General features: G+C 66.0%; 93 protein-coding genes (2 of these 93 running past the window's edge). 58 read left to right on the forward strand and 35 right to left on the reverse strand.

Annotated features, from left to right (window positions below; all coding sequences use genetic code 11):
• The 5 genes from phhA to FHT19_RS08250 all read left to right on the forward strand — a co-directional run.
• Nucleotides 1-755, forward strand: partial view of a phenylalanine 4-monooxygenase gene (phhA, locus tag FHT19_RS08230; RefSeq protein ID WP_169474549.1) — the 3' portion only. Its footprint begins 133 nt before the window's first position; only the last 755 of its 888 coding nucleotides appear in the window; its start codon lies off the left edge, out of view; it ends in the stop codon at nt 753-755.
• 9 nt (nt 756-764) lie between these two features.
• Nucleotides 765-1,067, forward strand: coding sequence for a 4a-hydroxytetrahydrobiopterin dehydratase (locus tag FHT19_RS08235; protein WP_169474550.1), 303 nt, complete (start codon nt 765-767; stop codon nt 1,065-1,067).
• Nucleotides 1,068-1,344: 277 nt separating this feature from the next.
• Nucleotides 1,345-4,365, forward strand: a complete 3,021-nt coding sequence (locus FHT19_RS08240) for a TonB-dependent receptor (protein WP_169474551.1) — start codon at nt 1,345-1,347, stop codon at nt 4,363-4,365.
• A 105-nt stretch (nt 4,366-4,470) separates the two neighbouring features.
• Entirely contained in the window at nt 4,471-6,021 is a 1,551-nt protein-coding gene (locus tag FHT19_RS08245; RefSeq protein ID WP_248290318.1) for a tryptophan halogenase family protein, read from the forward strand.
• A gap of 46 nt (nt 6,022-6,067) precedes the next feature.
• Nucleotides 6,068-6,988 carry an ROK family protein gene (locus FHT19_RS08250; RefSeq protein WP_169474552.1) on the forward strand — a complete coding sequence of 307 codons (921 nt, stop codon included), beginning with the start codon at nt 6,068-6,070 and terminating at the stop codon, nt 6,986-6,988.
• Between the two features lie 32 nt (nt 6,989-7,020).
• On the opposite strand, the gene FHT19_RS08255 is transcribed toward FHT19_RS08250, so the two are convergent.
• Nucleotides 7,021-8,211: an ROK family transcriptional regulator gene (locus FHT19_RS08255; RefSeq protein ID WP_211184749.1), complete on the reverse strand. Its 1,191-nt coding sequence runs from the start codon at nt 8,209-8,211 to the stop codon at nt 7,021-7,023.
• A 226-nt stretch (nt 8,212-8,437) separates the two neighbouring features.
• Between FHT19_RS08255 and FHT19_RS08260 the strand changes: the two genes are divergently transcribed.
• Nucleotides 8,438-11,041: a glycoside hydrolase family 3 protein gene (locus FHT19_RS08260; RefSeq protein WP_248290319.1), complete on the forward strand. Its 2,604-nt coding sequence runs from the start codon at nt 8,438-8,440 to the stop codon at nt 11,039-11,041.
• A gap of 46 nt (nt 11,042-11,087) precedes the next feature.
• Here FHT19_RS08260 and FHT19_RS08265 read toward each other — a convergent pair whose 3' ends face one another.
• The gene (locus tag FHT19_RS08265) at nt 11,088-12,431 is read right to left on the reverse strand and encodes a sugar porter family MFS transporter (protein WP_348981749.1); all 1,344 of its coding nucleotides are present in this window, start codon (nt 12,429-12,431) and stop codon (nt 11,088-11,090) included.
• Between the two features lie 161 nt (nt 12,432-12,592).
• Here FHT19_RS08265 and FHT19_RS08270 point away from each other — a divergent pair, with 161 nt between their 5' ends.
• The 3 genes from FHT19_RS08270 to FHT19_RS08280 are packed head-to-tail and all read left to right on the forward strand — an operon-like array spanning nt 12,593 to nt 18,242.
• Entirely contained in the window at nt 12,593-16,024 is a 3,432-nt protein-coding gene (locus FHT19_RS08270; protein ID WP_169474554.1) for a LamG-like jellyroll fold domain-containing protein, read from the forward strand.
• On the forward strand, nt 16,021-17,484 hold the full coding sequence (locus FHT19_RS08275; protein WP_169474555.1) for a carboxylesterase family protein: 1,464 nt from the start codon (nt 16,021-16,023) through the stop codon (nt 17,482-17,484). Before FHT19_RS08270 ends, FHT19_RS08275 begins: the two co-directional genes overlap by 4 nt.
• Complete coding sequence (locus FHT19_RS08280; protein WP_248290320.1) at nt 17,481-18,242, forward strand: GDSL-type esterase/lipase family protein; 762 nt, start codon at nt 17,481-17,483, stop codon at nt 18,240-18,242. Before FHT19_RS08275 ends, FHT19_RS08280 begins: the two co-directional genes overlap by 4 nt.
• Here FHT19_RS08280 and FHT19_RS08285 read toward each other — a convergent pair.
• On the reverse strand, nt 18,235-19,326 hold the full coding sequence (locus FHT19_RS08285; RefSeq protein WP_168555072.1) for a putative zinc-binding metallopeptidase: 1,092 nt from the start codon (nt 19,324-19,326) through the stop codon (nt 18,235-18,237). The genes FHT19_RS08280 and FHT19_RS08285 overlap by 8 nt on opposite strands.
• Nucleotides 19,327-19,487: 161 nt before the next feature.
• Here FHT19_RS08285 and FHT19_RS08290 point away from each other — a divergent pair, with 161 nt between their 5' ends.
• The gene (locus FHT19_RS08290; protein WP_169474556.1) at nt 19,488-19,748 is read left to right on the forward strand and encodes a hypothetical protein; all 261 of its coding nucleotides are present in this window, start codon (nt 19,488-19,490) and stop codon (nt 19,746-19,748) included.
• A gap of 44 nt (nt 19,749-19,792) precedes the next feature.
• Here FHT19_RS08290 and FHT19_RS08295 read toward each other — a convergent pair whose 3' ends face one another.
• Nucleotides 19,793-20,236, reverse strand: a complete 444-nt coding sequence (locus FHT19_RS08295; RefSeq protein ID WP_169474557.1) for a hypothetical protein — start codon at nt 20,234-20,236, stop codon at nt 19,793-19,795.
• A 283-nt stretch (nt 20,237-20,519) separates the two neighbouring features.
• Between FHT19_RS08295 and FHT19_RS08300 the strand changes: the two genes are divergently transcribed.
• The gene (locus FHT19_RS08300; RefSeq protein ID WP_169474558.1) at nt 20,520-21,392 is read left to right on the forward strand and encodes a hypothetical protein; all 873 of its coding nucleotides are present in this window, start codon (nt 20,520-20,522) and stop codon (nt 21,390-21,392) included.
• 685 nt (nt 21,393-22,077) lie between these two features.
• Here FHT19_RS08300 and FHT19_RS08305 read toward each other — a convergent pair.
• From FHT19_RS08305 to FHT19_RS08315, 3 genes are read right to left on the reverse strand one after another with little or no spacing between them, the layout of a single operon-like run.
• Nucleotides 22,078-24,336: a CHASE2 domain-containing protein gene (locus FHT19_RS08305; RefSeq protein WP_248290321.1), complete on the reverse strand. Its 2,259-nt coding sequence runs from the start codon at nt 24,334-24,336 to the stop codon at nt 22,078-22,080.
• A complete protein-coding gene (locus FHT19_RS08310) occupies nt 24,333-25,682 on the reverse strand; it encodes a FecR domain-containing protein (RefSeq protein WP_248290322.1) in 1,350 nt (449 codons plus the stop codon). Before FHT19_RS08310 ends, FHT19_RS08305 begins: the two co-directional genes overlap by 4 nt.
• Nucleotides 25,663-26,349: a response regulator transcription factor gene (locus FHT19_RS08315; RefSeq protein ID WP_168555076.1), complete on the reverse strand. Its 687-nt coding sequence runs from the start codon at nt 26,347-26,349 to the stop codon at nt 25,663-25,665. The genes FHT19_RS08310 and FHT19_RS08315 overlap by 20 nt, the downstream gene beginning before the upstream one ends.
• A 239-nt stretch (nt 26,350-26,588) precedes the next feature.
• On the opposite strand from FHT19_RS08315, the gene FHT19_RS08320 reads away from it, so the two are divergent.
• On the forward strand, nt 26,589-28,085 hold the full coding sequence (locus FHT19_RS08320) for a PAS domain-containing protein (RefSeq protein ID WP_169474559.1): 1,497 nt from the start codon (nt 26,589-26,591) through the stop codon (nt 28,083-28,085).
• A gap of 47 nt (nt 28,086-28,132) precedes the next feature.
• Here the strand turns inward: FHT19_RS08320 and FHT19_RS08325 are convergent, their stop codons facing one another.
• A complete protein-coding gene (locus FHT19_RS08325) occupies nt 28,133-28,822 on the reverse strand; it encodes a TetR/AcrR family transcriptional regulator (RefSeq protein WP_248291630.1) in 690 nt (229 codons plus the stop codon).
• Nucleotides 28,823-28,929: 107 nt separating this feature from the next.
• On the opposite strand from FHT19_RS08325, the gene FHT19_RS08330 reads away from it, so the two are divergent.
• The 6 genes from FHT19_RS08330 (at nt 28,930) to FHT19_RS08355 (ending at nt 36,982) form a co-directional block, all read left to right on the forward strand.
• Nucleotides 28,930-30,108 (forward strand): efflux RND transporter periplasmic adaptor subunit, encoded by a 1,179-nt coding sequence (locus FHT19_RS08330; RefSeq protein WP_168555078.1) that lies wholly within the window; start codon nt 28,930-28,932, stop codon nt 30,106-30,108.
• 7 nt (nt 30,109-30,115) lie between these two features.
• Nucleotides 30,116-33,286, forward strand: coding sequence for an efflux RND transporter permease subunit (locus tag FHT19_RS08335; protein ID WP_169474560.1), 3,171 nt, complete (start codon nt 30,116-30,118; stop codon nt 33,284-33,286).
• A 5-nt stretch (nt 33,287-33,291) separates the two neighbouring features.
• Entirely contained in the window at nt 33,292-34,725 is a 1,434-nt protein-coding gene (locus FHT19_RS08340; RefSeq protein ID WP_169474561.1) for an efflux transporter outer membrane subunit, read from the forward strand.
• Between the two features lie 68 nt (nt 34,726-34,793).
• On the forward strand, nt 34,794-35,072 hold the full coding sequence (locus FHT19_RS08345) for a hypothetical protein (RefSeq protein ID WP_168555081.1): 279 nt from the start codon (nt 34,794-34,796) through the stop codon (nt 35,070-35,072).
• Nucleotides 35,073-35,685: 613 nt separating this feature from the next.
• Nucleotides 35,686-36,237, forward strand: coding sequence for a DUF2141 domain-containing protein (locus FHT19_RS08350; RefSeq protein ID WP_169474562.1), 552 nt, complete (start codon nt 35,686-35,688; stop codon nt 36,235-36,237).
• A 28-nt stretch (nt 36,238-36,265) separates the two neighbouring features.
• Nucleotides 36,266-36,982: a DUF3313 domain-containing protein gene (locus FHT19_RS08355; RefSeq protein ID WP_211184747.1), complete on the forward strand. Its 717-nt coding sequence runs from the start codon at nt 36,266-36,268 to the stop codon at nt 36,980-36,982.
• A 10-nt stretch (nt 36,983-36,992) separates the two neighbouring features.
• Here the strand turns inward: FHT19_RS08355 and FHT19_RS08360 are convergent, their stop codons facing one another.
• Nucleotides 36,993-38,081: a Gfo/Idh/MocA family oxidoreductase gene (locus FHT19_RS08360; protein ID WP_211184746.1), complete on the reverse strand. Its 1,089-nt coding sequence runs from the start codon at nt 38,079-38,081 to the stop codon at nt 36,993-36,995.
• A gap of 30 nt (nt 38,082-38,111) precedes the next feature.
• On the opposite strand from FHT19_RS08360, the gene FHT19_RS08365 reads away from it, so the two are divergent.
• From FHT19_RS08365 to FHT19_RS08380, 4 genes are all read left to right on the forward strand, one after another.
• Nucleotides 38,112-39,020, forward strand: coding sequence for an aldo/keto reductase (locus tag FHT19_RS08365; protein WP_169474563.1), 909 nt, complete (start codon nt 38,112-38,114; stop codon nt 39,018-39,020).
• Entirely contained in the window at nt 39,017-40,078 is a 1,062-nt protein-coding gene (locus FHT19_RS08370; RefSeq protein WP_248290324.1) for an LLM class flavin-dependent oxidoreductase, read from the forward strand. Before FHT19_RS08365 ends, FHT19_RS08370 begins: the two co-directional genes overlap by 4 nt.
• Nucleotides 40,079-40,158: 80 nt before the next feature.
• Nucleotides 40,159-41,403: an MFS transporter gene (locus tag FHT19_RS08375; protein WP_169474565.1), complete on the forward strand. Its 1,245-nt coding sequence runs from the start codon at nt 40,159-40,161 to the stop codon at nt 41,401-41,403.
• A gap of 64 nt (nt 41,404-41,467) precedes the next feature.
• Nucleotides 41,468-43,753: a TonB-dependent receptor gene (locus FHT19_RS08380; RefSeq protein WP_169474566.1), complete on the forward strand. Its 2,286-nt coding sequence runs from the start codon at nt 41,468-41,470 to the stop codon at nt 43,751-43,753.
• A gap of 78 nt (nt 43,754-43,831) precedes the next feature.
• Here FHT19_RS08380 and FHT19_RS08385 read toward each other — a convergent pair whose 3' ends face one another.
• The 3 genes from FHT19_RS08385 to FHT19_RS08395 form a co-directional block, all read right to left on the reverse strand.
• The gene (locus FHT19_RS08385; RefSeq protein WP_169474567.1) at nt 43,832-44,173 is read right to left on the reverse strand and encodes a DUF2322 family protein; all 342 of its coding nucleotides are present in this window, start codon (nt 44,171-44,173) and stop codon (nt 43,832-43,834) included.
• 71 nt (nt 44,174-44,244) lie between these two features.
• Nucleotides 44,245-44,949: an anti-sigma factor gene (locus tag FHT19_RS08390; protein ID WP_169474568.1), complete on the reverse strand. Its 705-nt coding sequence runs from the start codon at nt 44,947-44,949 to the stop codon at nt 44,245-44,247.
• Nucleotides 44,946-45,410, reverse strand: coding sequence for an RNA polymerase sigma factor (locus tag FHT19_RS08395; RefSeq protein WP_168555090.1), 465 nt, complete (start codon nt 45,408-45,410; stop codon nt 44,946-44,948). Before FHT19_RS08395 ends, FHT19_RS08390 begins: the two co-directional genes overlap by 4 nt.
• A 106-nt stretch (nt 45,411-45,516) precedes the next feature.
• Between FHT19_RS08395 and FHT19_RS08400 the strand changes: the two genes are divergently transcribed.
• Together FHT19_RS08400 and FHT19_RS08405 are read left to right on the forward strand one after the other, a co-directional pair.
• Nucleotides 45,517-46,767, forward strand: coding sequence for a S8 family serine peptidase (locus FHT19_RS08400; protein ID WP_248290325.1), 1,251 nt, complete (start codon nt 45,517-45,519; stop codon nt 46,765-46,767).
• Between the two features lie 108 nt (nt 46,768-46,875).
• The gene (locus FHT19_RS08405; protein ID WP_169474569.1) at nt 46,876-47,604 is read left to right on the forward strand and encodes a hypothetical protein; all 729 of its coding nucleotides are present in this window, start codon (nt 46,876-46,878) and stop codon (nt 47,602-47,604) included.
• Between the two features lie 72 nt (nt 47,605-47,676).
• On the opposite strand, the gene FHT19_RS08410 is transcribed toward FHT19_RS08405, so the two are convergent.
• Nucleotides 47,677-48,582: a LysR family transcriptional regulator gene (locus tag FHT19_RS08410; protein ID WP_168555558.1), complete on the reverse strand. Its 906-nt coding sequence runs from the start codon at nt 48,580-48,582 to the stop codon at nt 47,677-47,679.
• 140 nt (nt 48,583-48,722) lie between these two features.
• On the opposite strand from FHT19_RS08410, the gene FHT19_RS08415 reads away from it, so the two are divergent.
• On the forward strand, nt 48,723-49,865 hold the full coding sequence (locus FHT19_RS08415) for an MFS transporter (protein WP_169474570.1): 1,143 nt from the start codon (nt 48,723-48,725) through the stop codon (nt 49,863-49,865).
• A 7-nt stretch (nt 49,866-49,872) separates the two neighbouring features.
• Here the strand turns inward: FHT19_RS08415 and chrA are convergent, their stop codons facing one another.
• Nucleotides 49,873-51,222, reverse strand: a complete 1,350-nt coding sequence (gene chrA, locus FHT19_RS08420; protein ID WP_169474571.1) for a chromate efflux transporter — start codon at nt 51,220-51,222, stop codon at nt 49,873-49,875.
• 457 nt (nt 51,223-51,679) lie between these two features.
• On the opposite strand from chrA, the gene FHT19_RS08425 reads away from it, so the two are divergent.
• Entirely contained in the window at nt 51,680-53,155 is a 1,476-nt protein-coding gene (locus tag FHT19_RS08425; protein WP_169474572.1) for an ATP-binding protein, read from the forward strand.
• On the forward strand, nt 53,155-54,072 hold the full coding sequence (locus FHT19_RS08430) for a response regulator (protein WP_168555094.1): 918 nt from the start codon (nt 53,155-53,157) through the stop codon (nt 54,070-54,072). Before FHT19_RS08425 ends, FHT19_RS08430 begins: the two co-directional genes overlap by 1 nt.
• Nucleotides 54,073-54,109: 37 nt before the next feature.
• Here FHT19_RS08430 and FHT19_RS08435 read toward each other — a convergent pair whose 3' ends face one another.
• Entirely contained in the window at nt 54,110-54,634 is a 525-nt protein-coding gene (locus tag FHT19_RS08435; protein WP_168555095.1) for a Rid family hydrolase, read from the reverse strand.
• A 337-nt stretch (nt 54,635-54,971) separates the two neighbouring features.
• Between FHT19_RS08435 and FHT19_RS08440 the strand changes: the two genes are divergently transcribed.
• From FHT19_RS08440 to FHT19_RS08455, 4 genes are all read left to right on the forward strand, one after another.
• Nucleotides 54,972-57,437: a TonB-dependent receptor gene (locus FHT19_RS08440; RefSeq protein ID WP_248290326.1), complete on the forward strand. Its 2,466-nt coding sequence runs from the start codon at nt 54,972-54,974 to the stop codon at nt 57,435-57,437.
• A 138-nt stretch (nt 57,438-57,575) separates the two neighbouring features.
• A complete protein-coding gene (locus FHT19_RS08445) occupies nt 57,576-59,540 on the forward strand; it encodes a tetratricopeptide repeat-containing sulfotransferase family protein (RefSeq protein ID WP_169474573.1) in 1,965 nt (654 codons plus the stop codon).
• 47 nt (nt 59,541-59,587) lie between these two features.
• Nucleotides 59,588-60,043 (forward strand): cytochrome c, encoded by a 456-nt coding sequence (locus tag FHT19_RS08450; protein WP_168555098.1) that lies wholly within the window; start codon nt 59,588-59,590, stop codon nt 60,041-60,043.
• Between the two features lie 52 nt (nt 60,044-60,095).
• On the forward strand, nt 60,096-61,685 hold the full coding sequence (locus FHT19_RS08455; protein WP_169474574.1) for a flavin monoamine oxidase family protein: 1,590 nt from the start codon (nt 60,096-60,098) through the stop codon (nt 61,683-61,685).
• A gap of 56 nt (nt 61,686-61,741) precedes the next feature.
• Here the strand turns inward: FHT19_RS08455 and FHT19_RS08460 are convergent, their stop codons facing one another.
• The 3 genes from FHT19_RS08460 to FHT19_RS08470 all read right to left on the reverse strand — a co-directional run bounded on the left by FHT19_RS08460 (nt 61,742) and on the right by FHT19_RS08470 (nt 65,812).
• A complete protein-coding gene (locus tag FHT19_RS08460; protein WP_248290327.1) occupies nt 61,742-62,320 on the reverse strand; it encodes a GNAT family N-acetyltransferase in 579 nt (192 codons plus the stop codon).
• A gap of 72 nt (nt 62,321-62,392) precedes the next feature.
• Nucleotides 62,393-64,924, reverse strand: coding sequence for a DNA ligase D (gene ligD / locus FHT19_RS08465; protein ID WP_169474575.1), 2,532 nt, complete (start codon nt 64,922-64,924; stop codon nt 62,393-62,395).
• A 3-nt stretch (nt 64,925-64,927) separates the two neighbouring features.
• Nucleotides 64,928-65,812 (reverse strand): Ku protein, encoded by an 885-nt coding sequence (locus FHT19_RS08470; protein ID WP_169474576.1) that lies wholly within the window; start codon nt 65,810-65,812, stop codon nt 64,928-64,930.
• Nucleotides 65,813-66,010: 198 nt separating this feature from the next.
• Here FHT19_RS08470 and FHT19_RS08475 point away from each other — a divergent pair, with 198 nt between their 5' ends.
• On the forward strand, nt 66,011-66,487 hold the full coding sequence (locus tag FHT19_RS08475) for a TlpA disulfide reductase family protein (RefSeq protein WP_169474996.1): 477 nt from the start codon (nt 66,011-66,013) through the stop codon (nt 66,485-66,487).
• Nucleotides 66,488-66,517: 30 nt separating this feature from the next.
• On the opposite strand, the gene FHT19_RS08480 is transcribed toward FHT19_RS08475, so the two are convergent.
• Nucleotides 66,518-67,849 carry a dicarboxylate/amino acid:cation symporter gene (locus FHT19_RS08480; RefSeq protein WP_168555103.1) on the reverse strand — a complete coding sequence of 444 codons (1,332 nt, stop codon included), beginning with the start codon at nt 67,847-67,849 and terminating at the stop codon, nt 66,518-66,520.
• A gap of 394 nt (nt 67,850-68,243) precedes the next feature.
• Between FHT19_RS08480 and FHT19_RS08485 the strand changes: the two genes are divergently transcribed.
• From FHT19_RS08485 to FHT19_RS08525, 9 genes are all read left to right on the forward strand, one after another.
• Nucleotides 68,244-69,479 carry an MFS transporter gene (locus FHT19_RS08485; protein ID WP_169474577.1) on the forward strand — a complete coding sequence of 412 codons (1,236 nt, stop codon included), beginning with the start codon at nt 68,244-68,246 and terminating at the stop codon, nt 69,477-69,479.
• Nucleotides 69,472-70,185 carry an SDR family oxidoreductase gene (locus FHT19_RS08490; protein ID WP_169474578.1) on the forward strand — a complete coding sequence of 238 codons (714 nt, stop codon included), beginning with the start codon at nt 69,472-69,474 and terminating at the stop codon, nt 70,183-70,185. The genes FHT19_RS08485 and FHT19_RS08490 overlap by 8 nt, the downstream gene beginning before the upstream one ends.
• 70 nt (nt 70,186-70,255) lie before the next feature.
• Complete coding sequence (locus FHT19_RS08495; RefSeq protein ID WP_169474579.1) at nt 70,256-70,681, forward strand: EF-hand domain-containing protein; 426 nt, start codon at nt 70,256-70,258, stop codon at nt 70,679-70,681.
• Between the two features lie 36 nt (nt 70,682-70,717).
• Nucleotides 70,718-71,281 (forward strand): RNA polymerase sigma factor, encoded by a 564-nt coding sequence (locus FHT19_RS08500; protein WP_168555107.1) that lies wholly within the window; start codon nt 70,718-70,720, stop codon nt 71,279-71,281.
• Nucleotides 71,274-71,675, forward strand: a complete 402-nt coding sequence (locus FHT19_RS08505) for a hypothetical protein (protein WP_169474580.1) — start codon at nt 71,274-71,276, stop codon at nt 71,673-71,675. Before FHT19_RS08500 ends, FHT19_RS08505 begins: the two co-directional genes overlap by 8 nt.
• Complete coding sequence (locus FHT19_RS08510; RefSeq protein ID WP_169474581.1) at nt 71,672-72,115, forward strand: periplasmic heavy metal sensor; 444 nt, start codon at nt 71,672-71,674, stop codon at nt 72,113-72,115. Before FHT19_RS08505 ends, FHT19_RS08510 begins: the two co-directional genes overlap by 4 nt.
• A 74-nt stretch (nt 72,116-72,189) precedes the next feature.
• On the forward strand, nt 72,190-73,608 hold the full coding sequence (locus tag FHT19_RS08515; RefSeq protein ID WP_169474582.1) for a DUF1800 domain-containing protein: 1,419 nt from the start codon (nt 72,190-72,192) through the stop codon (nt 73,606-73,608).
• Between the two features lie 2 nt (nt 73,609-73,610).
• Entirely contained in the window at nt 73,611-74,774 is a 1,164-nt protein-coding gene (locus FHT19_RS08520; protein WP_169474583.1) for a DUF1501 domain-containing protein, read from the forward strand.
• Nucleotides 74,775-75,079: 305 nt separating this feature from the next.
• A complete protein-coding gene (locus tag FHT19_RS08525) occupies nt 75,080-75,346 on the forward strand; it encodes a hypothetical protein (protein WP_168555112.1) in 267 nt (88 codons plus the stop codon).
• A 46-nt stretch (nt 75,347-75,392) separates the two neighbouring features.
• Here the strand turns inward: FHT19_RS08525 and FHT19_RS08530 are convergent, their stop codons facing one another.
• Nucleotides 75,393-75,770, reverse strand: coding sequence for a response regulator (locus FHT19_RS08530; protein WP_169474584.1), 378 nt, complete (start codon nt 75,768-75,770; stop codon nt 75,393-75,395).
• 381 nt (nt 75,771-76,151) lie between these two features.
• Between FHT19_RS08530 and FHT19_RS08535 the strand changes: the two genes are divergently transcribed.
• The 4 genes from FHT19_RS08535 (at nt 76,152) to FHT19_RS08550 (ending at nt 83,450) form a co-directional block, all read left to right on the forward strand.
• Entirely contained in the window at nt 76,152-80,516 is a 4,365-nt protein-coding gene (locus FHT19_RS08535; RefSeq protein ID WP_169474585.1) for a chemotaxis protein CheB, read from the forward strand.
• Between the two features lie 316 nt (nt 80,517-80,832).
• Nucleotides 80,833-81,357 carry a lipid-binding SYLF domain-containing protein gene (locus tag FHT19_RS08540; protein ID WP_169474586.1) on the forward strand — a complete coding sequence of 175 codons (525 nt, stop codon included), beginning with the start codon at nt 80,833-80,835 and terminating at the stop codon, nt 81,355-81,357.
• Nucleotides 81,358-81,433: 76 nt separating this feature from the next.
• The gene (locus FHT19_RS08545; RefSeq protein WP_169474587.1) at nt 81,434-82,546 is read left to right on the forward strand and encodes an OmpA family protein; all 1,113 of its coding nucleotides are present in this window, start codon (nt 81,434-81,436) and stop codon (nt 82,544-82,546) included.
• A 91-nt stretch (nt 82,547-82,637) separates the two neighbouring features.
• Nucleotides 82,638-83,450, forward strand: a complete 813-nt coding sequence (locus FHT19_RS08550; RefSeq protein ID WP_169474588.1) for a transglutaminase family protein — start codon at nt 82,638-82,640, stop codon at nt 83,448-83,450.
• Nucleotides 83,451-83,478: 28 nt separating this feature from the next.
• Here the strand turns inward: FHT19_RS08550 and FHT19_RS08555 are convergent, their stop codons facing one another.
• Entirely contained in the window at nt 83,479-84,567 is a 1,089-nt protein-coding gene (locus FHT19_RS08555) for a PHB depolymerase family esterase (protein WP_248290328.1), read from the reverse strand.
• A 70-nt stretch (nt 84,568-84,637) separates the two neighbouring features.
• The gene (locus tag FHT19_RS08560; RefSeq protein ID WP_169474589.1) at nt 84,638-84,871 is read right to left on the reverse strand and encodes a hypothetical protein; all 234 of its coding nucleotides are present in this window, start codon (nt 84,869-84,871) and stop codon (nt 84,638-84,640) included.
• 154 nt (nt 84,872-85,025) lie between these two features.
• On the opposite strand from FHT19_RS08560, the gene FHT19_RS08565 reads away from it, so the two are divergent.
• The 5 genes from FHT19_RS08565 to FHT19_RS08585 all read left to right on the forward strand — a co-directional run bounded on the left by FHT19_RS08565 (nt 85,026) and on the right by FHT19_RS08585 (nt 89,044).
• A complete protein-coding gene (locus FHT19_RS08565; protein ID WP_169474590.1) occupies nt 85,026-85,724 on the forward strand; it encodes a VIT family protein in 699 nt (232 codons plus the stop codon).
• Between the two features lie 99 nt (nt 85,725-85,823).
• The gene (locus FHT19_RS08570; RefSeq protein WP_169474591.1) at nt 85,824-86,492 is read left to right on the forward strand and encodes a TetR/AcrR family transcriptional regulator C-terminal domain-containing protein; all 669 of its coding nucleotides are present in this window, start codon (nt 85,824-85,826) and stop codon (nt 86,490-86,492) included.
• Between the two features lie 57 nt (nt 86,493-86,549).
• Complete coding sequence (locus tag FHT19_RS08575) at nt 86,550-87,575, forward strand: aromatic ring-hydroxylating dioxygenase subunit alpha (protein ID WP_169474592.1); 1,026 nt, start codon at nt 86,550-86,552, stop codon at nt 87,573-87,575.
• A gap of 66 nt (nt 87,576-87,641) precedes the next feature.
• Nucleotides 87,642-88,589 (forward strand): bifunctional helix-turn-helix transcriptional regulator/GNAT family N-acetyltransferase, encoded by a 948-nt coding sequence (locus tag FHT19_RS08580; protein ID WP_169474593.1) that lies wholly within the window; start codon nt 87,642-87,644, stop codon nt 88,587-88,589.
• Between the two features lie 47 nt (nt 88,590-88,636).
• On the forward strand, nt 88,637-89,044 hold the full coding sequence (locus tag FHT19_RS08585; protein WP_211184745.1) for a GFA family protein: 408 nt from the start codon (nt 88,637-88,639) through the stop codon (nt 89,042-89,044).
• Nucleotides 89,045-89,117: 73 nt separating this feature from the next.
• Here the strand turns inward: FHT19_RS08585 and FHT19_RS08590 are convergent, their stop codons facing one another.
• The 3 genes from FHT19_RS08590 to FHT19_RS24385 all read right to left on the reverse strand — a co-directional run bounded on the left by FHT19_RS08590 (nt 89,118) and on the right by FHT19_RS24385 (nt 95,709).
• Nucleotides 89,118-91,520: an arylsulfatase gene (locus FHT19_RS08590; RefSeq protein ID WP_169474594.1), complete on the reverse strand. Its 2,403-nt coding sequence runs from the start codon at nt 91,518-91,520 to the stop codon at nt 89,118-89,120.
• 107 nt (nt 91,521-91,627) lie between these two features.
• On the reverse strand, nt 91,628-92,875 hold the full coding sequence (locus FHT19_RS08595) for an anaerobic sulfatase maturase (protein ID WP_211184744.1): 1,248 nt from the start codon (nt 92,873-92,875) through the stop codon (nt 91,628-91,630).
• A 53-nt stretch (nt 92,876-92,928) separates the two neighbouring features.
• Nucleotides 92,929-95,709, reverse strand: coding sequence for an outer membrane protein transport protein (locus FHT19_RS24385; RefSeq protein WP_248290329.1), 2,781 nt, complete (start codon nt 95,707-95,709; stop codon nt 92,929-92,931).
• A gap of 246 nt (nt 95,710-95,955) precedes the next feature.
• Here FHT19_RS24385 and FHT19_RS08610 point away from each other — a divergent pair, with 246 nt between their 5' ends.
• From FHT19_RS08610 to FHT19_RS08620, 3 genes are read left to right on the forward strand one after another with little or no spacing between them, the layout of a single operon-like run.
• Nucleotides 95,956-97,281: an LLM class flavin-dependent oxidoreductase gene (locus FHT19_RS08610; protein WP_169474596.1), complete on the forward strand. Its 1,326-nt coding sequence runs from the start codon at nt 95,956-95,958 to the stop codon at nt 97,279-97,281.
• A gap of 17 nt (nt 97,282-97,298) precedes the next feature.
• Nucleotides 97,299-97,721, forward strand: coding sequence for a YeeE/YedE thiosulfate transporter family protein (locus FHT19_RS08615; protein WP_211184743.1), 423 nt, complete (start codon nt 97,299-97,301; stop codon nt 97,719-97,721).
• Entirely contained in the window at nt 97,718-98,149 is a 432-nt protein-coding gene (locus FHT19_RS08620; protein WP_168555127.1) for a DUF6691 family protein, read from the forward strand. Before FHT19_RS08615 ends, FHT19_RS08620 begins: the two co-directional genes overlap by 4 nt.
• A gap of 297 nt (nt 98,150-98,446) precedes the next feature.
• Here FHT19_RS08620 and FHT19_RS08625 read toward each other — a convergent pair whose 3' ends face one another.
• The 4 genes from FHT19_RS08625 to FHT19_RS08640 all read right to left on the reverse strand — a co-directional run bounded on the left by FHT19_RS08625 (nt 98,447) and on the right by FHT19_RS08640 (nt 101,387).
• Complete coding sequence (locus FHT19_RS08625) at nt 98,447-99,661, reverse strand: membrane dipeptidase (protein WP_169474597.1); 1,215 nt, start codon at nt 99,659-99,661, stop codon at nt 98,447-98,449.
• A 132-nt stretch (nt 99,662-99,793) separates the two neighbouring features.
• The gene (locus FHT19_RS08630; protein WP_169474598.1) at nt 99,794-100,186 is read right to left on the reverse strand and encodes a PRC-barrel domain-containing protein; all 393 of its coding nucleotides are present in this window, start codon (nt 100,184-100,186) and stop codon (nt 99,794-99,796) included.
• Nucleotides 100,187-100,255: 69 nt separating this feature from the next.
• A complete protein-coding gene (locus FHT19_RS08635; protein WP_169474599.1) occupies nt 100,256-100,702 on the reverse strand; it encodes a PA2169 family four-helix-bundle protein in 447 nt (148 codons plus the stop codon).
• Between the two features lie 76 nt (nt 100,703-100,778).
• Entirely contained in the window at nt 100,779-101,387 is a 609-nt protein-coding gene (locus tag FHT19_RS08640; RefSeq protein WP_169474600.1) for a DUF4142 domain-containing protein, read from the reverse strand.
• A 312-nt stretch (nt 101,388-101,699) separates the two neighbouring features.
• On the opposite strand from FHT19_RS08640, the gene FHT19_RS08645 reads away from it, so the two are divergent.
• Nucleotides 101,700-101,957: a GlsB/YeaQ/YmgE family stress response membrane protein gene (locus FHT19_RS08645; protein ID WP_168555563.1), complete on the forward strand. Its 258-nt coding sequence runs from the start codon at nt 101,700-101,702 to the stop codon at nt 101,955-101,957.
• An 80-nt stretch (nt 101,958-102,037) separates the two neighbouring features.
• On the opposite strand, the gene FHT19_RS08650 is transcribed toward FHT19_RS08645, so the two are convergent.
• The gene (locus FHT19_RS08650; RefSeq protein ID WP_169474601.1) at nt 102,038-104,143 is read right to left on the reverse strand and encodes a TonB-dependent siderophore receptor; all 2,106 of its coding nucleotides are present in this window, start codon (nt 104,141-104,143) and stop codon (nt 102,038-102,040) included.
• 132 nt (nt 104,144-104,275) lie between these two features.
• Here FHT19_RS08650 and FHT19_RS08655 point away from each other — a divergent pair, with 132 nt between their 5' ends.
• Nucleotides 104,276-106,651, forward strand: a complete 2,376-nt coding sequence (locus FHT19_RS08655) for a sulfite reductase flavoprotein subunit alpha (RefSeq protein WP_169474602.1) — start codon at nt 104,276-104,278, stop codon at nt 106,649-106,651.
• Between the two features lie 55 nt (nt 106,652-106,706).
• Here the strand turns inward: FHT19_RS08655 and FHT19_RS08660 are convergent, their stop codons facing one another.
• The gene (locus tag FHT19_RS08660) at nt 106,707-107,474 is read right to left on the reverse strand and encodes a DeoR/GlpR family DNA-binding transcription regulator (RefSeq protein ID WP_211184742.1); all 768 of its coding nucleotides are present in this window, start codon (nt 107,472-107,474) and stop codon (nt 106,707-106,709) included.
• 51 nt (nt 107,475-107,525) lie between these two features.
• Nucleotides 107,526-109,058 carry a glycerol-3-phosphate dehydrogenase gene (gene glpD, locus FHT19_RS08665; protein WP_169474604.1) on the reverse strand — a complete coding sequence of 511 codons (1,533 nt, stop codon included), beginning with the start codon at nt 109,056-109,058 and terminating at the stop codon, nt 107,526-107,528.
• Between the two features lie 368 nt (nt 109,059-109,426).
• On the opposite strand from glpD, the gene FHT19_RS08670 reads away from it, so the two are divergent.
• The 3 genes from FHT19_RS08670 to FHT19_RS08680 all read left to right on the forward strand — a co-directional run bounded on the left by FHT19_RS08670 (nt 109,427) and on the right by FHT19_RS08680 (nt 113,169).
• Nucleotides 109,427-110,215: an MIP/aquaporin family protein gene (locus FHT19_RS08670; RefSeq protein WP_168555136.1), complete on the forward strand. Its 789-nt coding sequence runs from the start codon at nt 109,427-109,429 to the stop codon at nt 110,213-110,215.
• Between the two features lie 50 nt (nt 110,216-110,265).
• The gene (glpK, locus tag FHT19_RS08675; RefSeq protein ID WP_169474605.1) at nt 110,266-111,774 is read left to right on the forward strand and encodes a glycerol kinase GlpK; all 1,509 of its coding nucleotides are present in this window, start codon (nt 110,266-110,268) and stop codon (nt 111,772-111,774) included.
• Between the two features lie 198 nt (nt 111,775-111,972).
• Nucleotides 111,973-113,169 (forward strand): MFS transporter, encoded by a 1,197-nt coding sequence (locus tag FHT19_RS08680; protein WP_169474606.1) that lies wholly within the window; start codon nt 111,973-111,975, stop codon nt 113,167-113,169.
• 48 nt (nt 113,170-113,217) lie between these two features.
• Here the strand turns inward: FHT19_RS08680 and FHT19_RS08685 are convergent, their stop codons facing one another.
• The 3 genes in view from FHT19_RS08685 to FHT19_RS08695 are tightly spaced (at most 55 nt apart) and all read right to left on the reverse strand, a layout consistent with a single transcriptional unit that may run on beyond the window.
• Entirely contained in the window at nt 113,218-113,751 is a 534-nt protein-coding gene (locus tag FHT19_RS08685; protein ID WP_169474607.1) for a nuclear transport factor 2 family protein, read from the reverse strand.
• 10 nt (nt 113,752-113,761) lie between these two features.
• On the reverse strand, nt 113,762-114,586 hold the full coding sequence (locus FHT19_RS08690) for an SDR family oxidoreductase (protein WP_168555140.1): 825 nt from the start codon (nt 114,584-114,586) through the stop codon (nt 113,762-113,764).
• 55 nt (nt 114,587-114,641) lie between these two features.
• A protein-coding gene (locus tag FHT19_RS08695; RefSeq protein ID WP_169474608.1) for a VOC family protein crosses the window boundary here: on the reverse strand, nt 114,642-115,343 show its 3' portion. The gene runs 249 nt beyond the window's last position; only the last 702 of its 951 coding nucleotides appear in the window; its start codon lies off the right edge, out of view; its stop codon occupies nt 114,642-114,644.

Below are 115,343 nucleotides of genomic sequence, written 5' to 3' on the forward strand. Positions count from 1 at the left end.
TGCACGATCGTGCCGCACCCGAGTTCCTTGCCGGCGTGGACATGCTGCGGTTGTCGCGGCCCGGCATTCCCGATTTTGCCGAACTTTCCGACAGGCTCCATCGCGCCACCGGCTGGCAAGTGGTGGCCGTGCCCGGCCTGGTGCCCGATGCGGTGTTCTTCGATCACCTGGCCAACCGGCGGTTCGTGGCGGGGCGATTCATCCGGCGCCCCGACCAGTTGGACTATCTTTCCGAACCCGACGTGTTTCACGACGTGTTCGGCCATGTCCCGCTGCTCGCCGATCCGGTTTTTGCAGACTACATGCAGGCTTACGGCGAAGGCGGCCTGCGCGCGCAGGGGATGGACGCGCTCACCAACCTCGCGCGGCTGTACTGGTATACCGTGGAATTCGGCCTGGTGCACACGCCCCAAGGCTTGCGCATCTATGGCGCGGGCATCGTATCGTCCCATGGCGAAAGCCTGTTCGCGCTGGACGATCCCTCGCCCAATCGCCTCGGCTTCGACCTGGCGCGCCTGCTGCGCACCGACTATCGCATCGATGCCTATCAGCAGAGCTATTTCGTGATCGACAGCTTTGCCCAATTGCTCGACCAGACGCGCAACACCGACTTCGCCCCGCTCTATGCCGCTGCGGCCGGTGCGCCGGTGCTTGCCCCCGAGGCAGTGATCCCGCAGGATCGCGTGTGGCACCGTGGCACCCAAGCCTACGCCCGGCAAAACCGCACGACGGCCCAGCCGCAACCTGCCGTTTGAGGAATCTGCATGCCCCTCGCCCGAACCATCGCCCCGCTGACCGAGCCCGAACTGGCGCAGGCCCTGGCGCTCCTGCCGCAATGGCGGCATGACCCTGCGCGCGCCGCGCTGCATCGGCAGATCGTCCTTGCCGATTTTCCAGCCGCCATGGCGTTCATGGTGCAAGCGGGCTTTGCCGCAGAGCGGATGGACCATCACCCTGAGTGGGCCAATGTGTACAACCGTATCGACATCTGGCTGACCACGCACGACGCTGGCGGCATCAGTTCGCGCGATGTGGCGCTGGCGCAGGTGATCGACAGCCTGGCCTGACAATCTGCCCCAGGACCAAAGACCGCGCCCTCCGGAGTGATCCGGAGGGCTTTTTTGTGCCTGTGCACGCATGCCTGCAACGAATCGAGATTTCGTTGATCGGCGTCGAACGCACCGCGTTATCGCGTCCTATACCTTTGATTAACAATGCGAAATTTCGCTTCATTTCAGAAATGTTCAGAAAGCGTTTGACGCAAACCGCATGAGCGGGCAAATAGATAAAACAAAATTGTTTAATCGTAAGCAAAGCCTACGATCTTCAGGAGAGGAAACTTCGATGCGATCCTTTGCGTCTCGTTCCCGCGTGCTGTGTCACGCGGCATCGGTTATCGCGCTCGCCGCGCCAGCGCTGGCATCGGCACAGTCGACCGATACCGCTGCCGCTGCTGACAGCGCTGCCGCCACGCCCGAGGAAGCGATCATCGTCACCGGCATTCGCGCCTCGATCGCCCGCGCGATCGACGTGAAGCGCAACAGCGCCAGCGTGGTGGACGCGATTTCCGCGCAGGACATCGGCAAGCTTCCCGACGTGACGATCTCGGACTCGCTGCAGCGCATTCCGGGCGTGCAGATCCGCCGCGACGCGGGCGAAGGTGCCGGCGTCAACGTGCGCGGCCTGCCCCAGGTCCAGACCCTGCTCAACGGCGAAGCCTATCTGGGCGCCAACTCGATCACCACCACCCAGCCCAATTTCACCGACATCCCCTCGCAGCTGTTTTCAGGCGCGAACGTGATCAAGTCGCCCACCGGCTCGCTGATCGCGTCGGGCATCAGCGGCACGATCGATCTGCTCACGCGCCGCCCGTTCGATTTCAAGCAGGGTCTTTCGGGCGCCGCCGCCGTCGAAGGTTCCTATGGCGACAAGGCCAAGAAGTGGAACCCTTCGGTCAACGGCCTGCTCGCCTGGCGCGGCGATGACGTCGGCTTCCTGGTTTCGGCATCGTACTCCAAGGTTGACCTCTCGAACTCCTATTCGGGCATCCAGCGCGACTACGGCGGCCGCCTCGCCAATGAATCGATCGGCGACGCCACGAGCTATGGCGGCTTCCGCTTCGACGATCCCACGCGCGGTACGTCGATCCTGTCGGGCGGCAACGTCACCGGCGTGGACGTGAACGGCGATGGCGACGCCAACGACACCTATTTCTCGCCCCAGGCGCACACGGGCTGGAACCGCATCACCTCGCGCGAACGCTTTGGCCTCAACGGTTCGTTCCAGGCCCACCTGAACGACAAGCTCGACCTGGTCGCCGACGGGTTCTACACCAAGCAGACGCAGTACGATCGCACCGCCGGCTTCCAATTCCAGGCGGTGAACTGGCAGGCGGCCGATTTCGTGCCGGGCCATTCGCGCGATACTGGCGTGAAGATCAATGGCTACAACTTCAACGTTGTAGACCAGTACAACTACACCCTGCAGAATTTCGACAGCTATTCCGAAACTGGCCGCACCAAGTCGGACTCGATCAACCTCAACCTGGAACTGCGCTATAACAGCGGGCCGTTCAAGGCGACGTTGCGCGGCCTTTACGGCAAGGCGCACAAGAACTTTGACGACAGCTATTTCCAGCTGAGCCTGTCGAACGGCAAGCAGTGGTTCAACGGCGTGGGCCACTATCCGGCGGCGCTGGGCGGTGATCGCACGTTCAACCCGCTGGGCTATACCTATAACACCCTGCCGGCCACGATCGACTATCGCGGCGACATGCCCAACTTCAACCTGCCCAGCGCGCTGGCGAGCAACCTGTCCAACCAGGCGGCCTATGGCTTCAAGACCACGTCTTCGGAAAACAACTACCGCTCCAATTCCGACCTCAAGGTCGCGCGCTTCGACGCCAGCTATGAGTTCTCGCCCGATATCTCGTTCGATTTCGGCGCGCGCTATGGCGAACGCGGGGCGGAAGCCTATTACTTCGATCGTGCGGCCCCGCTTTACGGCGGCCAGGGTGCGTCCGACGCGAATGGCTGCTATGTGAAGTGGAAGGCCTTCGACGTCCAGATGAACAACAGTGGCTGTTCGGCGGGCGATGCCAACGGGTTCTACACCGCTGGTCTGACGCGCCTGGGCAATGACGCGACGATTTCCAAGTACCTCAAGAAGTACAACGTGCCCGTGGGCGGCGTCGGCTCGTTCTACGCGCTCGATCCGCACGCGATGGACGATGCCCTGTCGTTCCAGAACAGCTTCTATCCCGGCAACAAGGAATTCGTCATTCCGGGCCGGTCGTACTCGATCAACCTGCACCAGAAGTCTGCCTATGGGCAGCTCAACTGGAACACCGAGATCGGTGGCATGGCGCTGCGCGGCAACGCCGGCCTGCGCGTGATCAACACCACGTTCAACGTGCGCCAGAACATCTCGGGCCCGGGCCAGCCCTATGGCCTCCCGGCCAGCGACGTGGGTGACATCTATACCCACCGCTCGTTCACCGACTGGCTGCCGGCGCTCAACGCCTCGCTCGACGTGACCGAAAAGTTCCGCGTGCGCGCCGCGTTCTCTAAGAACATGACCCTGCTCGATCTGGCGCAGTGGGGCGGTGGTCTTGACCTGAACTATGCGATCGACACCACGTTCAACCCGCCGATCTTCCGCGTTTCGGGTGGCAATTCCAACGGCAACCCCGCACTCGATCCGTGGCGGTCGACCAACTACGAACTCTCGTTCGAATATTACCTGAACCGCACCAGCCTGGTGAGTTTCGGGCTCTATCGCATGGACATCAAGAGCTTCGTCAAGACCGACACCGTGAAGCGGACGGACCTGCCCGATCTCGATGGCGTGGTGCGCAGCACCGTGTTCATCAACTCGCAGGTCCAGGGCACCGGCGGCTATCTCCAGGGCCTGGAAGCGGGCGCCAAGATCGGCTTCGACTTCCTGCCCGGCGCGCTGAGCGGCTTTGGCGTGGACCTGAACTATACGCTGTCGGACTCCAACGCCGGTGGCACCGACCTGACCGGCAAGAAGCTGCCGTTCCAGGACAATTCCAAGCACCAGGTCAACGCCGCACTGTGGTTCGAAAAGTATGGTCTCCAGGCCCGCGTCGCCTGGAACTATCGCTCGGCCCGCGTCGAACAGACCAACTTTGCCGGCGTCACCGGGCTTACGCTGATGCAGGCGCCGACCAACTATGTCGACGCATCGGTCTCGTATGACTTCAGCAAGCGCCTGACGATCTATGCGCAAGGGTCGAACCTGACCGGCGAACACGAGCGGTACTACCTCTCGTTCCCCGACCAAAAGGCCTTCAACAACATCTATGAACGCCGCTTCCTGATCGGGGCGCGGACCAAGTTCTAATCTGCTTGTCACACGAGGCTTCATAACCGAACCTCCCGACTGACCCGCCGTCCACTTCCTCCCCGGACGGCGGGTCTTTTCGCTTCAAGCCCACAAGGTGTTGCCATGATCGACATGCCAGCCGCACAACAAGCCCAGCCAATTCGCCAGATCGTGATCGCGGGCGGCGGCACGGCCGGGTGGATGGCGGCGTGCTATTTCGCCGGGCGTCTGGCGCGCCAGGGCGTGGGCATCACCGTGGTGGAATCGAGCGCGATCGGCACGGTGGGCGTGGGTGAAGCCACGGTGCCGGGCATCCGCGACTATTTCCGCGCGATCGGCGTTTCGGAAATCGACGTGCTGCGCGCCACCGGTGGCACGGTCAAACTAGGCATCGAATTCCAGGATTGGGCCCACCCCGGCCACCGCTTCTTCCATCCGTTCGGCTTGTACGGCATGCCTTCGCGCGGTGTTCCGTTCCATCAATACTGGCTCAAGCTGCACCATGCCGGCCAGGGCCATGACCTTGGCGAATACAGCCTGTGCACCCAGATGGCGGCGCGCGGCGCGTTCATGCTGCCGCCCGAAAAGCCGGTCAACGATCTGGCGGTGTTCGACTGGGCGGTGCATTTCGATGCCAGCCGTTTTGCCGCGATGCTGCGCGGCCGCGCCGTGGCCCAAGGCGTTCGGCATATCGACGACGTGATCGTTGACGTGGCGCTCGACGGCGAGAGCGGCCATATCGCCCACTTGGTCACTCAGGATCATGGCACCATCGACGGCGACCTGTTCATCGATTGCACCGGCTTTCGCTCTTTGCTGCTGGGCAAGGCGCTGGGCGTCGAATGGAATGACTGGACGCACTTGCTGCCGTGCGACCGCGCCGTGGCCATTCCCTGTGCGGCCGATACATCGCGCGATTGGCCCTATACCGTCAGCACCGCGCGCGAGGCCGGCTGGCAATGGCGCATTCCGCTGCAGCACCGCGTGGGCAACGGCTATGTCTATTCCAGCGCCATGCTTTCCGACGACGAGGCGACCGCCAAGCTGCTGTCCCGCCTGGAGGGCGAGACGCTGGCCGAGCCCAACCTGATCCGCTTTGGCGCCGGGCACCGCGCGCGTTTCTGGGCGGGCAATTGCGTGGCGATGGGGCTGGCGGCGGGCTTTCTCGAGCCGCTGGAATCGACCAGCATCACCCTGATCCAGACCGCGATCGAGCGGCTGGCCGATTTCTTTCCCGATGCCCATTTCGATCCGGCGCTGGCCGACGAATTCAACCGTGCGACGCGGCTGGAATATGCCCGCATCCGCGATTTCCTGATCCTGCATTACCTGGGCAACCGGCGCCTGGGCGAACCGTTCTGGGACCGCCTGCGCGATGCCGAGGTGCCCGAGATGCTTGCCCACAAGCTGCGCCTGTTCCGCGCGCGCGGCCGGCTGGTGCGCTATGAATGGGAAAGCTTTCTCGATCCCAGTTGGCTGTCGATGTACGCCGGCTTCGATTGGCTGCCCGCCGCGCACGATCCGATGGCCGATCACTTTACCGACGATGAAATTGCGCAAGCGCTGCGCCGCATGCGCGAAACCGTGGCTTCGGCTGCGGCCAGCGCACGGCCCCATCGCGATTTCATCGCGCATATTGCCGCAGGAGCGCCTGTCAGCCCGATTGCGGCCTGACATGGCCCACCGGCGCCCTCCATCTTGTAAAAAGGACGTTTGAGACATGGTTGAAGTGCGCCTTGCCGGAATCGAATTGGGCGGCACCAAGTGCATCGCCAGCCTGGCCAGCGCCGATGGTACTATTCTCGAGCAAGAGACCCTGCCCACCCTGGCACCGGAACAGACCCTGCCACCGCTCGCCGCCCTGCTGGCCAAGTGGCGCAGCGCCGGGCCGCTGGCGGCAATCGGCGTTGCTTCGTTCGGGCCGGTCGAACTTGATCCCGCAGCGCCCAACCACGGGCATATCACCAGCACGTCAAAACCCGGTTGGCGCGACACCGACGTGCTGGGCGCACTGCGCGCCGGGCACGATGGCCCCTGGGGTTTCGATACCGATGTAAACGCGGCCGCCGTGGCCGAAGGCCGCTGGGGCGCCGCGCAAGGGCTGGCCGACTATGCCTATGTCACCGTGGGCACCGGGGTGGGCGTGGGGCTGATCGTCAACGGCCTGCCCACGCGCGGCCTGGCGCATTGCGAACTGGGCCACATTCGCGTGGCACGGCGCAGCGGCGATGCCTGGCCGGGCGCATGCCCCTATCACGGCGATTGCGTGGAAGGGCTGGCATCGGGCCCGGCGATCAAGGCCCGGCTGGGCGAGCGCGCGATCCACGCCATCGCATCCGATGATCCGGTGTGGGACGAAGTGGCCCACCCCCTGGCGCAAATGTGCCACACGATGCTGTTGACCACGGCGCCGCGTCGCATCCTGTTCGGTGGTGGCGTGATCCAGGGACAGCCGCAATTGATCGGCATGATCCATGCGGCCCTGCGCGAAAGCGTGGCGGGATACATGACGGTGCCGGAAGCTGCGGATTTCTGCTGCGCACCGGGCCTGGGCGACAAGGCCGGGCCACTTGGCCCCGTGGCACTCGCGCTGGCAGCGCTCGACCATCATGCCCAGGCAGGAGCGCGGGTGGCAGCGTGACTCTGCCGGCAGGTATCGCCCGGGTCGGCGCGTCAATCCGCCGCGTCGGCCGTCCACAGCACCCGCGCGGCGGGCAGCAGGAAATGGCTGAACGGCAGGATCGCCGCGCCCACCGCCGGGGCATCTTCGGCCAGAAGCGCGCGTTGCACCGGAGACAGCACGGGAACATGCCGTCCGCGCTGTTGCAGCAAATGGTTGAGCCGATCGGCCAAGGCATCGACCCATCGCGCCGGCAGGCGGCCACCCACGAAAACCGCGGCCGGATTGATCAGGCAATTCACCGCAATCAGCGGATCGCACAGTTCTTCGGCGGCGCTTTCCACCCAGGCGGTCATCGGCGCATCGAGCCGCGGATCGTCAGGATTGCCGCGCAGGTCGCTTACCGCAAGGCCGGCGGCATCAAGCGCCCGGCGGACGCCGGAAAGCGAGACGGTATCCTGCACCTGGTGCGGGGCCTGGCCTTCTGCCCGCGCCAGCAGGAAACCGATTTCACCGCTACGCCCATTGGCACCGCGGAAATAGGCCCCATCCACGACCAGGCCGCCGCCCAGGCCCGACGACACCAGGATGTAGAAGAAGCTGGAACAGGTTTGCCCATGGCCGAGTTGCTGTTCGCCCATGGCAGCGGCTGCCGCATCGTTTTCGACGAAGATCGGCAGATCGAACGGCCCCTGGAAAACCGCAGCGAGGTCAGTCGTTTCCCAGCAGGCGAAATCGGCGGGGCGGCCGGGCAGATCGACCAGGCCGAAATCGTCGGGCTTGGCCACGCCGACGCCCACCAGACGCTTTGGATCGACGCCAGCCTCGTCCAGCAAGCGGTGGATCGACCCACAATAGAGCGCGCGCACATCGGCGGGCATGGGAAAGGCGATATCCTGCGTCACGCCGGCAACCACGGCACCGGTGAAATCCACCAGAACGAGCGTGATATGATCACGATCGATATTGACGCCGATGGCATAGCAAGCGGTGCGGTTGATAACCAGGCGCGTGGCCGGCTGTCCGCGACCGCCGCGCCGCTGGCCAGCGTCTTCGATCAGGCCGTCTGTCATCAGGCGCTTGGTGATGTTGGCGATGGCCGGTGGCGTCAGCCCCGTGATCCGCGCCAGATCGATGCGCGTGAGCGGGCCGTTGACGCGGATGGCGTGCAGCGTGACGCGCTGGTTGTGATCGGCCGCCCGTTCGAGATTGGTGCCGGACAGGCGGATTTGATCGCCCGCCATTACGCCCGGCCCTGCCGCAAGGCTGCCATCCGGGGCGGTTTCAACCTGATCATCGTGCCTCGATCCCATTTCCGTCTAATGCCACGCGCCGCCCGCGACACAACGTAGAAACGTACGCCCACGTGCCAAAATCGCGCCAGCTGGTCTTATTCTGGTCATTACTGGCATAGCCCGGCGCAGAAAACCAAAAAATTATTTCAACTTTCTTTAATTAAGGATGCCTAGAATGGTCCGTTCCCTGCTCCAACCCGGCCGGCACCTGCCCAACCGCCAGCGGCCGCTTCGCGCGAACCGCATCGGCACGCACACCGCCATGGCCGCCCTCGCCCTGGCTCTGGTGGCCGGCACCGGCACACCTGCCGCCGCGCAGGCGGCGCCTGCTGCCCCAACGGACGCGGCGGCCAAGGCGCATCCCGATCTCTGGCCGCGCGCGCAATGGCCCTGGCGCGCCGACCCAGCCATGGAACGCCGCATCGCTGCCCTGGTCAAGCGGATGACCTTGGAAGAAAAAGTCGGGCAGATCCTCCAGGCCGACCTTTCGACCGTCACGCCCGAAGACGTGCACCGTTATCATCTGGGCTCGGTGCTAAACGGCGGAAATGCCGGGCCGGGCGGCAACGATTATGCCCCGGCGCCGGAATGGCTCAAGCTGGCCGACGCATTCTACGATGCCTCGGTCGACAAGCGTGACGGCGGCGTGGCCATCCCCGTGATGTGGGGCACCGATGCCGTGCACGGGCACAGCAACATCGTGGGCGCCACGCTGTTTCCGCACAATTCCGCACTGGGTGCCACGCATGACCCGGCGCTGTTGCAGAAGATCGCCGCCGTGACTGCCGCCGAAGTGCGCGTGACGGGCATCGACTGGACCTTTGCCCCCACGATCACTGTGCCGCAGGATACCCGCTGGGGCCGCGCCTATGAAGGCTATTCCGAAGATCCGGCACTGGTGGCTAGCTATGCCCGGCCCTTCATCGAAGGGCTTCAGGGCAAGCCCAATTCCGGGCCAGTGCTGGCCGGGCCGCACGTGATTGCCACCGCCAAGCACTTCCTGGCCGATGGCGGCACGTTCGAGGGGCGCGACCAGGGCGATGCGGTGATCGACGAAACCACGCTGATCAAGGTGCACGCTAAGCCCTATGTCAGCGCGATCGATGCCGGTGTCCTGTCGGTCATGGCCAGCTTTTCAAGCTGGCACGGCGTGAAGATGACCGGCAACAAGAGCCTGCTGACCGATGTGCTGAAAAAGCGGATGGGCTTTGCCGGGCTGGTGGTGAGCGACTGGAACGCGCACGGCCAGGTGGCTGGTTGCAGCAACGCCTCTTGCCCGCAGGCGGTGAACGCCGGGATCGACCTGTTGATGGCGCCAGACAGTTGGAAAGCGCTGTATCACAGCCTGATTGCCCAGGTGCGGGACGGCACCGTGCCGATGGCCAGGCTGGACGAAGCGGTGGGTGCGGTGCTGCGCGTAAAAATGCGCGCCGGCCTGTTCGAGGCGGGGCGCCCCTCTTCCCGTCCGCTGGCCGGGCAGTTCGATCTACTGGGCAGCGCCGCCCACCGCGCGGTGGCGCGCCAGGCCGTGCAGGAATCGCTGGTCCTGCTCAAGAACCAGGGCGGCCTGCTGCCGCTTTCGCCCAAGTCCCGCATCCTGGTGGCGGGAGACGGCGCCGACGACATCGCCCGTCAATCGGGCGGATGGACGCTGTCCTGGCAAGGCACCGGGCTTGATCCCAAGCTGTTCCCCGGCGCCACCACGCTTTGGCAGGGAATCGATGCAGCTGTGCGCGGGGCCGGTGGCACGGCCACGCTTTCGCCCGATGGCAGCTTTGCCGGGCCAAAGCCGGATGCGGCGATCGTGATCTTTGGCGAAACGCCCTATGCCGAATTCCAGGGCGACGTGCGCAGCCTGCAACTGAAGCCCGACCAGCGTGCCCCGTTGGAAACCATGCGCAAGTTGAAGGCGGCCGGCGTGCCGGTGGTGGCCGTGATGCTGACCGGGCGGCCGCTCTATACCAATCCGTTCCTCAACACCGCCGATGCCTTTGTGGTGGCGTGGTTGCCCGGCTCGGAAGGCGCGGGCCTCGCCGATGGACTGCTGCGCAAGGCCGATGGCAGCGTGGCCCACGATTTCACCGGTCGCCTGCCGTTCCGCTGGCCGATGACGGGGGTGCCCGGCGGCCCCACGCTCTATCCCCTCGGCCATGGCCTTTCGCTCAAGACGCCGGTGGCGGCATGGACGCCGCTGCCCGAACAATCGGGCGTGGACGACAGTGCGGGCAGCACTACCGAATATTTCCAGAAAGGCGTGCCGACGCCGGGCTGGTCGTTGGAAATCCAGAACCCGGCCAGCGGCGGGATCACCCGGATCACCAGCGTGCCGGCCAACGTGGCCGATAGCGGTGTGGCGATCACCGCCACCGATTACCAGGTGCAGGAAGGCGCGCGCACTTTTGCCTTTTCCGGCACCAAGGGCGAGGCTGCCCTGGCCTTGACCACCCACGCGCCGGCCGATCTTTCGCGCGAGACCAATGGGGAAATGATGCTGGTGGCCACGATCCGCCTGGACGCCAAGCCGACCGCACCGGTGACCCTGGCCATGCGCAGCGGCGCACAGACCGCGCGCCTGCCACTGGGCACGCTGGACATGCTGCCGCGCGGTAGCTGGACCACGCTGGGCGTGCCGCTGCAATGCTTGCGCAAGGCCGGCGCCAGCGTCGGCGCAGTGGATGCGCCACTGATCCTGTCCACGCCCGGCGCCATGACGGTGAGCCTGGCGCGGGTGAAGCTGGGCATGGACGCGCAAGTGCGTCTGGATTGCGCCACGCATTGACGCCAATGGCGGGCGGGACCAGCCGGGGCCCCGCCCGCCCCATCAATCAGTGTGAGAGACGCGTGGCGAGCTCTTCCAGATCGACCCCGCGCGTTTCGGGGAAGAACCGCCAGACCACCACGGCCTGCACCGCCATCGCGACCGCGAAGACCACGAAGGGCAGGCTTTGCGTGAACTGCGCCACCACCGGAAAGGCGAAACTGATCGCGGCATTGAGCACCCAGTGCGTGGTGCTGCCCAGCGCCTGCCCGCGCGCGCGGACCGGCGTGGGGAAGATTTCCGACAGATAGACCCAGATCACCGCGCCTTGCGAAAAGGCAAAGGCAGCAATGAACAGCACCAGCAGCGGCAGAAGGAACTGCGCCCCGCTGCCCGTGGCATAGATCGCGGCAACGCCGGCCAGGGCCACCGTGGTGCCGACCGCACCGGTGAGCAGCAACGGGCGGCGGCCGATGCGATCGATCACGGTCATGGCCACCATCGTGGCGATCAGGTTGGTCAACCCGATGGCAACCGCCTGAAGATCGGCGGAAACCCCGGTGAAGCCGGCAGCGGCGAAAATGTCGTTCAGGTAATAGAGGATGGCGTTGATGCCCGACAACTGGTTGAACGCGGCAATCGCCAGGGCCAGAAGGATCGGCCGACGGTGGCGCCGCCATTCCAGGCGAGCGTGGCCCTGATCGGCCGAATCTAGCGCCAGCGCTTCAAGCCCAAGCCGCTTGGCTGCCGCTTGTGCGGCCTGCGCCCGGCCCTTGGTGGCCAGCCAGCGCGGGCTTTCGGGAATGCCCGGCATCATGGCCACGAAGAACAGCGCCGGAAGCGCGGCAATGCCCAGCTTGGCGCGCCAGGCCAGGTCGGCCGGAAGGGACAGCGCCAGCAGCCAGTTGCTGCAATAGGCGAGCAGGATGCCGGCGACGATATTGAACTGGAACATGGCGACCAGGCGCCCGCGCCGCGCCGCGGCGCTGACTTCGGAAATATAGACCGGCGCCAGCACCGATGATCCGCCGATGGCGAGGCCACCCAGGAAGCGGAACGCCACAAACACGCCCATACCGCCTGCCAGGGCCGAACCGATCGCCGAAATCAGATAGGCGACGCCAATCCAGATCAGCACGCGGCGGCTGCCCAGGCTATCGCCGAGCCGCCCCGCGACGCTCGCCCCCACCAGCGTGCCCCACAGCGCCGAGGAGACGGCGAAGCCCAAGCCCGTTGCCGAAAGTGCGAAATGGTGGCGCAAGGCCTCAGTCACCCCGGAGATCACCGCGGTATCGAAACCGAACAACAAACCGGCAAGGCTGGCGGCCACCGCCGCCTTGAGCGCGGCACCGCGCATGGGCTGGAGCGTCGGTCCCCCTGCGCCAGCACCGCCCTGGACATTTGCGTGCATTGCTCTCTCCCAATGAATAATTCAATTTGACTTATTAATTCGGTTTGCGTCAAAAAGGAACCGACGATGATGGGATGGCAGGCCGCACGATGCCGCATGCCATACACCGGCGGGCACGCCCGGCCAAGCGGGCGGCTTGCGGATTTGGAGAGGGATTTTCGATGCGTTTTGCCACAAGCCTGCTTGCTGCCACGATCCTGGGCGGAGCAATGGCCCCCGCTGCCATGGCCGCGCCGGTTGCCAACGGCGGCCCGTGGAACGCCGCCGTGCTTCAGGGCGGCATCGGCATTGCCCGTGATGTGCCCGCCGATGCACCGCTGCTGGCCCCGCGCGCGCCGACCGGCTTTGCCACATGGGTGCGGCCGCAGGCGAGCCAAGCCGGCAGCGTGGTCTTGCTGGCGTTGGGCGATCCGGCGGGTGCATGCCGCTGCTTGCTGCTGGTCGATGGCAAGCCGGCGCTGCGCGTTGGCGGCGCCGTGGTGAGCGCGCCGCGCGCGCTGGTGGCGGGCCGCTATGCCCATGTCGCGGGCAGTTGGAACGGCAGCGAGGCGGTGCTCTATGTCGACGGGCAGGAAGTGGCGCGTGGCGCGTTGGCCGATGCCGGCGCCCTGGCGCCCCGCCTGGCACTTGCGCCTGCCCTGCCCGGCAGCCCTCATTTCGGCGGCGATCTGGTCGACGCGCGGATCGAGGATGGCGCTTTGACGGCCCCTGCCGTGCAAGCACTGGTCGCAGCGCGCCCGGATTTCGATCTGGTGCAGATGTGGCATGTGGGCGTGGGTTGGGAATTCCAGAAGACCGCCAACACCGGCTATTGGCGCCAGCAAGACCCATGGACCCTGCCGCAGGGCAAGGGCGGCTTCTCCGCGCCCGTGGCCAAGCCGGCGCCCGCGCTGCCCGCCGCACAACCCGTGGCGCCGGGCCTGTGGCGCATCAACGGCTGGCAACTGGCCGGCGCGCCCGATGTGCCGGGCGCCGATGGCGCTGCGCTGTCGCGCCCCGGCAGCCCCAAGGGCACCTGGCGCGCTGCCACCGTGCCGGGCACGGTGCTGACCACGCTGGTCGATCGCGGGGTCTATCCCGATCCCTATTACGGCCTCAACAACATGCGCATTCCCGAAAGCCTGGCGCGGCAGGACTGGTGGTATCGCACCAGCTTCACCGTGCCGGCCGAGGCGGCGGGCAAGCGGCTGACGCTGAAATTCAACGGCATCAACTATGCCGCGCAGATCTGGGTGAATGGCCAGCAGGTGGGCCAGACCAAGGGCGCATTTGCCCGTGGCGCGTTCACGCTGGTGCCGGTGGCCGGCGAAAACGTGATCGCGTTGCGCGTGTCCCCACCGCCGCACCCCGGCATTCCGCACGAACAGTCGATCAAGGCGGGCGTCGGCGAAAACGGCGGGCAACTGGCGATCGACGGCCCTACGTTCGTGGCGACCGAAGGCTGGGACTGGATTCCCGGCATCCGCGACCGCGACACGGGCCTTTGGCAGGACGTGCAACTGGAAGCCCATGGCGATGTGCGCCTGCTCGACAGCCAGGTGGTGACCGACCTGCCCCTGCCGCGCACCGACAGCGCCGACGTGCTGATCACCGTGCCGCTGCGCAACGATGCCGATACCCCGCGGACCGTGACGGTGCGCGCCGCGTTCGATGACGTCAGTGTGGAACGCACGGTGACTTTGGCGCCGGGCGACGGCGAAGTGCGCTTCACCCCCGCCGATTTCCCGCAATTGCGGGTGAAGAACCCCAGGCTGTGGTGGCCCAATGGCTATGGCGAGCAGGCGCTGCACCCGCTGCACATCACGGCCACCGTCGATGGCTCGGTGTCGGACCGGGCGGAAACCCGCTTCGGCATTCGCGAGGTTTCCTACGATCTTTCGCTGATGGACCATGCCGGCGTGCTGCGCCGGGTGAACGTGCAGACCACCGACGGGCGCCTGGCCGGGCAGAAGCTGATCGACGTGCGGCATGAGGCGATTCTGGAAACCCCGCGCGGCTGGGTGGAATCGCTGACCGCGGCGGGCGAGACGTCGCCCGCCGTGCAGGCGCTGGGCGCCGCCGATACCCTGCCCGAGCCGCACCTGACGATCCGCGTCAACGGCGTGAAGATTGCCGCGCGCGGCGGCAGCTGGGGCATGGATGACGCCATGAAGCGCGTCTCGCGCGAGCGGCTGGAACCCGCGTTCCGCCTGCACAAGGACGCCCATCTCAACATCGTCCGCAACTGGATGGGCAACAATTCCGAGCCGGAATTCTATGACCTGGCCGACGAATACGGCATGATGGTGCTCAACGATTTCTGGCAATCGACCCAGAATTTCCAGGTGGAACCGCAAGACCCGCAACTGTTCCTGGCCAATGCCGCTGACGTGGTGAAGCGCTATCGCAACCACCCCTCGATCATCATCTGGTTCGGTCGCAACGAAGGCGTGCCCTACCCCGCGCTCAACGAAGGGCTGGACGACCTGCTGTTCAAGCTGGACGGCACGCGCTGGTTCACCGGCAGTTCCAACACGGTGAACCTGCAAGGCTCCGGCCCCTACAACTATCGCCAGCCCGAAGGCTATTTCACCGACCTGGCCACCGGCTTCTCGGTGGAGACCGGCACGCCCAGCCTGGCCACCGCCGCGGCCATTGCGCAATATGTGCCCGAGGCCGACCGCTGGCCGCTGAGCGACACGCTGGCCTATCATGACTGGCATTTTTCGGGGAACGGCGACACCAAGACGTTCATGGAGAGCCTCAACCGTCGGTTCGGTGCCGCGACCAGCTTTGCCGATTTCGAGCGCAAGGCGCAGATGATGAACCTGGAAACCCACCAGGCGATGATCGAAGGGTTCCTGGGCCATTTGTGGACCAAGAACAGCGGGCGCCTGTTCTGGATGACCCATCCGGCCTGGACGTCGAACGCTTGGCAGATCTACAGCTCTGACTTTGACACGCACGCCGCCTATTACGGCGCGCAGCGCGCCGCGCGGCCGCTGCATGCCCAGCTCAACCTGCCCGACAATGCGCTGGTGCTGGTCAACACCACGCGCGATGATGTGCGCGGGCTGACGGTCACCAGCACGGTGACCGACCTTGCCGGGAAGGTGCTGTTCTCTCGTCGTGACCGCGCCGATGCGCTGGCCAATCGCGATACCCCGCTCAAGGCCCTGCCGCTCGATGCGATCTTTGCCAAGGTGCCGATGGTCCTCGTCACCCTCAAGGTTGCCGACAAGGCGGGCAAGACGCTGACCGACACGGTCTATTGGCGCGGCAAGGATGAAGATGCCTATCGCGCGCTCAATGCCATGGCGCCTGCGCCGCTGGCGGTGAAAACCACGGCGGCACGCAGTGTGGGGGCTGAGCAGGAAGTGGCCGTGACGCTCACGAACAGCGGCACCACGCCGGCGCTCAACGCGCGCGCCACGCTGGTGGACGCGGCGGGCAAGCGCGTGCTGCCGGCCTATTACAGCGACAACTATGTGGCGGTGATGCCTGGCGAAAGCCGCACGATCACGGTGCGCTGGCCGGCAAGCGCTGGCACGCCCGCAGCGGTGACGCTGGAAGGCTGGAACGTGCCAGCTGCCAGCAGCGGCCTGGCGCAGTGAAGGGGCGGTGTTGGCTGGCGGCGCTGGCGCTGGCCGGCGCACCGGCACTGGCGGCCCCGCCGCCGGTGGCGCAGAGCCAAAGCGGCCCGCTCGTCGGCACGGCCGATGCCGATGGCGTGCTGCGCTTTCGCGCCGTGCCCTATGCCGCGCCGCCGCTGGCAGCCTTGCGCTGGCAACCGCCGCAGCCCCCCGCCCGGTGGACAAGCCCACGCGACGCCACCCATGAGGGCGCGTCTTGCCTGCAGAACGATTATGGCTGGAACCACGCCGATTATGTGCGCGGCAGCGAGGATTGCCTGACGCTCGACATTGCCACGCCATCGCTGGCTGGAAAGCGCCCGGTGATGGTGTGGATCCACGGCGGCAGCAACCGCGCCGGATCGGCCGGCGGCACGGTCTTGAGCGATCCGCCGCACCAGGGCGCGGTACTGGTGGCGATCCAGTATCGTCTGGGTATCTTCGGTTTCCTGCCGCATCGCGCGCTGGCGGCGGAGCAAGGCGGCAAGGCGGGCAACTATGGCCTGATGGACCAGATTGCCGCGCTGCGCTGGATCAAGGCCAATGTGGCCCGCTTTGGCGGCGATCCCGACCGGATCATGATCTTTGGCGAAAGCGCCGGGGCCGAAGACGTCGGCTACCTGCTGGCCAGCCCGCAGACGCGGGGCCTGTTTGCCGCTGCCGCGCTGCAAAGCGGCACGCCAGGCTTCGGCCTGCCGCCGCGTCCGCTGGACGAAGCGCTGCGCCTGGGCGACCAGCTCGACGCCGTACTGGGCACCGACGGTAGCGCAGCGCCCTTGCGTGCGGCATCGCCCCATGCCCTGCTCGAGGCGGACAAGGCGCTGCACGACGGCGTGCTGGAAAGCGATGATTTCATGTGGTTGCGCACCACCATCGACGGCGCCGTGCTGCCCGCCGCGCCCGAAGCGCTGCTGGCCAAGGCATCGCCACGGCCGGTGATCGTGGGATCGAACCGCGCCGAATTCGGCCTGCCTGGCGGGCGGCCGCACCGCGATGGCAACGTGGCCCTGGCGTTCGGGCCGAACGAAGCGCAGGCGCGTGCGTTCTATCGCCTGGATGAGGGCGATCCGCCGGAAGACCCGCGCCTGGGCAGCCGCGACTTGCGCATTGCCACCGATATCCTGTTCCGTTGTCCGTCGGGGCGCATGGCCGATCTGCTCGCCGCGCATGGCTGGCCGGTGTGGCGCTATGAGCTGGACCTGGCTCCGGGCGGCGCACGCAGCTTCCACGGATCTGACATCGGCTATGTTCTGGGCAAGGCCCCCCTGCCCGATGGCAGTTCGTTGCAGGCGCACTGGCTGTCGCTGGCCGCCACGGGGGCGCCGCTGTCCACCTGGCCCGGCTATGCCCCCGCGCGCACCCATCTTGCGATCAGCCCGCAAGGCGTCACCACCGGCCAGGCGCTGACCGACATTCCCTGCCGTTGGAGCCGCTACCTGTGACCACTCCTGCCAATCGCCGCCATGTTCTGGGCCTGATCGCAACCGCTCCGCTGGGCGTGGCGGCCGCATCGCAAACGGCCAAGGCGGCTGACCTTGCCGCAGCGCCCGCTGCCCTGAGCGATGAAGAACGCCGCCGCCTGACCGATTTTCCCTGGCTGGCGCGCTATGCCGCCGACAATGCCCGCGTGATCGCCTCTGGTACACGCGTGAACCTGGTGTTCATGGGCGACAGCATCACCCAGGGCTGGCCCGACAAACGCCCGGCTTTCTTTGCGCACGGGAGCCGCGTGGGGCGTGGCATCGGCGGGCAAACCACCCCGCAGATGGTACTGCGCATGATGGCCGACGTGATCGCCTTGCGCCCCCGTGCCGTCCACATCATGGCCGGCACCAACGACATTGCCGGCAACACCGGCCCGATGACCGCGCAACAGACGCATGACAACCTGGCGGCCATGGCCACGCTGGCCCAGGCCAACGGCATTGCCGTGCTGCTGGGGTCCGTGCCACCGGCCGCCAACTATCCCTGGCGGCCGGGGCTCGACACGGTGACGCCGATCGCGGCTGTCAACCAATGGCTTGCTGCCTATGCGGCGCAACATGGGCACACGTTCGTGGATTACCACACCGCGTTGCAGGATGGCACCGGCGGCATGCGGCCGGGCCTGGCCTACGACGGGGTGCACCCCACCGAAGCCGGCTATGCCACAATGGAGCAGGTGCTGGAACCGATCCTGGCGGCCAAGAGCCTCAGTTGACGCGGCCTGGGTCGGTCCGCGCGGCCTGCACCGTTTCCTGAATGAAACCCAGCTTGGCCACGATCACCTCGGACAAGTGGAACGGGTAGAGATCGGACTGCCCCATCGCGCGGTTCAACGCGTTCATGGCAAAGGACACGGGCGCCATTTCCGTGGCGAGCGCGGCTGCATCGGCGCGATAGGGATCGAACTCCACCGCCACCTGGCCATCGCCGTCGTGCCCGCCAAAGGCCGTGAGCGACAGGTCGAAACCGCGCGCCGTGGCCAGCACGTCCACGATGTGGAGGTAGTGCGCGAAGGTTTCGGCAAAATCCTCCCACGGGTGGCTGGTAGCATAGACGCTGACGAAATCCTCGGTCCAAGGCTGCGCACCGCCGTTGTAATGCGCGGCCAGGGCGGCGGCATAATCGATGCGCTCGTCCCCGAACAGCGCGCGGAACCGCGCCAGACGGTCGGGATCGATCGCCACCAGGCGTGACCAGAAGTGATGGCCCACCTCGTGCCGGAAATGGCCCAGCAGCGTGCGATAGGGCTCACCCATGTCGAGCCGCACCCGCTCGCGATGGGCGTCGTCGGCTTCGGCCACGTCCAGCGTGATCAGGCCTTCGTCGTGCCCGGTGATGATCTTCTTTTCACCGCCCCCGACCGCGTCGGGATCGTACAGAAAATCGAACGCCAGGCCCTGGACGCTGTCGGTCTCCTCCGCCTTAGTTTCCAGCGGCAGACCCAGGCGGATCAAGGTGTGAAACAGGCGCCGCTTGGCTTCCTCCACCCGCGCCCAAAGCGGCGGCACCGCCGGATCGGCCAGATCGGGGATGGTGCGGTTGTGGCGGCAGGCCCGGCACATCCCGTCGTCCACATCGGGTGTGGTCAGCCAGTTGCAGATGCCGAAATCGTTGTTGTTGGCGCAGACCACCAGGTCCGCAGCATCGCCATGGCGATCGCGCCAGGTGGTGCCATTGTCGGCAAGATAGCGAAACCGATCGATGGCCGGATCATAGCCCAGCGTTGCCGTGCAATCGGGGCAGACCCGAACTTCGAAATGATTGAGGCGCAGGCAATTGGGGCAGGCAAAGGGACGCATCGGGACGGCTCCGGCTGGGAAAGGCGGCAGGGTGGGCGGCCAAGGCAGTTGGCGTGGGTGACTACGCCGCGTGCGCTATCCTGTTCCTATGCAGATAGTCCCATTGCAGGGGCGCTGCGCGGTTGCAGCACCGATCGCGATTGGGCACAAGCCCGTACGCCATGAAGAAAAAGCGCCGCTACCTTACCGCCACCATGCCCGATGGCTATGTCAAGACCATCGGGCCGACGACCGATACCTTTACCCATTACTGGCGCATCGTGGCCCAACTGGAAAACGGCAAGACCGAGGTGTTCTGGGGCCACACCCGATCTTTGGCGGACGCCCGGCGCAAGGAAGCCCCCGCGCGCGAGGCTGCGCGCATGCGCGGCTGGCAAAGCCACGTCTTTGAGATTGCCGAACTCGTCGAAACGCCGGGCTGAATGCATGCCAGGGGCAACAACCGCTATCCCTGGCATGCCAATTGTTACTTGAGCACGGCTTCTCGCAGGAGCGTGGTGGAGAGGATCGTGCGGATCGACGCGCGCGAGGCCTGGCCCTGGTTTGCCTGGGCGATCGAACCGAAGATCTTCTTCTGCAGGGCATAGCCATCGGCCACGGAGCGATCGAAGGCCGCCATGTTGGCATATTCCACGGCCAGGATCACGTCGCCCTCGCCTTTGCGCGGCGCGCCGACCAGCAGGACCTTGTAGCTCTTGATCACCCCCGCTTTCTTGAGGGCTTCTTCCTGGGCTTTCCATTCGGTATCGAGCCACTGCAGGTAATCGTCGAAATGGCCATCTGTGGTGGCAATTTCGGAATATTCCCACACAGTTCCGTTTTCGAACACGGGCGCCTCGGGATCGGTGGCGGCAAGTGCAGGCGTGGTGGACAAGGCCAATCCGGCGGCGGCGGCGAGAACAGAGCGCATCGAAAATCCCCCCATCAAAGCATGTGGCAATATCCGCGCCGATCACAAGGCATGTTGCGATCAAGGCCATCGTCGATAACTGCGGACCTGCAGAAAATTGACCGAGGGATTGGCCATTCACAACTGAAAAAATTTGATCTGTGCGCCGCGACAATGTAATCGTTTCCCCTGGGGACGACGGCCGGGCGACCGGCCAACGATCCGATCCCGATGCCGGCGCGCTCCACCGGCGCATGATTGGCATCGGGCATCGGTTGTGATGGGGGGACAGGCCATCGACACCATGAACTGGCCGCCGGCCTGGCGGGCCGTGCTGGCGCATCCGGCGTTCGACAACGCCGGTCGGCAACTGGTTGGCAACATGCTGCTCGCTTGCGAGGAAGACGAGCGGATGGGCGCGGTGTGCAAGGACGCCGGCCGCTATCTTTGCGCGATGTATGCGATGCATCTCGATCCGCGCGGGGGCATCACGCAATCCGCGCTCAAGGCCATTTGCGCCGCATCGGGCTTTCTCAGCGCGGGGCGCGCACGGTCTTTGCTCGCGTTCCTGCAACATCTTGATTTCCTGCGCGCCGCCACGCCGGGCGCCCGGCCGATGCGCTATCACCCCACGCCGCGGTTCCTGGCTGCGTGGCGGCGCCATCTGGAACTGGCGCTGCGCGCGGCGACCTTGCTGGCGCCGGAACTCGATGGCCTGGCAACCCAGTTGACCGACGACACGCTGTTCCGCCGTTTTCTCGACGTGCAGATCACCCGGCTGCACCAGGCCGCGCTTGGCCCAGATCCGGCGCCGTTTGTGCGCGGCTTGTTCCTGCATCCCTATGCCGGCACGCAACTGCTATGGGCGCTATCGGGGCATGGGCAAGGCGACGCACCGTTTCCCCCGCGCGAGCCGGTGCCGATCGTCTTGAGCCACCTCGCCAAGCGCTTTGGCGTCACCCATGTTCATTTGCGCGGTCTTTTGCGCCAAGCCCATGCGCAGGGCATGATGGTCCGGATCGACCGTGGCCGGGTCGAGTGGTCCGCGCCGGGACGCGCCATGGTTCGCGCGCATTTCGCCGCGCAACTGGCAGAATTGATCGACGCGGGCCGCGCGGTTCTACCGCCCGCGCCCGGCACCACCACCGCCAGTCATTTGCTGGAACCCACCGGCTAGGGCGACAACCAAGCCGCCAAGACCAATCGCAACCTGTTTGGATATTGTTGTGGGGCGTTAGCTCCGAAATTGACATTCCTTTACAGGCCAAGGCGCGGACGATGTGCGAAGGGGAAGCATATTCGCTTCGGGACTTGGCTCGTGACCACAAACGCCCACCATCAGCACTGGCAGCACCCGCATTGGCGCATGGCGCCTGACATGCCTCTCGGTCGCGACCGTGGCTATAAGATGGCGTTTATCGTGGGCATCAACAGCGCGCTGTGGGTCGCGATGCTCGCAACGGCCTGGTTCCTCACCCACGGTTGAAGCGCCAGCGCGGAAGCAGCGCCCCCCCTGTGAACTCAACCTAACTGTTGCGCCATTTTGTCGCGCATGCGCCGTGGGTGCGGGATTCAGCCTCATCATCGGGGGATCGTCGATCCTGAAGGCGGGCTGCAGCGCCCGTACAAGCGGCTGGCAGTGGCCATTAGGCCTAACCCCCTCCACCGGGGGAGGCCTGATCGGGCGGGGTGCCTGATCGGCACGTGATCCACACCCTTGGACCGCCCGAGCATGCCCTTCGCCGAACACCCCAAGCCCAGACAAAGCGTGGTAATTGCGTCCAGCGCTTGGGTCGCGGCGCGTGGGCCCTCGTGCGATGCGCTCCTGACCGCGCTGCGCCAGAACCTGCAACGCTTGCGCTTCAACCCTTGATCGGCAACGCCAATGTGAATGTCGTGCCCCGCCCAGGCGCGGTTTCGCAGGCAATGGTGCCGTGATGGCGGACCATCACCGTGTGCACGAAACTGAGGCCAAGGCCCGCGCCGCTGGTCTTGGGGCCGAGCCCGACCGGGCCACGCAGGAAGCGCTCGAACATCCGCGCACGCAGGTCTTCATCCATGCCGCAGCCCTGGTCTGCGATCGAACACAGGGCCCAGTGACCGCCATCGGCGCGATCCTCGCGCGTGAGGGTGCACGTGATGCGCGTGCCCTCCGGACTGTATTTGATGGCATTGCCGATGACGTTGACCAGCGCGCGGGTGAGCAGCGACCGTTCGCCCAGCACCAGCATCGGCTCTTCACCCTGCGTGACGATCTCTATCGCCTTGGCATTGGACTGCGGCCACAGATCGTCGATCGCGTCGATGAGCATGTCGCCCAGGTCAACCTCTTCCAGCGCGTATTCCAGGTATTCGGCGCGGGCCAGTTGGACGAAGCCATCCGCCAGGCGCAGGGTCCGCTCGGCATAATGGCGAATGGCACCCGCTTCCACCGGATTGATCCGGTCGGGCGCGGCCGTTTCGAGCACCGCCAGGATCGACGCCTGCGGCGAGCGCATGTCGTGCGTGAGCAATTGCACCACATCGTCGCGCTGGCGTTGGGCGGCCTTTGCCTCGCTGATATCGACAAAACGGATGATCCAGCCGGCGCGCTGGCCATCGGCCTGGGTCTGCGGAGCGATGCCCACCAGATAGAAATGCGCCTGGTCACGCTGTACTTCGTGCGTGGCTGGCGCGCTCGCTTCTGGCGGGAACGGCACCGCCACGCCGCTGCCAGCCAGGCGCACCGCCGCAAGCAGATCGCTTGCCTGGGTAACGCCCGCCTCGATCCTGCGGTCGAAGCTGGCAAACAGCCGATGTGCCGCGGCGTTGGCCAACACGATGCGGCCGGGCAGATCGGCCACCAGCGTGGCATCGGGCAACTGGTCCAGCCGGTCGGCCACGAAATGGCGCATCTCGCGGTTGCGGGCGATGGCGGCGTGAAGCAAGGCAATGGTATCGGCCATCCCGCGCCGTCCCGGCCGCGACAGCACCACGCGCGGCAACAGCGATGGCTCTTCATTCAGGCGCTGCAACTGCGCGCGCATGAACTGCTCGATCACCGCCAGTTGCCGCCAGCCCCACAGCGGATAGGCCACCGCCAACCCCGCGAGCGCCGCACCCGGCGGCAGCCACAGGCGCAGCACCAGCAAGCACAGCGCGGAAACCGCCACCACCGCTGCGCTGCTCAGCCCCACGACCACCAGCGCCGGTGCCCGCCCCAAGGGGCCCAGGCCGATCATCAAGGCCCACAGCGGGACAAGCCCCAGCGCAAGCAAGGCAATCGGCCCGGCCGGCCGGATCATCGCGCGATTGATCAGGCCCTGCAACAGGTGCGCCTCGATCTCCAAGCCCGACATCACCCGCCCGGTGGGCGTGGGATAGCGGCTGCCCAATCCGGTGGCGGTGGCGCCCACCACCACCACGCGATCGCGCAACAGTTCAGGCGGCACTTCGCCAGCCAGGACGGCGGCGGCCGAAACTTCGGACCAACGCCCACCACCTGCACCAAACGGGATCAACCGCGCGCCCACGGGGATCTGCGCCGCCGCGTCCGGCTGCGCGCGGCGCAGCGCGGCCTGGGCCGCCAGCGCCATGAGATGTTGCGGCTGCCGTGTTCGCGACGCCACGGTGGCCGTGCGCACCACGCCATCGGCATCGGGATCGACCGAGGCATAGCCAATGCCCGTCGCCGCCTGGCGCACCGCCTCGATCGGCAGCACCGGTTCGGCCATGGTGCCAGCGGCACCATGGGGCGGCGGCAACATCGGCAGGAAGATCGGCCCGGCAGCAGCGATCGCCTCGCCCAACCGGGCATCCACGGCGGGATCGCCGGGCTCGGTAAACAGCACGTCATAGGCAATCGCGCGCGGATTTCCGGCCTTGATCCGATCGATCAGCGCGGCGTGGATCGTGCGGTTCCACGGCCAGCCCCCCATGCGCGCGATGCTCTCGTCATCGATTTCCACCAGCAGCACCGATTGGCCCGATGCGGGCCCGCCCAGCTGCAACAGGTGATCATAGATCGCATTGTCGAACCGCAGCATCGTGCGGTCGAGCGTGAGCACCAGCACCAGCACACTTGCCGCCACCAGGATCAGCCACCACTGCGTCCGCAGTTTCAGCTGATGGCCCAGGCTCACCAGGAAGCCTCGATCCGCACGTCCTGGTAATCGCTCCAGTGCGACACCGTGGTGCCGCCCACCACTTCATCGATCCGCACCCGCCAGCGATAGCGCCCCGCGGGCAGCGCCAGGCCCACCAGCATATGGCTGGAAAGGCCGGGGCGATCGATTTCGGGGCGATCTTCGCGGCCGGGCCTGGCCAGTTGGAAGTGGAACGTTGCCTGGCTGTCGTAAGCCGGGTCCCAATGGAACACATATTGCCGCACCGGGCCGTTCCAGCTTTCTTCCACCGAAAGGCGCAGGCTGTTTTCCAGGCGTCGGTCGAACTGCGCGATGGCAGGCTTGCCTTCCAGGCCGTGCTCGTCGATCGCGGTGGCGCGCACGAAATAATGGCCATCCGGCTGGGCGGCGAGCTGCGCCGTGGTTTCGGCCCCCACCGTCTCGTCCAGCACTTTGACGAACTCGGCATCGGCAGCCAATTGCACGTGGTAGCCCCGCGCGCCGGGCTGGGCTTGCCAGGCAAAGCGCAGCTGCGGGCCGGCCTGCGGGCTGCCGGCATCGATCCATTGCGGCTCGGGCAGCAGTGCCACCGGCTCGTCAAGATCGCTGGCCGATCCAAAGCCCGCCGGCAGCACCTGCGCCGCGCGCCCGCTGGGATCGAAGCCCACTTTCCCTTCCAACACCTCGCTGGTGGCGCGGCGGCTTTGCGCGTCATAGCTCATGCGGAAGTGCGTGCCGCGCACTGACGTGACCGCGCCGGGTGTGGCGAACTGGAACGTGCTGGCCGGATCGGTCATCGGGGTGACGGCAGCGCTGGCGTGGCCACGCTCGATCGCGAAGAGGCGCTCGACATGCGCGTCGAGCACCACTTTGCGCAAGCGGCGCACGCGCACGGCCGATTGCGATGGCAGGGCAATGCTGGTGGCATCGGGCAAAGTCACCGTCACGAAAGACTTCTGCCCGGTTTCCAACAACATGCCTTCGGCCACCGGCATGCCGTTGGCCGCCGGGCGGCCATCGATGCGCACCGCGCCACGCCAGCTCAGCACCGTACCGCGCACCGCCTCATGCTTGAGCAGCACGCGCGGGATCAGCAAGGTCTTGCCGATCGGCAGCCGCAACGGATCGGCGACGTGATTGATCTGCTGCACCTGCCGATAGGTTTCGGGGCGAATCAGATAGTCGCTGGCCAAGCGGAACAGGTTGTCGCCGGGACGGACCAGATAGCGAACCATGTCATCGGGCGCCGGGGTAAACGCACTAGCCCCTTGGGGCGGGGTCGCGGCCAAGGCCGGCGCCGTGCCGACGGCAGTGAGCAACAGGCCCAGCGCCAGGGCCGCGGCTTCAGGACGCAAGCGCTTCAAGGCGATATCCGTAGGCATAGATCGGCACCAGTTTGAACCCGTTGCCCGGCCGCAGGTTTAGCTTGGTGCGGATGTTGGAAATATGGGCATCGAGCGTGCGCGTGGGAAGGTCGGGATTGCGGCCCCACAGGGCCTCGAAGATATAGGCCCGCGACAAGGCGCGGTGCATGTTGCGGAACAGCAGGAGCGCGAGTGCGAATTCCTTGGCGGTGAGCGCGATGCCCTGCCCGGCCAGTTCCACGGTGTCAGCACGTGTATCGAACTTGTAGGGACCGAATTGCTCGACCATCGGTGCCGTTGCCGGATAGGCACGGCGCACCAGCGCGTTGACCCGCGCTTTGAGCACGGCGGGGGTGACCGGCTTGATCACGTAATCGTCTGCCCCGGCCGACAGGCCCGCAACGATGTCTTCCTCGGCCGAGCGACTGGTCAGCATCAGCGCCGGTGGCGGCACTTCCAGGTTCCCGCGCGTCCATTCGATAATGGCCAGCCCGGTCATGCCCGGCACATTCCAGTCGAGAATCAGCAGATCATACGTGGCGCGATGCAGGGCACGCGTCAGCACCTGCCCGTCGCCGAACACCTCGCACGTGTGCCCCGCCTCGGCCAGGGTCATTTCCACCAACCCCGCCAAGGCCACGTCATCTTCCAAAATCGCTATGCGCACGTCGGCCCTTCTGCGCCCGCAATTCCGGGCGATCTCCCGCCTCCATAGCAATGCACGCGCGCATTGCGAGATAGCGCATAAACCCTTTGCAATGTTTTACAGCAGGGCAAAAAGAAACAAATCTACGCAACAGATACCAATTTGGTGCATTCCCGAACCCCGTAAAGTCTGGCATCAAGGTGTGCACAGTGGGCGAAGAGCCCAGGCGGAACGCTGTGCCGAACGCACGAGGGAACGGCATGGACCGCACGGATGAAGCCAAACGCCTGACGAACCTGGACTATGGCGATATCGCCATTGTCGATGGCTGTCTGGGCGGGCTGATTGGCGTGGCCCCCAATGCCTACGTACTGATCCGACCCGACCTGACGATTGCCGGCTGCAACGATGCCTATGTCGCCGCGGTCGGTCGCTCGCGCAACACCTTCGTGGGCATGGGCATGTTCGAAGCCTTTCCGAGCCCACCCGACAGCGAAAGCTACCGCCTGCTGCGCAATTCGCTCGAGCGGGTGATCCATACCCACAAGACCGACCATATCGCGTTCATACCCTACGCGGTGGGAGATCCCGGGACAGTGCCGACTATGCGCTATTGGAGCGCGACGCACGTTCCGATCATGGCCGGGCCGGGGCAGTTGCGCTATATCCTCCAGCATACCGCCGATATCACGGCCTTGCTGACCCAACCCGACGATGCCGGGCGCAGCGCGATCCTGGAAGCCGGCATCCTGATGCGAGCCAACCAGGTTCAAGCCGAAAGCGAGCGCCTGCGCGACCTGTTCGACCAGTCCCCCGGGTTCGTGGGCATTCTGCGCGGGCCCGATCACGTGTTCGAGATTGCCAACACCGCCTATCGCCGCCTGGTGGGTGACCGGCCCCTGCGTGGCCTTACCGTGCGCGAAGCCCTGCCCGAAGTGGTGGAACAAGGTTTCATCGACCTGTTGGACAAAGTCTATCACACCGGGCAGCCCTATATCGGCCGGGGCGTGTCGATCATGCTGCAGCAGGCGCCGGGCTTGCCCCAGGAAGAGCGCTTCGTCGATTTCGCCTATCAGCCGCTGCGCGATTCCAGCGGCGCGATCCATGGCATTTTCGTGCAAGGCGTGGACGTTACCGAACAGCACCGCACCGAACTGCGCATGGCCACGATCATGCGCGAGAGCGTGCACCGCATCAAAAACACGCTTGCGATGGCCCAGGCGGTGGTTTCAGCCACCTTGCGCACGGCGCAAGACGTGCCCGCGGCCCGCCGTGATATCCTCGCCCGCCTCAGCGTGCTGGCTGTGACTCAGCCAGCGCTGATCGAAGGCCGTGTGGCCCCGTCCGACATTGCGCTGATCGTGGCAGCGGTGATGAAATTGCATGTCGATCTGTTCGGGCGGATCACCATGCAGGGCCCGAACGCGGACATCGAACCCGCTGCGGCGCAGGGCCTGGCACTGATTCTCCACGAACTGGCGACCAATGCCATCAAGTATGGCGCGCTGTCGAACGACACGGGCACGGTGTCGATCAACTGGGCCGTGATCGAGCCGGAAAACCGCGTGGAACTGCTGTGGCAGGAACGTGGCGGCCCGGCCGTGCGCCAGCGCGAGACCAAGGGCTTTGGCACAACTCTCATCGAGCGCGCATTGCCGCGTTCGACCGGCAATCATGTGGACCTGACATTCGCCCCGCTGGGGGTCGAGTGCCGTATCAGCGTGGCCTTGCGCCGGCCCGAAGCCGCGCGGAATTGAGCCAGGGCCGGTTGGCCTGGCAACGCGCCTTCAGGACGGCAGCAGCATCAGTCAAACGGCCCAAGACTGCCGCACAGCTCGCAAGGCCCCGCCGCTTCCTGCGCATTCTTGCCCGGCATCTGGCTGCGAAAGGCCAGGATTTGCGTGCGGATCGACGCAAAGGCAACATCGGCCAGCCGCCGTGCCTCGGTTTCGCCGCGGATAAGGTCGTGCTGCAAGAGGCCGAGGGATAGCATCAGCATCATGTCGGCCATGGTGCCCCGCGCCTCGGCCATGGCCGGCCCTGGCAACAGCACTTCCAGCGCCTGAAGCAGCGCGCCATGCACCTGCTGGTGGCACCCGTCGAAAATGCCGGCCACTTTCGGGTTGCGCGCGGCTTCGGCCACGATGTCGGCAATCAACACGTTGGTGCAATCGGGATCGGGATCGAGAAATTCGCGCAGCCACTGCCACACGGCCGCCTCGTCGCCATCGGCCACGCTGCGCACGATGTCGCTCCCGATCAGGAATTCGCTGCTGTCCTGGGCAACGATGGCGGCGATGATCGCCTCTTTCGAGGCGAAGTCGCGATAGAGCTGGCCCACGGCGACGCCCGATTCCTTGGCGATCTGGGCCACCCCCGTTGCGTGAAAACCGTTTTCGATAAACAGCTTGCGAGCCGCACTTATGATCTTGTCGCGCCTTTCAGCCGCCTTGCCGCCCGTCCTCAGGCATGTTGGCATGTAGTCAGTCACCATGTCTAATCTCTCTACCCGTATTTTACTTCTTGACCACTGCCCCCCCGGCGCAGTAGCGGAATTGTGAGTGATCGTTCACTCTCATACACTGATCGGCAGGATTTTGCATGACATTTTTGCGGCACGTGACACCGGCCCTGGCCTTGGCCCTTGCGGCATGTGGATCGCACACCCCTGGCGCGGGTGAACCTGGCGGTGCTGGTGGCAACGCGCCCCCGCCAGTTTCGGTGGTGGCCGTTCGGGAGGAGCCGCTGTCGATCAGCGCCGAATTCCCCGGCCGCACGGTTGCCTATGAAACTTCGGACGTGCGCCCCCAGGTCAACGGCCTTATCCAGGCGCGCTTGTTCACCGAAGGCGAATTCGTGCGCGCCGGCCAGCCGCTCTATCGCATCGATCCCGCGCCCTATCAGGCCCAGGTTTCGAGCGCGCGTGCCGCCTTGACCAAGGCCCAGGCAACCATTGCCTCGACCGAGGCGCTTGCCCGCCGTTATGGCGAACTGGTCAAGATCAACGCGATCGCGCGCCAGGACTATGAAAACGCGGTTGCCAGCGCCGGCCAGGCCCGCGCCGATGTTGCCGCGCAGCAGGCTGCGCTGCGCACTGCGCAGATCGATCTGGGCCGCACCACGATCCGGGCACCGATCAGCGGGCGCATCGGGCGTTCGCTCACCACCACGGGCGGGCTGGTTTCGGCTTCGCAGACCACGGCGCTGACCACCATCCAGCGTATCGATCCGGTCTATGTCGACATTCCCCAATCGAGCGCCGACCTGCTCAAGCTGCGGCGCCAGATCATGGACGGCAAGCTGACCAAGGACGGCAAGGCCAAGGTGCAACTCATCCTCGAGGACGGCAGCACCTATCCGCTGGAAGGCGACCTGCTGTTCACCGACGTCACGGTCGACCAGGCCACCGGTTCGCAAGTCCTGCGTGCGGTGTTCCCCAATCCGCGCAGCCTGCTGCTGCCGGGCATGTTCGTAAGGGCAAAGCTGGTCCAGGGCACGGTGCAAAACGCCATCGCCCTACCCCAGCAGGCTTTGACCCGCGATGAACACGGCAATGCCGTGGCCATGGTCGTGGGCGCACAGAACAAGGTGGAACAGCGCCAGATCCAGACCGGTGGCACGCAAGGCGACAAATGGATCGTCACGGGCGGCCTGCGCAGCGGCGACAAGGTCATCGTCGAAGGCGGGATGATGCTGCAACCGGGCATGGCGGTAACCCCGCAGCCGTGGAACCCCAACGCGCCAGCGGCACAGCCCGCGGCTGCGGCCAAGGGAAAGTAAACCCGTCATGTCTCGCTTTTTCATCGACAGGCCCATCTTCGCATGGGTCATCGCGATCGTGCTCATGTTGGCGGGCGTCCTCGCCATCCGCTCGCTGCCCATTTCGCAGTTCCCCGCGATCGCCCCGCCGGCGGTTTCGATCACCGCCACCTATCCGGGCGCTGACGCAGAAACGCTGGAAAAGACCACCACCCAGATCATCGAACAGCAGATGAAGGGGCTGGACCACCTGCGTTACTTCTCGTCCTCGTCGTCCTCTGCGGGCACGGTGACGATCACGCTGACGTTCGAACAGGGGACCAACCCCGACATCGCCCAGGTGCAGGTCCAGAACAAGCTGCAGGCAGCGACTCCGCTGCTTCCCCAGGAAGTGCAACAGCAAGGCCTGCAGGTGGCCAAGGCCACACAGAACTTCCTGCTGTTCGTCGGCATCTACTCGGAAAACGGCGCGCATTCCGGCGCCGACCTGGCCGATTACCTCGTCTCCAAGCTGCAGGATCCGCTCGCGCGCGTTTCGGGCGTGGGCGACACACAGATATTCGGGTCGCAATATGCCATGCGCGTCTGGCTCGATCCGCTCAAGCTGAACCAGTACGGCCTGTCGGTCGCCGATGTCACCGCCGCGCTCCAGGCGCAGAATGCCCAGGTCTCGGCCGGGCAGATCGGCGCTCTGCCGGCACCAGGCACGCAGATGCTCAATGCGACCGTGGCGGTGCAATCGCGCCTCTCCACGCCCGACGAATTCGCCAAGATCCGTCTCAAGACTGGCAGCGACGGCGCCGTGGTGCGACTGGGAGACGTTGCCCGCGTGGCGATCGGCGCGGAAAACTATGGCTTTGATTCCAAGTGGAACGACAAGCCCGCCGCCGGCCTTGGGATCAAGCTGGCGCCCGGCGCCAATGCGCTGAACACGGTCGACGCCATCAAAGCCCGCGTGGCCGAGCTTTCGGGTCAGTTTCCGCCCGATATCAAGGTCATCTATCCCTATGACTCCACGCCGTTCGTGCGGTTGTCGGTCGAGCAGGTGGTCCACACCTTGATCGAAGCCGTGGTGCTGGTCTTCCTCGTCATGTTCCTGTTCCTGCAGAACTGGCGCGCCACGCTGATCCCCACCATCGCCGTGCCCATCGTGCTGCTTGGCACCTTTGCGGTGATGGCGGTCGCCGGCTATTCGATCAACACGCTCACGCTGTTCGGGATGGTCCTGGCGATCGGCCTCTTGGTGGACGACGCGATCGTGGTGGTCGAAAACGTCGAGCGCCTGATCGTTACCGAGCACCTCAGTCCCATAGACGCCGCGCGCAAGTCGATCGACGAAATCTCCGGCGCGCTGATCGGTATCGCCATGGTCCTGGCGGCGGTGTTCCTGCCGATGGCCTTCTTCGGTGGATCGACCGGGGTGATCTATCGCCAGTTCTCGATCACCATCGTTTCCGCCATGGTGCTCTCTGTGCTGGTCGCCCTGGTGCTGACCCCCGCGCTTTGCGCCACGATCCTCAAGCCGCACACGCCCAAGGACCAGGAAAGCAATGGCCCGCTGGCCCGCTTCTTCCGCTGGTTCAATGATAAGTTCGATGCCGGCCAGCAGCGTTATGAAAAGGGCGTGCGTTCCACCGCGCGCAACTGGAAGCGCTCGATGGTGATCTACGCCCTGATCGTGGGTGGGCTGGCGCTGCTGTTCGTTCGGCTGCCAGGCGGCTTCCTCCCCGATGAGGACCAGGGCGCGGTGATCGCGCTGGTGCAAGGGCCGGCTGGTTCCACCGCCGCACGCACCGAAAAGGGCCTGTCCGCGATCCGCGAACACTTCATCAACAAGGAAAGCGGCAATGTTGTCGGCGTCTTCACCGTCAACGGCTTCAGCTTTGCCGGCTCGGGCCAGAACAGCGGCCTGGCGTTCATCCCGCTCAAACCGTGGAGCGAACGCTCAGGCAGCGCCAACAACGCCCAGTCGATCGCCGGGCGCGCGATGGCCAGTTTTGCCGCCTACCGCGACGGGTTGATCTTTGCGATCACGCCGCCGGCCGTGCAGGAACTGGGCAATGCCACCGGCTTCGACCTGCAACTGGTGGACCAGGCAGGTCTGGGCCATGCCGGCTTGCTCAAGATCCGCAACATGATGCTGGGCATGGCCATGCAGGACAAGAGTCTGGTGGGCGTGCGGCCGAACTCGCTCGACGATGCGCCACAGCTCAAGGTGACGGTCGACCAGGACAAGGCCGGCGCGCTCGGCGTTGACCTTGCCACCATCAACAGCACCATCGCCACGGCCTGGGGCGGCAGCTACGTCAACGATTTCGTCGACCGCGGCCGTGTGAAGCGGGTCTATGTCCAGGCCGATGCTCCCTATCGCATGGCGCCAGAGGACATGGACAAGCTGTTCGTGCGATCGAGCAACGGCAGCATGACCCCGTTCAGCGCCTTTGCCACGCTCTCGTGGGAAACGGGACCGGTGCAGTTGACCCGTTATAACGGCTTGCCTTCCATGGAAATCCTGGGCGCCCCGGCACCGGGCGTGTCCACTGGCGATGCCATGAAGGCAATGGAAGCGATCCACGCCAAGCTGCCGCCAGGCACCGCGCTGGAATGGACGGGCCTTTCGTATGAAGAGCGCCTTTCGGGCGGTCAGGCTCCGGCGCTCTATGGCCTGTCGCTGCTGATCGTCTTCCTGTGCCTTGCCGCGCTGTATGAAAGCTGGTCGGTGCCGCTGTCGGTGATCATGGTCGTGCCCTTGGGCGTGATCGGTGCACTGCTGGCTGCCACGCTGACGGGCCTCAACAACGACATCTACCTTCAGGTGGGCCTGATCACGACGATCGGCGTCTCGGCCAAGAACGCGATCCTTATCGTGGAATTTGCCGAAGAGCGCATGCGCGATGGGCTCGGCCCGTTCGAGGCGGCGGTCAGCGCGGCACGGCTGCGGCTGCGGCCGATCCTGATGACCAGCCTTGCCTTCGTGTTCGGCGTGCTGCCGCTTGCGGTGGCCACCGGCGCCGGTGCGGGCGGGCAGAACGCCATCGGCCGTGCGGTGGTGGGCGGCATGCTTTCGGCAACGGTGCTGGCGATCTTCCTCGTGCCGATGTTCTTCGTGGTGGTCTACAATCTCTTCGTCGCGCGCAAGCAGGCGAACCGCCCCCTTATCCAAGACGACGAGGGCGCGTCCGCGCCCCAGGGAGTCTGACAGTCGTGATCAAATCCCCCATCGCCCTTGCCGCCGTGCTGCCAGCGCTGCTGCTGTCAGGGTGCAACATGGCGCCGCGCTATGCCCGGCCGGCGCCCGCGGTGCCGCCTGCCCTGCCCCAAGGGCAGGGCGTCTATCCCGCCGCCGATACCGCGCAGGCACAGGACCTGGCGCGCATCGGCTGGCGCGAATTCTTTCGCGACGACCGCCTGCGCCAGGTGATCGAACTGGGCCTGGTGCATAACCAGGACCTGGCCCTGGCGGCGGCCAACGTGCTCCAGGCACGGGCGCAGTACCGGGTGCAGCGCGCCGACCTGTTCCCGGCGATCACCGCCAGCGGATCGGGCACGTATACCAACACCGCCTCGTTCGCGGCGAGCGCGGGCGGATCATCGACCTCGGGCGTGGCCGATATCCAGTACTTCACCGGAAACGTCGGCCTCTCTTCGTACGAGATCGACCTGTTCGGCCGGCTGCGCAACCTGAGCAAGGCAGCGCAGGAGCAGTACCTGGCAAGCGAGGAGGGCCGCCGCGCCACCCGCGTCACCCTCATCGGTGAAATCGCCTCGGCCTGGCTCACCCTGGCGGCCGACCGCGACCAGCTGGCCACGTCGCAAAAGACGCTCAAGGCCTACGAACAAAGCCTTGAGCTGACCAAGGCGCAGTTCCGCATCGGCGTAACCTCTGCCCTGGAAATGCAGCAGGCCGACACCAGCTATCAATCGGCGCGCAACGACATTGCCGTGTTGCAGACCCAGGTGGCGCAAGACCTCAATGCGTTGCAGCTCCTGACCGGCGCGCCGGTGCCCGAAACGCTGCAACCCCAGAGCCTGGATGCCGCGCCGGCAACGATCGACGCGCTGCCCGGCAACCTGCCGTCCGATGTGCTGCTGCGCCGGCCAGACGTGTTGCAGGCCGAACACCAGCTGATCGCGCAGAACGCCAACATCGGGGCGGCCCGCGCGGCCTTTTTCCCGACCATCTCGTTGACTGCCACAATCGGCACGATCAGCTCCACGCTGAGCAACCTGTTCTCGGCCGGGACCGGCACCTACACCGTGTCGCCGTCGGCCAGCGTGCCCTTGTTCAACTTCGGGCAGAACAAGGCGAACCTGGATTATGCCAAGGCTTCGCGCGATGCGGCCGTGGCCACATACCAGAAGACGATCCAGACCGCGTTTCGCGAAGTGGCCGATGCCCTGGCACAGCGTGGCACGATCGATGAACAGGTGGCCGCCCAGACGGCGCGGGTCCAGGCCGCCAGCCAGGCCGCGATGCTGTCTGACGCGCGCTATCGGGCCGGCGTGGAATCCTTCCTCACCGCACTCGATTCGCAGCGCACCGCCTACTCCGCACAGCAGCAGTTGGTGACCACCCGGCTCAATCGCGCCAACAACTTGGTCACGCTGTATCGCACCCTGGGCGGTGGGCTCGATTGATTCGCTTGCCAAACCGCCAGACTAAAATAGGATGTGCCACATAACATATATGTGGAAGAGGTCTGGCGATGAGCGAAGGGATTCGTGAAGGCGTAACCGATGCAGGCGATGAAAGCCTCATCATCCTGGAATCGCTGCTGTGCCTGATGCGGGAAAAGAACCTGCTGACGCGCAGCGACATCGAACTGCTTTGTGAAAAGGTGGAACGCCGTGCCACGGGCACGAGCCGCAACCCCCTTCCCTGCAACAACGGCAGCGCCACCGAGGCGGTGGGCTATCTTCGGCGCCTCTCGGCCTATCTGGGCCAGCGCTATGGCGGCAAGCACATGCGGCGCGCCGCCAACTGATTGCGCATCGGCGGGGGTCGCCAGTCGCCTCCCGCCCTGCCCTGTCCGTGTTGCGTGCACTGCCCAGGCGCTCTTCGCCAGCCTGATTTCCTGGATGGGCAGTTTTGCGCCTGGCGCCTGCCCGCCCGGCCCGCGTTGACACGATAGCCATCATCGCAAGGCAGCAAAGCCAAGGCAGCGCGGCACCTTTTCACGGCCCGCGCGCATCTCGATCATTTCTCGATCAAACCTGCAATGACCATGGATCGCCCTGCGCCATATCCCGGATGTCGCCCCGGCCATTGCGGCCGGCGTTGCATCGAAAGGTTTCGCGCAGATGGATCACACCACCCCGATCGCCGTTTTCCAGATCCTTCCGGGTCGCACGCCAGGATTGCCCGCAAGGTGCACCCTGGCCCGGTAAGGCCTGCCGGCCGGCGGCGTGGCGCGCGATCCCGGTCGCCCCTGCGCGGCTCCCTCTCGGGCCAAGCGAGGATGCGCCACACCGCCGGCCGGCGCACTGTCGGGCCGGCGCCCCTCGGCCAGGCGCCTCATACCCACCGCCTGGCCCATCATCACAACGCCGCGCCGGCCCGACTTCTTGGCCAGGCCCCAGCCATCCAGGATTTCCACCATGTCTTCAGGCGCCACGCGGGCACTTGCGGCCCTGGCTGCTACCGGGCTTGCCCTTGGCCTGGCATCCATCACCTGGGCCGCATCAGCGCCCGCCCAGATCGATGCGCAGCACCCCGAAAGCTGTGCCATGCAAAACGGGCCGGGCTTTCTCGTCAAGGTGGATAGTCTCAAGGATCGCTCTGGCCGGCTCGTTGCCCAGCTATACCCCGCCGCGCCCGATGATTTCCTAAAGGGCGAGGATGACTTGCGGCGCGAAGGCAAGGTCTTTCGCCGCACCATCACGCTGCCCAATCCGCGCGGGCCCAGCGTGGTTTGCATCGATGCGCCCGGCCCCGGTCGCTTTGCCCTGGTGGTAATTCACGACCGCGACGGCAAGTTCAAGTTCGACATCTGGAGCGATGGCCTGGCGCTGATCGGCAACAGCAGGCTGGGTCGCCGCCGCCCTGCCGTTGCGGAAGCCACGGTCACGGCCACCGCCACGCGCCAGACGCTGGAAATGCACATGCAATACATGCGCGGATTATCAGGGTTCGGGCCGACGACCGGCTGACCCCGGCGCACAATCAAGGAAACCCACCATGAACGAACGCCCCATTTCCCCGTGGCTGGCGGCGATGGCCGCCGTGCTTGCGGCACTCTCGCTGGCCGGTTGCAGCGGCCCACGCCCGATTGCCTATTCACACCTGGGATCCACGCCCTATTTGCGCCCCACGCCTGACGACGCCAACGGACGCACACCCTATGTTTTTGCCGTTCCGGTCAACTGGCGCCAGTATCACCGCGTGATCATCGACCCTGTCGAGATCTACGACGGACCTGATGCGCAGTTCGGCAAGATTCCTTCGCAGGGACAAGCCTATCTCGCGCGGGTGATGCAGCAACGCTTCACCACCCGGCTGGCTCGCGATTTCACGATCGTGACGCAACCTGCCCCCGATACCCTGCGCATCCACCTGACGCTGACCGGCGCCAGTGCCACGCCGCCGGTGATCGGCACGCTCTCGCACTTCGATCTTGCCGGAGGGTCTTACAACGCGGTGCAAGGGCTGCGCGGCAAGCCAGGCATGGTTTCTGGCGCGGTGGTCTATGCCGTGGAAATTCGCGATGCCCGGTCGGGCCAGCTGCTGCGCGCCGAAGTGACCCGGCAATACCCCGCGGCCATGAACATCGGTGCCAGTTTCGGCCCGATGAAAGCGGCCGAGAAGGGCATCGAAAAGGGCGCGGAAGCGCTCGCCCGGCGCATCACCGGAAACGACGAGGCGATCGCCCCCACCTTCCGCGCTCCGCAGCCCTGAACCGCAGCCGTCAGCCCAGCACTTCGGCCATGTCGACCGCACGGTGTTCGCGGGCGCTGATTTCAGCAGCGGTGCCGATGGCAACGGCCATCAACCCATCGTGCGCGGTGACAAGAACCTTGCCCTCGCCGCGCACGGCGCGGGCAAAGGCCTGATGCTGGTAGAACGTCGACCCGTGGTGGGATCCAGCAGCCAACGCCGTTTCGTCCACGGCCACGTGACGGCGTTCCACCGCCTTGGGCCCCGGCCACGGCACGCGCGGCGACCACACCAGGTCCCCCGGCGGGATCAGTACGTCGAGACGACCCTTGTCGCCCGTGGCGCTCATTTCCTCCTGGTGCTCGGCCCCTTCGGCAAACATGCACAGGTCCAGGATGGCGCGCGTGCCATTGGCGAAGTCGACCGTGGTGAAGCTGTTGTCGATGATGTCGGGGCGGGCGCCGTCATAGCGCTCGTCCACGTGGTTCACGTCCATCGCGCCCGAGCAATAGACACGCACCGGTTCGCTCTGCGTGATGAGGCGCATCAGGTCGAAGAAGTGGCAGCATTTTTCCACCATCGTGCCGCCGGTCTTAGCCGAAAAGCGGTTCCAGTCGCGCACTTTGACGAGGAACGGAAAGCGATGCTCGCGGATCGAGAGCATGCGCAGCGCGCCCACCTGCCCGCCGTGGATCGCGTCGATGAAGGCGGCAGCGGGCGGCATGAAGCGGTATTCCATGCCGGTCCAGAACGGCGCGCTGCGGGCAGCGGCCTGCTCCACCACCCAGCGCGCATCGGCCATGGTGGTGCACAGCGGCTTTTCGCACAGAATCGCCGCGTTGCTGGCCAAAAGCGGCTCCAGCACGGCGCGGTGGGTGAAATTGGGCGAGGCAACGACGACCGCATCGAGCCCGCCTGCCGCAATCAGGCTGGCCGCATCGGCGTGAACGGCCACGCCATCGGCCTTCTCGCCGAGCGCCTGGCGTGCCCAGTCGATCGAGGTTGCTTCCGGGTCGGCGATGGCCACGATTTCGGCGTCGGGCAACAGCTTGATATTGTGGATATGCTCCACCCCCATCATGCCGGTGCCGACCAGGCCGTAACGCAGTTTCTCTACCATCCGAAAGCTCCTTGTGCCATGGCGCCATCCATGACGAACCTCAGCCTAAAGACCGAACCCGTCGCGCTCGGCAAGAGCGGACTTGCTGTTTTTCCGATCGCCTGGGGCATGTGGCGGCTGGCCAGCCCCGATGGCCAGGATGATCTGGGCCTGATTGCCGAGCGCATGGAAGCCGCGCTGGAAGCCGGCGTCACGCTGTTCGACACGGCCGACATCTATGGCTGCGATGCGCCCGCCGGGTTTGGCGGGGCAGAGGCCCTGTTCGGCAAGGCGCTGGCCGCCAACTCGCAGTGGCGCGCGCGCATGGTGATCGCCACCAAGGGCGGCATCTGGCTGGGCAAGCCCTATGATTCGACACGCGACTACCTGCGCAGCGCGATCGACGCCTCGCTGGCGCGGCTTGGCCTGCCCTATGTCGATCTCTACCAGATCCATCGCCGTGATTTCCTCACGCATCCGCGCGAAGTGGCCGAAGCGCTGGTGGAAATGGTCGAAGCGGGCAAAGTGCGCCACGTGGGCGTTTCCAACTACAGCCCGGCCGAAGTCGATGCACTCCAGGCGTTCCTGCCCTTCCCGCTGGTTTCCACCCAGCCGGAATATTCGGCGGCGCGCTTTGCCCCGCTTTATGACGGCACGCTGGACCAGGCGATGGCACGCGAAATGGCCGTGCTGGCCTGGTCGCCGCTGGGCGGTGGGCGCCTGACCGATGCGGCGCACCCGGTGGGCAAGCTGCTGGCAGAACAAGGCGCTGCCCATGGCACCGATGCCAGCGCGGCTGCCTTGAGCTGGATCATGGCGCATCCGGCCCGAATCGTGCCCATCGTCGGATCGCAGCAACCGCGCCGCATTGCGGCCCTGCGCGATGCGTTCAAGGTGAACTGGACGCGCGGGGAATGGTACGCGGTGCTGGCAGCCTCACGTGGGGAACCGATGCCGTGACACAAAATCCGTGCGAAATCAGCTGGTTTTCAGCGCTTTGCGATGACGATTACGAATACCTGGGCCAGAGCGACCCCATGCTGCAATCCAGCTGGGAGCATTGCCGCAACATCGTGATGGGTGCAGAGGAAGGCGGGTTCGACAACGTCCTGCTGCCCTCCGGCTATGCCCTGGGCATCGACACCACTGCCTTTGCCGCCGCGATCGCCACGCATGTGCGCCGCATCAAGCTGCTGATGGCGGTGCGCGTGGGCGAATTGTGGCCGGCGCAACTGGCACGGCAGATCGCCACGATCGACCAGATCCTGGGCGGCCGTTTGACGGTGAACATCATTTCCAGCGACCTGCCGGGCGAAACGCTGGACGGCGCCGCCCGCTATGAACGCACCGACGAAGCCATAGCCATCCTGCGCACGCTGCTGGCCGGGCAGCCGCTCGATCACCAGGGGCGGTTCTGGAACCTGAAGCTCGACGCGCCGCGCATGCTGCAACAGGCGCCGCGCGTGCCGGCGCTCTATTTCGGTGGCCTGTCCGAACCGGCGCGCGAAACCGCCGCCAAGGGCTGCGACGTCTATCTGATGTGGCCCGACCGGATGGACGCGGTGAAAGACATCGTGGCCGACATGAAGGCCCGCGCCGCGCGGCATGGCCGCACGATCCGCTGCGGCTATCGCGTGCACGTGGTGGTGCGCGAGACCGAAGCCGAAGCGCGCGCCGCCGCCGACCGCCTGCTGAGCAAGCTCGATGCCGCACAGGGCGCCGCGATCCGCGCCAAGTCGCTGGATTCGCAATCGGTGGGCGTGCAGGCCCAGGCCGCCCTGCGCGAGGCATCGGCCAGCGACGGCTATGTCGAAGACAACCTGTGGACCGGCATCGGCCGGGCACGGTCGGGCTGCGGCGCGGCGATCGTGGGCGATCCCGATCAGGTCCTGGCCAAGCTCAATGCCTATCGCGCGGCGGGAATCGAGGCTTTCGTGCTCTCGGGCTATCCCCATGCGCGCGAGGCGGACCTGTTCGCCCGCCATGTGCTTCCGCATATCGACCATGCGCCGTTTTAATCTCTACTTCAAAAGTTGAACTTTCTGGCACTCCCTTTCCACAGCCCCTAACAGGCTTGGCAAAGGAGTGCCGCCCGCCAATGACTGCCCTGCTCAGCCCTCGCCGCCGCCAGCTGCTGTTCCTCCTGGCGCTGACGGCCGGCATTCTCAATCTGGTCGATCGCCAGATCATCGCGGTGTTGAAGCCCACGATCGCGGCCGACCTGCATTGGACCGACGACGATTACGGCACGCTGGCCGCGCTGTTTCAGGCCGGCGCCGCGTTTGGTTTTCTGGCGGCCGGCTGGCTGGTCGATCGGCTGGGCGTGCGGCGGGCCAATGCCTTTGGCGTGGCGGCGTGGTCGCTTGCGGCGATGGCCCACGGCTGGGCGCGCAGCTTTGCCGGGTTCATGGCCTGCCGCATCGGCCTGGGCATGACCGAGGCGATGGGCACGCCGGCCGGGATCAAGACCATGGCCGCGATCTTTCCGCCCGAGCAGCGCTCCACCGGCATCGGCCTGTCCAACGCGGTAAACTCCATCGGCGCGATCCTGGCGCCGCTGGCAATCCCGCTGGTCGCCGCGCTGTGGGGCTGGCGCGCAGCCTTCGTGGTGGCGGGCGCCCTGGGCCTGGTCTGGGCGCTGGCCTGGTGGCTGGCAACGCGTGGGGTCGATTTCGACGATGCGCCGCGCATCGTGGCTGGCGATGCTGATCCCGTGCCTGTGTGGCGCGAGGCGCGCACCTGGACGATTGCTGGGGCCAAGGTGTTGTCCGACGCCACATGGTTCCTGATGCTGTTCTGGATGCCCGACTATTTCCACCGCGCGTTCGGGCTGGCCGGCACCGAACTGGGTCCGCCGCTGGCGCTCGCCTATGCCGGGGCGGCATTGGGTTCGGTATTGGCGGGCACGGTTTCCAGCCGCTGGATCGGCGCGGGCAAGCCGATCGACAAAGTGCGCAAGCAGATGATGCTGGTTTCCGCGCTGGTGGTTGTGCCCGTGCCGCTCGCCTTGCTGATGCCGGGCGCCTGGGGCGCGGCAGCCGTCCTGGCCCTGGCGCTGGCCGGGCACCAGGGCTTTTCCACCAGCCTGTTTGGCCTGATCGCCGATGTGACACCGCGGGCACGCGTCGGCCGCGTAACCGGCTTTTCCGCATTTTGCGGCAATCTGGGCGGCACCGCGATCACCAAGATCGCCGGCCTCACCCTGGCTGCGGGGCTGGGATATGGCCCGCTTTTCGCCTTTGCCGCCGTCTCTTACCTGCTCGCGCTGGGCTGGATCAGCCTGACCATGCCGCGCATCGTGCCGGTGGAGAACGGCGAAGCGGGCATTGCGTTGGGGCACTAAAGAAAAAGTTTCTTCTCTACCTATTCAGTTGAATATAGCGCGGCGGCGTTCAAGGGAGAAATCAATGCCCCAGTTTTCCGTGTCGCACCGCCGCGCCCTTTTGCTGGCCGGCGCACTGGTCGTGCCTTCCGCCACCGCCTTTGCCCAGGATGCCGCCCCGGCGCCAGCACCGGCAGAAGCCAACGCCCCTGCGCCTGGCGAGATCGTGGTCACCGCACGTTTCCGCAATGAAAGCCTGCAACAGGTTCCGATCGCGATCAGCGCGGTCAGCGGGCAATCGCTGAACGATCGCGGCATCCACAACCTGCAGGATCTTTCGGCCAGCGTGCCGACCGTGGATTTCCGTAGCGGCGCCTCGAACAAGGACCGCACCGTGTTCATTCGCGGCGTGGGCACAATCACCACCTCGCCGGGCGTCGAATCCTCGGTTTCCACCGTGCTTGATGGCGTGGTGCTCAACCGCCCAGGCCAGGCCACGCTGGACGTGGGCGAAGTGGAGCGGATCGAAGTGCTGCGCGGGCCCCAGGGCACGCTGTTCGGCAAGAACGCCTCGGCCGGCGTGATCAACATCGTCACCGCCGCGCCCAGCCAGCAGTTCCACGCCTATGTCGAAGGCGGTGCCACCACCGACGCGGAATACCGCGTCAAGGCGGGCGTGACCGGCGGGCTGACCGACACGGTCTCGGCGCGCATCGACGGGCTCTATGCCAACTACAAGGGCAACGTGTGGAACGCCGTCACCAAGGACAAGGTCAACGGCTATGAGCGCTATGGCCTGCGCGGCAAGATCGAGGCGCGCCCAAGCGACGCCTTGACGCTGACGCTCGCCGGGGACTGGCTGCACAGCTACGACACCACGTCAAACGGCGTCTATGCCAGCACCAGCCAGATCGCCTATCCCACCAATGCGGTCACGCCTTCGCCCACGCTGGTCGGCATCCTCAATGGCTATGGCATCACCGCCGGCCCGGCCAACCGCACCGCCGCAACCAGCTTCAACACCGACGTGCGCGACGAGAATTTCGGCGCTTCGCTTACCGCGGATCTTTCGCTGGGCGATTACAAGCTGACCTCGATCACGGCCTGGCGTGGATGGAAGAACCACCAGCACCAGGACCTCGATGCCACGCAGGCCAGCCCCGCCGTGCAGGCCCAGAGCGAGGACCATGGCGACGTCAACACCAACCAGTACTCGCAGGAACTGCGCCTCACGTCGCCCAAGGGCAAGCTGATCGACTATGTCGTTGGCGCTTATGTTCTGCGCGCGGAAACCGACGAGCGCTATCAGCGTGACCTGACGCGCACCTCGGGCGTGGCAACGGGCGTGGCCAACTATGGCATCCGCGCCAACAACTACGCGCTGTTCGGCGAAGCCAACCTCAACTTCACCAGCAGCTTCCGCGCGATTGCCGGCTATCGCTCCACGTGGGACAAGCTCTCGTACTACCACGTTCGCACATCGACCAACGATCCGAACAACACCGGCAACAGCGCGCTGGCCGTGTCGGGCATCCGCGCCTATCACAACAGCAACGGCTCCACCTCCACGCGCGGCGATTCCTGGCGCCTGGGCCTGCAGTGGGACGTGAGCCCCCATGCGCAAGTCTATGGCACCTGGTCGCGCGGGTACAAGGGCCCGGCCTACAACGCCTTCTTCAACATGCAGGCGACCGACGAAATCGCGCTCGCGCCCGAAACCTCAGACTCGTTCGAAGTGGGCATCAAGGGCAGCACGACCGACCGTTCGGTCCGCTATGCGATCGCCGCCTATACCACCACGTTCAAGAACTATCAGGCGAACGTGGCCGACCTGGTCAACGGTACGTCGGTGACGCGCCTGATCAATGCCGGCAAAGTGCGCTCGCAAGGCATCGAGGCCGACGTGACGCTGGTCCCGACCAAGGGCTTCACCGTCGATCTTTCGGCCGCCTATGACGATGCCAAGGTGGTGAACTTCAACTGCCCGGCCGGCCTGCCCGCCAGCTGCGATATCAATGGCAAGCCGCTGCCCTTCGCGCCCAAGGTCAAGCTGTTCGCCAATGCGGCCTATCGCTTTGCCCTGACGCAGGCGGTGGACCTGGAACTGCAGAGCGACATCGCTTTCAAGAGCGAAACGCAGTACCAGCTCACGCAGACGCCCGGCACGATCCAGCCGGCCTATGCGATCTGGAACGGCAGCGTGGCCCTGCTGGGCAGCGACGATGGCTGGCAGGTGCGCGCCTATGTCAAGAACATCACCAACACCCACTATGCCAGCTATCTGGTCAATGGCGGGGTGGCCGGCATCGTCCGCTATGTGCCGCGCGACGACGTGCGCTATGGCGGGGTGACGCTGCGCAAGACGTTCTGATCGCAGCCATCCTGGCAAAATGCCCGCCTCGCGCCATGTGCGCGGGGCGGGTTTTTGCATGGAAATCCCGTGCCGCAGTCAGGCGACGGGAATGGCGACGATGCCAAGCGGCGCGCCACCGGCGGCAATCGCCAGCAGACGATCGACATTGGGATGCGCGCCGGGATGTTGCCGGGCATCGCTGGTGTTTTCGGCAAACAGCGCCAGGCCATGGGCCGCGGCCGCCTGATCCAAGCCGCCGAACAATTGCCCAAGATAGTGATAGATGGCGAGCGAGCCTTGCTTGCCGGGCAGGTTGGGGATGCTGTCCACCACCGCGCCGGCGGCGTCGATCAGGTCGACCCGCTCCACTCCGGTGATCGGCGGCAGCAGGGCGAGGTTATCCTTGAACGTGGTGGCCGGTTCGATCTGGCGGGGCATGGCGCTTGGTCCTTGTTGCATCGCGGCCCCCATAACGCGCTTTGCCGGGGCGGCAACCCGCCGGGACCGCGTCAGCGCTGCTGCCACCCTTTGGCCCGTGCCACCTGCTCGGCTTGCGCATCGAGCGCCGGGCCCTGTGCCATGTCCTGGGCCAGGGTCATCAGCGCCGCGTCGGCACTGCCCGCCTGGCGATAGGCGGCATCGCCCGCGTCCGCACCGCTTGGAGCACCGCCTACCTCCCGCGTCACTTTCCATCCGCGCGTATCGTGGCAGGCAATCCCGCTGCCCTGCCCACCGGCATAGCCACGACACAAGGCGCCGCTGGCATCGGCAAAGCTGATCACCACCCGAACCGGCGCGCCGGCCGGGGCCTGGCCTGACAGCTGGGTGTCCAGGGCGCTGGCCAGCGCGCCATCGGCATAGCCGGGTAACGCACCATCCCCACCGCCGCGCGGCAAGACCACCGCCAGGGTTAGCGAGGCAGCAAGCGCCAGGCCGGCACCCCAGCCCAGCCACCGCTTGCGCCGGGCGCGCGCGGCGGCAAGGTCTGCCACGGGTGCCGGGCTTTGCGCCAAGGCGGTGAGCAAGGCATCGGGCAGCGGCGCTGCCATCACCGGGGCATAATGTGCGGCCAGCCGGTCCTTGAGCGCGCGGTGCCGCTCCACCTGGCGGGCCAGATCGGGATCGGCCAAGATGGCGCGTTCCACGTCTGCCCGTTCGGCGCCCTGCAACTGATCGTCGGCATAGGCCGCCAGCGTTTCGGGTGAGACGCTCATTGCCCGTCGTCCAGCATCGCCAGCAAGGCGTCGCGCCCGCGCACCAATCGCGAATTGAGCGTGCCGACCGGGCAGCCGACGATCTCGGCCGCTTCCTTGTACGACCAGCCTTCGACCATCACCAGCAACACCGCCTCGCGCTGTTCATCGGGCAGGCGAGCCATGGCGCGGTCAATGTCGGAAAGCACGGCGCGCGCTTCCTGGCCGCCGTCCGCGCCCACGGCCAGGCCGGCATCCTCGTCTACGAAGGTCTGCCCTCGGCGCGTTTCGGCGCGGGCCTCGTCAATCCACAGATTGCGCATGATCCGATACATCCAACTGTCCATGCGGCTGCCCGGCTGCCATTGCTGGCGGCTGCGCAGCGCGCGTTCCACGGTCATCTGGCAAAGATCATCGGCCCGCGCCGCATCGCGCGCCAGGCCTGTGGCAAACCGGCGCAGCCGGGGCAACAGGGCCAGCATGTCGGTTTCAAAGCGGTCGGCCAGCGTTCTTGCCTTTTTCCATGGATAGAACGAACGATGTCGCTCGTTTCATCCATAGGCACTTCCGCCCAGTTGGGAAACTCTCTTGCGCCCGATCGTCCCTGCCCTGTTCTGCGCCCTCGCCCTGTCGGCGCCGCTGGCAACCTCTGCGCCGGCCCAAGTGGCACTGCCCGGCATCGGCAACACGCTCGATCCGCTGGCCGATAGCGCGCGCCGGGGGCTGGAGCGCGTGCCCGGCGCGCTGGACGGTACGCTCGACGATGTCGGCGCTTCCGTTGCCCAGACTGTTACCACGCTGGCCCAGGCCAGGGTCGATCGGGTTGCCCGCCTGCTGCGGCAAAACCCCACGACCGTGGAACGCGATCTGGACGGCAACCCGGCGCGCAAGGGCGAGTTGCTGGTCATGGCGCCCGATCCCGCGATGCTGGAAACGGCGCGTGGCCTGGGCTTTGCGGTGCTGGGGCAGGAACGGCTGGGCGCGCTGGACCTGGATGTGACGCGGCTGGCCGTGCCCACCGGAATGCCGTTGGCGCGCGCACAGGCGATGTTGAGCAAGGCACTGCCCGGCGCCAGCATCGCCAGCGATGTGCTGCATTTTCCTGCCGCATCGGCTGCGCCAACACGCGCCGGCGGTGGGGCGCCGGCGTTGCCGCCCTTGCAGACCACGGTGGGCATGATCGACGGCGCCCCCGCCCAACCGGTGGATGCACTGGAGGGCTTTGCCCCCGGCGCACCGGCGCCCTCCGATCACGGCAGCGCGGTCGCCGGGCTGCTGGCTCGCGCGGGGGTGCGCCATGTGGCGGCTGCCGACGTCTATGGCCGTGGCCCGGCAGGCGGCAATGCGCTGGCCATTGCCCGGGCCATCGATTGGCTGATCGGTCGGCAGGTGCGCGTAGTGACGATCAGCCTGGTGGGACCGGCCAATCCCGTGCTCGGCCGGGCCGTTGCCGCCGCGCTGCGCCAGGGGGCGGTGATCGTGGCGGCAGTGGGCAACGACGGCCCCGCCGCGCCACCCGCCTATCCGGCAAGCTATCCCGGCGTTTTGGCCGTGACCGCCGTTGACGCGCGCAATCGCCCGCTGATCGAGGCAGGCCGCGCGCTGCACCTGGACTACGCCGCACCCGGCGCAGGCATGCGCGCGCCCGACGCGCGTGGCCGATGGGTGCCGGTGCGCGGAACGTCGTTTGCAGCGCCACTGGTGGCCGCACGCGTGGCTGCGGCGCGCGATGCCCGTGCGGCTTTGCCCCAGGCGCTGGATCGCGAAGCGATCGACCTGGGCCCACGTGGCCCGGACGCCCAATACGGCCGGGGCCTGTTGTGCACGATTTGTCGGTAATGCGAAAAAATTTGCAGGCGATGGATTAAATCCAATCGGGGGTCCGTTTTCAGGACAAAGGGATCGTACGGAGCACCGGCGATCTCGCAGTCAGGAAAGGATCTCACCATGCGCAAGATTTTTGCCACTTCGCTTATCGCTTGCACGCTCGTGGCCATGCCGGCCCATGCCCAGTTGCTGGGTGGCGGGGGCGGCCTTGGCGGTGGCCTGGGCGGAACCGTCGGCGGCGTGATGGGCGGCACCATTGGCGGCGGCATGCTGGGCAATACGCTGGACGGCGCGTCCACGCTCGACAGCGTCCGCTCCACCACCACCGGCAGCGGCAATGCCACGGGCAGCACCAGTGGCCATGCCAAGGTGAACCGCCATAATGGCCAGGTTCATGCCGATCGCACCGCCAGCGGCAGCGCCAACGGTTCGGAAAGCCAAAACCTGACCGCCCCCGCCGGCTCGGTTGCCGGGTCACTGACCGGCAGTGCCAGTGGCACGCTGGGCGGCAGCGCCGACGCGCAGGCGATCGGCACCGACCAGGTGAGCAGCGCGGCCCGCACCGCAACCACGCGCGCCCAAAGTGCCGCGAGCACGACCGCCAGCCGCGCCACCGACACCGCCACTGCTGCGCGTGACACGGCGACCCAGCGTGTGGCGCAGGCCCGCACCACCGCCGGCAATGCCGCTGCCACCGGTGCCAGCAAGGCAAAGGGCGCGGCCAGCACCGCTTCGAGCACGGCGCGCAACGCCGCGAACCAGGCGACCTCGGCCGCTTCGCAAGTGGGCGGCTCGGCCAGTGGTAGCGCCAGCGGGTCGCTCACCGGCTCTGCTTCGGCCAACCGCTAAGCGAACCGGCCTTAACCACCTGGCTAACGATCCCGGCGTGCGCCTGCACGCCGGGATTTCGCGCGTCTGCTTTCATCGCGGAGAGCGCAGGCTTTCCACCAGGTAATCGACAAACACCCGCACCCGCGCCGGCGTGGCCCCGCCGCCCACGAAAATCGCGTGGATCTGCTCCTCGTCGCCGGGATTGAAGTCTTCCAGGATCGGCACCAGCCGCCCTTCGGCCAGGGCCTGCGCCACGCTGAACGTGCCGACGCGGGCAATGCCGATGCCGGCCTGCGCCAGATCGCCCAGCGTCTCGCCATTGTTGGCCACGATCGTGCCGTGCACTTCCAGCGCGAAATCGTGCGCCATGCCATCCGCCATGATCCGGCGGAATGGCCAGGTCGGTTCTGCCCGGCGGAAGTTGAAATTGAGGCAGTTGTGGGCCAGCAGGTCTTCGGGCACCTGCGGCGTGCCTTGCCGGGCGAGGTAATCGGGGGAAGCGACGATCACGCGGCCATTTGCCCCCAGCTTGCGCGCGGTCAGCGTGCTGTCGGCCAGCGGGCCAAAGCGAATGGCCACGTCGGCCTCTCCGGCGGCGACGTCAACCAGCGTGTCGGTCAGCGCAATGTCCACCAGCACATCGGGATAGCGGCGCACGAAGCCGCCCAGCACCGGCACGACGCACAGGCGCCCGTGCGACAGCGCCGCACTCACCCGCAAGCGACCGCGCGGCGTGCCGCGATCGGCGATCTGCTGCTCGGCCTCGTCCAGATCCGCGAGAATGCGACGCGCCGCGCGCAGATAGGCCAGGCCTTCGGCGGTCATCGTCAGGGCGCGGGTGGAGCGCAGCACCAGCCGCACGCCCAGCCGCGCCTCGATCCGGTCGACCGCCCGGCTGACCGCCGATGGGCTGAGCCCAAGCGCCCTGCCCGCACCCGAAAAGCTGCCATGATCGTGCACGGCGGCAAACAGCGCCATCTCGCGCGCCCGGTCCATTCCAGCACCGGCCTCGATCTTTGCGTTCAATGCATAAATCCTTCGCGTGGGCACGCTCTAAACAGAGCCGCTACTCTGGTCCATCTGTGCATCTGTTGGCAAGGCGCCCGCGCGCCGCAAAAAAGATCAGGATCACCGCGATGAAATGGAATGCCGGGCTGATGGCCCTGGCCCTGGGTGCGTTTGGCATCGGGGTCACCGAATTTGCCCCCATGGGCCTGCTACCCGCCATTGCCACGGGGCTTGGCGTATCGATCCCTGCCGCTGGCCTGCTGATCAGCGCCTATGCCATGGGCGTGGTGGTGGGTGCGCCGATCATGACGCTCTCTACCGGCCGCGTGTCGCGCCGCACGCTGCTGGTTGGCCTGGCGGGCATCTTCACCCTGGGCAACCTGCTGGCCGCGCTGTCCACCAGCTATACCATGATGCTGGTGGCGCGGCTGGTCACCTCTTTCAACCACGGGGCATTCTTTGGCGTGGGATCGGTGGTCGCGGCCAGCCTCGTGCCGCCGCAGCGCCAGGCCGGTGCCGTCGCCACGATGTTCATGGGATTGACCATCGCCAACGTCGTGGGCGTCCCGCTCGCCACCTGGGCGGGTGAAAACGTGGGCTGGCACACGCCGTTCTGGGCGATCGCCGCACTCGGCCTGGCGATGATGGCCGCGCTGCGCTTCACCCTGCCACCCCTGCCGGCCGAGACCGACGGCAACGCCATGGCCGAACTGCGCGTGCTGATGCGTGGCAAAGTGCTGGGCGCGCTGGCGCTGACGGTCGTGGGATCGAGCGCGATGTTCACCGTGTTCACCTATATCAGCCCGATCCTGCGCAACGCCACCCACGCCTCGCTGGGCTTCATCACTGCCATGCTCGTCACCTATGGCGTGGGTCTTACCGTGGGGAACTGGCTGGGCGGCAAGTTTGCCGATCGCTCGGTCGATCGCACGCTGATCGTCACGCTGGCGGCGTTGACCGCCGTGTTGATCGCCTTTGCCCTGCTGATGCCCTTTGCCTGGCCCACGGCGGTGATCGTGTTCCTGTGGGGCGTGGCCAGCTTTGCCCTGGTGCCGCCTTTGCAAGTACGGGTGATGAGCGCAGCGGCCGATGCGCCGCACCTGGCCTCGTCGGTCAACATCGGCGCCTTCAACCTGGGCAATGCCCTGGGCGCGGCGCTGGGTGGCGGGGTCATCGCGCTGAATCTGGGCTATCCGGTGATCGCGCTGGCCGGCGCGGCGACCTCGGCGCTTGGGCTGGTGGCGATCCTCTTCACCAGCCGCAAGCGCTGACGCCCGATCAGGGCAGCATGCCCAAGGCAAGGCCACCCGCCGCGCAGGCCAGCAGGACCGTCATCACGCTCCAACGCCGGCGGAACAGCAGGTAGGCCGCCAGGGTCCCAAGGGCGGCGGCGCGCCAATCCAGGCTGGCAAGATCGGGCAAGGCGACCGACACCGTGCCCAGCCGCGCCGCCGTGCCTCTGGTAAACAGCACGTGCAGCCCGAACCACAGCGCCAGGTTGGCGATCACGCCCACGATCGCGGCCGTGATCGCCGCCAGCGCGCCCTTCAACCGGCGGGCATGCTCCAGCCGTTCAAGCCATGGCGCCACGGCGAAGATCCACAGGAAGCACGGCACGAACGTGACCCAGGTGGTAAGCAGCGCGCCCAGGATACCGGCCATGACCGGGCCGAACGGGGCTGGCGCCCGGAACGCGGCGAGGTATCCCACGAACTGCGTGACCATGATCAGCGGACCCGGCGTGGTTTCCGCCAGCCCCAGGCCATCGGCCATTTCCCCGGCGGAAAGCCAGCCATGGCCGGTGACCGCCTGCTGCGCCATATAGGCCAGCACCGCATAGGCGCCGCCGAACGTGACCACCGCGAGCCGGGAAAAGAACGCGCCGATCTGCCACAGCACATGCCCCCGGCCCAGCGTTGCCAGGATCAGCAGCATCGGTGCGGCCCATGCCGCGGCGCCCACCACGGCCGCCGTCACGCTGGCCCGCCACGGCATCGGCGTGTGCGCCATCGCTGGCGATGCCGGCTTGATCGCCAAGAGCGCCGGCCGCCATGCCGCAACGATCGCGCCGAGAAGCGCCGCCATAGCCACCACCACCGGGAAAGGCGCATTGCCGATTGCCAGCGCCAGGAACGCGGTGAACGCGATACCCCGTTTCAACCCGGTATCGAGCGCGCGCGCCGCCACGCGCCACAGCGCCTGGACCACGATCGCCAGGACCGCAGACTTGATCCCCAGGAACAGCGCGGCAAACCACGGCACGCGCGCGGCAAAGCCATAGACCATCGACAAGGCAAGAATAACAAGCGCGCCTGGGATCACGAACAGCAACCCGGCCGCCAGCCCGCCGCGGACGCCGTGCAGCTTCCACCCGATCCAGATCGCCAGTTGCTGTGCCTCAGGACCAGGCAGCAAATGGCACACGTTCAGCGCATGGAGGAATTGGGCCTCGTCGATCCAGCCCCGCTCGTCCACCAGTTCGCGGTGCATCAGGGCGATCTGCCCGGCTGGCCCGCCAAAGCTGAGGCAACCGATACGCGCGGCCACCCGCACGAGTTCGCCGAACGTGGGTGTACCCGGCAAAGCGGCCTCCTCGCGCGCAGCCACCCCGTCATGCCGTATCGTCATCGCTTTCCCCAAACGCCATCGCGCCCGCCAGCGGCAGGCAAATAATGGGCAACGCTTGGGCTAGCGCCTGTCCGGGAGGCCCGCCCCAGTCCCGGTATGCCGATTTAACCGCGTAATCGGCGGCATGACAAGCCGGGATGCAACCGCTTCAGCGACACTGTGACGCGCGCGCCGATCGCGGCAATGCCCTTGCCCGCCAAGTACTTCGCCGCAGACTTGCTGCACTGCGTCGAAAACCATCCGTTCCGACCTACGATCGGCCTTGATAGCGGATATCTTCCAGTGCAGACTTGGCGAAGCGGCGCAATCGAACACGAAGCGTGCTGGGGGTCGTAAACACAATGTCGAACTGGCTTTCGCCTGAACCGGTTTCTCCGGCACGCCTTTGCTGCGCTGCGGGTGGCAAACGATTGTACCCGAACGGGACGCAAGGCCCGCAGCGATCGGCAACGCCTTGATGGCACAAACCGCCCGTCATCTGCGCAAGCCGCCGACCGCCGCCCCGCAAGACACCCGCAGCCATGCCGAGTTGGTGGCCAACCTGGAGCGCGACTGTGACGCGGCCCGCGCGGCCGACGCGGCCAAGAGCCGCTATCTCGCCAACGTCAGCCACGAAATTCGCGCGCCCCTCAACATCATCTATGGCTATGCGCAACTGATCGAGCGCCGATCCGGCGTCGATCCGCGCGAGGCGGCCAAGGTGATCCTGCGCAGCACCGAACACCTGATCGATCTGGTGGAAGGGCTGCTCGACATCTCCCTGGTGGAAAACGGGGTGACCCGCGTGGCCCGCGATGTGGTGCGCCTGCCGGCCTTCCTCGACCAGCTGGTCCGCATGTTCGAGCCCGACGCCAGAGCCAAGGGTCTGGCGTTCCATTACGAAGCGCCGCAGGGCCTGCCGGAATTCGTCCGCACCGACCAGAAACGGCTGCGCCAGGTGCTGATCAACCTGCTGGGCAATGCCATCAAGTTTACCGACCGTGGCCGGGTGGTGCTGCGTGTCGTGCATTCGGGCGAGGTCGCGCGTTTCGAAGTGGAAGACAGCGGCCCCGGGATTTCCGCCGAAGAGCGCGAGCGGATCTTTTCGCCGTTCGAACGCGGTGTGGCCCAGGCCGGATCGACCAATGGCTTTGGCCTGGGCCTGCCGATCACGCGCGCAATCGTCCATATCCTGGGCGGTGATCTCGACCTTGTCAGCACGCCGGGCGCAGGCAGTTGCTTTCGCGTGCGGATGATGTTGCCCAAGGTGTGGGTACCTGGCGACACGGGGCCGCGTCCGGGGCGCATCACCGGTTATACGGGGCGCCGCCGCACCATCCTGGTGGTCGATGACGATCTGCAACAGCTGGCTTTCGTGCGCCAGGCGCTGAACGACGTGGGCTTTGAAGTGGCGGTGGCCCCCGGCGGCGAAACCGCGCTGGCGCTCTGCAACGGCCAGCGCTTCGATCTCGTGCTGCTGGACGTGCAGATGCCGGGTTGCTCGGGCTGGGAAACCGCGGCGCGGCTGCGTGACCGCTTTGCCGATGCCGTTCGGATCGTCATGCTTTCGGCCAACGCCCACGAACGGCATGGCCCGGATGGACAGACCGCCAGCGATGCGGCCGCCCCGCATGACCTTTTCCTGGTCAAGCCGGTGGAAATCGGGCGGTTGATCGACGCCATCGGCCAGGAACTGGGCCTGGAATGGGAGCGCGAGGATATCGCACCCACCCTGCAGCGCCGTGCGCCCGCCACTGCTTTGCCGCCGGCAGCCCAGCCCCACGTCGAACGTCTGCGCGAATTCCTGCGCATCGGCCATGCCCGCGCCATTGCCGGAGAGATCGCCGCGCTGGAACGGGCAGCGCCCGAAGCCGGAGACCTCATTGCCAGGCTCTATGCCCGGCTCGACCGGTTCGACATGGCAGGCCTTGCCCGCATGCTGGACGAATACTGATGGAGCACCAGCAAGTCCGCCGCGACACCGTGCTGGTGGTCGATGACGAGCCGGCCGCCCTGCACCTGTTGACCGACACGCTGGAAGCCGGCGGCATCCAGGTGCTGGTCGCCACCGCAGGCCAGACCGCGCTCGACCTATTGCAGCACATCACGCCTGATCTGGTGCTGATGGATGCAATCATGCCGGGCATCGATGGTTTCGAAACCACCGCGCGGATCAAGGCCAATCCGCAAACCGCGCACGTGCCGGTGATTTTCATGACCGGGCTAACCGAAAGCGAGCACGTCATCGAAGGGTTCGAGGTGGGCGGCGTGGATTATGTGCGCAAGCCCATCAACGTGCACGAACTGCTGGCGCGCGTGCGCGTGCACCTGGGTCATGCCCGCGCGGTGCAGGCCAGCACGGCCAGTCTGGATGCCACCGGGCGCCTGATGATGGCCACCGATACCAGCGGCTTCCTGCTGTGGTGCACGCCGCTGGCGGAACAGGCGATCAACCGCATCGCGCCGGGATGGCGCCGCGATCAGCCGGAATTGCCCGACGAACTGCGCCAGAGCGTCGGACGCCTGCTGGCCAAGACCGAAACCGGCAGCAGCCTGCGCATCGAGCAGGGCGAAGGCGCGCTCGAACTGGTGCTCATCGCGCACTATCGCGAAAACGAAGTGCTGATCCGCCTCAACGAACTCAATCCCCAGGTCGATGCGCGCCAGTTGCAGACCCGGTTGGGCCTGACCGAGCGAGAAGCCGAAGTCCTGCTGTGGATCAGCTATGGCAAGTCGAATGCCGATATCAGCCAGGTTCTGGTGATCAGCCCGCGCACCGTGCAAAAGCACTTGGAGCGCATCTATGAAAAGCTGGGCGTGGAAACGCGCGCGGCGGCCGCGGCGATCGCGATCAAGGCCCTGACGCCCTGATCGCGAACCACGCGCCGGCACGCCGCGCCGCGTGCGCTTATTTCTTGCGCGCAGCGATCCCCTCGATCTCGATCAGGAAATAGGGGCCGGCCAGCGCCGCCACCTGAAACGTGGATCGCGCCACGGTGGTGGGATTGTCCGCCGTCTTGAAGAATTGCTTGAAGCCTTCGTTGGCGCCGGCAAAATCCATGTGTCCGGTCTTGGGATCGGCTGCCACGAACAGCGTCAGCTTGATCAGGTCCGACATCTTGTAGCCCCGGCTTTCCAGCAGGGCCTTGATCTTGGTGAGGACGCTGATCGTCTGCGTCTTGGTATCGCCCAGATCGTCGACGGATTTCACATCGGCAAAGGTCTTCTTCGGATCGACCGGCGCGGCCAATTGCCCCGACAGGAAGAACAGGTCGGTCCCGGCGGCAACCTCTGCGCCATCGAGAATCAGTGCCTTGGGATCGGCCTGGAGCTTGGTGACCTGCGCGTGGGCCGGGGCCATGGGGGCCAGCACCGCGGCGGCAAACCCAAGGGCGGCAAGGGCGCGCGTGCGAAAGCCGGGGGAAAATGACATGGCATATCCTTGCAAGAAGTGGTGGCGTGCCGGGGGCGGCTGCCCCCTACCGGGCGCCATCCTAATGCCTGCCCGGCAACGCGTGATACGACAATCAGCGTATGGGCAATCCCGCTGATTTGCCTTCCATTGCCGCGATCAAGCCCGGCAGCAGCAAAAAGCGGCGCCGGCAAGCGAGGGCAGCACGACCGGACACAACCCGGATCAATCCGTGCGCCCCGCCCCTGGGAGGGGGTGCGGGAGGAGGGCTCGTTTCCATGGGGGCAAAGATATGTCAGCCTATTCCCGAATTGCATTCGCATCGCTACTCGCATCCACCGCACTGCCGTCCATCGCCATGGCGCAGGATGCACCGGCCGCCGAACCGCCGGTTGGCGAAGATATCATCGTGACCGGGACGCGCGTCACCGGCATGCGGGCGGCCGACAGCGCCGCGCCGGTGCAGGTGGTCGGCACCCAGGCGTTCCAGTCGGTGGGGCAGCAAGACCTCACGCAGGTGCTGGCGCAAACGCTGCCTTCGCTCAATTTCCAATCGTTCGGCGGCGATACCGCCAACCTGACGTTGACGGCCGCGCTGCGCGGGCTTTCGCCCAACGACACCCTGGTGCTGGTGAACGGCAAGCGCCGCCACTTCACCGCCAACCTCGCCGTGCTGGGCGGCAGCCCCTATTCGGGCGCGGCCACCACCGATCTCAGCTTCATTCCGACCAACGCCATCAGCCGCATCGAAATCCTGCAGGATGGCGCCGCCGCACAGTACGGGTCCGATGCGATCGCCGGCGTCGTCAACATCATCCTGAAAGACCAGTCTTCGGGCGGTCTGTTCACCACCACCGGTGGCCAATACTACGAAGGTGACGGCAAGACGTTTTCCACCGCGCTCAACTTCGGCGCCAAGCTGGGCGACAACGGCTTCATCAATGTGACCGGCGAATACAAGTTTCACGATTACACGCAGCGTGGTGGCTGTGACCGCCGCTATTTCACACAGAACTGCACGGTGCGCACCGATATCAGCGCGGTGGACCAGGCCGGCGTGAAGGCCAACCCCTATTACCCGCGGGTCAACAACATCAACGGCGACGCGCGCTATTCGCTGTACAACATCATGGTCAACGCTGGCTATGACATCACCGACAGCATCCAGGCCTATGCCTTTGGCAGCTATGGCAACCGCGTGGCCAAGGCGTTCGAAAACTATCGTCGCGCCAGCCGCGTTTCGGGCACCACCAGCACCGGCACCACGGTCTATCCGCTGCCCGCCGGCTTCAATCCGCAGGAAAGCCTGCGCGAGGAGGATTTCTCGGGCACGTTCGGCTTCAAGGGCGACATTTCGGGCTGGGCCTGGGATCTTTCGGCCACCTACGGCCGCGACGCCGTGGCGCTCTACACGCTCAACTCGGCCAACCCCACTGTCTATGCGATGCAGCAATCGCAAAGCGCCACCGCCATCGGCCTGCAACGCAACTTCTACGATGGCACCCTGGTCAACAGCGAATGGTCGGCAGACCTGGGCGTGACCAAGGACTTCGAAGTGGGCATGGCCAAGCCGCTCACTTTGGCCTTCGGCGGTCAGTGGCGCCGCGATGGCTATGCAATCCAGTCGGGTGAATTCGCCTCTTACTATGGCGGCGGCGCCCAGTCCTATCCCGGCTTTGCCCCAACCGACGCGGGCTCCTACAGCCGCCGTGCCGTGGCCGCCTATATCGATGCGGCCGTCGATCCCGTTACCGGCCTGCACCTAGATCTTGCCGGGCGCTATGAACACTATTCCGATTTCGGCAACGTGTGGAATGGCAAGGTCACCGCGCGCTACGATTTCAGCCCGGCTCTGGGCATTCGTGGCACCGTCTCGAACGGATTCCGCGCCCCGACCCTGGCCGAATCCTACTATTCCTCGGTCAACGTGGGCCCGGGCACCACGTTCGGCCAGTTGCCGCCCAACTCGTCGGCGGCCAAGGTCCTGGGCTTCGGCAACCTCAAGCCCGAAAAGTCCACGTCGTTCTCGGCGGGCTTCGTGGCCCATCCGGGCGGCGGTGTGCAGCTCACGGTCGATGCCTATCAGATCAAGCTGAAGAACCGCATCGTGCCTTCGGCGGCGATCTTTGGTTCGCAGGGGACGTCGGTGGTGTCTCAGGCGGTGCTCGATGCCCTTACCGCACGCGGCGTCAGCCTGGCCGATGCCACGTCCTATGCGGGGATCAACATCTTCACCAACGGTGCCGACACCCGCACCCGCGGCGTGGAAGCAACCGCAGACTATACCAGCGATTTCGGCGGCGGCGCCAAGGTCGCCTGGACGCTCGGCTTCAACTACAACCAGACCAAGCTGCTCAAGGTGTATGCCTTGCCCTCGCAGGTGGTGAACACCGCTTTCAGCCAGACCTCGCTGCTGGACCCCAACTCGATCGACGGGCTGACCACGGCCACGCCGCGTGTGAAGGTCATTGCCAACGCCCTGTTCACGCTGGGTTCGTTCTCGTTCAACTTGCGCGAGACGATCTATGGCTCGGCGCACCAGCGCACCAGCTATTCGGGCAGCGGCTATGCCAACGCCGATGGCTACACCGTCTTGCGCACCGGAACCACGGGGATCACCGATCTCAACGTCGGCTACAAGGTGACGCCGGCGTTCCGCCTCGATGTTGGCGCCAACAACCTGTTCGACAAGAAAGCACCCACAGTGCCCAATGTCGGCGGGCGCCCGGCCAACGGCAGCAACAACTACGATACGCCCATCACCTTTGCGCCATGGGGCATCAACGGCGGATATTACTACGCCCGTGCCACCGTCACGTTCTGACGCAATGGCTGCCGTCGTTACCGGGTGTGATCGCCACGATCAGGCCCGGGGCGCGGTGGATCGACTGGGACGGGGGGCTGCCCACGCGGCGGCTCCCGTCCTCCCTGCCCAGCACCGGAACAGGCCGGCCACACCAAGATGCTGCACGTGACCACCGATCCCCTGGCCGAAGCGGCCGAAGCCCTGGCCGCCAACCCGGCCAAGGCCGAACGGCTGGCCCGCACCCTGTCGAGCCGCGATCCGGCCGATCCCCGCCCTCGCCTGATCCTGGCATCGGCGCTGCGGCGCCTGGGCCGTCCGGCCCATGCCCTGCCGATCCTGCTCGACCTGGCCCGCGCCTGGCCCAAGGCGGCGCGCACCCGCTATGAACTCGGGCTCGCCCTGTGTGGCGTTGGCCGGGGCCAGGAGGGCGACCAGCAGCTCGATACCGCGGTCGCGCTCGACCCTCGCCATGCGGAGGCATGGCGCGCGATCGCCGACCGCGCCTTTGCCTGCGGCGCCGTGCAACGCGAGCGCCGGGCGCTGGCCGCGCTGGCGCGCCTCGATGCCGATCATTCCGATCTGGGCCGCGCAGCCGAACTCGTGGCGCTCGACCGCCATGACGAAGCCGATCCCATTCTGCGCAGCTTTTGCCGCGCCCATCCCCATCACGCCGAAGGGGCGCGTCTGCTTGCCGCCTGCCACATCGCGCATCGCACCGTGCACGCGGCCGAAACGCTGCTGCGCCATGCCTTGTCGCTCGATCCGCAGTCCAAGCGCATCCGCTTCGACCTGGCCCACGCCCTGTTCGCCGCTCGCCTGGCGCAGCAGGCCCTGACCGAACTGGCACCGCTGCTGGCAGCAGAGCCAGACAATCCGGCCTATCTCAATCTCCAGGCTGCTTGCCTCGGCCTGCTCGGCGACGACAAAGCGGCGGAAGCGATCAATGCCCGCCTGGCAGAAGCGTTTCCCGCCAACCCCGGCGTGGCGGTCAACCATGGCCACGCCGCACGGACGGCCGGCCTGCGCGACACCGCGATCCGCGCCTATCGCCGCGCCACGATCCTGGCCCCGCACATGGGCGAGGCCTGGTGGGGCTTGGCCAATCTCAAGATCGGGGCGCTGAGCGACGCCGACGAGGCGCAGATGCGCGGGCTGCTGGGCGGATCGCTGCCAGCCGATGACCGCATGCGCCTGTCCTATGCCCTGGGCCGCCGCCTGGAGGATGCCGGCGATGCCGCTGGCGCCTTTGCCCTCTATGCCCAGGGCGCCGCGCTGGCACGGGTGAAGTTCGGCGGCGCCGATCAGGACTATGCCGCCCAGGCGCACGACGTGTGCCAGCTCTACACGCCCGAATTCCTGGCCGCGCGATCAGGCCAGGGATCGCCCGACGCGGCGCCCATCTTCATCGTCGGCCTGCCGCGCTCCGGCTCCACCCTGGTGGAACAGATCCTGGCAAGCCACCCGGCAATCGAAGGCACGATGGAACTGCCCTATATCGGCAGCCTGGTCGGCCGGATCGAGCGCGAAGGTGGCGCCACGCGGATCGCATCGGCCAGCCCTGCCCAGTTGCGCGACTGGGGCGAGGAATACCTGGCCCTGGCCCGTGTGCACTGCCGCCTCGGCCGCACCCATTTCATCGACAAGATGCCCAACAATTTCCGCCACATCGGGCTGATCCGCCTGATCTTGCCAGAAGCGCGGATCATCGACGTGCGGCGCAATCCGATGGCCGCCTGCTTTTCGGGTTTCAAGCAGCTCTTTGCCGAGGGCCAAGAGTTTTCCTATGACCTGGAAGACCTGGCGGCCTATTATCGCCACTACCTGGCGATCGTGCGCCACTTCCACGCCGTGGCGCCCGGCGCGGTGCACACCTTGGTCTATGAAGACCTGGTGGACGATACAGAAGGCCAGGTGCGCGCGCTGCTGGCGGCGCTGGGCTTGCCGTTCGATCCGGCCTGCCTGCGCTTCTTCGAAAACGACCGCGCCGTGCGCACGGTCAGTTCCGAACAAGTGCGCCAGCCGATCTATCGCTCCGGGCTCGATCAATGGCGCAAGTTCGAACCGTTCCTGGCGCCGCTGGCCCAGGGACTGGGCGATGATTGCACCGGCTGGCGCGCATGACCCCGGCCTTGCCTCCCCCCGATCCCGTTGAACCCAAAGAGTATGCCATGACCCGAAAACCGCACTTCGCCGCCCTCGCCCTTGCCGGAATGGCGCTGGTTACCTGCGCCACGCAAGCGACGCCCGGCTTTGCCCAGGACCGTCCGGGACCGGGCGGCAGCACGGTGGAAGTGTCGAACCAGGGGCAGGAAGTCTACGAGCAGATCTGCCAGGCCTGCCACATGGCCGATGCCAAGGGCGGCGGCGAACCGGGCGCCATGATCCCCGCGCTGGCCGGCAACAAGAACCTGGCCGACAAGGACTATCCGATCATCGTGGTGATGAAGGGACGCGGCGGCATGCCCTGGTTCAACGGCGTGCTGACCAAGGAGCAGATCGCCGCGGTGATCACCTATGTTCGCGGCCACTTCAACGCCTATCCCGATCCGGTGACCGTGGCCGATATCGACCGCGTCGTGGCTGCCGATCCGCCTGTCCCCGAATGCAACACCTGCGGCCATTGAGCAGCACTTCCCCCCAAGAACCATATCCCGATTCGACCACGAAGGGTTTGCCATGTCAGACGTTTTCACCCCACCCACGCGCCGTGCCCTGCTGACCATGATCGGCAAGGCCGGCGGTGCCGCGGCGCTGTACCAGGCAATGACCGTGCTGGCGCATGCGGCCGACAGCCAGTTCACCGGCCCGCCGCGCCTTTCGGGCGCGCGGCCGGGATCGACGGTGCTGGTGCTGGGCGCGGGCCTGGCCGGAATGCTGGCCGCCTATGAACTGACCAAAGCGGGCTACAAAGTGCAGATCCTGGAATTCCAGGGCCGCGCCGGCGGGCGCAACTACACCGTGCGCGGTGGCGACACCATCACCGAAATCGGCTCCAAGCAGCAGGTGACCTTTGCGCAGGGCAATTACCTCAACCCGGGCCCCTGGCGCATTCCCTATCACCACCGCACCGTGCTGCACTATTGCAAGGAACTGGGGGTCCAGCTCGAACCGTTCTTGCAAATCAATCACAATGCGCTGATTCACAATAGAAAGGCCTTTGGCGGCAAGCCGCAACCCTATCGTGAACTGATGGTCGATTGGAAGGGTCACGTTTCCGAACTGCTGGGCAAGTCGCTCAACGCCGGCGCCCTCGATACGGCGGTCACGGCCGAGGACAAGACCCGCCTGCTCGAAGCGATGCGCGAGTGGGGCGTGCTCGACAAGAACATGCAATACACCAAGAGCTTCAAGCTGGGTGAGCAGCGCGGCTGGGAGCGGGTGCCGGGCGGCGGCGTCAACGGCGCGCCGATCCCCAACGATCCTTTCAGCCTGACCGAGACGATCAACAGTGGCGTGTGGCAGACGCTGGGCTTCTTTGCCGAACACGTGATGCAAACGACGATGTTCCAACCCAAGGGTGGCATGGACCACATCGGCAAGGCATTCCAGGCGCGCGTGGCCAAGATGATCCGCTTCAACACCCGCGTGACCAAGATCGCACAGGACGACAAGGGCGTGACCGCAGCCTGGACCGACACCAAGACCGGCGCCACGGGCGAAACCCACGCCGATTGGATGGTCTGCACGATCCCGGCCCCGGTACTCAACCAGATCGATTTCCAGGCTTCTGCGCAAAAGAAGGCCGCCATCCGCGCGCTGCCCTATGGCAACTCGGTCAAGATCGGGTTGGAAATGAAGCGCCGCTTCTGGGAAACCGACCATGCCATCTATGGCGGCATCTCGTTCACCGACCAGGCCATTTCGCTGATTTCCTATCCCAGCGCCGGGTGCTTTACCGATGGCCCGGCGGTGCTGCTGGGCGCCTATCCGTTTGGCGCGGGCGCCTACATGCTGGCGGGGATGACCCCGGAAAAGCGCATCCAGGCTGCGCTCGACCAAGGTTCCGTCTTCCACCCGGCCGAATACAAGGCTGAATTCCTGTCCGGCGCCTCGGTGGCGTGGAACCGGATGCCGTGGATCCTGGGCTGCTGCGCCAACTGGACGGAGGAAAGCCGCGCGGCCCACTACCAGAACCTCGTCGCCATGGAAGGGCGCATCGTGCTCGCCGGTGAGCATTGCTCTTATTACGGCTGCTGGCAGGAAGGGGCGTTGCTCTCTTCGATCGATGCCATCACGCGCCTGCACCAGCGCGCCATGGCTGCCTGACGAAGACACCGGTTGCCCTGCCCGCCGCGCTTGCGGCGGGTGGGATAGCCGCACCTTCAGGTTTGCAGGATCAATGTCTTGCCCATGCGCACCATTGGCACGGGCACGCCAGCAGCGATCACCTCGACCGGCTCGATCGGCTGGTAACCGGCGGCCTGGTAAAGCGGCAGCCCGCTCATCGTGGCCATCAGTTCGGCCCTGGCAAAGCCACTGCGCGCGGCTGCCTGTTCGCAGCCTTGCAGGATACGGCGCCCCACGCCCTGGCGCACGAAGGCCGGGTGGGTATACATCGCGCGAATGCGTGCCGGATCACGGGCGGGATCGAGCAGGCGCGGATTGCGCAAGTCTGCACTGTGGTCTCCGCCATAGAGCGTCGCCCGCCTGCTCCATCCACCACATCCGGCGATCTGTCCGTCGCGCTCGGCCAGCAGATACGTGCCGTCGGCGATCAACTGGGTATCGAGCCCCATGACAGCGTGGCTGGCGGCAACTTGCGCAGACGTCAGAACATCGGCCTGCAAGGTGTTGATTGCCAGGCGAATGAGCTCGCCCAAAGCTGTGCTGTCGGCCTCGTTTGCCCAGCGCATCGCAAAGACTTCCTGCGCCCCCGTCATCCCACGCGTCTCCTCGGTCATGCCCCGGCGGGCCGATACCGTGGTTGCGAAAAACCGGGCCGCGTTTCAAGCGGATTTGCCAGTGGGTGCCGGTTAAAGCGCGGGCAGGCTCTGTTGTGAAAAGCCCCAGCCCGCCAGCGCGCCCTTGCCCGCGCGCTCGATCAGCGTTGCAGCATCGCCGATGCTGTAGGGGTGCGCATTGTCGAACCCGCCAAGCTCGTCCCACGCGATCGGCACTGCCACCGGCGCGCCCTCTCGTGCCCGGGCGCTGTATGGCACGATCGCGGTAGAGCCGCGCTGGTTGCGCAGCCAATCGATGAAGATCCTGCCCTTGCGCTTGGCCTTGCTCATCGTCGCCACGAACCGTTCCGGCTCGGCCATTGCCATCGCTTCGGCAAAGCGGCGGGCGAAGTCCTTGTGCGTCTCCCAATCGTGGCCGGGTGCCAGCGGAACGATCACATGCACACCCTTGCCGCCAGAAAGCATGGCAAAGCTCGCCAGCCCAAGGTCGGCCAGCCGATCGCGAATATCGCGCGCCGCGCGCTTGACGGCGTCGAAGTCCAGCCCCTCGTCGGGATCGAGATCGAAGATCAGGCGATCGGGCTGCTCCACCGCGTCGGCGCGTGCTTCCCAGGCGTGAAACTCGATCGTTCCCATCTGCACGCACTGCAACAGGCCGGCCGCGTCGCTGACGAACAGGTAATCCTCGCTGCCACCATCCTTTTCACGGATCGGCACATGGTGGACGGCGTCGCCAAAGCCACCGGCGTCATGCTTCTGGAAAAAGCAATGCCGAGCGCGTCCCTGCGGGCAACGCACCAGGCTGATCGGCCGGTTTCCGGCAAAGGGCAGCAGCAAGGCCGCCATGGCAGCATAGTAGTCGGCCAGGTCGCCTTTGGTTTCTCCCGTGCCGGGAAAGATCACCCGCTCGCGGTGGCTGATCTCCACTGCGGGCATTGTCACGGGAGCCGCAACGCGCACTTCGGGGGTCACCTCCTTGGCAGGCTTGTCCGCACGCAGGCCAAGGAAGCTGCCATGGCGCACCCGGCCATCGGCAGTGAATTCGGCAAAGGCCACTTCGCCCACCAATTCCGGCTTGATCCAGTTCGCGCCCCGCGCCTCGACGCGTGGCACATCCACGGGCGCGGTCTTGCGCACGAGTGGCTTCATCCGCGCGGCAAGGTCTTCAAAGCTATCGGTGTCAAAACCCGTACCGACCTTGCCCTTGTAGACCAACCCGCCGCCTTCATGCTGGGCGAGCAGCAACGAGGCAAAGGGCCTGGTCCGCGATGTTGACTTGGTCCAGCCCACGATCACGAATTCCTGGCGGTTGATGCATTTCACCTTGACCCACGCCTTCGTCCGCTTGCCGCTATAGGCCGCATCAATGCGCTTGCTGATGATGCCTTCCTGGCCGGAAGAGCACATGGCCTTGAACAGCTTTTCGCCCGCGCCGATCACGTGGTCGGCAAAGCGCACCGGTGGCGGCGCGCCATGCAGCAAGGCTTCCAACCGTTCCTTGCGCTCGATGTTCGAAAGATCGGTCAGATCCTCGCCATCCAGTTCGAGCAGGTCGAACGCGTGCAGTTCCAGCCGATCGTCTGGCCCTTGTGCGCCATGGCCGCGTTTCAGCACGGCTTGAAGCGCCGAAAAGCCAGGATTGCCGTCGGCGGCATAGCCCACGATTTCCCCGTCGATCAGGCAGGCGGGCAGCTCGAGCGCGGCAATCGCTTCGAGCAGGGGGGCGAACTTGTCGGTCCAATCGTGGCCATTGCGGGTGTAGATTTTCACGTCGCTGCCGCATGCGGCCACCAGCGCGCGATAACCATCGAACTTGATCTCGTGCAGCCAGTCGTTGCCGGCAGGGACCGCGTCGACCAGCGAGGCCAGTTGCGGCGGGCGAAAAGCGGGCAAGCGCGCGGGTTTGCCGGTCTTGGCCGCCCGGCGCGGCTTGGCCTTGGGCACTTGCGCGTTGTGCTTTGCGGCCTTGGCCATTTGGGTGGTGAACGCCTTGTCCTTGCGGCCGGCCAGGGAAAAGGTGCCAGCCTTGTCAGCGGCGATTTCTGCCATAGTGCGGCCGGTCAAGACGCTGACAAGCTCGCGCTCCACCAGCCCGTCGCCTGCCTGTGCAAATGCGTCGCCCACCTTGCGCAACAGCCAGTTCTCGCGCTTTTCGCCCGGACGCGGCTTCATGCGGACGAGAAGCCATTCGCCTTTCATCCGCTCCCCATCGAGCGTGAAATGGAGATGGCCATCATCGATGTCTTTGGCCGATTTGCCCGGCACCGGCGCCCAGGTGCCCCGGTCCCACAACATGACCGTCCCCCCGCCGTACTCGCCGGCCGGAATCACGCCTTCGAACTGGGCATAGGCCAGGGGATGATCTTCGGTGCGCACCGCCAGGCGCTTGGCATCGGGATCGAGGCTGGGCCCCTTGGTCACCGCCCACGATTTCAGCACGCCATCCACTTCCAGGCGAAAGTCGAAATGGAGCCGCGTGGCATCGTGCTTTTGCACGATGAAGCCATTGCCATCGCCCTGCGCCCCGGTCGCGCCGGAAGGTTCGGCGGTCTTGGCAAAATCACGCCGGCGCTTGTATTCGGCGAGAGGATCGCGGCGGGCCATGGCTCAGGCCGACTTGCGCGAATGCGCGGCGGCGGCGCGCTTGCGTGGTTTTGCTGCGGTCTTGCTTTTGGCCTTGGGTTTGGTCTTGGCACCCGCAGCACCATCGCTACCGATCGATTTCTTGAGCGCGGCCATAAGGTCGATCACGTTGGACCCGGATTTTTCGGGTTCTTCCACGTCCTCCAGGATCTTGCGGCCCTTCGCCTTGGCCTTGCGCGCGACCAGCGCCTGCAACGCCTCGACATAGCGATCCTCGAACGCGGCAGCGTCGAATGGCGCGGATTTGCGCTCGATCAGCGCCGTGGCCAGTTCCAGCAGTTCGGTGTCCGGCTTCTGGTCGGGAATATCCTTGAAATAGGACTGCGCCTTCTGCACCTCGTCGGCATAGCGCATGGTTTCCAGGATCAAGCCCTTGCCGCACGGCTTGAGGCTGGCGAGCATTTCGCGCCCCCGCACGGAAAGCTGCCCCAGGCCGACCTTGCGCGCCTGGCGCAGGGCTTCGCGCAGCACGATGAACGCTTCGTCGGCAAGGTCGTCGGCCGGAATGACGTAATAGGGCTTTTCGAAATAGAACACGTCGATCTCGTCCTGATCGACGAACTGGACCAGTTCGAAAGTCTTGCGGCTTTCGATCTTCACCGCCTCGATCTCGTCATCCTCGAGCAGGACATAATTGCCCTTGGAAACCTCATAGCCCTTCACGATGTCATCGTGATCGACCGGGCCGATGCCCTGCACGATCTTTTCATAGGAAATGGGCTTGCCCGAAGGCTCGTGAATCTGGCGGAAACTGATCGAGGCGCCAGACTTGGTCGCCGGATAGATTTCCACGGGGATAGACACCAGGGCAAGGCGGATTTGGCCCTGCCAATATGCGCGTGCAGCCATCGCTCGGTCACCCTTTCGCTGGATAGACCCGCCAGGCCCGCTTCAGTTCCGCGCCGAGCGCGTGCGCGGATTCTCCATCATGGATGAAACGGTGCGCCGGCCTGCTGGCGTGCCCGCGCCGATTGTGTCAAATCGTGTGCAAATCCAACCGCAAGGATCAGAATGCCGATGTTGCCCCGCCTGCCTCGTGCCCTGGCCATGGTGTTCGGCACCTGGCTGACCATCGTGGCCATGCCTGCGCTCGCCAAGGCACCCGTGATCGGGCAGCCTGCCCCGCCATTTGAACTGCGCCTGATCGATGGCACCAAAGTGTCGCTGGCCGATCTCAAGGGGCAGGTCGTGGTGCTGAATTTCTGGGCGACATGGTGCGGCCCGTGCAAGCAGGAACTGCCGCTGCTCGACCAGTACTATGACCTGCAAAAGCAGCACGGGCTCAAGGTATTTGCCATCACCACGCAGGATTCGTTGCCCAACTCCGCGCTCAAGCAGTTGTTCGCCGCCATGCACATTCCCGCGGTCCGCACGCTCAAGGGGCCGTACAGCCCGTTGGAAGGCGTGCCGACCAACTACGTGATCGATCGCGCCGGCGTGGTGCGTTATGCCAAGGCGGCGGCGTTCGATCTCGATGACCTCAACGGCTTGCTCGTGCCCCTGCTGCGCGAACCCGCCCGCTGACCGGAAGACGAACCGCGCACTTGGCAGGCATCAGGGCGCCAGGCTCAGGTCCCCCTGGCTCGGCGCGTTGTACAGCGCCTGGTCCAGCAGGCCTTCACGGCGTGCCACGATCAGCGGCACCAGCATTTGGCCCGTCACGTTCACGGCCGTGCGGCCCATGTCCAGGATGGGGTCGATCGCCAGCAACAGGCCCACGCCCTCAAGCGGCAGGCCCAGGGTGGATAGGGTGAGCGTCAACATCACCGTGGCACCCGTTACCCCCGCCGTGGCGGCGGAGCCCAGCACCGAAACCAGCACGATCAGCAGATAGTCGGTCGGCACCAGCGCGATGTGATAGAACTGCGCGATGAAGATGGCCGAAAGCGCCGGGTAGACCGCCGCGCAGCCGTCCATCTTGGTCGTGGCCGCCACCGGCACGGCAAAGGCCGCATAGGCCGGCGGCACGCCCAGTCGCTCCACCGTCACCGCCTCTGCCACCGGCAGCGCCGCGATCGAGGAGCGGGACACGAAAGCGAGTTCGATCGCCGGCCAGGCCTTGGCGAAAAAGCGCAGCGGCGCCAAGCCGTGGGCACGCAGCAGCAGCGGGTAGACCCCGAAGACCACCAGGCCGAGGCCGATATAGAGCGCCACCGCGAACTGGCCGATGCCCAGCAGCGTGCCCCAGCCATAGTTGACCACCGCGTTGCCGATCAGGCCGGCGCTGCCCAAAGGTGCCAGGCGCACGACCCAGCCGAGCAGGCGCCGCACCACGGCCAGGACCACGCCCGCCCCGCGCAGGACGGCGTCACCAGCTTCGCCACTGCGGAGAGCGGCAAAGCCCAGCGCGAGGCCGATCACCACCAGTTGCAGGATATTGAACCCGATGGTGGTCTTGGCCGTGCCATTGTCCACTTCGGTCGAGGCAACGATGCCCAGGAAATTGGCCGGGATGAGTCCCTTGATGAAATCCAGCCAGCTACCCACGGTGTGCGGCGCAGCCGCCTGCGCCAGGGAAGCGCCGGTGTTGGCACCCGGCCGCAGGACCAGGCCCAGGGCAATGCCGATCGAAACCGCCAACAGTGCGGTGATGGCAAACCACAGGAGCGTTTGCCCGGCGAGGCGGGCGGCATTGTTGAGATCGCGCAGCCGGCCGATGCTGGCGATGATCGCGGCCAGGACCAGCGGCGGCACCAGCGCCTTGAGCAATTGGACGAAACTGGAACCCACCAGCGACAAGGCCAGTGCCAGCCCGTTGGGCTCACCCGATGCGGCCGGGCCCAGCGAACGCGCGGCTAGGCCGAGTGCCAAGCCCACGGCCATGCCAATCACCACCTGCAGTCCAAACCGGTTGCCCGATCCGCGCGCCGTGCCTGCGCTGGCCATATGCAATTCTCCGTGCTGTCGCGCAGTCTCTGCGGCACATTGTCTATCGGAAACGTAGATAAAAAGGGCAAGTGCGCGATAGGCAAGCCCTGCCAAGAAAATTCTTGCCCGCGCCAACCTGGCCTAACGACGCCGTCGATAGGCAATGCGCGCGATGATCCTGTTTTCCCGATAGCTGCCCATGTCCAAATTCGATTTGCCTGCCGGGCGGGATCGGGCGCAAGAAAGAGGCGATAAAGCAGGGAGAGAAGAAGCGGCCCATGGTCCGCGTCACCAGGCAGGATCGATCGCCAAGCCGCCGCGGCGCGGCTGCGTTACCCTGTCACCCGATGCCTTCGTTCGTGATGCGGCCGGTCCAACTGGCGCATGATCCGCCCCGTGACCAGGAGCACCGATGAACCACGATGACCAGCCGGGCGCGATGACCGGCATTGCCCTGCTCTTGCCGATCACCCTTTCGACAATGGCGATCGTCTTGCTGGCACCCGTTCTACCCCGGATGATCCAGGAATTTTCGGGGGTTTCCGGGCACGATTACTGGGTCCCGATGATCCTGACGATCCCGGCCCTGTGCATTGCCCTGCTCTCGCCGCTGGCCGGTGTGCTGGGGGATTACTTTGGCCGCCGGCGCCTGTTGCTGGCCGCCTTTGCGTTTTATGCGCTAGTTGGCGTGGCGCCGGTATTCCTGCACGATCTGTCGACCATCCTGATCAGCCGCGTGGGCGTGGGCATTGCCGAGGCGATGATCATGGTGCTTTCCACCACCATGATCGGCGACTATTTCCACGGCGCCGCGCGCGACAAGTGGCTGGCGGCACAAACCGCGTTCGCCTCGATGTCGGCGCTGCTGTTCTTCAACATCGGCGGCCAGTTGGGCAGCTTTGGCTGGCGCACACCGTTCTGGGTCTATCTTTCGGCACTGGCAATGTTGGTGCTGGTGCAGTTGTTTACCTGGGAACCCACGGGCGATGCCGCCGCGCCGGCGCAAGGCGAAGAACCCCGCGCCGGGCCACACAGCACCAGTTGGGCCGGTTTTCCCTGGTCACGCATGGCCGTGATCCTGGGCATCACCATCTACGGCGCAATCTTCCTCTACACCGTGCAGATCCAGGCGCCGGTCGGCCTGGCCGTGCTGGGCGTGGCCGATCCGGCACGCGCGGGCTTCCTCACCTCGGTGGCGAGCGTGGGCGTGCCGCTTGGCACCTTCGTCTATTCGCGGATCGGACGCTGGCCGGTGCAGCGCCTGCTGGTCATCGAATTTGCCCTGCTGGCGATCGGCTTCCTGCTGATGGGCCGCGCCGACCAGCCCAGCGGGTTCGTGCTGGGTTGTTTCGTCAACCAGCTCGGGGCCGGGCTTCTTCTGCCCACCTTGCTGGTTTGGGCAATGAGCCTGCTGACTTTCGAAGTGCGCGGACGGGGCGCGGGCATGTGGCAAAGCGCATTTGCCCTGGGGCAATTCCTCAGTCCCGTGGTCGTCACGTTTGCCGCCAGCCTGGCGGGCGGATTGCAGAATGCCTTTGCCGTGCTTTCAGGCGGCGCGGCGCTGGGACTTGTCGCGCTGCTGCTTTGCGCCGGCCGGATCAAGCGGGCGCCCGATGCTGCCCTGGTGAAAGTGGGCCTTCATGGCTGATCGCCTTGCGGGCAAGCTGGCAGTGGTGACGGGCGCGGCCACCGGCATCGGTGCGGGCGTGGCCGAAGCGTTTTGCGAGGCGGGCGCGCAGGTTGTCGGGATAGACCTTGCTGGCGCCGATCATGCCTGCAACCTCACCGACGAAGCCGCTGTCGCGGCGCTGTTCGAGCAGATCGGCAAGGCGCATGGCCGGATCGACATCCTGGTGAACGCGGCGGCCTTTGCCGTTTTTGCGTGGATCGAGGACATGTCCTACGCCGATTGGAAGCGCACGCTCGCCAGCGAGCTGGACATCGTGTTCCTGCCCACCCGCGCGGCCTGGCCGCATCTCAGGGCCAGCGGCGCGGCCAGCGTGATCAACTTTGCCAGCGCCAATGCCTATCACGCCTTGCCCGGTTCGGCGGCGCTGGCCCATTGTGCCGGCAAGGGCGGCGTTCTGGCGATGACCCGGCAACTCGCCATGGAAGGCGCGCCGCACGCGATCCGCGCCAACACCATTTCGCCCGGCTTCATTCGCACTGCCGCCACCGATCGCCACCTGGCCGCCGATCCGACGCTGGCGGCAAAGATCATTGCCAAGAACATGCTGCCGATCCTGGGCGAGCCGCGCGACATCGCCATGGCAGCCCTATGGCTGGCCAGCAACGAAGCGCGCTATGTCACCGGTGCCGACATCTCGATCGACGGTGGCGCCACGGCCTGGTGAAATTTGCGCGAAGGCGGCGACGGAAAGCGCCGCCTCATGCGTTTCAGGGGCGTATCTCGTGGAGGATAGGATGCGCACCTTGATGATCTTGCTGGCTGCCGTGGCGATGCCGGCCGCTGCCCTGGCCCAGGACGCGGGCCCAGGAATGGGCGCCCCGCGCCAGTCTGCCGGCACGCTTACGCGCGACGCATTCATGGCGCGCCAGACGGCGCGGATCATGGCCGCCGATGCCGATGGCGATGGTCGGATTAGCCGCGCCGAGATGGCAGCCGCGGCGCAGGGCAAGCGCGATCCGGGCCCGCTGTTCGATCGCATGGACACGAACAAGGACGGTTATCTCGACAAGGATGAGATCCAGCATGCGCTTGCCGCCCGCTTCGATCGCATGGACCGCAACGGCGATGGCGTGCTCACGCCTGACGAGCGCATGCACGGCCGGGCCAGCGGCGGTGACGGCGCCAACGCCGATGCAGGCGGCCAGGCGCCTTCGCAATAGGCGCGGCCCCGTTGCGATCCGGCGCGGAACGTCCGCTTGACCGAACACGATCCCGGCGATCCGGACGCCCCTCTCGTGGCGCGCGTCGGTCGCGGCGAGGAAAGTGCCGTGCGCCAACTGGTGGGGGCAAAGCTGCCCCGGCTGCTGGCCTTGGCGGCGCGCCTGCTGCACGATCGGCAGGAGGCAGAAGACGTGGCGCAGGAAGTGTTCCTGCGCGCCTGGCGCCAGGCGCCACGCTGGCGAACCGGGCAGGCGCGCTTCGACACCTGGCTGCACATGGTCACGCTCAACCTGTGCCGCGACCGCTTGCGCCGCCGCAAGCGCGGCACTCTGGGCGATCCGCCCGATCTGCCGGACCCGGCGCCGCTGGCGGATGCCGCACTGGAAGCAGATGCTCGCAGCCAGGCCGTGGCCCGGGCCGTGGCATCCCTTCCCGAGCGGCAGCGCGACGCGATCCTGCTGGTCCACTACCAGGAACTGGGCAATGTCGCGGCCGCCCAGGCGCTGGGCGTCAGCGTCGAGGCACTGGAAAGCCTTCTGGCGCGCGGACGCCGCACGCTGCGCCAGCACTTCGCGCGATTGGAGGGCAACGATGACTGATCCCATGACCCCCGAACGCTTTGCCCTGCTGGCCGACGCCTATGGCGGGATCGAGCGTTGGCCCGACCATCTGCAGACGCAAGGTTGGCAAATGGAGCATGATCCTGCGTGCGCCGCGCATTTGGCCGCAGCGCGCGCGCTGGATGTGCGGCTGGCACAATGGCAGGCGCCGGTGCCATCGCCCGACTTGCGCCGCAAGGTTGCTGCGTCATACCGCCGCCACTGGACCTTGCGCGCGCGGGTCTGGTGGTCGGCGCTCGGCATCGGCACGGCGCTGGCTGGAGCGACCGCTGGCTCCGCACTCGCCTTTGCGTTGGAAACCGGCGCCCCGCCCGCCGGTTTCGAAGCGACCGCATTTGGCGAGATGGGCCAGGTGGGGGAGACGGGCCGATGACGCCGCGCACGCTCAAGGTGGTCTGCGCGGTTTCGGTGCTGCTCAACCTCTTCCTGCTGGCGGCCATCGCCTCGGCCTCGCTATGGCTCAAGTTGCCGCAGGCGCGGATCAACGCCGGCAGCATCCGCATCGCCGGGTCGGAATTGCCGGCAGACGAACGCAAGGCGTTCCGCCACATGCTGCATCAGGCACGGCACGATATGCGGCCACAGATCCTGGCAGGCCGCGCCGCGCGCCACGAGGCGGCGATCTTGCTGCGGGCCCCCGTGGTCGATCAGCCCGCGCTGCTGGCGGCCCTGCAAAAAGTGCGGGACAGCGACGTTGCCGTGCGTACCCATGTGGAAGGCAGGGCCGTGCCCTTCGTGGCTGCCCTGCCCCTGGCCGATCGCGCGAAGCTGGCCGACGGGCTTGAGCCCAAGGGGCAGACACCGGTAAAATAGGCGCGACGGAAACCGTCTCAGGCGGCGTTCAACGAGGGATAACAACGCGATGCCTTGCAACCGGATGTGTCCCGATGCCCCTGTCCACCGAACTTTCCCCTGCGGCGATCGCTCTCAATCGCTTTGGCCTGGGCGCCACACCGGCCCCGCTGCCGGGCGATCCGCGCCAATGGCTTACCGCCCAGTTCGATCGCTTCGAAACCACGCCGCCGGCTTTTGCCGCCCTGCCCGATGCCCGCGCCATGCTCACCGCCTATCAAGAGCAGCAGCGCGAATTGCGCAAACAAGCACCGCCCCCCGCACCCGGCAGTCCGATGCCGCCCGGCAAGACACCCGAACAGAAGCTGGCGCGGCGCGATTTCGGCCAGGATGTGCGCGCACTCTATGGCCAGGCGGTGCAGGCCCGCACGCAAAGCGCGCTGACCACACCCGCGCCGTTCGTGGAGCGCATGGTGCATTTCTGGTCCAACCATTTCTGCGTCTCGGCTGACGACATCCCCGTCACGGCCTTTGCCGGCGCGTTCGAACGCGATGCGATCCGCCCCCACGTGCTGGGCCGGTTCGAAGACATGGTGCTCGCGGTGGAACGCCATCCGGCCATGCTGATGTATCTCAACCAGAACCAGTCGATCGGGCCCAACAGCCCCGCTGCGCTGCGCGCGCAGCAACGCGGCGGCAATCCCCGCAAGCAGGGTCTCAACGAAAACCTGGCACGCGAAATCATGGAACTGCACACGCTGGGCGTGCGCTCGGGCTATACCCAGGCAGACGTGACCGAGTTTGCGCGTGCGATGACCGGCTGGACCATCGGCGGCCCCAACGATGATGCGCCCGGCGATTTCGCCTTCCATCCCCAGCAGCACGAGCCGGGCACGCGCATGGTGCTGGGCAAGGCCTATGCCCAGCAAGGCATGGACCAGGCCCGCGCGGTGATGGCCGACTTTGCCCATGCCCCGGCCACGGCCACCCATGTGGCGACCAAGCTGGCGCGCCATTTTGCCGGCGACAACCCGCCGCCGCCGATGGTGACCCGCCTGGCCAATGTTTTCCAGACAACACGGGGCGATCTGCCCAGTCTTTACAAGGCCTTGATCGAAAGCCCCGAGGCCTGGCAGCCGCAACCGCTCAAGGCCAAGACGCCATGGGAATGGACCGTTTCCGCGCTGCGCGCCCTGGGCCGCAACGAACCCGGTGCCTTGCAGATGGCCGCGATCCAGCAACAACTGGGGCAGCCGGTTTGGAAGCCGGGATCGCCCGCCGGATGGGATGATACCGCGGCCAGCTGGATCGCGCCCGATGCGCTGATGCGGCGGGTGGAATTTGCGCAGCGCCTGGTGGCACCCCTCGCCTCGCAGATCGATGCGCGCCGGTTGGCCCCGCAAGTGCTTCCGGGCGCGCTCACGCCGGCCGCGCAGGAGCAGATCGCCCACGCCGAAACGCCGGCCAGCGCGCTTGCGCTGATGCTGGTCTCCCCTGATTTCCTGCGGAGGTAATCATGTTGCACCGTCGCCACTTCCTCAGCTTTGCCGGCATCGGGGCCGGAACCCTGCTGGTCGCGCCACACATGGCGCTCGCCGCCGTGGAAACCGAACGCCGTTTCGTCTTCATCATCCAGCGCGGCGCGGCCGATGGGCTCAATATCGTCGTGCCTTATGCCGATCCGGCCTATGCTTCGTTACGCGGCGCGCTGGCAATCGATCCTGCCGCCGCCATTCGGCTCGACGGCACGTTCGCGTTGCACCCTGCGCTCAAGGAGACCGCCGGCATGTTTGCGCAAAAGCAGGCGATGTTCGTGCATGCCGTTGCCTCCCCCTATCGCGATCGGTCCCATTTCGATGGGCAGAACGTGCTCGAAACCGGCGGCACCCAGGCTTACCAGGTCAAGGACGGGTGGCTCAACCGCCTGGTGACCATGTTGCCCAAAGCGCGCGACACGGCGATTGCGATTGCCCCCACGGTACCGGCGGCGTTGCGCGGGCCGATGCAGGTCACGTCCTATGCGCCATCCGGCCTGCCCACGCCGTCCGACGATCTCATGCTGCGCGTCGGCCAGCTCTATGCACAAGACAGCCAGCTGCATCCGGCGTGGGCGGCGGCGCTCGATGCGCGGCAACTGGCCGATGGCAGCGGCGCCAAGCAGGATCCGGCCAGCCTGGGCCGGTTGACCGCCAGCTTCCTCACCAAGCCGCACGGCCCCCGCATCGCCATGCTGGAAACCGGTGGATGGGACACGCATAGCGGGCAGGAAGGCCGCCTTGCCAACCAGCTCAAGGCGCTCGACAGCCTGCTCGCCGCACTGCGCGACGGGCTTGGCCCGGTATGGAACCAGACAACCGTGCTGGTCGCCACCGAATTCGGCCGCACTGCTGCTGCCAACGGCACCGGTGGCACCGATCACGGCACTGGCTCGGTGGCGTGGGTGCTGGGCGGGGCGGTCAAGGGCGGCCGCGTGATCGCCGATTGGCCCGGCCTTGCCAACAATCAGCTGTACGAAAATCGTGACCTGCGGCCCACTGCCGCGCTCGACGCCCTGATCGCGGGGCTTGCGGCCGAAAGCCTGGGCCTCGATCCCGATCGGGTGGCGCGGCGGCTGTTTCCCTTGGCCGGGTCTCCCCGTCCCCTCACCGGACTGGTGGGGGCGTTGCCTGGCGTGGCCTGACGCGAACGGCGCGGTTTGAGAATAATCGTGCCGGGTCAGCGCCTGCCCCATGGTAATTCGCGTTCGACCCCCCATATAGGATTTATCGCGCTTTCTATGCCTTCGAGCATGAGCGTGGCTGAGAGATGGTTCGTGCTCCCGCTCTTTGGTGGAGACGAACAATGTCCTCTGGTTCCAGCACCTTCAGACCGCGCCACGCGATGACCCGGCGCCAAGGCACCAACACAGCCATCGGCTTTACGCCAAGCTGCTGAATTTCTGCCGCGGCGATCCCGCCAGCGGCGACCACCACGAAGGATGCCCCAATGGAACTCACATCCACTTTCTGCCGGGGGCAGGAAACCATTCAGCGCGATCGCGCTGCCAATGCCATGCTGCAGAACGTTCGCATCGTGGCCGGCCAGGCGGCCGAGGCATGGCGGATGGTGGCATCTGCCGCCGAAAAACGCGAAGCCTCGCGCGCCAGGGCCCGCACGCTATCCGAAATCGCTGCCTTGCAGAACGCGCCGCGATCGGATGACGCCGACCAGGTGTTCAGCGAAAACCCGGATCGTGGCATGGCAAGCGCCTGACGACGCGCCACCTGCCGCCGTTCAACCGTCGCCGCAAGGCCCCGCTTCAGGGCAGAACATGGGGCCGGGTCGGAACCGCTTGCGCGATCGCCTGCTCCAGTTCTTCCATGTTGAATGGCTTGCACACGATGATCGCCCGCTCCACGCTTTGGGCAATGGCCAGGGTGTTGCCCGTCACATAGACGTGCGGCACAAAGCCTTGCGCGGCCTGGATGCGGCGCATGGCCGAAACGCCACTGCCGCCGTGCAGGCTGCCGTCCACGATCATCAAATCCGGGCGACACAGGCCGGCGGCCTTGACGGTTTCGCTCTCGCTGTGCGCGATGGCGCAAACATCGTGCCCCATCGCGATCAGCAATTCTTCAAGATACATGGCGATCAGCGCGTCGTCTTCGGCGACGACGATCCGCAAGGGCGTGCTCATGTCGCGTCCTCGCCCGCGCCGCCTTCGTTGAGCCAGACCGCGATGGAGGCGCCCTGGCCCTCGCGCCGGCGGAGGGATCGGGCGGTCGCTGGCAGCCGTGGCTTGGGCTTGGCAACGAACGTTGCAGCAGCGGCTGGCAAGGCCGGTAACGGTGGCAGAGTCGGCATGACTGAGGTCTCCACACTGCGTGGGTGGCAAGGCAGCGCATTCCTGGGTTGAATCCGACAGCCACCAGGGTGGCTTTCGCTGCCTGCCTAAGCGCGCAAGCGCAGGTCAGGCAGGATCGGAAACTACCCAGCGGGCGCCGCTGGAGCGGTAAAGCCATTATCAATGCGAGGTTTAGGGTGCGCCATGGTAGAAGATGGCCACAAGGGGGCGACAATGACACGACCTGCGCGCGGCAATGCCCCTTTGAGGCCAGGCGGCGGCTCGCCTGGGCCTGGACCAGACCTGGTTTCCACGGGATCGACCGGGACTATTCCGATCATCGCCATCGGCGCCTCCGCCGGCGGGCTCGACGCGCTGTCACGGCTGTTCGATGGACTGCCCGCTGATAGCGGCGCGGCCTATGTGCTGGTGCAGCATCTCGATCCAAGCCACAAAAGCCTGCTTCCAGACCTGCTCTCCGACCGCACCACGATGCCCGTTGCCGAAGCGAGGGAGGGCGAGACGCTTGGCCCCGATCGTGTCTATGTCATTCCGCCCGGCCGCTACCTGTCGGTGCGCGGCGGCGCCTTGAGCCTGTCTCCGGTCGATGCGCAACACGGCGCGCGCCTGCCGTTCGATTTCCTGCTCAAGTCGCTGGCAACCAGTTGTGGGCCACAAACAGTCGCCGTGATCCTGTCGGGCCATGGTGCCGACGGCAGCGGCGGCCTGGCCGCGCTGAAGGCTGCCGGCGGCAAGGCCGTGGCGCAGGATCCCGCACAAGCGGAATATCCCGGCATGCCGCAAGAGGCGGTTGCCACCGGGCTGGTCGATGAAGTGGCATCGCTCGCCGGCATGCCGGCGATCCTGGCCCAGCTGGCCCATGCCGCACGGCAACGCGGCAATGTCGATGCTGCCCCGGCAAGCGGCAGCCCCGGCGCGATCCTCGCCTTTCTCAAAGCGCAGACGGGCCATGATTTCGAGCATTACAAGCCCGGCACCATGGCGCGCCGCATTGCCCGGCGGATGGGGCTGCTCGCCCTGCCGACCGGCGATCTTGATGCCTACCTGGCGTATCTCAAAGCCGACGCGGCCGAATGCGATCTGCTGGTCGGCGACTTGCTGATCAACGTCACCAGCTTCTTTCGCGATCCCCAGGTATTCGAAGCGCTGGAAGCCTTGGTGATCCCCGAACTCATCCAGCGCCTGGCACCTGGCTCCCCGCTGCGGGTGTGGGTGGCGGGGTGCAGCACCGGCGAGGAAGCCTATTCCATCGCCATGGCATGCAGCGATGCCATTGCCGCGGCCGGGCGCACCATCAAGCTGCAGATCTTCGCTTCTGATCTCGATCCGGTTGCCGTGGCCATTGCCCGCGAGGGGTTTTACGCGGCTGACATTGCCGATACCATGTCGGCCGAACGACTTGCCCGCTATTTCATCCACGAGGAAGCGGGATACCGGGTGGCGCCCAATCTGCGCGCGCCGGTGGTCTTTTCGGTGCAGGACGTGCTGGTCGATCCGCCGTTTTCACGCATCGACCTGATCGCGTGCCGCAACCTGCTGATTTACCTGAACGTCGCGGCACAGGCAAAAGTGATCGCGCTGTTTCATTTCGCCCTGCGCGAAGGGGGCGTGCTGCTGCTCGGCACGTCGGAAACGATCGCCCGCGCCGAAGGCCGGTTCGAGCCGGTGGCCAAGGCGGAATGCTGCTTTCGCCATGTTGCGCAAAGCCGGCCGGGGGAAGCCGGCTTTCCGTTCAGCGTGAGCGAGCGTTTGCCCCTGCTGGCCACCAGTGGGCCCGCGCCCACGGCCCGCCAGGTGAGCCTTGCGGATCTGTCCCGGCGCGCCGTGCTTGCCGCCTATGCGCCAGCCGCCGTACTGGTCAACCGCCGGCACGAATGCCTGTTCACGCTGGGCCCGATCCATCGCTACCTGCGGCTTTCCACCGGCTATGCCACGCTCGACCTGCTGGCCATGGCCGCGCCGGCACTCCGGGGCAAATTGCGCCTGGCTATCGCCCGCGCCGGCAAGGCAGTGCCGAAGGTGGACGGCGGCCGCGCCCGGGCGATGGTCGATGGGGCGGCGGTGTGGTTCCGCATCGAAGTACAGTGCCTGACCGAGACCGACGAGGAACTCCTGCTGGTCTGCTTCCTCGAAGAACCGATCACCGAGGCCGGTTCGTCAGCCACGCTGCGCCCGGCAGACACCGCCCGCATTGCGGAACTGGAACAGGAGTTGGTGGCAGCCCAGGCGGAATTGCACACCGCGCTGCACGAGCGCGCCGTGGCCGACCAGGAGCAGAAGGCGATCAACGAGGAAGCCCTTTCGGTCAACGAGGAATTCCAGTCCACCAACGAGGAACTGCTCACGTCGAAAGAAGAACTGCAGTCCCTCAACGAGGAACTCACCGCGCTCAACAGCCAGTTGCAGGAAACGCTGGATCGGCAGCGCATGGCCTCGGACGACCTGCAGAACGTGCTCAACAGCACCAACGTGGGCACCATGATCCTCGACGCCGGGCTCAACATCCGCTTTTTCACTCCGGCAATCAGCCCACTGTTCAACGTGATTGCCAGCGACATCGGCCGCCCCCTGGGCGATCTGCGGCCGATGGCCGACGATCCGGACCTGCTGGTCGATGCCGCGCGTGTTCTTGCCGCCGAAACGGTGATCGAACGCGAAGTGATCACCCAGGACAAGGCCTGGTATCTGCGCCGCATCTTTCCCTATCGCGCGCATGACAGCCGCATCGAAGGCGTGGTGATCACCTTTGCCGACATAACCGAGCGCAAGCACAACACCAGCGCGCTCGAAGCCGCCAAGCTGGAAGCGGAGCGCGCCAACGCGGCCAAATCGCGTTTCCTTGCGGCCGCCAGCCACGATCTGCGCCAGCCGATGCAAGCCCTGACCCTGCTCAAGGATTTGCTGAGCCGGTCCACCCAGACCGAGCGCGGGGCCACGCTGCTGGTGCGCTTCGACCAGACGCTGCGCGCGCTTTCGGGCATGCTCGACGTCCTGCTCAACATCAACCAGATCGAAGCGGGCGTCATTCACCCCAAGCGGGCGGTCTTTCCCGTGGCCGACCTGCTCAATCGCCTGCGCAACGAGATGACTGCCCTCGCCCAAGCGCGCAAACTGACGCTGACGATCCTGCCGTGCTCGGCCATGGTCGAAAGCGATCCGCAACTGCTTGAACAGATGGTGCGCAATCTTTTGGGCAACGCCATCAAATATACCCACCAAGGCAAGATCCTGCTGGGGTGCCGGCGTCGCGGCGGGCAATTGCGCATAGAAGTGTGGGATACCGGCATCGGCATCGAGCCCGACCAGTTGCACGCGATCTTCGAAGAGTTTCACCAAGTCGACAACCCCGCGCGCATGCGCAGCCAGGGATTGGGCCTGGGCCTGGCGATCGTCCAGCGGCTGGGCGCTTTGCTGGAGCACGTGGTCGATGTGAAATCGCGGCCGAAAAAGGGCTCGGTCTTTGCCATCAGCGTGCCGCGCGAGGCGCGCGAGGCGCCCGTCGAGCCGCGATCAGCGCCGTCATTGCCCGCCCCCGTGGCCCTCCTGCCCGACGCGGCCGATCACCCGCGCGCGCAAGTCATGATCGTGGAAGACGATACGGATCTGCGTGAGCTGCTCGCCGAAATGCTGCGCTCCGACGGCTTTCTGGTGACCAGCGCAGCCAATGCCGTGGAAGCGCTCGACCTCATCGTAACCGCGGCCGTGCGGCCCGATGTCGTGCTGACCGATTACAATCTGCCCGATGGCGGCAATGGCATCGAACTGCTCGCTGCCCTGCGTGCGCGGCTGGGGGCAGACCTGCCCGCGATCGTGCTGACGGGCGACATATCGGCCAAGGCCATGGCGGACATCGGGGATGCGCATTGCCAGCACCTGAGCAAGCCGGTCGATGCCAAGCAACTGGTGCAACGCATTGCCCGTCTTTGTGCCGGCGCGGCATCGGCCGCACCAGCCATCACCAAGCAGGACGCCAGCTTGGCCGGCGTGACCTATGTGGTGGACGATGATCCACACGTGCGCACAGCGATCCGCGATCTGTTGGCCGGGCATGGCTTGGCCGTGCAGGATTTCGACAGTGCGGAAGCGTTTCTGGCCGCCTACAAGCCCGGCGGTACTGGATGCCTGCTGGTGGACGCGCACCTTCCCGGCATGAGCGGGGTTGCCCTGCTTGCCCAGTTGCACACCGGCGGAGACCACTTTCCCGTGATCTTCCTGACTGGCGACGGCGATGTGGGCCTTGCTGTGCAAGCCATGCGCGCGGGCGCCTGCGAATTCATCGAAAAGCCGGTTGGCCAGGCCGATCTTCTCGCCAGCATTGCCCGCGCAACCGACCAGTCGCACGACAGCCGCGTGGTCGATGCCGCCCATGCCGACGCGCTCGCCCGCATCGCCAACCTGACGACGCGGCAGAAACTGGTCATGGACATGGTGCTGGCCGGCCATCCAAGCAAGAACATCGCCGCCGACCTTGGCATCAGCCAGCGCACGGTCGAAAATCATCGCGCGGAAATCATGCTGCGCATGAGCGCCAAATCGATTCCTGAATTGGCCCGGATCGTGCTGCTGGCACAGGATTAACACCCAAGTATTGGCAACGGTGGAAAGATTGCCGTTGCTGTCTGGGTATATTCCGAGGCTGTGCCCACCCTGAACCAGCCCGTAGACATCGGACCGATGCTTGCCATTCGGCACGCTGGTCCTGCGCTGCCCGGTCTTTTTGGGCAGGGCTCGCATCCGGACCGGCTGCCTATCGGCAAACAGCCGATGCCCAACGGGTGGCAGTGACTGCACAAAACAAGTCGTGCCGTCGCCACCAAAGGCCGATCGAGCCGGTGGGCATCTTCAGGAGGATACACCAATGACGCCCTTATCCCGAACATGCGTTGCAAGCGCCGTGGCCCTGGCCACGATCGGCACGCTATCGGCCCCTGTCGCCCAGGCGCGCAGCGCGGCCCAGATCGCCGCGCAGGGCCGGCTAACCCTCGCCCAACTCGAACATAGCGAGCCCAGGGCGCGGCGCCTTGCGGCACAGGCGCGGGGCATTCTCGTCTTTCCTGCGATCTACAAGGCCGGATTGCTGATCGGCGGGGAAAGCGGCAATGGCGTCCTGTTCGTCAAAGGCCGGCCCACGCGGTACTACAACCTGTCCGGCGGAACCTGGGGCCTGCAGGCGGGTGCCCAGAAATTCAGCTATGTCCTGCTGTTCATGAATGATTCCGCGCTGCGCTATCTGCACAAGAGCGATGGCTGGGCCGTGGGCACAGGGCCCAGCGTCGTCGTCGTCGACAAGGGCGGCAGCGCCGAAGCCAACAGCACCACCCTGGCCAAGGACGTTTATGCCTTTCCGTTCAACGGCAAGGGCTTGATGGCCGATCTTACCCTTCAGGGCACGAAGATCAGCCCGATCCACCCACGCTGATCGCTGCCGTCGGCACGATCATCCCGCGGTTGCCGCAAGCCGCCTCCTGCCTCCTTATCCCAAGATCGGAAACGTCATGAAAACGCTCCTCATCGCGACAGCGCTGGCGACAAGCGCGCTTGCCACCACAGTCCACGCCCAGGATACCGGCCCCTACGTCACCGTGGAAGGCGGCGCGGTCAAACAGGAACGCGCCAATGTCCAGGGCCCGGCCGGATACGAACACACCGACCGCTTCAAGACGGGCTGGGAAGCCGGTGGTGCGCTCGGCTACGATTTCGGGCATTTCCGCCTGGAGGCCGAAGGTTTCTACAACCGCTCCACGCTGCGCGAGCAGGACCGCCCGACCGGCACGCCGCTGCCCAACGGCACGTATACCAGCGATGATGGCCTGAACGGCCGCACCACCACCGTCGCCGTGATGGGCAACGCGCTGATCGGGCTGGGCCATTGGGGCGGGATCAAGGCCTACGTCGGCGGCGGCGCAGGCTATGCCCGCACGCGGCTGTATGAAGCGCTGCCCAGCGCCGGCCACATCGACGATCACGATCGCGGCTTTGCCTGGCAGGCGCTGGCGGGGCTGACCGTGCCACTGGGGCGCAATGTCGATCTGGGCGTGCGGTACCGCTATTTCCGCCCGGATGGTGCGGATCACTTCATCCACTCCGACGGGACCGACCGCAAGGTGTCGCTGCGCTCGCACGCGCTGCTCGCCACCTTGACGTTCAACCTGGGCGGACGCGCCGCGGCGCCGGAAGAAGCACCTCCCCCGCCCCCGCCACCGCCCCCTGCACCGTTGCCGCCGCCTCCGCCGCCTCCGCCGCCCGTGGCCGCCACTTGCAACCACGGCCCGTACATCGTGTTCTTCGATTGGGCCAAGGCCGACATTACGGCCGAAGCGGCCAGCATTCTCGACAATGCCGTGCAGGCCTATGGCAATTGCGGCGGCGTGGCGATCACGCTGGCAGGCTACACCGACAGTTCGGGCTCGGCCCGTTTCAACCTTGGCCTCTCAGAGCGCCGGGCCGAAGCGATCCGCCGCTACCTGTCCAGCCACGCCATCGCCGATAGCGTGATCACCAGCCATGCTTATGGTGAAGCCAACCAGCGGGTGCCCACCGCCGATGGGGTTCGCGAACTGCAAAATCGCCGGGTCGAAATCACGTACGGCCCCGGCGCCGGATACTGATCTCTCGCGCAAAGGCATGCGATCGGGCCCCGCCCGATCGCATGCCTTTGCATCCCGCCCCCGCACGCTACTCCTTATTCTGCGAGGCACCATGCTTATCCGCGCCGGCTATGATATCGGCTTCCGCTGCGAACAGCCCGTCCCCATGCTGGCAAACCTGAGTGTTCATGCGTCGCGCAACAAGGACTTGCGCAGCGTGCAACGCATCTTCACCACCCCTGAAGTGCCGCTCTATGATTATGCCGACGGCTTCGGCAACATCTGCACCCGGCTGACCATGCCGGCCGGCGGGGCAACGTTGTCGTGCGGCTTCGTCATCGAAGACCCTTTCGAGCCCGATCCGGTGGACATTCACGCGCAGCAAGCCGCGCTGGTCGACCTGCCCGACGACGTGCTGCTCTATTTGCGCGGCAGCCGCTATTGCGAAACCGATCGGCTGCTGGAAACGGCTTGGCGCCTGTTCGGCCAGTGCCGCCAGGGATGGCCCCTGGTCCAGGCGATCGTCGATCATGTCCACGCCTCCATCCGGTTCGACTATGCGACGGCGCGCCCCACCAAGACGGCATGGGAAGTGTTCCATGAAGGTAGCGGCGTCTGCCGCGATTATGCCCACCTTGCCGTGGCCCTGTGCCGGTGCATGAACATCCCCGCCCGCTATTGCACCGGTTACCTGGGAGACATGGATCTGGCCGAACCTGGCGGGCCGATGGACTTTTCGGCCTGGTTCGAGGTGTGGCTGGGCGGACGCTGGTTCGTGTTCGATGCCCGCCACAACTATCCGCGGCGTGGGCGCGTGCTCATGGCGCGCGGGCGCGACGCTGCCGATGCGGCGCTCACCACCACGTTCGGCCCGGTCGAACTGGTCCGGTTCGAAGTCTACACCGACAAGGACATGTTTTCCTGACCGGTGCCCTGGCGCACGGCAGGACGCCCTAGCGCACCAGGCCGGTGGCGCGCAGCGCGCCTTCGACAATCCGTGACAGGCGACGCAGCGGACGCGGTATCACCGGAGCATTCGCGCCGCTGTCCGCCCGTGCTGCTTCGGCAGTGTCAACCGCGTCACTGTCGAGCAGGCCCCAGAAATGGCAGATGTGGCGCGTGGACGAAATCGCCGCCTCCAGCATGTACGGGCCCGGTTCACCGCGTCCCTGCGGCCCCAGCGTTGCCAGCGGCGTACCATGCCCCATGCCCGTGATGGTATAGGCCTCGATCACCACGCGTCCTGCGCCGTCGCGCCAGCGTTGGCAGGGGTAGCCATCGACCGCCTCGATGGTGCCGCTGGCCAGGTCGATACCATGCAGCGGCGCCCACTGCGCCACGATGGCATCGGCGTTGGACGGGTTCACCGTGGCATCGGCGCTCCCTTGCCAGACGGACACGATCGGCCAGGGGCCACCGTGGCCCGACGCTTCTCGCACCATGGCCGAAAGCGTGTGGGCATCCGGTCCGCCGTGGCCGCGCATGCGCATGATCGCCTGCGACATGGTATCGGCACAGCCGAACGGCAGGCCGGCGATGATCGCGCCGCCGGCAAAGACATCGGGATAGGCCGCCAGCATGGCGCATGCCATGGCGCCCCCGGCCGACAGCCCGGTCACATAGATGCGCGCCGGATCGAGCCCGTGCTGTTCCACCATGGCCGCAATCATCTGTCGGATCGAAAGCGCCTCCCCCGCCTCGCGGCGGCTGTCATCGGGGCGAAACCAGTTGAAGCAGAGGTTGGCATTGTTGAGCCGGCGCTGTTCTGGATAGAGCACGGCAAAGCCCAGCTCTTCGGCCATTTGCGCCCAGGCCGCGCCGCGATCATAGGCACGGGCCGTCTGCTTGCACCCATGCAGCACCACCACAAGCGGCATGCGCCCACCCCGGCGCTGCGGTACGTAACAACGCCCGCCCAGGTTGCCGGGGTTGCTGCCAAAGCCGCGAAGCGCCGAAAGGGTGGGCCCTGGTTCGGCATCGGTCAGGGCGCGAAGCGTGACCTTGCCGAACGCAGCGCCAGGCTGCGAATGCGGAACATTCAAAACGGCGAACCCTGGCGGGGTAGCACGAAAACGCCCATGATCGATCTCCTGGAAAACGACCTGAACCCGTTCAGATTGCTAAAATCCCTGCAATTCGAACGGCTGAGTTATTGCCATGTTCCTCAATTGGATCGGAAAATCCCTGTGACAAATACCTATTATCTGCATTAAGGCGGTTTATTATCGGCGCATTCACTTGCCAAATCATCGCCCGCACCATGCCATTTCGGCAGGATCGTGCGCCAGCATTCTCAAAAATATCATCCGCGCGCGTTGACCCGTGCCTGACACCGCCGTTATCCATGCAATCTGACAGCGCCAAGTCAAGGCGCGGACCGAACCTGGCAAGTCGCAGCCGGATTGCATCACTCGGCGTGGTTCGCGCATAGGTGATTTCCGAACCTGCGGATGGCACAGGTGGATGGCTATCGCCATTGCGGAACGAAGGTCCCTGCCAGATGACACGCCCACGCAACGCAGAACGCCATCTTATTGCCAGGGTCGGCTGGCTACGCGCGGCGGTGCTCGGTGCCAACGACGGCATATTGTCGACCTCCAGCCTGATCCTTGGCGTCGCCTCGGCCGGGGGCACCCGTGCGAGCACCCTGGTGGCCGCAGCCGCGGCGCTGGTCGCCGGCGCGATGTCGATGGCCGCCGGCGAATATGTCTCGGTCAGTTCCCAGCATGATACCGAGCAGGCCGATCTGGCGCGCGAGCGGCGGGAACTCAAGACGGACATCGTGGCCGAGCAGGAGGAACTGGCGCAGATCTATCGTGCGCGCGGCCTTGACGCGGCAACCGCGCAGATCGTCGCGCGCGAACTGATGGCCAAGGACGCCCTTGACGCGCACGCCCGCGATGAACTGGGGATCACGCCCGCCACCATCGCCCGGCCGATCCAGGCCGCCTTCACATCGGCGGCAACGTTTTCCTTCGGCGCGTCGCTGCCTGTCCTGATCGCCGTGCTGTCCCCAACGGCTATGCTGATCGCGGCGGAAACGATCGGCGCGCTCCTGTTCCTTGCGGTGCTCGGCGCGATCGGCGGCACAGCGGGGGGCGCCAACGTCTGGCGCGCAACGGCTCGCGTCACGTTCTGGGGCGCCGCCGCGCTTGCCGTGACGGCGGCGATAGGGCGCCTGGTGGGAACGGTTGTGTGATGGGCATGCCATCATAACCACGGTCAGACCCAGCGATGCGTGCGTGGTGAAACTGCCTGCGCCCTTGCCCCGCCGCTGGCTTGGCGGCTAGCTGTGCCGATGCCAGACCTTGCCCCGGCCGCCACTCCTGCTCCAACCGCATCGGCGAAACAGCGTGCCGCCCGCGCCCGCTGCGATGCGATGATCCACCACGCTCGCGCGCAGATCATGGCGGTGGGCGTCGATCGCTTCAACGTCAACGAGGTCCTGCGCCTGTCGGGCGGATCGAAAGCCACGCTGGTCAAGTACTTCGGCGATCGCACCGGCCTGATCGCGGCGGCGATCCGCGCCGAGGCAGAAACCACGCTGGCCGCACTGGCACTGGAAAACGCGGAAAGCCGCACGTTGCCGCTGGCCGCCGCATTGCACCGAATGCTCATGGGTGTGCTGCGCTTCTACCTGACACCGGGCGCCTTGGCGCTGTACCGGGCGGTGGTCAGCGCAGCTGCGGACAACCCCGCCGGGGCCATCGCATTTTACGAGCAAGGCCACCGCATTATCGCAGGCGCTCTGGCGGCGTTGCTGCAAGCGCGGCAGCCCGACGAAGTGCGGCCCGATATCGACTGCGCCCGTGCGGCCGACATAGCGCTGCATGCGATCCGCGCCGGGCTTTACGAACAAGTCCTGATCGGGCTGGATGTGGCACAAGACGATGCCGCAGTGACCAGCCAGGTCGAGGCCACGGTGGCGCTGTTGCTACCCGGTCTTGCTGCTGCAAAAAGCGCTTGAAGGCGCCTTCTCTCCATAATATGTACCAACGGTACACATAATCATGGAGAGGGCATCATGCAATTCCTGCGCAAGGCGTGGTACATGGCCGGCTGGGCTGACGAGATCGGCGAAGCGGGCCTCGCGCGGCGTATCGCCGGTCGGCCGACTTTCCTCTATCGCCTGGCCGACGGCAACATCGCGGCCCTGCTCGATCGTTGCCCGCATCGCTTCGCGCCGCTGTCCAAAGGCACCCGCGATGGCGACAGGGTGGTCTGCGGCTATCACGGCCTGGCCTTTACGCCCGATGGGCATTGCGCCCACAATCCATTCGCCGCGCGGATTCCCGCCGGCTCCGATATCCCGGCCTTCGCGGTGGCCGAACGCGACGGCATCGCGTGGGTCTGGGGCGACGAGCCTTCGACGGCCGATCCGGCCCTGATCCCCGATTTCGGCTTCATTCCCGATACTGCCCACAGCCGCACCGTGCGCGGCTACACGCTGATGCAGGCGAACTACGAATACGGCACCGACAACCTGCTCGACCTTTCGCATATCGAATTCGTCCACAAGGGCACGTTCGCGGGCCAGGGCGTGATCTTCGCCGGCCAGCACAGCGTTACGGTGGAAGCCGATACGCTGCACTCCAACTGGTGGATGCCCGACATCGCCCCACCGTCAGTGGCCTATGGCATTTTCCCGCCCGACGCCAAGGTCGATCATTGGCTGGACATGCGCTGGAACGCCCCGGCTTCCATGCGCCTGCATGTTGGCGTCGCGCCCCACGGTGCCCCGCGCGAGGCGGGGTTCGAAGTTCCCCAGGCCCACATCCTAACCCCCGCCGACGAGCATTCGACGCATTACTTCTGGTCAACCACGCGCTTCAACGATCTCGATGATGCTGGCGTGGATGCCATGCTCAAGGCCCTGTTCGGCGAGGCATTCGACCTGGAGGACAAGCCGATGATCGAAGCGGCATACGACAACGTTCGGGGCCGCGATTTCTGGCAGGAAAAACCGCTGTCGCTGGGGATCGACCAAGGCGGCACGCGCGCGCGGCGGATCTTGGAAAAGATGCGCGCGCAGGAACGCGCGACTGGTTGAGCCTGCAGGCTTGACCTGTAATGGAATACTCCATATCACGTTATATAACATGATATGGAGTATGCCATGGCCGACGTGATTGCCGATATGGGCCCCGCGTTTCTGGGAAGCCGGCTGAAGCGCCTGGCCGAACGCATGCAGGCCGGCGCGATGAGCGTCATTGCCGAAGCGGACCTGCCGCTCCAGCCCGGGCACATGGCCGTGCTCGCGGCGCTGCGGGGTGGGCCGATGACGGTGGGGCAATTGGCCGATGCCATCGGGATCAGCCAACCCGGCATCACCCGCAGCGTTGGCCAATTGGCCCGGCTGGGCATTCTCCGTGATGCCCATGCGGCCGATCAGCGCACGCGATTGGTGGAATTGACGGAGAATGGGCGGGCCGCTGCAGACCAGGCCGCCGCCGATCTGTGGCCCCGCATCGGCATGGCCGCCGAAGAACTGCTGGCCGGCCTTTCCGGCCCGTTCCTGGCCCAGATCGCCGCGATCGAACGCGCCCTCGACCAGGCATCGATCGCTGATCGCGCGGCGCGCGCGCAGCCTGGCGGCCTGACAATTCGCGAGTTCGACGACAGTCTTGCCCGCGACTTCCACGATATCAACGCCCAATGGATTTCCGCCATGTTCGCGCTGGAAGCGACGGATATCGAGGTGCTGGAAAACCCGCGTGCGCGGATCATCGATCCGGGCGGCACGATCCTGTTCGTCGAGGCGCCCGGCCTGGGCGTGGTCGGCACCTGCGCCCTGCAGAAGACCGGGGCGACAAGCTTCGAACTGACCAAGATGGGCGTGCGCGAAAGTGCCCGCGGCCTCAAGGCCGGGGAATTCCTGCTGGCCGCAATGATTGCGCGTGCCCGCGCGATGGGCGCAGACCCGCTCTACCTGCTCACCAACCGCAAGTGCGCCGCTGCCATCCATCTCTACGAAAAGCTTGGTTTTGCCCACGATGAGGCAATCATGGCGCAATATGGCGCGCGCTATCAGCGGTGCGATGTCGCCATGCGCTACGCCGGCTGATAGTCTTGGCGTGGATCATCGCGGCAATGCTTGGGGAGGCAGAACACGTGAAAGCAACGGACAGGCAACTGCGCGGTTCGTGCCTGTGCGGCGAGGTGTCGTACCAGGTCCTCGATGCGTTCGAATATTCGCTCTACTGCCACTGCTCCAACTGTCGCCGGACCACCGGGGCGGCTTCGAAACCCTTTGCGGGCATCGGTTCGGAACATCTCACCATCGTGCATGGCGAAGCGCATATCCGCCGCTATGGCGAAGCACGCACCCACAACGCGCTATGCCAGCGTTGCGGGTCCTTGCTCTACTCCCTGGTGCGCGACGGTCGCTATGTGCACGTCACGCTGGGAACCTTGATCGATACGCCATCCATCGCGCCCACCGCGCATATATTCGTCGGCTCCAAGGCCGCGTGGGATATCATCAACGACGGCCTGCCCCAATTCGCGGAATTCCCTTGAGGATTGCCGATCAGGTCCAGATCCTGGCGCACCCCCCGATGCACCAGGACCTGGGTCTGGTTACAGGCCAGGGTCAGGGAAACGTAAGCGTCACCTGATCCAGCGTGCCTGAATAGGGTTGCCGCGCCGCCGGCTCCTTGCTGACTTGCGAGTTGCGATCCACCCCGAAATCGAGCGTTTCGGAAAAGGCCGCGGCGTGGGTCGGGTAATAGGCAACGTTGCCTTGGGCAACGACCTGGCCATTGACGAGCAGCCGGATCGTACCGCCGCCCACCTTGGGCAGCAGCGCGCCCAGCCCTCCTGCGCCCCCGGCAACCGGCGCGGGTTCAAAGGCAAAGCCAACTTTCACCGGGCCTGCCGGCAAGGGCGAAGGCGCCACGATCACCTCGTGGGTCTGGTTGTAGGCATTGTTTTCGAACGCGAGCCGCCCGTCACGCTCATAGAGGACATAGCCGCCCAGGCGCCCGCCTTGCGCGATCAGCACGCCCGTGCCAGCCGCAGCGTTGCTGCTGATCGCCACTTCGAAACGATGCGCCCGCGCCACCAGTTGCGGTTGCGCCGACGGCGGCAGCCCGCCGGTTCCGGCCCGCCAGGTGAAGGCCTTTTGCCGCGGGTCGATCAGCGTGGGCGCGCCAAGCGGCAGCGGGATCAGCGGAAACACCCCGTTGCGCGTCCCTTCCTTGACGAATTCGGCCTTCAGTTCCGCCAGCTTGGCCGGATTCTTGGCCGCCAGATCGTCGCTTTCGGAAAAGTCCTTGGCCACGTTGTACAATTCCCAGCGATCCTGGTCGGTGGTGTCGGCATAGATTTTGCCAACATCCTTGAGCAGATCCCACGGATTGTACGGGCGCTTGGCCGCCGCCACCCAGCCATCCTTGTAGATGGCACGATTACCGAAGATCTCGAAATACTGTTCGGTGTGCGCTTCGGGGGCGGCAGGATTGGTAAAGGTGGGCACCAGGCTCTTGCCCTCGAACGGCAGCTGCGGCACGCCATCGACTTGCGCCGGAAGGGTGATCCCGGCAGCGTCAAGCACCGTCGGGGCAATGTCGTTGACGTGGCCGAACTGGCTGCGCACCACGCCGCTTTGTGCGGTGTGGCCCGGCCAATCGATGATCAGCGGGTTGCGCGTGCCGCCAAAATGGCTGGCAACCTGCTTCATCCACTGGAACGGCGTGGTCGTCGCCCAGGCCCAGCCGGCGGCATAGTGGTTGGCCAGTTCGGGGCCACCCAACTGGTCGATGTGCGCCAGCTCGGTCGCCACATCGTTGGGCGCGCCGGCGCCCTTGGCGGCTTCGTTGGTGATCGTCCCTTCCAGGTCGCCTTCGGCGCTGCCGCCATTGTCGCCCACGATGTAGACGACCATCAGGTTGTCGCCACCCGGCCGCTGGCGCAACTGGTCCACCAACCGGCCCACTTCCGCGTCGGTCTGTTCCAGGAACGCGGCATAGACTTCCATCTGGTGGGCGTAGAGCTTCTTCTCGTCGGCCGAGAGGCTGTTCCACGCCGGCAACCCGGCCGGCCGAGGAGTGAGCTTGGCATCGGCAGGAATGATGCCCAGCTTCTTCTGCCGGGCAAACGCCTGCTCGCGATAGGCATCCCAGCCAGCGTCAAAGCGGCCCTTGTTGCGCGCAATCCATTCCTGCGGAACGTGATGCGGCATGTGCACCGCGCCGGGCGCAAGGTAGAGGAACCACGGCTTGCCGGGCACGACGGCGTTGTGGTTATCGACCCAACCCAGCGCCTTGTTCACCAAGTCGGTGGTGAAATGATAGCCGGTTTCGGGCGTGCCGGGCAGCGGCACGGGCGTGGTGTCGTTATACAGCGAAGGCTCCCACTGGTTATCATCGCCGGCCATGAAGCCGTAGAAGTGGTCGAAGCCCAGGCCGGTGGGCCAATGGTTGAACGGACCGGCCGCGCTCACTTCCCAACGCGGCGTGTTGTGCCACTTGCCGAATGCGGCGGTGGAATAGCCGTTGAGCTGGAGAATACGCGGCAGGCTGGCGGTTTCCTGCTTCCAGATCGAATTGTATGCTGGGAAGCCGGCGGCGATGTCCGCCAGGTTGCCAAAGCCCACCTGGTGATGGTTGCGCCCGGTCAGCAGAGCGGCGCGCGTGGGGGAGCAGATGCCCGTGGTGTGGAAGCGGTTGTAGCGCACCCCTTCGGATGCCAGGCGATCGAGATTGGGCGTCGGCGCCCCGCCGCCAAAGGTGGAAGAGGCGGCAAAGCCGGCGTCGTCGATCAGCACGAGCAGCACGTTGGGCGCAGCCTTGGGGGCCTGCGCCTGATGCGGGAACGCCGATTGCGAGGTGGCGCGCGTGGCGCCGATCTTGCCGGTGAAATCCTCACCCGCCGGCACGCGCTGCGCCATGGCAGAGGCGGACAAGGCCGTGCCGGCCAGCAGCAGGGCTGCCTGGGCCAGTGCGCGGCGCAGGGCCGGCTGGGCAGGGTTCAGGGGATGGCGTATGGTCGTCATGGGTCCGTTTCTCGGGCTGGGCGGCGCTGGCTGGCGCGGCCCGGTGACAGGGAAACGGCCCTGACGTGGTCGCCTCGGGCCGGGTTTGGTAAAAGGATCAGTGCCGATCAGGCTGGCAAAGGTTGCTCCAGGCGGGCGATCGCCGCCGGATCGCGGCCTTGCCGCACCAGCGTGGCAAGCGTTGCCATCCACGGCGAAACCGCGCTGAAATAGTGGGTATAGCCCTCGCAGAGGTAGTTCAGCCCCGCCTCGCCATCCACGCTCGTGGCAAAGCGATGCTTGGGGCAGCCGCCCCAGCACGCCGCCAGATGCGGGCAGCGGCGGCATTGGGCCGGCAGCGTTTCGTGCTTGGCCCGGCCGAATGCCTGCGCGGCCGAGGAATCGACCATCGCCGCAAGGCTGTCCTGGCGCAGATCGCCCAGGCGATATTCCGGATAGGCGAAGTGATCGCAATTGTAGACGGCGCCATCGTGCTCCACGATCAGCGCGCGGCCGCATTCGCGCTGGTGATGACAAACGCCGCCAGGCACGCCCATGTGATCGGCCAGGGTCCATTCGAAATTCATCACGAAGACCTCGCCCACGTCGTAGCGGCGCCATTCCTCGAACACCGTTGCCAGGAAGCGGCCCCAGGCCTGCGGCCGCACCGAGAAATCGGCCACCGGCGCATCGCCGGCCTCGCCCGGACCGTTGAGATCGAACCCGCGTGCCTTGTCGGCCGCGCCGGCCAGCCGCTCCACCACCGGGGTGAACTGGATGAAGCGGGCGCCGATCCCGCGAAGATAGCGATAGACCTCCAGCGGCTGGTCGCCGCTATGAGAGTCCACGCAGGCGAGGATATTGACCTCTGCCCCTGCCGCCGCGAGCAGGCGCCAGGCGGCCATGACCTTGTCATGGCTGGGCTGGCCATTGGCATAACGCCGGGTGCGGTCGTGAATGTGCGCCGGACCATCGAGGCTCAGCCCGACAAGAAAGCGGTGCTCCGCCAGGAACTGCGCCCACTGTGCATCGATCAGCGTGCCGTTGGTCTGGAAGCTGTTCTCGATCGCCCGGCCGGCGCCATAGCGCGCCTGAAGCGCCACCGCCTGGCGATAGAAATCAAGGCCGAGCAACGTCGGCTCACCCCCCTGCCAGGTGAACTGCACCGCATGGCCGGGCGGGGTTGCGGCGATCGTCTGCCGCACATAGGCGTCGAGCACTTGGGCAGACATGCGCCGCGTGCCCTTGCGATCGAACAGGGCCTCCTTGTCGAGATAGAAGCAATAAGTGCAATCGAGATTGCACGCCGGGCCACTCGGCTTGGCCATGAGGTGGAACCCATCGGCCGCCGCGCCCAAACGCTCTGCGCTGTTCATGCTGCCCCCATCGTTCGCCCCATGATCTCTACCTATTCAGTCGAGATTACAGGTCAAGACAGGCGATCCACGTGCCGCACAAGCAAATCTTTGGCCTCGCCCGCCGCGAAGGGACGTGCTGGGCCACCAGCGATGCCTTGCAGGCGGCGCAGGAAATCGCGGCGGCTGGGCGCATCGAAATAGAACATGTGCCCCGCGCCATAGCGAGCCACGGTCACCTGGCCCGGTGGCAACGCAAGGCGCGCCGCCAGTGCGCGATCAGCGCCATAGCCACCAACACTGTCGAACACGCCGCTGGCCAGCAGCAGGCGCGCGCCCGATTGGCGCAACACGGTGCGCAGGCGATCGGCCAGGGCAAAGCCGCGCCCGGCCAATGCCGCATCGCGCTGCCAGGTGCGGCGGACCGCCGGATCATAGAGCACATAGGCGCTGCCATCGACCGGAGAGCGCACCAGCCCGAGGAGGCGGGCGTTGTACCGCGCCATGGCATCCCCCAGTGCGGCAAGGTAGGGCACAAGCGATGGATCGCGCCAGCCGCGTGGATCGTCGAGCCGCGCCGCGCGGCGGCTGTCATAGAGGCCCAAGGCCATGCCCTGCGCGTGCAGCATGGCCAGGCGGGCCTGCTGCCGGTCCACCGCCATGCCGCCGGTGGCGAGCGTCGTGCGATCCAGGCCGGTCACGGCGGCCAGATCGGCAGCGAGGCGTTCGGTGGAACGCGCGGCCGCCCGGTCGCCGTGGCGCAGATGGGCCAGATAGGCGCCCTCGCCCAGCCGCGCGGCCGCGTCGGCACAAGCCAGCGGATCGCGCGCCGTGCCGCGCGCCCGGCCATAATGGCAGGCGGTTGCCGCCACCGTCGGCAGGCCCATGGCCATGGCCAGCGCCGGATCGGTGGCGCGCAGATCGGTTTCATTGAGCACGGTTTGCGACAGCATGGCGATGCCGGCCAGCCGTACGCCAGTCGCCTGGCGCTGCCAGGCTTCGGCCACGGCAACCGCCCGCTCCGCCCCGAAACTTTCGCCCATCAACACCACCGGCGCGCCCAGGCGGCCATGGCGCGCCAGCCAAACTGCCACAGCGCGCGCCAGATAGTCGCCATCGGCCTGCCAACCCCGCACGCGCGAAGGTTGCACGCCGGGCGCACGCCGGCTGAAGCCTGTATCGAGCGGATCGACGAACAACACATCGGCATGGGCCGCAAGGCTTTCGGCCGGCGCCGCCAAGATGGGGGCGCGCGGCACGGGCGCATCGGCCCGCGTGGGCAGCACCACCTGCAGCGGGCCGAGCAGGCCCAGTTGCAGCCATCCCGACGAAGCGCCCGGCCCGCCATTGAACACGACCAGGACCGGGCGAGAGTGACCCGGTGGCGAGGGGGCCATCAGCGCCGAAACCACCAGCATGCCCAGCGGCCGGCCACGATCGTCGCGCGCCGGGATGATTTCCCAGGCCAGGCGCACGCCTGCCACCGGCTGTTCAAGGCCCGGCAGGCGGCCCCCCAGCAGCGTGAGCAATGCGATCAGCAGCGGCAGGCGGCCCAGCACCCTGGCCGGCCTCATCCCGCTGCGTGCCCCGTCAGAGCGGGAAACCGAACGAAAGGCCAACCGACGTTTCCCCCAGCCTGACATCGGCCTCACCCCCGCCAAAGTTGGCCGGGATCGAATTGACGCCGCGCACCGTCTGCGATGGCGCATGCATCGCAAAGACAGTGATCTCCGGCCCTGACGCAGGCGCCCAGGTGGCGCCCAGCGTGAAATGATCGCGCACCACGCCGGGCGCGCGAGGATGTTGAGCAGCGTTTCCGACGCGGGCACGGGATTGCCCGAGCGTCCATAGCCGGCCCGCCAGGCCCAATGCGGGCTGCTGCGATAGGTCAGCCCCAGTTTGACCACCGAAATGCTGCGCCAGCCAAAGCCGGGGCCGTCGGTGCTGCCAAACGGCTGGCCGGCAAACAGGCGCGCCAGCGGATTGCCGACCGAGGCCACCCCGCCATATTCGATCCGCTTGAAATCGGCCGCCAGCGTGAGCGCGGGCACCGGGTCCACCGCAAAGCCAAATCCCCAGGAGGCCGGCACAGCAAAGCTGCCCTGCCCGGCAAACAAGCCGGCATATTTGTCGAAACGGCCGGGCACGATCTTGGACTGGTAAAAGGCACCGGCGCGCACCGCGTGTCCGAAATGGCCCAGCCAGCCAACCCGCACGCCAAGACCGGCCGCCCAATCGGTGCCCCGATCGGTGAAATGACCCGGATCGGCCGAGGCGGTGGCAAAAGGCTGGATACCCGTGCCGCGAAACGTCTGGATCACGATGACCGGGGAAACTCCCAGCGATTGCCCGGCTCCCACCCTGACCGCCAGCGTGGGCGAAACGAAGATCTGCTTGAGATCCACCCCGGAAGACCCGCTTGCGCCAAAGGCAGCGAAGGGATTGCGCTTGTACGTGGTGTTCATCCCGCCATTGCCGTTGATCGCCAGGGCCAGCGACACCGTGCCCGAAAGCGGGCGCACATAGCCCAGCTCGGGCAACACAAAGGGATTGGCACCATTGCCGCTGTAGGTGCCGTCAAGCCCTGCGCCATTGCCATGGATCCTAGCGCCCCGATCGGGCACGAACAGTTCCACGCCGGCATCGGCCCTTGCACCGATCGCGGTGGCCGAAGCGGGATTGGCCGCAATCGCCAGGCTGTCTTGCGGATCGGCGATTTCCGCCCCACCGGCGCCCTTGGCCTTGGCACCCACGCCGTTGAGGAAATAGCCATCGGTGGCATGGGCCATGCCGCCCACGGCAAAACCCGCTGCACAGCCGGCAACCGTCAAAACCCTGTGAATCCTGAAACGCATGAGCCCCCCTGCCCGATGTGCAAATCACGTGATGGGCAACGCATCCAGCGCAGGGTAGCGGAACCGGCATGAACCCATGCCTGTATTGTCTATCTTAAAAGTAGATAAAGCGCGCAAGAGCGGGCTGGGCCAGGCGCGCCAAGAAAATCCATGGGGCGGTCAAGCACGAGTTGCCGCGCGACCGTTGAAAAACTCTCATGACGCACATGGTTGAAATGGGGCGCCTGCCAGCACACTTTGCCGGGCATGACAGCAAGCCGGCAGCTTCACCTTGGCGCGTTCATGCGCCCGATCTCCATCCACACGGGCGCCTGGCGCTATCCCGGCGCAGCGCCGGATGCCAATTTCAACTTGAGGCTTCAGGTGGAACTGGTACGCCGCCTTGAGGCTGCCAAGTTCGACGCGTTCTTCATGGCCGATCACCTGGCCGTGCTCAACATGCCGATCGATGCGCTCAAGCGCAGCCACACGGCCACGTCGTTCGAGCCATTTACCCTGCTTTCGGCCCTGGCCATGGTGACGCAGCGCATCGGCCTGGTTGCCACCGCGTCGACCACGTATGACGAACCATTCCATGTCGCCCGGCGCTTTGCCTCGCTCGATCACATTTCGGGCGGCCGCGCCGGCTGGAACATCGTGACCACCGGCAATCCGGAAACCGCGGCGAATTTCGGGCAGGACGATCACCTGGAACACGCCACGCGCTATGCCCGCGCGCGCGAGTTCCACCAGGTGGTCACCGGCCTGTGGGACAGTTGGGCCGACGATGCCTTTCTGCGCGACGTGGAGAGCGGGGTGTTCTTCGATCCGGCAAAGGTCCACACCCTGGACCACGCGGGGGAGTTCCTGCGCGTAAAGGGCCCGCTCAACATTGCCCGCCCGGTCCAGGGCTGGCCGGTCATCGTCCAGGCGGGCGCTTCGGAAGCGGGGCGCCAGCTGGCCGCCGAAACCGCCGAAGTGATTTTCGGCGCGGCCGACAGCCTGGCCAACGGGCAAGCCTTCTATGCCGACGTGAAAGGCCGCATGGCCGTGCTGGGCCGCTATCCCGACAGTCTCAAGATCCTGCCGGCCGCTTTCGTGGTCGTGGGCGAAAGCGAAGCCGAAGCGCAGGACAAGCGCGCCCTGCTCGACAGCCTGGTGCATTACGACAGCGGCATCCGCTCGCTGTCGATCATGCTGGGGCACGATGTTTCTGGTTTCGATCCCGATGGTCCGCTGCCCGACATTCCCGAAACCAACGCCAGCAAATCCGGGCGCGAGCGCACCATTGCGCTGGCCCGCCGCGAAAACCTCACGATCCGCCAGCTTGCCGCGCGCGCGGGCAGCTATGCCGGGCTGGCCTTTGTCGGCACACCGCGTACAATCGCCGATGAAATGCAACAATGGCTGGAAGAGCGCGGCTCGGACGGCTTCAACGTGATGTTCCCGTTCGTGCCCCAGGGCCTGTTCGACTTCACCGACAAGGTCGTGCCCGAATTGCAGCGCCGCGGCGTGTTTCGCCACGACTATACCGGCACAACCTTGCGCGATCACCTGGGCCTGGCGCGGCCCGCCAACCGCTTTTTCGCCTAATCCAGGAAGGGTTCCGCTTGAGCATCATCACCCCCGCCATTGGCCCGGCGCTGGCCGGCGGCGCCCTGATCGGGCTTGTCTGCGGCACGATGTGGCTGGTCCATGGCCGCATTTCCGGCATTGCCGGCATTGCGCGGCTGGCGCTGCAGGGACCCGATCGGGTCTGGCGCTTGTGGTTCCTGGCCGGGCTGTTTGCCGCCGGCCTGATCGCGCGGCTGGCCTGGCCGCATGACCTTGCCCCCGGATATGCCAGTCTTGGCTGGTTGCAACTGATCGTGGCCGGCGCGCTGGTGGGCACCGGCACGGCCCTCGCCAATGGCTGCACCAGCGGCCACGGCATCTGCGGCCTGTCGCGGCTGTCCTCGCGATCGTTGGTGGCGGTCGTCACGTTCATGGCCGTGGCCGCGATCACCGCATCGATCTTGGCGGCCCTGGCATGAAGCCGGCCAACGCACTGTTCGCCGGCCTGGTCTTCGGCCTCGGCCTGCTGATTTCGGGCATGGCCGATCCGGCCCGAGTCCTGGGTTTCCTGACGCCGTTGCAGGGGTGGAACCCCACGCTCGCCTTCGTGATGGGTGGCGCGCTGGCCGTCGCCGCACCGCTGTTCGCGCTTGCGCGCCGGCGCGGCAAGGCGCTGGATGGCGGGATCCTGCCCGATCTGCCCCGGCGCGGCGTGGATCGCGCGCTGATCGGTGGCTCCGTCCTGTTCGGACTGGGCTGGGGCCTGGCCGGAATTTGCCCCGGACCGGGCATCGTCGGCCTGGCGCTCCATCCGCTTCAAGCGTTGGCCTTCCTCGTGCCGATGGCTTTGGGCCTGGTGCTGGGCCAGCCGCGCAAGGATGGCGCATCGGGCAAGAAAACCCGCTGACAACGCAAGTTTCCATGCATCTGGCCCGGTTCGTCACCGCCGATGGCATTCACCACGGCGGCTGGCGCCATTCCGCCGCCAACCGACGCCATCCGTGGCGGAGACTTTCGCCATACGCTGCGCGAAAGGGCAGGCTGGCCACTGAGCAAGTTGGGCCGCTGGGCGCCGACCGCTTTTTCGCTGATATCGTCCCCATCCTGCAACGGCGCGGGCTGGTCTGCAGCGCCTATGTCGGCACAACCTTGCGCGATCATCTCGGCTTGGCGGTGCCGTCCCCAGCGCGATAGGCGGCCGCGATCAGCGGGGCGTGGTGCGCCCCGCCTCTGCCGCCTGCCACACGCGCAGGAAGTTTCCGCTCCACAGCTTGGCAATCGCGGCGGGCTTGTACCCACGCCGTACCAGTTCAGCCGTGACGGCCTGGGCCTGGCTTTCATCCTCCCAGCCGACGATGCCGCCGCCGTGGTTGAAATCGCTAGACAAGGCGACATGGTCGATGCCGATGCGCCGCACCGCGTGATCGACTGCATCGACCAGATCCTTGACACTGGCACGCGGCTCTTCGGCGCGCAGCGCGTGATAGCGCCGGTCGTATTCGGCGGCCTTTTCGGGCGGCAGCGTGGCCTTACCATCGGCAATGCCGAATTCCTGCTGCAAGGCCACGATGCGCTGGGCAAAGGCCGGATCGCGCGGCCGCAGATAGGCGCTGAAGGCATTGATCGCGATGACCCCGCCCTTGCCCTTGAGCGCATCGAGTTGCGCATCGGTAAGATTGCGGGTGTTGTCCACCAGGCTGCGCAAGTCGGAATGGGTGGCGACCACCGGCGCAGTGCTGAGCGCCAGCACGTCGGCAAAGGCTGCGTCGCTCAGTTGCGAGACATCGACGAGCACGCCAAGCTGGTTGAGCCGCGCCAGCACCCGCTTGCCCGCAGGCGACAGCCCACCCCAGCGTGATACCCCTTCCCCACGCACCAGTGCGGGGCGCGAGCTGTCGGCCAGGGCATTGTGCCCGGCGTGAACGAAGCCGAACACGCGCACGCCGCGCCGCCCCCAGGGATCGACATCGTCCGCATCGCGCACAAAGGCGCCGCCGTTGACCACGCTTTCGATCACCGCAAGGCGGCCGCTTATGGCAATGCGGCGGAAATCTGTCGGGGTGAGCGCCCGCGCGGCGCGATCGGGATAGGAACTGGCCAAGGCATCGATGATCGTATGCTTGCGCAGCGCACCGGCTGTGGCAGCGGCCTGGGCCGCCGGACTATCGTCTCCTTGCGGCACGAAGACCGCGATCACCGCGCCTTTCAACCCGCCCTGCCGCGCCTGGGCCAGGCTGAACTGCCCCTGCCCCGACGCATCGGCGCGGCCCGGATCGAACGTTTCGGGCAGATCGAGGTGCGCGTCGATGGGCAAGGCACCGGCATGGACGCGGGCGACCGCAACCGGCGCCGCGTGGGCTGGCGCCAGCGTCGCCATGGCCAAAAGGCTACCAAGAGCGGCGCGAATGGGCTTGGGCATGATCGAGTTCCCCTGTCTGTCTTACGCCTTGCCTGCCCCCAACCGCCCGCCTTGGCCAACGAGCATTGCTGATAGACTTATTGCCCCTTGCGCAGCGACGCCGCCTGCCACGGCGGTCCAGGCGCCGACCGCTTAGAACGCCACGATATCGGCCGGCGGCGCGCGATAATAGTCGGTCACGCGTCGGCCATAGGCGTCGTCGAACAGCGGGGCGGAATCGGGGCGAAAGCTGGGTGCCCCCTCGAGCAGCCGCTTGTCGATCGCAGTCACATAGCCGCTTTGGCCGTCGTCGTACTGGAAGGCAGACCACGGAACGGGGTGATAGCTTTGGCCAAGGCCAAGGAAGCCACCGGTGGAAAGGATGATATAGGCGATCTGCCCGCTGCGTTCGTCCAGGACCAGCTTGGCGATGGTGCCCAGCTTGTCGCCGTCGCGGCCGTGCACGGCCTTGCCGCGCAAGTCATCGGCAGAAATCAGGGCAATCGCGCCGGCAGGTGCGGCAAGAGGTTGTGCATCCAAAGCCATGGCCTTGATCCTTTCGATGAAAGCGGGCGGCTGGCACCCTAAATCCGCCAGCCGCCGCGCCTGGCCCGTTCATTCGCGTCCGTGCTTGAGCGCGCTGGCCTGGTCATGCCCGGCCTGAACGGAGAGGAACGCTTCGCGAACGGCGTCGCGCGTGCCCGATTGCAATTCGGTATCGTCCAGCGCGTATTCGAACTTGGCCTTGATATGATCCTCGCCACGCTCGACTTCCTCGATGATCGCCTGGTCGTTGCGACCGAGCAGCGCCTGCTTGAGATCCATGAAGCCGCGATGGGCTGCCCCCAGCAAGGTGGCGCCAACTTCCGGATCGCCACCCAGCACGCGGACCTGCGCTTGAAGCGCCTGGGCCACCTGGGTGCGTTCTTGCGCAAACTTGGCGAAAATCGCCGCATAGCGCGTGCTATCGGCATGTTCGGCGGCATCGTCGAAGCCCTTGAGGCTGTCGAAAGTCGTCGCGATCAGCCCGTTGAGGACCGAAATATCGTGTTGGTTATCCATGTCAGTCTTCTCGCTTGGCATGAGGGCAGATGGTGCGCCCGGCCCTCTGGGGATCAGGCCGGGCGGCCAAGGCCGGTCAGTGTGCGGCGAGCGCCGATGGCAGCAGTGCGTCGCCCTGTGTCAGTTGCTGCTCGATGATCGGCACGCCGTTGCCGGCTACCTGCTTGAGCGACTGGTCTGCGCCGTCGGCAGCATAACCCTTGTAGACAGCCCAGTTGCCCTGCTGGACCTTGGCCGACTGCGTCAGGTACATATTGTCGAAGCCGCTGCGCGGGGTCTTGCGCAGCATCCTGAGCATTGCGGCGCGATTGGCTGACAAGCGGGTGGTCGGCTTGGCGATCTTGCGCTGATCGTTGTTGAGCGAAGCGAGCAGCGTGTCTTGCGACGTGCCCGCCTCGGCAATGATGCGCCGGGCATAGGCCTGGACATCGCTGCGTTGCGAACGGGTCAGGCTGAGGCGGCTGGCCGCGATCTGGAACAGGTTTGCGTCAGAAGCTGCGGCGGAAAATGCCGGCCCATCCAGGCCCCGGACCGGCGAAACACCCACCTGCGTGCTGGAATAGCTGCCAGTGGTGGCAGGCGTGGTGATCGAGGGGGAAATCTGGGCCGCAATCTGGGAGTGGGCGAGCACGGGAACGCCGAGCATGGCCGTCGAAAGTACGACGGAGACGATTGCACGTTTCATGGTGTTGTTCCTCGCAAACCCGCACCGGCCGGGCATGCCGGCGAACGTCTGCACATTGGCTGCAAACGCCCTGACCAGGTTGGGCAAGTGTCGCTTGGAGCAACCAGACAACGATCCCATGATCTTATCGTTGCATCAGCACGGATTTATATTTTCTGTGCAGTAAATACTCTCCGAAATATCGCCGCGTTTTATTTATTTCTGCAAGGCGATTTAAAACAGGAACATCGCAACCTGCCTGGGGTTCATCTTGGCTACCATCGTGATCAGGCAAAATGGCCCGATCGCCTGGAAAAGCGCAGGAGAACGATTATGGGAATTATCATGTGGCTCGTCGTCGGCGGCGTCATCGGCTGGCTGGCAAGCGTGATCATGCGCACTGATGGGCAGCAGGGCATCGTCCTCAACATCGTGGTGGGCATCGTCGGCTCATTCCTTGGCGGCCTGATCCTGGCTCGCGGCGACATCAACGATGCGCCGCTTACCGTGACCACGTTCCTGGTGTCGCTGGCCGGCGCGGTGGTGCTGCTTGCCATCGTCAACCTTTTCCGCCGCGGTTCGATACGATGATCGGATCGACCGTGTGAACGGGCCGATCCTGTGGCGGCGCCAAACCGGCGCCGCAACGGATCGGCCGCCACGCGGCGGGATCAGAAGTCCATGCTCGCCGAAAAGCGAACCTGCCGGGCAAGGCCCACGTAGAAGACCGAGCCACCGGTTGCCCAATAGCGGGTATTGGTGATGTTATCGCCGTTGACCCGCAGTGTCAGCGCCCGGCCCTGGGGCAAGCGCAGCTTGTAATCGGCGCCCAGGCTGTAGGTGGTATAGGCCGGCATCACATACAGGTTCTGGGCATCGGCATAGCGCTTTCCGGTGTAAAACAGACCTGCACTCACGCCCAGCGCCGGCAAGGCAGCCGGGCGATATTCGACAAAGGCCGAGCCAGACCAGCGCGGTGTGTTGTCCACCCATTTGCCATCCTGCGCTGCACTGCCGGTTTCACGCTGGACCGCGCGCAGATATTGCCCCGCCAGCGATACCGAGACGGTGCGCGTCAACCGGCCCTGCACCGATGCTTCCACCCCCTGGTGCACTGCGCGCCCATTGGTGACGTAGGTGCCCGGCGATCCGCCGGAAAGGTCCGTGTAGGACAGCCCGCGATCGATGTGGAACCAGGCCAGGCTGGCAAGGGCGCCAAGCACCTCGACGCGCGCGCCCGCTTCATACTGGCGGCTGATCACCGGCGGCATGATTTCGCCCTGGTTCGTCGTGCCATCGGGTGCGGTGCCGGCGCTTTCCAGCCCTTCGATATAGGTGAAATAGAGGCTCGACCGCGGCGTCGGCTTGAACACCACGCCACCGGTCGGGGTCCACGCCGTCATCCGATAGCGGCCGCTGCCGTCCAGATTTTCAGTGTCATAGAGCACGCGCCGCACGCCGCCGATCAGCAGCAACCGCTCGCCCACGTGCGCGGTATCGAGCACATAGAAACCGGTGTCGATGTTGACGCTCCCGGCCGCAAGCCGCGTGGTCGTGAACGTCAGCGTGTCGAAGCTATATGACGGCGCGACATAGAAATTTTGCGCCGCGCTGGTATAGCTTTGCTGGTGCTGGTCATCCTGCACCTGACGATTGCGCGCCGCCCCCAGCAGCAATTCATGACGGATGCCCAGCGTTTCAACCGAACCGGCCACTTCGCCGCGCAAATACTCGTTGCGATAGCTTTGGTCCGGGGTGTAGTTGCCCGCGATCCGCCCAGCCCCGCTGGCCACCGTTGCCGCACTGGTAAAGCTGAAATCCGCACGTGCGCGCTGCCGGCGCGAGGTGGCAAGGCCGCTTTCAACTCGCACCGACCAATCCCCGGCAATCGCATAGTCCGCGCGCCCCAGCACATTGGTGGACCAGGTGCGATACGGCGCGTTCACCGGCGCATACCGGGCATGAGGATCGGGAACAGTCTTGAGCAGTTGGAACGCGGCCAGCGAAATGCCGCCCGGCTCGTCGGTTGCGCGACGATAGTGTTCCACATCGAGCTTGAGCGCGAGCCGGTCGCTCACTTGCCAATCGAATGCCCCGCTGGCGAGATAGCGATAGCCGTTGACGCCATTGATCGGGGTTTCGATGTGGCTGCCGTACGCGTTGAGCCGCACGCCGAATTGTCCCTCGGCACCGATCTTGCGGCCGAAATCGACGCCTGCGCCAACGCTGCCTTCGGCATCGCCGTTGATGGTCAGCGTGTTGACCGGCTGCGTTCCGGCGCGCTTGGTTACGACGTTGACGATGCCCGAAGGCGTGGAAATGCCATAATAGAGCGCCGAAACGCCCTTGAGCAGTTCAACCCGCTGCTTGTTCTCGATCGGCACCGGGCTGAGGTTGATGACCTGCAACCCGCCGTTGAGGCGGTAATTGGTGCGCGCATTCATCAGCACACCGCGCGAAACGAAATTGTTGCTGGTGGTGGGGCTGGTCGCCTGCTGCGTGACGCCGGGGGTGTTACGCAGCGCCTCTTCCAGCCCGATCGCACCCTGCGCATCGAGCAGCGCGCGCGGGATGACGGCCACTGTCGCCGGCGTGTCGAGCACGGACTGGTTGCGAAACGCGCCAACCTGCACGACTTCGGTCTTGAATGAGGGGCGTTGCCCGGTGACGACGATGTCTTCGTCCAGTTGGCGTTCGCCGCGCTGGTCGCCAGGGGCAGCCTCGGCGCCGCCGGCGGCCATGGTGGCAGCCGATGCCGCGATCAACCAGATGCTCATGTATGTCCCCGATGCTGTGACGTGTCGCCGGCCCGATACTAATAATGATAATCGGTTGCAATTGCATTTTTGCCGAGCCTTGCTAGAGCGACCCCATCGGCGCGCATCGGGCGTGCCCTGACCGGGGTTGTCGTGACCAAGCGCATCGTGTTTCAAATCCACTGGCTGCTGGGGATTACGGCCGGGTTGGTCCTGGCGCTGATGGGCGTGACCGGCGCGATGATGAGTTTCGAGGACGAGATTCGCGAAGCGGTCGATCCGGCTTTGTTTGCTCCGGGCGTTCCTGCCGCCCCCGATCTTTCGCCTGACCAGCTCATCGCACGGATCGAAGCGGCCAAGCCCGGCTACCGCGTGACCCGGTTGGACTGGCAAATGCCGCGCACCCGGTCGCACAGCGTCCGCCTCAATGCCGCGAGCGGCCAGGGCCGCCTGGAAGGCCAGGTCGATCGCGCCACCGGGCGCTGGCTGGGGCCGGGGCGTGCGGATGCCGTGTTCGAAACGATCGATCATCTGCATCGCTGGCTGGCCCTGCCCGGCGGTGGCAAAGGGCCGGGCCGGCAGATCACCGGATTCAGCGCGCTTGCCCTGATCTTCTTCGCGCTGTCGGGCCTCTATCTGCGCTGGCCGCGGCAGGCGTCAGACTGGCGGGCCTGGCTGGTGCTCGACCGCCGCAAGACCGGCCGCAATCTGTGGCGTGCGCTGCATGCCGTGATCGGCACGTGGATGCTCGCGTTCTATCTGCTCAGCGCGCTCACCGGCCTGTGGTGGAGCTATGACTGGTATCGCCAGGGCGTGACGCAGGTGATGACCGGCAAAGCAGGGGCCGACGACGAGCCGGCCGGCAAGCGGGCGCCAGGATTGGCACCGCGTCCGCCGGTGGACCTGGCCTGGGCACAGTTCCGCGCCACAACCGGAGATCACTATGCTTGGGTGCGCATTGCCCGCCCACCGGCCGATCGCCCGATGAAGACGATCCGCTTCGAAGCGCGCCGCGCCGATGCCCGGCATCTGCGCCAGACGGATATCTTTACCTACGATCCGGCCGCGAGCACGCTGGTGAAGCGCGATCTCTATGCCCGGCGCCCGCTTGGCACGGTCATCACGCAAAGCATGTTCGAATTGCACCGGGGCGCGTTCTTCGGCCTGCCCGGGCGGATCGTGATGCTGGTCACCAGCCTGGCCATGCCGCTGTTCGCGGTTACCGGACTGCTGCTTTACCTTTCGCGGCGCCGGCAGAGCCGCGCGGCCAAGGCGCTCGCCCGTGTCGCGCCCGAGGCCAATGGTGGTCCGGATGCGATCCTCATCGCCTATGCCAGCCAGACCGGCTTTGCCGCCGCGCAGGCCCATGCCGCCGCCCATGCGCTGGCGCAGGGCGGCGTGGGCGCCAAGGTGGTATCCATGGGCCGGCTCACCGCAGCGGACCTGGCGCAGGCAAGCCGCGCACTGCTGGTGGTAAGCACATATGGCGATGGCGAAGCGCCCGATGCGGCGCGCGGCTTTGCCCGGCAGGTCATGCGGGGGCCACGGCCCGACCTTGGCGATCTGCGCTATGGCGTGCTGGCGATCGGAGACAGCGAATACGGCGCGTTTTGCGCGTTCGGCCGCGAGGTGGATGCCTGGCTGTCTGGGTGCGCGGCACGGCCGCTGTTTCCCCTGGTTGCACTCGACCGCCGCGCTGGCGATGGCGCGCAAGGCTGGCAGGAAGCGCTCAAATCCCTCGGCGCGGCGGACATCGCGAGCGGCGAAGCGTCCGCCTTTGCCCAGTGGCGACTGGTCGATCGCACGGTGCTCAATCCGGCGAGCACGGCGGCCCCGGTCTTTCATCTGCGCTTCCAGCCGCCGCGCGGTCATTCCGCCGATTGGCAGGCCGGAGATATCGTGGAAGTGCAGGCAGCCGCACCCGGTGCACCGGTCCGCAGCTATTCTGCCGCGTCGATCGGCGCGGACGGCACGCTCGATGTGGTCGTGCGCCAAGTGGTCAAGCCCGATGGAACGCTGGGCGTGGGATCCGGGTGGCTGACGGCAACGCTGCCGCTGGGCTCGACCACCTCGGCTCGCTTGCGCCGCAATCCGTCATTTCATGCCGCCAGCGACGGGCAGCCACTGATCCTGATCGGCAACGGCACCGGCATCGCCGGCTTGCGCGCCCATCTACGCGCCCAGTCCCTGGCGGGCAGCAAGGGGCACTGGCTGCTTTATGGCGAACGCACGCAAGCGCACGAGGCGTTTTTTGCCGAGGAGCTGGCGGGATGGCTGGGCGATGGCACCCTCGCCCGGCTGGATCGCGTGTTTTCGCGCGATCCCGATTGCGGCCGCTATGTCCAGCATCGCGTCAGCGAAGCGGCCGATACGATCAGCGCCTTTGTCGCAGCGGGAGCCACTATCCTGGTCTGCGGCAGCCTGGAGGGCATGGCCAGCGGGGTGGACGCGGCGCTCCAGGCGATCCTGGGGGAAGAGCAGTTGCAGGCGCTGGCAGAAGCCGGGCGTTACAAACGCGACGTCTATTGACCTGGCGCCCAGGCGACACGCGTTTGCCAGCCGCCGCCAGGGCCTAGCGCCCGCATCACGATGCCAGAACGATTTCCACATTGTGGCGCTGGACCAAGCCGGCGCGCTGTTCGGGCGGCATGCTGTCGGTGACGAAAAGGTCGATGTTGGAAAGCGAACCGATCCGTGCCGGGGCAAGCCGCTCGAACTTGGTCGCGTCGGCCACCAGCATGACTTTGCGGGCCTGGGCAATGATCGTCTGGCTAACCGTGACTTCGTTGATGTCGAAATCCAGCAGATCGCCATCGGCGTCGAGCGCACTGGTCCCGATGACCGCGTAATCGACCTTGAAACCCTTGATGAAATCGACCGTCAGGCTGCCGATTACGGCCCGGTCGTTGGCGCGCAGCCGCCCACCTGCCACGATCACCTCGATGCGGCTGTTCTGGGCCAGGATATCGGCGACGTTTAGGTTGTTGGTCACCACCAGCAGATGCTCGTGATCCAGCAGGTTGCGTGCCACGGCTTCGGTGGTGGTGCCGATGTTCAGAAACAGCGAGGCATTGTTGGGCAGGAGTTCGGCGGCCTTGCGTCCGATCGCATCCTTGGCATGGGCGGCAATGGCGCGGCGGGTGGAATAGCCGATGTTGTCGAGCCGGGATTCCAGCATGGCGCCGCCCCGCACCCGCGTGAGCAGATGGCGGCTGGCGAGCAGATCGAGGTCCTTGCGGATGGTCTGCTGGGTGACGCCCAGCACGCCAGCCAATTCCTCAACCCCGGCAAACCGCGCACCCTGCAGGTATTCGATAAGGCTCCTGTGCCTGATCGCAGCAAGATCGGCCAAAATCGCAACTCCAAGCCTTGGCCGCACCACGCGGCCGGATCGAACGTGGCCTTACCCTTGGCGCGCTTCCCGCCATTGGGCAAGCCAGGCATCGATCCGGGGCCACGCCTCGGGCGCAAGGCGCAGCAGCAACTTGCTGCGCCGCGCCACCACGTCTTCAGCAGTCACGGCCCATTCGTGTTGCGCCAGATAGGCCAGTTCGGCGGCATGAAGCCCGCCGCCGAAATCCTCGCCAAGATCGGCAATGCTGTGTGCCTGGGCAAAAAGCTGCCGCGCATTCGTGCCGTATGCGCGCGCCCAGCGGGTAAGCAAGGCACGCGGCAGGCCCGGCCGCTCGCGGCAGAACGCGTCCACCAGTTCGCCGAAGCCCTCGGCGGGGAAGTCGCCTCCGGGCAGAGTGGCGCCGCCCGTCCATGCCGGGCCGGCCTGGGGAAATGCCGCTTCCAGCTTTTCCAGCGCATGCTCGGCCAGCTTGCGGTAGGTAGTGATCTTGCCGCCAAAGACGCTGAGCAATGGCGCCTGGCCCTCGCGCTGGTCCAGATCCAGCACGTAGTCGCGCGTCACCGCCGAAGCGTTGCTGGCCTTGTCGTCATAGAGCGGGCGGATGCCCGAATAGGTCCAGACGATATCGGCCTCGCCCACCGGGCGGGTGAAATGGCGGCGCACCACATCGAGCAGATAGTCGCGCTCCGTGGTGCTGATCGTGGCGCGGCCCGGCGCCTGGTCCCACACTTCGTCGGTGGTGCCGATCAGGGTGAAATCCTGCTCATAAGGAATGGCAAAGACCACGCGTCGATCGTTGTTTTGCAACAGAAATGCGTGATCCCCGTCATAAAGGCGGGGCAAGACGATATGGCTGCCCTGAACCAGGCGCATGGCACGATCCTGCGGCGCGCCGGCAATCCGGCCAAGCACTTCGGCCACCCAAGGACCAGCGGCATTGACCAGGCCCCGCGCCTGCACCTGGCGCTGCTGCCCGTTGCTGTCACGGATCGTGGCAAGCCAATGGCCATCCTCGCGATGGGCCGCGAGAAGGCGGGTGCGCGTCAGCACGGTGGCACCGCGTGCGCGCGCATCCATGGCGTTAAGCACCACCAGGCGACTGTCTTCAACCCAGCAGTCGGAATAGACGAAAGCACGGCCCTTGACCGCGTCGACCAGTCCCTGCCCCAGCGGGCCGCGCGCAAGATCGACCGACCGGGTTGCGGGAAGACGCTTGCGCCCGCCCAGGTGATCGTAAAGCCACAAGCCCAGCCGCACCATCCAGGCCGGGCGCAGGGCCCCGCGCTGGGGCAGGACGAACGAAAGCGGCCAGATGATGTGCGGGGCCATGGCCCACAGCCGCTCGCGCTCCATCAAGGCCTCGCGCACCAGACGGAATTCGCCGTATTCCAGATAGCGTAGGCCGCCATGCACCAGCTTGGTGCTGGCCGACGAGGTGTGGGCCGCGAGATCGTCCTGCTCCACGAGCAAGACCGAAAGGCCGCGCCCGGCAGCGTCGCGCGCAATGCCGGCGCCGTTGATACCGCCGCCAACGATCAGCAGGTCATACGAGTTCAGGAGCGGATCGCGCGTCATGGTCATGCCTTTGCCGCCTGCCACGCAGGCCATCGGTGGCAGGTTGATAACCGATTCCGGCGCGAAGATCGAGCACTTTCGCGCCTTTTCGCACTTTTCCGAAATTCCACTGCGCGCGTTAGCGCACAAAGCCCCGCCACACCCACAATAGGAAATGTCTCGAAAACCCAATTTAAATTGCTGTTTTTATTGAATTATAGATATACTCTCATAAATTCCACCGCCTCAGCACCACGGTATAGATCGCGCCTCCAGCCCGGAAATGCGCGAAAACGAACTTTTCGTTTGACGCGCCGGTCAAAGCGATTACCACCTTGGATCGGTAACGATGGGCCTTGCAAAAACGGCCCGCTCAACCCGCACAGAGGATCGCCATGAGCCCGCGCAAACGCCTGGTCGGAGAGTTGCTGTCCGAATTCATTGCGGTGATGATCATCATCACGCTGGGCGATTCAGCAGCAGCGATGATCACGCTCTATGACCCGAGCCCATATGCCACCGCCTATTGGGGCGTGTGCATCGCTTGGGGCCTCGCCGTTACGCTGGCGATCTATGTCACGGGCGCCGTTTCGGGCACGCATGCCAACCCGGCGGTCACTCTGGCGCTCGTGCTGTTCCGCGGGTTCGAGGCGCGCAAAGCCCCGCTCTATATCGCGGCCCAGATCGCCGGCGGCTTTGCCGGCGCGGTGCTGGTCTACCAGTTGTTCCAGCCGGTGATCGACCATTACAACGCCGTCCACGGGCTGACCCGCAGCGCGGGCGGCGCGGCCGGCGTGTTCTTTACCCACCCCGGCCAATTCATTACGCCGTTTCACGCCTTCTGGGATGAAGTCATCCTGACCGCGATCCTGCTGCTCGGGATTTTTGCCATCACCGACCAGGCCAATACCCAGGCGCCGATGGCCAATTCCGGGGCGCTGGCGATCGGCTTGCTGGTGGCGTGCATTGGCGCCTGCGGCGGTTTCCTTGAAGCCTGGCCGCTCAACCCGGCACGTGACCTGGGGCCACGCCTGTTCTGCTTCGTCGCCGGCTGGGGGCCGGCCGCCTTCCCCGCGCCAGACAACTATTGGTGGATACCGATCGCGGCGCCCACGTTGGGCGGGATCATCGGTGCCGGGCTCTATCAGGCCGCGATCCGCCCATTCCTGCCAGCCTCGGCCTGACCCTTCCCCGCCTTTCGTGCCGATCGAGGCGCCTCACAGGACAAGACCCCATGACCCAACCCCGCCATATCCTTGCGATCGACCAAGGCACCACGTCGACCCGCTGCATCGTGTTCGATGCCGATGCCCGCGCCTGCGCGACCAGCCAGCGCGAATTTCCCCAGCATTACCCGCAGGCCGGCTGGGTCGAGCATGATCCCGAGGACATCTGGCGCGACACGGTGGAGACCGCGCGCGAAGCGATTGCGCAAAGCGGGCTGAAAGCGGCCGATATTGCCGGCATCGGCATCGCCAACCAGCGCGAAACCGTGGTGATCTGGAACCGCGAGACGGGCCGTCCGGTCTACAACGCGGTGGTCTGGCAGGATCGCCGCACGGCCGCGGCCTGCCAGGCGCTCAAGGACCAGGGGCTGGAAGACATGGTGCGCAGCCGCACCGGCCTGCTGCTCGACCCCTATTTTTCGGGCACCAAGGCGGCCTGGATTCTCGACAACGTGCCCGGCGCGCGCGCCGATGCCGACGCCGGCCGCCTGGCGATGGGCACGATCGACTGTTTCCTGCTGTGGCGGCTGACCGGCGGCGCCGTGCACGCCACCGATATCACCAACGCCTCGCGCACGCTGCTGTTCGACATCCACCGCCAGCAGTGGGACGAAGAACTGTGCCAGCTGCTGCGCGTGCCGATGGCGATCCTGCCGCAAGTGACCGACAACAGCGGCATCTTTGGCCATACCGCGCCCGATCTGTTCGACACGTCCATTCCGATCGCGGGGTTGGTGGGCGATCAGCAGGCGGCGCTGTTCGGCCAGGCCTGCTTCGAGCGGGGCATGGCCAAGTCCACCTATGGCACGGGCTGCTTCATGCTGCTCAACACCGGTGAAACCGCGCCGGTATCGCAAAACCGCTTGCTCACGACGCCGGCCTATCGGCTGGGCGGCAAGACGACCTATGCGCTCGAAGGGTCGATCTTCGTGGCCGGCGCGGCGATCAAGTGGCTGCGCGATGGGCTAGGCATCATCACCCATGCCCGCGAAACCAACGACATGGCCACCCGCGTGCCCGACAGCCATGGCATCTACATGGTGCCAGCGTTTGTCGGCCTGGGTGCGCCGCATTGGGACCCTGACGCGCGCGGCGCAATCCATGGGCTGACGCTGGATGCCACGCCCGCCCATCTTGCGCGCGCCGCGCTCGAAGCGGTCGCCTATCAATCGTGGGACCTGCTTGAAGCGATGGCGCGCGACAGCGGCGCAGTGCCGGCCGCCATGCGCGTGGACGGCGGGATGACGGCCAACGACTGGTTGTGCCAGTTTCTGGCAGACATGCTGCAAGTGCCGGTGGAACGCCCCCACAACCTGGAAACCACGGCGCTGGGCGCCGCGTTCCACGCCGGCCTGGCGACCGGGGTGTGGAGCGGGCTTGCCGATCTTTCCCGCACCTGGACCGGGCGAGACGTACAGCGCCCGGCCATGCCCGCAGCGCACCGCCAGCCCTTGATCGATGGCTGGCGCAACGCCCTGCGCCGCACGTTGACCCGTCCGGCCGACGTTCCGGCCTGATCGCCGGGCAAGAATCAGGCCCACGATGCGCCCGGCATGCAGTGCTGCCGGGGCGCATCGTGGGCTTATCCGCAATCTGTACACCTAACTCGGCACCCGTCCCGGCTCTAGAGTCTGGCGATCGACTGTCTGCATGCCGCCTCGCGGCTGCGACGGCCCGCGCATCGTATCCAGATTTCGCAAGGGGAGCCAAAACCAATGACCGTCGCTGGACGCCAAGCCGGCACGCTGCAGGGCATCTTGCTCCTGCTGCCCATCACCATGGCGGTGATGGGCCTGATCGTGCTCGTCCCGGTGCTGCCGCAGATCATGGCGCACTATCACGCGGTACCCGGGGTCGAATACCTGGTCCCGCTCATGCTCACGCTGCCGGCGCTTTGCGTGGCGCTGCTGTCGCCGGTGGCGGGGGTCGTCGTCGACTTCTTCGGCCGGCGCAAGACCTGCATCGGCGCGCTCGTCGTCTATTCCGTGGTAGGGATGGTGCCGATCTTCGTCGAAAGCCTGATGACGATCATCGCCAGCCGCGTGGTGCTCGGCGCGATGGAAGCGCTGATCGTGATTTCCAGCACCACGCTGATCGGCGACTATTTCCACGGGCGCGAGCGCGAGAAATGGCTGGCCAACCAGACTGCGGTTGCCTCGGTCGCGTCGATCGTGCTGGCGCTGCTTGGCGGGGCATTGGGCAGCTTTGGCTGGCGCGGTGCGTTCGCCGCCTATGGCGTCTCGATCGTCTTCGCCCTCGCCCTGGTGATCTGGACCTGGGAACCGAGCCGCAACGACGAGCCGGCTGCAGAAGCCGCAGCGCCGGGCGTGCGCTTTCCCTGGAAAGCGATCGTGCCGATCTCGCTGCTGGCGATCTTTGGCGGGACGATGTTCTTCACCATGCAGATCCAGGTGAGCGCGATGCTCAGCGAATACCACGGGGTGACGTCGGCCAGCGCGCTCGGCTTGTTCAGCGGGTTGGCCGGGCTGTCCGTGGCCGCCGGAACGCTGCTTTATCGCCGCTTCACCGCGCGGCTTGCGCCGGCGACGCAATTGCTGACCGCCTTTGGCCTGCTCGGCGTGTCCTACGTGCTGATGAACCATGCCCCGGCCACCGGCGCGTTCACGCTGTGGCTGGTCGTCAACCAGGTCGGCTCGGGCATGTTGCTGCCGGCGCTGGTGGTGCTGGCGATGGGCAGCCTGCCGTTCGAAGTGCGCGGCCGCGGCACGGGCCTGTTCATGAGCGGGTGGTGGATCGGCCAGCCGCTGAGCACCCAGGCCATTGCCTTCATGCGCGGGTATCACGATGGAAGCCTGCCGGCCGCGCTGCAAACGCTCGGCCTGCTTTGCCTTGGCGCCGCAGCGCTGGCACTGGTGAGCCAGTTGCGCAGCCGCGCGCGCGCAGCAGCCTGATCCCGCAGTTCGAACTTGGGGCCGGCCAGACCCGGCCGGCCCCACGTTTCAGCCAGCGGAATGCCAGGGTTCCAGGATTTCAGGCGGGGGACCGTCCACCGCGGCAATCTGCCCGGCGGCATTGAGGGAATAGAGCAGGCACCCGCGGATAACCTGGCGCTCCCCCGCGCGCAACGCGCGGCCGAACAGGCCATGATCGTCACAATCGCGAATGCAGCGGATTTCGCTGCGCACTTGCGCAGCCGCACCTTGGGTGTCTGCACAGAAGAACAGCACGTCCAGCCGTTCGCGCACGAAAGGCTGCTGCCGCTGATAGAATGCGCGAACGTCCGCCCTGCCACGGATCCCCATGACGAAGCGGACGTCGTCGGCATAGTAATCGACGAAGCGCAGGTCGCCCGCGTTCATCAGCGCGATATAGCGGGCGTAGGCGGCACGATCGAAGCGGCCCCGGGACGGCCGGCCGGGTGATTGAGAGGACTCACCCGCAGCCACCCCGGGGCCTGCCCCAAGGGCCACGCCCAATCCCGCCGCGAGCACGGTGCGGCGGTTCGGCGCAGGCCCCCGGAGCCGGTCTTTCATTAGCGCCCCTTCAACCCTGTCCGGTAAGGTGCAGGGCGATCTTTTCGAGCGGGGCAAGCGCTTCGAGGATCGGTGGCAGGATCGGCACGACTTCTGCCCCCGCAAGGTAGCGCAGGCGCGGGTCGGGATCGGTGGCCGCAGCGATCGCAGCCTGGACCACCGGGGTTAGGTCTTCGGGTGCCTTGGCTTCCAGCGCGTCGAAATTGGCGTTGAAGCGCGCGCCGGTCTCGGCATAAGGCGCGCTCGGTTCCCGATCGAGGGACTTGGCGGGCAGCGCGGTCTTGAACGGCCCCGGCATCACGCTGACCACGCGCACGCCAAAGCTGCGCGCCTCTGCATTGAGCGCCGCCGTGGCGGTATCGAACGCGTGCTTGCTGGCGCAATAGGCCGCCATGAACGGCGTTTTCATGATCGCCGCAACCGACGTGACGTTGACGATACGCCCGCTGCGCTGCGCGCGCATGATCGGCAGCACCTGGCGGACCAGTTCGAGCGGCCCGAACAGGTTGGTGTCGAACATTGCGCGCCATTGGCTGTCGGGCGTGTCTTCCACCGCCCCCCGCGCGCCAACGCCCGCGTTGTTCACCAGCAGGTCGATGCGTCCGAACCGCGACAGCGCGAGCTGGACGACCTCCTGGCGCTGGCGCGCATCGGTCACGTCGAGCGGCGCCAGCACGATATCGGCCGGCCGTTGCACGGCAAGTTCCAGCAGGCGCGCGGGCGCCGCTTCGGGCCGTCGCATGGTGGCCACGACCTGGTAGCCCTGTTCGGCGAATGCCAGGGCCATGGCCTCGCCAAAGCCCGAACTGCACCCGGTGATCAGTGCGACTGGCATTGCAATTCCTCTCGTTTGGCCGGGATCGACGCTCAACGGCGCGCCCGACGCGTTGTTACTTCATCAGTTCCTTGATCACCGGATTGGGCGGCCCCCACTGCCCGCCGAGCAGTTCTTCCAGCCCGGCGATGCCGCCGCCATCGGCCGCACGCAGCTGGTCGCCGTCGGTCCAGTGCTCGATCTCGTGGCCCCAGGGATCGTTCCAGTAATCAAACACCTGGCTGCCCAGGATATGACGCCCAACGCCCCAGTGCGAATGCCACCCGGCCTGCATCAGGTAATCATGACCGGCCATCAGGTCGTCGACATCGGCCACTTCGAAGGCCGAATGCATGAACTGCGGCGGCGCGCCGGGGCGGCAGAACAGGAACACCGTGTGATGGTCGCAAGGCTCGTCGCCGCGATCGGCCCGCATGAAAGCGCCGATCGCCACGCCCGGCTCGGGCTGGATTTCGTCAGACGTCACGAAGCCAAAGCGAGTCTTGTACCACTCTTCCGAGCGGCGGAAGTCCGACACCCCGAACACGCAATGCCCCAGGCGCATGACATGCGATGGCCCCTGGCGCACCCGGCGGAACCGCCCAACGCGCGGATATTCCCCGGCGTGGTTCCAGGCATCGGGATAGGGCACCCGGCGATCGACCGGCGGCAGGGCTTCCTGTTCGGCCACGGCCTCGATGCAGAAACCGTCGGGATCGGTCAGGCGCACCACCAACCCGCCCCCCGGCGCGTCGAGCGGTTCAACCTCAAGGCCGTC

Source organism: Novosphingobium sp. SG919 (assembly GCF_012932495.1).
GTDB classification, from domain to species: Bacteria; Pseudomonadota; Alphaproteobacteria; order Sphingomonadales; family Sphingomonadaceae; genus Novosphingobium; species Novosphingobium rhizosphaerae.

Bases quoted from the DNA above. Each gene is read 5' to 3' on its own strand.
- FHT19_RS08235 (WP_169474550.1), top strand. From the start codon at position 765: ATGCCCCTCGCCCGAACCATCGCCCCGCTGACCGAGCCCGAACTGGCG.
- FHT19_RS08240 (WP_169474551.1), top strand. From the start codon at position 1,345: ATGCGATCCTTTGCGTCTCGTTCCCGCGTGCTGTGTCACGCGGCATCG.
- FHT19_RS08245 (WP_248290318.1), top strand. From the start codon at position 4,471: ATGATCGACATGCCAGCCGCACAACAAGCCCAGCCAATTCGCCAGATC.
- FHT19_RS08250 (WP_169474552.1), top strand. From the start codon at position 6,068: ATGGTTGAAGTGCGCCTTGCCGGAATCGAATTGGGCGGCACCAAGTGC.
- FHT19_RS08255 (WP_211184749.1), bottom strand. From the start codon at position 8,211: ATGGCGGGCGATCAAATCCGCCTGTCCGGCACCAATCTCGAACGGGCG.
- FHT19_RS08260 (WP_248290319.1), top strand. From the start codon at position 8,438: ATGGTCCGTTCCCTGCTCCAACCCGGCCGGCACCTGCCCAACCGCCAG.
- FHT19_RS08265 (WP_348981749.1), bottom strand. From the start codon at position 12,431: ATGCACGCAAATGTCCAGGGCGGTGCTGGCGCAGGGGGACCGACGCTC.
- FHT19_RS08270 (WP_169474554.1), top strand. From the start codon at position 12,593: ATGCGTTTTGCCACAAGCCTGCTTGCTGCCACGATCCTGGGCGGAGCA.
- FHT19_RS08285 (WP_168555072.1), bottom strand. From the start codon at position 19,326: ATGCGTCCCTTTGCCTGCCCCAATTGCCTGCGCCTCAATCATTTCGAA.
- FHT19_RS08290 (WP_169474556.1), top strand. From the start codon at position 19,488: ATGAAGAAAAAGCGCCGCTACCTTACCGCCACCATGCCCGATGGCTAT.
- FHT19_RS08295 (WP_169474557.1), bottom strand. From the start codon at position 20,236: ATGCGCTCTGTTCTCGCCGCCGCCGCCGGATTGGCCTTGTCCACCACG.
- FHT19_RS08300 (WP_169474558.1), top strand. From the start codon at position 20,520: ATGAACTGGCCGCCGGCCTGGCGGGCCGTGCTGGCGCATCCGGCGTTC.
- FHT19_RS08320 (WP_169474559.1), top strand. From the start codon at position 26,589: ATGGACCGCACGGATGAAGCCAAACGCCTGACGAACCTGGACTATGGC.
- FHT19_RS08325 (WP_248291630.1), bottom strand. From the start codon at position 28,822: ATGGTGACTGACTACATGCCAACATGCCTGAGGACGGGCGGCAAGGCG.
- FHT19_RS08330 (WP_168555078.1), top strand. From the start codon at position 28,930: ATGACATTTTTGCGGCACGTGACACCGGCCCTGGCCTTGGCCCTTGCG.
- FHT19_RS08335 (WP_169474560.1), top strand. From the start codon at position 30,116: ATGTCTCGCTTTTTCATCGACAGGCCCATCTTCGCATGGGTCATCGCG.
- FHT19_RS08345 (WP_168555081.1), top strand. From the start codon at position 34,794: ATGAGCGAAGGGATTCGTGAAGGCGTAACCGATGCAGGCGATGAAAGC.
- FHT19_RS08350 (WP_169474562.1), top strand. From the start codon at position 35,686: ATGTCTTCAGGCGCCACGCGGGCACTTGCGGCCCTGGCTGCTACCGGG.
- FHT19_RS08355 (WP_211184747.1), top strand. From the start codon at position 36,266: ATGAACGAACGCCCCATTTCCCCGTGGCTGGCGGCGATGGCCGCCGTG.
- FHT19_RS08360 (WP_211184746.1), bottom strand. From the start codon at position 38,081: ATGGTAGAGAAACTGCGTTACGGCCTGGTCGGCACCGGCATGATGGGG.
- FHT19_RS08365 (WP_169474563.1), top strand. From the start codon at position 38,112: ATGACGAACCTCAGCCTAAAGACCGAACCCGTCGCGCTCGGCAAGAGC.
- FHT19_RS08375 (WP_169474565.1), top strand. From the start codon at position 40,159: ATGACTGCCCTGCTCAGCCCTCGCCGCCGCCAGCTGCTGTTCCTCCTG.
- FHT19_RS08380 (WP_169474566.1), top strand. From the start codon at position 41,468: ATGCCCCAGTTTTCCGTGTCGCACCGCCGCGCCCTTTTGCTGGCCGGC.
- FHT19_RS08385 (WP_169474567.1), bottom strand. From the start codon at position 44,173: ATGCCCCGCCAGATCGAACCGGCCACCACGTTCAAGGATAACCTCGCC.
- FHT19_RS08390 (WP_169474568.1), bottom strand. From the start codon at position 44,949: ATGAGCGTCTCACCCGAAACGCTGGCGGCCTATGCCGACGATCAGTTG.
- FHT19_RS08395 (WP_168555090.1), bottom strand. From the start codon at position 45,410: ATGCTGGCCCTGTTGCCCCGGCTGCGCCGGTTTGCCACAGGCCTGGCG.
- FHT19_RS08405 (WP_169474569.1), top strand. From the start codon at position 46,876: ATGCGCAAGATTTTTGCCACTTCGCTTATCGCTTGCACGCTCGTGGCC.
- FHT19_RS08410 (WP_168555558.1), bottom strand. From the start codon at position 48,582: ATGGACCGGGCGCGCGAGATGGCGCTGTTTGCCGCCGTGCACGATCAT.
- FHT19_RS08415 (WP_169474570.1), top strand. From the start codon at position 48,723: ATGAAATGGAATGCCGGGCTGATGGCCCTGGCCCTGGGTGCGTTTGGC.
- chrA (WP_169474571.1), bottom strand. From the start codon at position 51,222: ATGACGATACGGCATGACGGGGTGGCTGCGCGCGAGGAGGCCGCTTTG.
- FHT19_RS08425 (WP_169474572.1), top strand. From the start codon at position 51,680: ATGGCACAAACCGCCCGTCATCTGCGCAAGCCGCCGACCGCCGCCCCG.
- FHT19_RS08430 (WP_168555094.1), top strand. From the start codon at position 53,155: ATGGAGCACCAGCAAGTCCGCCGCGACACCGTGCTGGTGGTCGATGAC.
- FHT19_RS08435 (WP_168555095.1), bottom strand. From the start codon at position 54,634: ATGTCATTTTCCCCCGGCTTTCGCACGCGCGCCCTTGCCGCCCTTGGG.
- FHT19_RS08440 (WP_248290326.1), top strand. From the start codon at position 54,972: ATGGCGCAGGATGCACCGGCCGCCGAACCGCCGGTTGGCGAAGATATC.
- FHT19_RS08445 (WP_169474573.1), top strand. From the start codon at position 57,576: ATGCTGCACGTGACCACCGATCCCCTGGCCGAAGCGGCCGAAGCCCTG.
- FHT19_RS08450 (WP_168555098.1), top strand. From the start codon at position 59,588: ATGACCCGAAAACCGCACTTCGCCGCCCTCGCCCTTGCCGGAATGGCG.
- FHT19_RS08455 (WP_169474574.1), top strand. From the start codon at position 60,096: ATGTCAGACGTTTTCACCCCACCCACGCGCCGTGCCCTGCTGACCATG.
- FHT19_RS08460 (WP_248290327.1), bottom strand. From the start codon at position 62,320: ATGACCGAGGAGACGCGTGGGATGACGGGGGCGCAGGAAGTCTTTGCG.
- ligD (WP_169474575.1), bottom strand. From the start codon at position 64,924: ATGGCCCGCCGCGATCCTCTCGCCGAATACAAGCGCCGGCGTGATTTT.
- FHT19_RS08470 (WP_169474576.1), bottom strand. From the start codon at position 65,812: ATGGCTGCACGCGCATATTGGCAGGGCCAAATCCGCCTTGCCCTGGTG.
- FHT19_RS08475 (WP_169474996.1), top strand. From the start codon at position 66,011: ATGGTGTTCGGCACCTGGCTGACCATCGTGGCCATGCCTGCGCTCGCC.
- FHT19_RS08480 (WP_168555103.1), bottom strand. From the start codon at position 67,849: ATGGCCAGCGCAGGCACGGCGCGCGGATCGGGCAACCGGTTTGGACTG.
- FHT19_RS08485 (WP_169474577.1), top strand. From the start codon at position 68,244: ATGAACCACGATGACCAGCCGGGCGCGATGACCGGCATTGCCCTGCTC.
- FHT19_RS08490 (WP_169474578.1), top strand. From the start codon at position 69,472: ATGGCTGATCGCCTTGCGGGCAAGCTGGCAGTGGTGACGGGCGCGGCC.
- FHT19_RS08495 (WP_169474579.1), top strand. From the start codon at position 70,256: ATGCGCACCTTGATGATCTTGCTGGCTGCCGTGGCGATGCCGGCCGCT.
- FHT19_RS08505 (WP_169474580.1), top strand. From the start codon at position 71,274: ATGACTGATCCCATGACCCCCGAACGCTTTGCCCTGCTGGCCGACGCC.
- FHT19_RS08510 (WP_169474581.1), top strand. From the start codon at position 71,672: ATGACGCCGCGCACGCTCAAGGTGGTCTGCGCGGTTTCGGTGCTGCTC.
- FHT19_RS08515 (WP_169474582.1), top strand. From the start codon at position 72,190: ATGCCCCTGTCCACCGAACTTTCCCCTGCGGCGATCGCTCTCAATCGC.
- FHT19_RS08520 (WP_169474583.1), top strand. From the start codon at position 73,611: ATGTTGCACCGTCGCCACTTCCTCAGCTTTGCCGGCATCGGGGCCGGA.
- FHT19_RS08525 (WP_168555112.1), top strand. From the start codon at position 75,080: ATGGAACTCACATCCACTTTCTGCCGGGGGCAGGAAACCATTCAGCGC.
- FHT19_RS08530 (WP_169474584.1), bottom strand. From the start codon at position 75,770: ATGAGCACGCCCTTGCGGATCGTCGTCGCCGAAGACGACGCGCTGATC.
- FHT19_RS08535 (WP_169474585.1), top strand. From the start codon at position 76,152: ATGACACGACCTGCGCGCGGCAATGCCCCTTTGAGGCCAGGCGGCGGC.
- FHT19_RS08545 (WP_169474587.1), top strand. From the start codon at position 81,434: ATGAAAACGCTCCTCATCGCGACAGCGCTGGCGACAAGCGCGCTTGCC.
- FHT19_RS08550 (WP_169474588.1), top strand. From the start codon at position 82,638: ATGCTTATCCGCGCCGGCTATGATATCGGCTTCCGCTGCGAACAGCCC.
- FHT19_RS08560 (WP_169474589.1), bottom strand. From the start codon at position 84,871: ATGGATAACGGCGGTGTCAGGCACGGGTCAACGCGCGCGGATGATATT.
- FHT19_RS08565 (WP_169474590.1), top strand. From the start codon at position 85,026: ATGACACGCCCACGCAACGCAGAACGCCATCTTATTGCCAGGGTCGGC.
- FHT19_RS08570 (WP_169474591.1), top strand. From the start codon at position 85,824: ATGCCAGACCTTGCCCCGGCCGCCACTCCTGCTCCAACCGCATCGGCG.
- FHT19_RS08575 (WP_169474592.1), top strand. From the start codon at position 86,550: ATGCAATTCCTGCGCAAGGCGTGGTACATGGCCGGCTGGGCTGACGAG.
- FHT19_RS08580 (WP_169474593.1), top strand. From the start codon at position 87,642: ATGGCCGACGTGATTGCCGATATGGGCCCCGCGTTTCTGGGAAGCCGG.
- FHT19_RS08590 (WP_169474594.1), bottom strand. From the start codon at position 91,520: ATGACGACCATACGCCATCCCCTGAACCCTGCCCAGCCGGCCCTGCGC.
- FHT19_RS08595 (WP_211184744.1), bottom strand. From the start codon at position 92,875: ATGAACAGCGCAGAGCGTTTGGGCGCGGCGGCCGATGGGTTCCACCTC.
- FHT19_RS24385 (WP_248290329.1), bottom strand. From the start codon at position 95,709: ATGCGTTTCAGGATTCACAGGGTTTTGACGGTTGCCGGCTGTGCAGCG.
- FHT19_RS08610 (WP_169474596.1), top strand. From the start codon at position 95,956: ATGACAGCAAGCCGGCAGCTTCACCTTGGCGCGTTCATGCGCCCGATC.
- FHT19_RS08620 (WP_168555127.1), top strand. From the start codon at position 97,718: ATGAAGCCGGCCAACGCACTGTTCGCCGGCCTGGTCTTCGGCCTCGGC.
- FHT19_RS08625 (WP_169474597.1), bottom strand. From the start codon at position 99,661: ATGCCCAAGCCCATTCGCGCCGCTCTTGGTAGCCTTTTGGCCATGGCG.
- FHT19_RS08630 (WP_169474598.1), bottom strand. From the start codon at position 100,186: ATGGCTTTGGATGCACAACCTCTTGCCGCACCTGCCGGCGCGATTGCC.
- FHT19_RS08635 (WP_169474599.1), bottom strand. From the start codon at position 100,702: ATGGATAACCAACACGATATTTCGGTCCTCAACGGGCTGATCGCGACG.
- FHT19_RS08640 (WP_169474600.1), bottom strand. From the start codon at position 101,387: ATGAAACGTGCAATCGTCTCCGTCGTACTTTCGACGGCCATGCTCGGC.
- FHT19_RS08645 (WP_168555563.1), top strand. From the start codon at position 101,700: ATGGGAATTATCATGTGGCTCGTCGTCGGCGGCGTCATCGGCTGGCTG.
- FHT19_RS08650 (WP_169474601.1), bottom strand. From the start codon at position 104,143: ATGAGCATCTGGTTGATCGCGGCATCGGCTGCCACCATGGCCGCCGGC.
- glpD (WP_169474604.1), bottom strand. From the start codon at position 109,058: ATGACCATGACGCGCGATCCGCTCCTGAACTCGTATGACCTGCTGATC.
- FHT19_RS08670 (WP_168555136.1), top strand. From the start codon at position 109,427: ATGAGCCCGCGCAAACGCCTGGTCGGAGAGTTGCTGTCCGAATTCATT.
- glpK (WP_169474605.1), top strand. From the start codon at position 110,266: ATGACCCAACCCCGCCATATCCTTGCGATCGACCAAGGCACCACGTCG.
- FHT19_RS08680 (WP_169474606.1), top strand. From the start codon at position 111,973: ATGACCGTCGCTGGACGCCAAGCCGGCACGCTGCAGGGCATCTTGCTC.
- FHT19_RS08685 (WP_169474607.1), bottom strand. From the start codon at position 113,751: ATGAAAGACCGGCTCCGGGGGCCTGCGCCGAACCGCCGCACCGTGCTC.
- FHT19_RS08690 (WP_168555140.1), bottom strand. From the start codon at position 114,586: ATGCCAGTCGCACTGATCACCGGGTGCAGTTCGGGCTTTGGCGAGGCC.